Genomic DNA, 113827 nt, shown 5'->3' on the forward strand with positions numbered 1-113827 from the left:
TTTTCCGTTCCGTTTCCGGTTCGGAATTCGTTTCCGGCTCCCTGTCGGAGCGGGGTTCCGACTTTATCAGAAGTTTTCGGCGCGACGTTCGTCGGCTTTTTCTTCCGAAAGAGTCGGGGTTGCTTCGCTATGAATGAATCGATATTCATCGATGTTCACTGGCCGAAGCTGGTCAGATACTAACCGTTGCGGAGCCCCTGGTCCAAACCAGGTTCCCCTCGCAACCGTTCGAATCTACCTCCCCCCTCGGCCCGTGTCAACGGGTTTGCGGGGAGGAGAGAAGACTATCAGGTCTCACGGGTGCCGAAGACCGATGGCGGGTTCTCCAGTTCCTCCAGTTCGACGCCGGGGGCCGACAGGACGACGTCGCCGGCGAGGTGGACGGTGTGCCGCTCCCCCGTGTCGAGGGCGCTGACCTGGTACTCGTCCACGTCCAGGGACCCGTTGTCGGTGGGGTGTGCTGTCCTGGCGACCAGGGCCCAGGACTGGTCCACGGTGAGGGGGGCGAGCACGGGGGGTGTGAAGTCGACGAGCCGTACGCGTACGGGGGCGTCGCCCGGGGCCAGGCGCAGGAGGCGGGCGACGGCGACGTAGAAGGCGGGGGACGCGCCGGTGAAGGCATGGGCGCGGACGTTGCCCTCGGTGGCGTGTTCACCGGTCGGGTCGGTGCGGACCCAGGTCACGCCGTCGAGGGCGGCACCGCGCACCTGCCAGTCCCCGGCCTTGAGCTGCAGGCGGATGGGGCGGCCGAGATCGTCGATGGCGAGGTCCACGGCGCCGGCGGGGGCGCCGGACGGGGTGGTCAGCTGCGAGACGTAGCGCCAGCCGGTGGGGCCGGTCGCGCACTGGAAGTGCTCGTCACCGAGGGGGGAGTGATCGTGGGTGTCGTACAGGGAGTAGCGGCCGCGGGGCATGGTGGGGTCCTTGGTGCGAACGGCGCAGGCCCCCGCCGGGAGGACGGGGGCCTGGCCTTCGGATCATTCGTTGTCTACCGGCTGCTGCTCCTGCTGGGGAGCTCAGTAGCGGTAGTGGTCGGGCTTGTACGGGCCCTCGACCTTGACGCCGATGTACGCCGCCTGCTCCGGGCGGAGCGTGGTCAGCTTGACGCCGAGGGCGTCCAGGTGGAGGCGGGCGACCTTCTCGTCCAGGTGCTTGGGCAGGACGTAGACGTCGGTCGGGTAGGACTCGGGCTTGGTGAAGAGCTCGATCTGGGCCAGGGTCTGGTCCGCGAAGGAGTTGGACATCACGAAGGACGGGTGGCCGGTCGCGTTGCCCAGGTTCAGCAGGCGGCCCTCGGACAGCACGATGAGGGTCTTGCCGTCGGGGAAGGTCCAGGTGTGGACCTGGGGCTTGACCTCGTCCTTGACGATGCCGGGGATCTTGGCGAGGCCGGCCATGTCGATCTCGTTGTCGAAGTGGCCGATGTTGCCGACGATGGCCTGGTGCTTCATCTTGGCCATGTCCGAGGCCATGATGATGTCCTTGTTGCCGGTCGTGGTGATGAAGATGTCGGCGGTCTCGACGACCTCGTCCAGGGTGGTGACCTGGTAGCCGTCCATCGCGGCCTGCAGGGCGCAGATCGGGTCGATCTCGGTGACGATGACGCGGGCGCCCTGGCCCCGCAGGGACTCGGCGCAGCCCTTGCCGACGTCGCCGTAGCCGCAGACGACCGCGACCTTGCCGCCGATCAGGACGTCGGTGGCGCGGTTGATGCCGTCGACGAGGGAGTGGCGGCAGCCGTACTTGTTGTCGAACTTCGACTTGGTGACCGCGTCGTTGACGTTGATCGCGGGGAAGAGCAGGGTGCCGGCCTGGTGCATCTCGTACAGGCGGTGGACACCCGTGGTGGTCTCCTCGGTGACACCGCGGATCTCGGACGCCAGCTGCGTCCACTTCTGCGGGTTCTCGGAGAGGGTGCGGCGCAGCAGCGTGAGGATCTGGGCGTACTCCTCGCTGTCGGCGGAGGCCGGGTCCGGCACGGCGCCGCCCTTTTCGAACTCGACGCCCTTGTGGACGAGCAGGGTGGCGTCACCACCGTCGTCGAGGATCATGTTGGGGCCGCCGGTGGCGGCGTCCGGCCAGGTCAGCGCCTGCTCGGTGCACCACCAGTACTCCTCCAGCGTCTCGCCCTTCCAGGCGAAGACGGGCACGCCCTGCGGGTCCTCGGGGGTGCCGTTCGGGCCGACGGCGACGGCGGCGGCCGCGTGGTCCTGGGTGGAGAAGATGTTGCAGGACGCCCAGCGCACGCGGGCGCCGAGGGCGACGAGGGTCTCGATGAGGACGGCCGTCTGCACGGTCATGTGCAGCGAGCCGGTGATGCGGGCGCCCTTGAGGGGCTGCGCCGCCGCGTACTCCTTGCGGATCGCCATCAGGCCGGGCATCTCGTGCTCGGCGAGGGTGATCTCCTTGCGACCGAAAGCCGCCAGCGACAGGTCGGCGACCTTGAAGTCCTGGCCGGTGGTCGTAGTCATACGGCTGCTCCTCCTGAGGGGCGAGCGGAGTGGGTACGTACGGCTGTGCATGCGGTCGCTCAGCACGGTAACGACACCCGTGCTGTCACCCGGCCGCAGCCCAGTCCGTCGGAGGCCCTCTCTCCCTCGGCCGGTCCGGCGTACGGACCGCCCGACCGCCATCAGCAGCGACGTCTGGCTCTGGCACGAATCTACACCGGGACCCCTGCCGGGCCCCAGCCCCTTCGGGGCGGCTTCCGGACGCGCGCGACGACTGCCTCCCTTGTGGCAGCCGGGTGTTGCAGGATGCGTGGAGCGAGGACCGGAGCGAGGAGATCCAGGTGAGGAGAACCAGGTGAGGAGATCCACGTGACGTCACCGGGGCGGCGGCTGCGGCTGATCGCCGTGACCGCCTGCCCGACGGGCATCGCCCACACGTACATGGCGGCGGAGAAGCTGGTCCAGGCGGCGGAGGCGCTCGGCCACGAGATGAAGGTGGAGACACAGGGCTCGATCGGGGACGAGAACGTTCTGTCGGACAACGATGTCAGGCGCGCGGACGGCGTCATCATCGCGGCCGACAAGGAGGTGGACCCCGCCCGGTTCGCCGGCAAACGGGTGCTGACGGTCGGGGTGGCGGAGGGCATCCACCACCCCGAGCAGCTGATCGAGCGCGTCCAGCACGCCCCGGTGTACGCGCCCGCAGCCGCCGGCGGGGCGGTACCGGGGCCCGAGCGGGCGCCGGGCCGGGGCGGGCGGGCCCGGGCGGTGGTCTACCGGGCGCTGATGAACGGCGTCTCGTACATGATCCCGTTCGTCGTCGTCGGCGGTCTGCTGATCGCGGTGTCGCTGGCGCTGGGCGGGCAGCCACGGCCCGACGGCGGACTGGTGATCCCCGCCGGTTCCTTCTGGAAGCACGTCAACGACATCGGGGCCATCGGCTTCACCCTGATGGTGCCGGTGCTCTCCGGCTACATCGCGTACGCCATCGCCGACCGCCCGGCCCTGGCACCCGGCATGGTCGGCGGCTGGATCGCCAACACCGGCGCCCTGTACGGGTCGAAATCGGGGGCTGGCTTCATCGGGGCCATCGTGACGGGCTTCCTCGCCGGCTACCTGGTCCTGTGGATCAAGAAGATCAGGGTGCCGAGGTTCGTCCGCCCCGTCATGCCGATCATCGTGATCCCGGTGGTGGCGACGTCCGTCCTCGGACTGTTCTTCGTCTACGTGCTCGGCCGTCCCATCGCCTGGCTCTTCGAGCACCTGACCGCCTGGCTGGGCGGGCTGACCGGGACGAGCGCCGCGCTGCTCGGCGCCGTGCTGGGCCTGATGATCGCCTTCGACATGGGCGGTCCCGTCAACAAGACGGCCTTCCTCTTCGGCGCCGGGCTGGTCTCCGCCAACCCCCACGTGATGGGCATGTGCGCGGCGGCGATCCCGGTGCCGCCGCTGGGGCAGGGGCTCGCGACGCTGCTGCGGCGCGGGCTGTACACCGAGCAGGAGCGGGAGGCGGGGCTCGCCGCCCTGTTCATGGGCTTCTTCGGCATCACCGAGGGCGCGATCCCCTTCGCCGCGGCCCGCCCGGCCCGGGTGATCCCGGCCAACATGGCCGGCGGCGCGGTGGCCGGGGCCGTGGCGGGGCTGGCCACGGTGGCGGATCGGGTGCCGCACGGCGGCCCGATCGTCGCGCTGCTCGGCGCGGTCGACGGAGTGGCGATGTTCTTCGTCGCGATCGCCGTCGGCACGGTGGTGACGGCGCTGGTCACCGTCACGCTGCTGGCCGTGGGCGGGGCACGCCCGGTCGAGAGGGGGCCCGCGCGGCCGGCGACAGCGCCGGTGACGAAGCGCGGGCCGGCCCCGCCCGAGGTGCTCTCCGGCCACCTCACCGGCCGCACCGTGCGCCCCGAGCTCGCCGCGAGCAGCAAGGAGGAGGCCATTCGCGAGCTCGCCGGCCTGCTCGCGGCGAGCGGCGCCGTGCGCGACACCGAGGAGCTGATCCGTGCGGTGCGGGCCCGCGAGGAGGTCGGCACGACGGGCCTGGGCGAGGAGATCGCCGTCCCCCACGCGAAAACCTCGGCGGTGACCGCCCCGGTCGTCGCCTTCGGGCGCTCCCCGCAGGGCATCGAATGGGGCTCGATGGACGGCACCCGGGCCCGCCTCGTCTTCATGATCGCGGTACCGGACGGGGACGCGGCGGACGAACACCTGCGCATCCTCGCGAAGCTGGCACAGCGCCTGCTGGACCCCGACTTCCGCGAGCGGCTGCTGGCAGCCGCGGACGTCGAGGCGATCCTGCGCGTCCTGACCGAGGTCCACTGACGACTGCCGCGGTGCGGAGCCGGTGCGCGGCGGCTGCCGCGGTGCGCGGCGGCTCCCGTACCGGCGCGGTACGGCCCGCGGCGGTGCGGCTCGGCCGCCACGGCGCCCCGCCAGGGGCGCGGGGAACTGCGCGATCGGCCACGACGGCCCGCAGCCGAAGGGCGACCTCGGGACCTGCAGGCGCGTCGTGGCTTGTCGCGCAGTTCCCCGCGCCCCTGACGGGGCGCTCCAGGGGTCAGCGGCCCGGGCCGCCCGGGGTTGTTGCCGGGTCCTCGCCTGCTGCCGCGGCGGTCTCGCTGTAGATGTCGGGTTCCAGGTAGATGACCCGGGCGATGGGTACGGCCTCGCGGATGCGGGCCTCGGCCGCGTCGATGGCCCGGGCCACCTGGGCGGCCGTGTCCTCCGCCGGGACGGCGATCTTGGCGGCGACCAGGAGTTCCTCCGGCCCCAGGTGCAGGGTGCGCATGTGGATGACGCGGGTGACGGTCGTGCCGTCGACGGCGGCGGCGCGGATCGCGGCGACCTGGTCGGGGCCTGCGGCCTCGCCCAGCAGCAGGGACTTGGTCTCCGCGGCCAGGACCAGCGCGATCAGGACCAGCAGGGCGCCGATGCACAGGGTGCCGATGCCGTCCCAGACGCTGTCGCCGGTGGCGATGGTCAGGCAGACGCCGCCGAGGGCGAGCACGAGGCCGACGAGGGCGCCGAAGTCCTCCAGGAGGACCACGGGCAGCTCGGGGGCCTTGGCGGTGCGGACGAAGGAGCGCCAGGACTGCTTGCCGCGCAGTTCGTTCGACTCCTTGATCGCCGTGCGGAAGGAGAAGCCCTCGGCGACGACGGCGAAGATCAGCACGCCCACCGGCCAGTACCAGTGCTCGAGCGGGTGCGGTTCCTTGATCTTCTCGTACCCCTCGTACAGCGCGAAGACGCCGCCGATGGTGAAGAGCACGATGGAGACGAGGAAGCCGTAGATGTAGCGCTCGCGCCCGTAGCCGAAGGGGTGCTCCTCGCTGGCCTTGCGGCGCGCCTTGCGGCCGCCGACCAGCAGCAGTGCCTGGTTGCCGGAGTCGGCGACCGAGTGCACGCCCTCGGCGAGCATCGACGAGGACCCGCTGAAGGCGAAGGCGACGAACTTCGCGACCGCAATGGCCAGGTTCGCGCCCAGCGCGGCCACGATGGCCCTGGTTCCGCCCGATGCGCTCATGGGTGTGCTTCGTACCTTTCGATTCGTGAGATCCGTGGGATCCGTCGAGGATCCGTCCGCCGTGCCGTGCGGCTCAGGCCGCCCGGCCGACCGTGGCGCGGAAGACGATTCCGTCGCCGCCGAGTTCCACGCGCTCGCCGGCGCGTACGTAGGCCGACTGGCCGCGGACGAGGGTCAGCTCGCCGCCGTCCGGGGCGCGCAGGAAGGCCGTGCCCGCCGTGCAGAGCAGGATCTGCGGACCGCCGGTGCCGGCCAAGGGGCGGGGGGCGGCGTCCGGGGCCAGGGCGTGGCGGCAGAGGGCGAACTCCCCGGCGGGCGTCACGTACTCCTCCGTCCCGTCGGCGTCGGCCTCGGGCCGCAGGACGCCGGGCGCACCGGCCTCGAAGCGGACCACGCGCAGCAGCTCGGGCACGTCCACGTGCTTGGGGGTCAGGCCGCAGCGCAGGACGTTGTCGGAGCTGGCCATGATCTCCACGCCGACGCCCTTGAGGTAGGCGTGCGGGACGCCGGCGTCCAGGTAGAGGGCCTCGCCGGGCTGCAGGACGACGTGGTTGAGGAGCATGGCGGCGATCACGCCCGGGTCGCCGGGGAAGTGCCGGGCGACGGAGGCGTAGGCCGCGTAGGCGCCGCGGTGCGGGCCGCTGTGCCCGGCGAGCCGCTCGGCGGCGGCCGCCGCCTGGTGCACGGTGTCGGCCATGGCCGCGCGGTCGGCGCGCAGCACCGCGGTGAGGACCTCGCGCAGGGCGGCCTCCTCGGGGTGGGCGTGCAGCAGGTCGACGTACGGCTTGAGGGAGTCGACCTCCAGGGCGGCCAGCAGCTCGGCGGTGGCGTCCGGGGTGCGGAAGCCGCACAGGCCCTCGAAGGGGGTGAGGGCACAGATGAGCTCGGGCTTGTGGTGGGCGTCCTTGTAGTTGCGGTGGGGGGCGTCGACGGGGATGCCGAGGGCCTCCTCCTCGGCGTGCCCGGCCCGGGCCTGCGCGGGGTTCGGGTGCACCTGCAGGGAGAGCGGGTCGGCCGCGGCCAGCACCTTCATCAGGAACGGCAGCCGGGGGCCGAAGCGGGCCACGGCGTCCGGGCCGAGCTCGCCCTCGGGGTCGGCGGCGACGACGTCGCTCAGGGCGACGGGACCCGCGCCGCGGTCGACGTGGGACGGGGCGCCCGGGTGCGCGCCCAGCCACAGCTCGGCCTGCGGCTCGCCGGTGGGCGGGACGCCGAGCAGCTCGGGGATCGCGGTGGTCGAACCCCAGGCGTAGGGGCGCACGGTATTGACGAGGCGGTCCATGGGGCGGTTCCTGCTCCAGGCTCGGGGCTGGGGGGCTTCCTGTTCTCGGGCGACTGCGGCTTCGACTGCGGCTTCGGCTTCGGTTGTGGCTTCGACTGCGGCTTCGGCTTCGGTTGTGGCTTCGCCGGCGACGTGCGACGGCCGACCACGACGTGCGACGGCTGACGAGCCCTACGGCGTCGAGGCGAGCGCCAGGTAGACGGCGGCGAAATCGGTGATGGCCAGCAGTTCGGCGGCGGTCTCCAGCGGGCTGCCCTCCCCGGCCTCCAGCTCGCTGACGGGCGTGTCGCGGTGCAGGGCGAGCTCGCGGGCGGCGGGCGCGGGCGAGGTGACGGCGGGGGTGCGCTCCCGGACGAGGAAGACGCGGGCGTGCAGCGCCTCCGGCTCCTCGACGCGGTCGCGGAAGAAGTCCTCCGGGTCGGCCCCGGCGGCGAAGTCGCCGGACAGCAGGGTGCCGTGGGCGGTCAGCGCCTCGGGCAGCTCGGCGGCCAGCGCGGGGCGGCCGGCGAGGGCGGCGAGGACGGTGGCGAAGCGGCGCCCGGCCGCGGCGGCGAGCTCGCCCTCCGTCCAGATCAGCGGCAGCGTGTCGGCGAGCTCGGCGGCCAGTGTCTTGGCCGGGTTGCTGTACGTGGCGATGGCCGGGCCGCAGCGCTCGGCGATCTGGTCGAGCCGGTCGGCGAGCGCGTCGAGGGCGGCGGGCGGGGCCTCCGCCAGGCCGATGCGGTCGGCGAGCGAGAGCAGCGGGGTGAGCAGCGACCACAGGGTGCCGGGCCCGCTGGGCAGGACGGGCGGCGCCTCGTCGGCCGAGCCGCCGGCCATGGTGCTCTCGTACGGGGTGGTGGTCAGCGGCACCGCCAGGCCCCGGACCTGGGCGGTGGCGTCGGCCAGCGGGGAGCCGGCCGGGGAGACGCTGACGACGGTGCAGCCGCGGCGGTAGGCCTGCTCCAGGAGGACGGCCAGGCCCGGCTCGGTGCCGTCGGGGCTGGCGACGAGCAGCAGGTCGAGCGGGCCCGTCCAGCCGGGGAGGTTCCAGCGCAGCGCGCCGGGGGCCGGGGCGACGCCGGAGGGGCGGATCAGGGTGACCGGGCAGGTGTCGCCGGCGAGGGCGCCGAAGAGGTCCGCGGTGGACTCGGCGGCCGGGCAGGGTCCGGCGACCAGGACGGCGCGCGGGCGGCCGTCCGGCTGCAGGTCGGCGAGGCCGGCCTCGACGGCGTTGCGCACGGCGGTGCGGACGCGGGCGCCGGATTCGGCGGCGCCGCGCAGGAGGCCGTGCAGATCCGCACGGGAGAGGCCGTCGGGGTCATCGAGGAGCGACTCGTCGAACACCGTGTGATCAGCCTCCGGTGGCCGTGGGGGTGGGATGCCTGCGCCTGACGGCGGGACTGTGGCCGGTACTCAGGCGGGGCGGCGCGCCTCGTCCACGAGGAGGACGGGGATGCCGTCGCGCACGGGGTAGGCGAGGCCGCAGCCCTGGCCCTCGCACACCAGCTCGGGGGTCTCCTCGGAGGCGGTCTCGTCGCGGAGGGGGGCGTGGCACGCCGGGCAGGCGAGGATCTCCAGGAGGCCGGCTTCGAGCGGCATGGGGCGGTTCCCTTCGGGGCGAGCGGTTGTGGTGTGCGGTTCTGTGAGGTCAGCGTAGTCCTTGGGGGGCGGGTGGGTGTTCTTTCCCCCACCCCGCCCCGTGCCGAAACCGGGGCCGGCGTCGGCGTACGGCTACGCGCGGACGATCTCCAGGACCTCGTCGCGCAGGCGGGCGACCGTCCCGGCGTCGCGGGCCTCCACGTTCAGGCGCAGCAGCGGCTCGGTGTTGGAGGGGCGCAGGTTGAACCACCAGTCGTCGGTGGCGACGGTCAGGCCGTCGAGCTCGTCGATGCGGACGCCCTCGCGGCCCTCGTACGCGGCGCGGACGGCGGCCGTGCGCCCTGCCTGGTCGGCGACGGTGCTGTTGATCTCGCCGGAGCCGGCGTAGCGGTCGTACTGGTGCACGAGGGCGGAGAGGGTGCCGCCCTGGCCGCCGAGGGCGGCCAGCACGTGAAGGGCGGCCAGCATGCCGGTGTCGGCGTTCCAGAAGTCGCGGAAGTAGTAGTGGGCGGAGTGCTCGCCGCCGAAGATGGCGCCGGTGCGGGCCATCTCCTGCTTGATGAAGGAGTGGCCCACGCGGGTGCGGACGGCGGTGCCGCCGTGCTCCTCGACGACCTCCGGCACGGACCGGGAGGTGATCAGGTTGTGGATGACCGTGCCGCCGGGGTGCTTGGCCAGCTCGCGGGCGGCGACCAGGGCGGTGATGGCGGAGGGGGAGACGGGCTCGCCGCGCTCGTCGACGACGAAGCAGCGGTCGGCGTCGCCGTCGAAGGCGAGGCCGATGTCGGCGCCGGTCTCGCGGACCTTGGCCTGCAGGTCGACGATGTTCTTGGGGTCGAGGGGGTTGGCCTCGTGGTGGGGGAAGGTGCCGTCGAGCTCGAAGTACATCGGGACGAGGTCGAGCGGCAGGCCCTCGAAGACGGTGGGCACGGTGTGGCCGCCCATGCCGTTGCCGGCGTCGACGACGACCTTCAGCGGGCGGATGCGCTCCAGGCCGACGAGGGAGCGCAGGTGCGCGGCGTAGTCGGCGAGGACGTCACGGGTGGTGACGGTGCCGGGGGTGGCGGCGGGCGCGGGGGCGCCCTCCTCGGACCAGCGCTCGGCCAGCGCGCGGATCTCGGCGAGGCCGGTGTCCTGGCCGACGGGGGCGGCGCCGGCGCGGCACATCTTGATGCCGTTGTACTGGGCCGGGTTGTGGCTGGCGGTGAACATGGCGCCCGGCAGGCCGAGTTGGCCGCTGGCGAAGTAGAGCTGGTCGGTCGAGCAGAGCCCGATCGAGGTGACGTCCACGCCGCGGGCGGCGGCGCCGCGGGCGAAGGCGGCGGCGAGGCCGGGCGACGAGGGGCGCATGTCGTGCCCGACGACGATGGCCCGGGCGTCGGTGACCTGGGCGAAGGCGGCGCCGAAGAGCTCGGCCAGGGGCTCGTCCCACTGGTCGGGAACGACGCCGCGCACGTCGTACGCCTTCACGATCTGCGACAGATCAGCCACAGCCAACCCCTCCTGCTTCCGGTTCGGGACAACAAACCTACCCGCCGTCACCGGTCGTGCATGACCGTGCGCCGCGGGCGCCGGCTCGTCACCGGCCGTCAGGAGTCCGGCGAACGCAGCACCCTGAGGTGGCCGCGGCGGGCGACCTCCATCGGGTCGGGCCCCCGGCCGCCGGGTGCGACGGCGCCCGGAGCGGAGCCCGCACCTCCCGCGCGCTCCTGCGGCCGGGCGGCCTCGCGCACGGCGTTGGCGAGGGCCTCCAGGTCGTCGCTGCTGGGGCGGGCGGCCCCGGTGTCCACGGCGAGGCGCACGACTTCCCAGCCGCGCGGCGCGGTCAGCCGCTCGGAGTGCTCGGCGCACAGGTCGTAGCAGTGGGGTTCGGCGTAGGTGGCGAGCGGGCCGAGGACGGCGGTCGAATCGGCGTAGACGTACGTCAGCGTCGCGACGGCCGGGCGGCCGCACGCGGTGCGCGAACAGCGACGTACAGGGCTCACGACGATGGACGGTACCGCACTCTTGAACGGGCCGCGACGACTCACCCCCACCTCACTCCTCCGTGTCGTCCCGGTTCGTCCTGTGGACGCCCTTGGCGAAGGCCCTGGTTGATCCCCTCGGGAGGCGGGGAACACATGTCCGACGGCAAAGAAATCGCCCAAGGAAAGCGTCACCACTAGGTACACATAGTGTCATTCGGGATGCGAGCCCCGATCCCGCGGCTGGCTGTATTTGATCGCAGACATGGCCGGATCGCTCATCGGGCGACATGACGGGAGATGGGCGGCTGCTGCATACGGACGGTCGGCCGGCGGATACCCTCGGGGGTGATGGACAGCCCCGTACCTCCTCCGGCCGCCGCCGGCGGTGCCCCCGGCCCGACCGGACCGCGACCGCGCCACCGCGACCGCCACGGACGCGGCATGCGCGGCCCCATCGCGCCCCCGCAGGTGCCGCTGTCGGCGACCAGGGCGGAGGCCTTCGTCGACCTCGTCCAGGACTCGGCCGAGCGGCTGGAGCGGCGCTGGCCGCAGCTGGCGTCCGTGGAGTTCCTGGTGCGCGAGGTGCCGGCCGGCGAGGACGCCGGGGCCGGCGACCCGCTGGAGGCGCTGCTGGACGGCGACTCGGTGCCGCTGGGCCGGTACGTACCGGCGCGCGGCGGGGAGCCCGACCGCATCGTCGTCTACCGCCGTCCGGTGGAGATCCGCACCAAGACGCGGGACGAGCGCGCGCTGCTGGTCCACGAGGTCGTGGTCGAGCAGGTCGCCGAACTCCTCGGGCTCGCCCCGGAGTCCGTCGACCCGCGCTACGGCCAGGACTGACCCCAGGACGGACCGGCGACCACCGTCGCCGGCGCTCACCCGGTCAGCACCGACAGGTCCTGCCCGGTCTCCGGCACCGCCACCGTCGAGCGGTCGTCGCGCACCGGCTGCACCGTGAACATCGGGACGCCGTCCTTCGGCAGCGCGAGCATCCGCGAGGCGTGCACCGGGCCGCCGGAGACCTTCTCGAGCGTCACCGCGTAGACGCCCTTGCCACCGGTGGGCCGCGGCGGCTCGACGGCGAGGGTCGTGCCGGCCTTCACCGTGTACGTCTTCGACACCGCGGTGCCGCCCTCGCTGCCCGCCGAGGAGGTCACCTTCACCTGGGCGTCCCGGCCGGGTGCGGTCAGGGCCAGGGTGGCGGCACCGGGGCGGTTGTCGGCCACCGTGCCGCGCACGTCGACGGGCGGCGTGGCGGGGATGAAGGCCGTCTCCTGCTTGTCGTCCTTGCCGCGCGTCACCCGCAGGGCGGCGACGACCGGGGCGCTGCCCTTGGTGCCCGTCAGCACCAGCGAGCCGGCCTCGCCCCGGGTGACGTCGCCCAGCTCGACCGCCGTCGTCATCCCGGCCTTGAGGTGCAGCGCCTCGTGCCCGGCCGGGCTGATCGAGCCGCTCGGCCCGGCGAGCCGCACGCTCAGGTCGGCGTCGTCGTTGCCGGGCGCGAAGGCGACGAGGCGTACCGCGGTGGCGTCGGCGGGCACGCCCGGCAGCACCGCCACGGGCGCGGCGTCGGCGGACGGCGGCAGCCAGTCGCCGCCCAGCTTGTCGTCGGCGACCTGCACCGCCGCCCCGATCCGGCCGGACCGCGCGGCCACGTGCAGGGTCAGCTGCTCGGTGGGGGTGTCGGTCAGCGTGGAGAGCAGGACGGGCACGGTGGCGTGGGGCGGGACGGTGACGCCCTCCCCCGATGCGGCCCCGGCCCGGCCCTCCGGCCCGAACAGTTCGAGGTCGACGACCGCCGGCGAGGCGTCGGGGTTGGTCAGGTGCACGTAGTCCTGGCGGCCTTTGGCGGTGCTCACCCCCGGGAACCAGAAGGAGGTGTCGGGCGGCGTGCAGGCGGTGCCGTGCAGTCCGCGGCCGGAGCCTGCGGCGACGACGGTGGTCTGCTGCGCGGTCCAGCCGGGGGCGAGGGCACCGTCGGCGGTGCCCAGCAGGGCGGGGGCGTCGGAGCGCTCCGTCGTGGTGCTCACCGGCTTGCCGGCTTCCTTGAGGGAGAGCACGGGCTTGCCCGGGTCCTCCTTCGCCGGTGCCTTGGACTCCTTGGACTCCTTCGACTCCTTCGGCTCCTTGGCCTTCGCGTCCTTGCCGTCCTTGCCGTCCTTGCCGTCGTTCTTCCCCGCGTCCGTGTGCGCCGGGCCGGCCGCGGGCAGCAGGTCGGCCGGGCTGCCGGCGGTGCCCTTCCCGGGCGGGGTGAAGGCGGTGTACGTCGTCTGCCCCACGTCCGAGGAGGTCGGCGCCGGGCACAGCAGCGTCGAGCGCTGCACCGGCAGCCGGCCGACCGACTTCGTGACGGTGCGCCCGCCGTCGGAGGGGGGATTGAGGGCGGCGATGCCGGTGACGACGGCGAGCGCGGCCGTGGCGGCGAACAGGGAAAGGGTCGTGCGGTTCACTGCTGCTCGCTCCCGTCACGGTGGGCTCGCTCGCCCCCGCCGTACGTCGTGTCGTAGGGCTGCCGACCGTAGCCGTACGGGTCGTACGCGCCGGCCTGGTACGGGTCGGCGTACTGCCCCTGCTGCTGGTGGCCGTACTCCTGCTGCTGCGGCACCGCCGCGTACGGATCGGCAGCGGCGTCGCCGTGGCCGTAGCCGTAGCCGCTGTAGGAGTCGTGGGCGCCGTCGTGGGGCGCGTACGCGTCGTACGGCTCCGCGGCGGGCGGCCCCGACTGCTCGGGCATCGCCGGCCCGGCCCCCTCGGCGGCGGCCCGCAGCCGGCGGGCGCGGCGGCCCTCCCCCGGCGCGGACTGCGCCGGCACGGCCGCCGCCGCGGCGCCGTCCTCCGGCAGGTCGTCGTCGACGGTCCGGCGGCGGCCCGGCAGCGCGAGCACCACGAGGACCACGGCGAGCAGGCCCTGCGCCCACACCCACACCGAGCGGGCCGGCGGGGTCCGGTAGGTCAGGTCCAGCCGGCCGCCGGTGGCGGGCAGCGCGAAGCCCTGCGCCCAGCCGTCGACGGTGACGGGCTTGAGCAGCCGGCCGTCGAGCGTGGCCTGCCAGCCGGGCGCGGCCTTGTCGGCGACGCGCAGGATGCGCCCGTCGCCGCCGGCCGGCACGGTGGTGTGGGCCTCGACGGGCCCGGCGGCGACCGGCGCGGGCGGGGTGGCGGGGCTGCCGTCGGGCTTCTTGGCGCCGGTGACGACGGTGACGCGGGCGACCTGCCGGTCGACGCGCCACAGGGAGCTGCGGTTCTCCTGCCCCATGCGGGTCAGGCCGGGGGTGGCGTCCAGGACGCGGGCGGTGCTGCGCGGGGCGCTGTCGCGCACCAGGACGTAGCCGACGGCGTAGTCGCCGAGGCGCCCGGCCTGATCGGCGCCGGAGCCGGCGACCAGGCCGGCGACGACGGCGTCCAGCCGCCGGTCGTGGCCGGCCGCCGCGGTCTCGGCGTCGCCCATGCGCAGCCCGGCGCCGCGCACGAGCGCGTACGTCACGCGGCCGGAGCCGCCGCCGAGGACCAGGGTGCGGGCCTGGTCGCGGGTGCTGGCCTCCTCGGCGACGAACGCGGGCACCTGCACGGGGTCGCGGCGCTGCAGCGGCCCGTCGGCGCCGTCGGCCGTCCAGACGACGGCCGCCACGAGCGGGGCGGCGCCGGCGGTCAGGGCGATCAGGCCGGCGACCGGCTGCCGCCAGCCGAAGCTGCGGGCGGCGACGCGCTCGCGGGCCCCCTCGGCGCCCACGACGGCGGCGGCGACGAGGGCGAGGCCGTACAGGAGGGTGCCGGGCCCGGCCCAGGCGCTGCCGCCGGCGACGGCCGCGCACAGCAGGCCGGCCAGGGCCGCGGCCCACGCGGCGCGGACGGCGAACTGCCGGTCCCGGCGCAGCAGGGCGGCCAGTGCGGCCAGGACGACGCCGGCCAGCAGCAGGGCACCGGAGGTCCTGGGGCCCCCGGGGTTGCCGGCCAGCAGCTGCAGCGCGGAGGCCGAGCCGTGGCCGTAGGGCGCGCCTGCTTCGACGAGGAACCGGCTCGGGTGGACGAGCAGCCCGAAGGACCAGGGGGCGAGGGCCAGGACGGGGGTCGCGGCGACCACCAGCAGGCGCGGGCCGTGCACCGCGAGCCGGGCGGCGCCGCCGCGCGCGCAGTGCAGCACCAGCACGCCGGCGCCCAGCAGCACGGCCACCGGCCACACCACCGGTGTGAAGGCGGTGGTGACGGTGAGCAGGAGGGCGTACGCCCAGGACGCGCGCCACGACGGGGCGGCGTCCGGGGCGCGCAGGCCGCCGGCCGCAACGGCCGCCCGGGCCATCAGCGGCAGCAGGACGGCCAGGACGGCGGTGCCGAGCCGGCCGGTGGCCAGGGCCCCGGTGGTGGCGGGCAGGAAGGCGTAGACCGTACTGGCCCAGGCGCGCAGCAGCCGCGAGTCGGTCAGCGGCCGGGAGGCGGCATAGGCGGTGAGTCCGGCCAGCGGGACGGAGCACAGGAGCGGCAGGGTCAGGGCCAGGCCCGTGGAGCCGAACAGGACGGAGGCCAGCGCGGCGAGCACGGCCAGGTAGGGCGGTGCGCTCTCGGTGCTGCCGGTGCCGACGGGGTGCCAGCCGTCGGCGTAGGCGGCCCACAGGCCGTCGGGGCCCAGGAGGTGGTCGGGTACGGGCAGCAGGGCGCCGCCGGTCAGGGAGCCGCTGCCGAACAGGCCGCGGCAGGCGAGGGCGGAGACGAGGAGCAGCAGGGCGAAGAGCACGGGGGCGGGGCGGCGTGCGAGGCGCCGCAGCCGGGCGAACTGCTCGATCTCCAGGTAGTCGGCGTCGTCGCCGCCGGGCCCGGACTCGGTGGAGCCGCCGTGCCGGCCGGCGGCGGCGTGGGCGTCCTGGGTGCCGATGCCGAAGTCGGCGGCGAGCTGCTCGACGGTGGCCCGGACGGTCGCGCCGGGCGGCGGGAAGAGCGGGCGCAGCTCGGCGGGGTCCGCCCGGGGCGCGCCGCGGCGTCTGCGCGCGGCCCGGATGCGCCCGGGGCGCAGCAGGACACGGGCGAAGCCGGCGAGTTCGTCGAGGGCCTGTCCGGGGGCCTTGCCGACGAGGTAGCCGAGGGTGCGCAGCACGGTGCCGAGCACGAGGCGGATCATGACGTAGGGCAGCAGGGGGCCGCGGGTGTTGGCCAGCAGGGTGTGGACGGCGCCGGCCTTGTCGACGCGGTGGGCGGTGGTCGGCCTGCGGCCGGCGCAGTCGACGGGGCGGCGCTCGCGGGAGGCGGCCTCGGCGTGGCGCAGGACGGCGTCGGGGGCGACGAGCACCCGGTGGCCGGCGGCGTGGGCGCGCCAGCACAGGTCGACGTCGTCGCGCATGAGGGGCAGGCGTGGGTCGAAGCCGCCGAGCTCCTGCCAGACGTCGCGGCGCACCAGCATGCCGGCGGTGGAGACGGCGAGCACGGTGCGGATCTGGTCGTGCTGGCCCTGGTCCTGCTCGCGGCGTTCGAGTCCGGTCCAGCGGCGGCCGCTGCGGGCGATGGAGACGCCGGTCTCCAGCAGCTGCCGGCGGTCGTACCAGCTGCGCAGTTTGGGGCCGATCACCGCGGTGGGGTGGCCGGCGGCGAGCTCGGCGTCGGCGACGCGCAGCAGCTCGTGCAGGGCGCCGGGGTCGGGGGCGCAGTCGTCGTGCAGCAGCCACAGCCACTGGACGGGTTCGAGGTCCGACCGGTCGGTGCGGGTGGGGCCGGCGCCGTACTCGTCCTCGCTCCAGGTGCGGCCGACGGGGTCCCAGCCGCTGGAGCGCCTGAGGTAGGGCAGGTCGTCGGCGCCGAGGACGGGGGCGCTGCGCACGGCCTCCTCGACGGCGGCGCCGAAGCCGGTGCGGCGGGCGAGGTGCAGGACGTGTTCGGCGCCCAGGGCGTCGGCGAGCAGCCGGCGGGAGTCGTCGGTGCTGCCGGTGTCGGCGGCGACGACGTGCTGGACGGGCCGCTCCTGGCCGAGCAGGCCGGCGAGGGCGTCGGGCAGCCAGCGGGCGCCGTCGTGGGCGACGAGCACCGCGGTGACGACGTGCCGGGGGAAGGCCGGGGAGATGGTGGGGTCGAACATGGCAGGTGCGGGCCCCGGTTCGATGGAGACTGCGGTGGACGTACCGGGCCGCGGGCGGTCCCGGTTCACGGGAGGGCGCCGCCCGGGCGGGCGGCGTCTCGGACGGGCCCACCTTAGTGGTACGGGCGGGCGCCCCGAGGGCCGTGCGGACAGCGATCCGCCCCTCGCTTGCGGGCTGCGAGGGGCGGACCGTGCGGTATGAATCCTGCTGTGGGGCCGGGTGGGGCCGAGGGTCCTTCGTTCCCGTGGACCGACGCTGCGTCAGTCCGCGTCGCCTGGCTCGTACAAGACATCCGGTCAGATCATGACGCCGGTCTTCAGACCGCTGCCTTCTTGAGGCGGCGGCGTTCGCGTTCCGACAAACCGCCCCAGATTCCGAAGCGTTCGTCGTTGGCCAGAGCGTATTCAAGGCACTCGGAACGGACTTCACAGGCCAGGCATACTTTTTTGGCCTCGCGCGTGGAGCCGCCCTTTTCGGGAAAGAAGGACTCGGGGTCGGTCTGAGCGCACAGTGCGCGCTCCTGCCAGCCGAGCTCCTCGTCCGCCTCCTCGACCAGCAGTTGCTGGAACAGCTCGGTCATGTGCGCCCCTCGTCTGTCAATGCGTCCCCGTGTGCTGCCGCACATCAGGTGCGGCAGAACGACACGAGTGAAATTACAAGTGCGCCGATCCGGGCCAGTCAAGCCGGGATCTGCTATCGGGCCCCTTATTCACTCTGCGGAACCAAGGGCGAGCGGAAAGTTGCCAAAACACCACACAAGTGGACAGTTCTCCCACTCGTCACAAGTGCCTCGTCAGCGCCTCTTCCTTCCCGCCTCACGGAAGAGGACGCCACCCGCACAGGGACCGTTGCACCCGATATTTACGGGTCCGTCGCTCCGCGGGTGTCCGTACACCCCGGATCCCAAACCATTGCCCCCTCTTTCTCACCGGACGAGTGAAAGAAGCGGGCCAAAACGGACGCGCGGTTGACAGCGGAGCCGGGGAGCCGGTCTCCTTGAGGGCATGCCAGCGACCCTGCTCCTTCGGGCCACCGCCCCGGGGAACCTCAGCCTGACCCGCGCGTACGGGTCCCGCTGTGCTGTCCAGGCGCGCTGTCGCTGTTCCAGCTGTCGCAGCTGTTGAGGTGACCGTCCGTGCGCGTGCCGCGCACGCCCGTCCCGGTCCCAGCTGATCGTTCTTCCCTCCCTTCGCGTGCGCGCACGCCCGTTTGCGCGCTTGCGCCCGCGACCGCCATCGCTCTGCCCCGCGCAGTCGTACCGCCGAGGAACCCACTCCCCATGAACAGCGACGTCCAGATCGCCGGCGACCCGCTCGCCCTCCCCCACCTGATGCCCGCGCCCGCCGCCCACCCCGCCACCGTCGCCGAGTTCGCCGGACTGGCCCGCCGCATCGCCGCCGACACCGCCTCCTGGGCGCCGCTCGTGCGCTACGACGCCGCCAGCCGCTGGTATCACCGGCTGCACACCGGCCCCGGCTACGAGGTGTGGCTGCTGAGCTGGGTGCCCGGGCAGGGCAGCGGGCTGCACGACCACGGCCCCTCCTCCGGCGTGCTCACCGTGCTGCACGGCGCACTGACGGAGCACACCGCGCAGGGCGCGCGGCGCACCCTCACCGCCGGCGCGCAGCGCGTCTTCGCGCCGGGGTACGCGCACGAGGTCGTCAACGACTCCCTGGACCCCGCGGTCAGCCTGCACATCTACTTCCCCGGCCTCACCGAGATGCCCATGCACGACGCCGGCACCGCCGCCGTGCGGCCGTCCGTGCACTGCGCCGCCGCCCGCACCACGTCATGACGCGGCCCGCTGCAGTGGGCGGCCGTGCGGCTGACAGACTGCAGCCATGCAGCGCATTGTGGTTCCGGCCGGCGGGATCGGGGGCGCCCGCTTCCTCCGCGGCCTGAAGTCAGCAGCCCCCGACGCAGACATCACCGTCATCGGCAACACCGGTGACGACATCCACCTCTTCGGACTGAAGGTCTGCCCCGACCTCGACACCGTGATGTACACCCTCGGCGGCGGCATCCACGAGGAACAGGGCTGGGGCCGCGCGGACGAGTCGTTCGCCGTCAAGGAGGAGCTCGCCGCCTACGGCGTCGGCCCCGAATGGTTCGGCCTGGGCGACCGCGACTTCGCCACCCACATCGTCCGCACCCAGATGCTCGCCGCCGGCTACCCGCTCAGCGCGGTCACCGAGGCGCTGTGCGCACGGTGGCAGCCGGGCGTGCGGCTGCTGCCCATGAGCGACGACCGCATCGAGACCCACGTGATGATCGACGACCCGGACGGCGCGCCGGGCGCCCGCAAGGCCGTCCACTTCCAGGAGTACTGGGTACGGCTGCGGGCCTCCGTCACCGCCCACGCCATCGTCCCCGTCGGCGCCGAGCAGGCCAAGCCCGCGCCCGGCGTGCTGGAGGCGATCGCGGCGGCCGACGTCATCGTCCTCCCGCCCTCCAACCCCGTCGTCAGCGTCGGCACCATCCTCGGCGTGCCGGGCATCCGCGAAGCGGTCGCCGGTGCGGACGCCCCCGTCGTCGGCCTCTCCCCCATCGTCGGCGACGCGCCCGTCCGGGGCATGGCCGACAAGGTCCTCGCCGCCGTCGGCGTGGAATCCACCGCGGCCGCCGTCGCCCGGCACTACGGCCCCGACCTGCTCGACGGCTGGCTCGTCGACACCGTCGACACCGCGGCCGTCCCCGACGTCGAGGCCGCCGGCATCCGCTGCCGCGCGGTGCCGCTGATGATGACGGACCTCGACGCGACGGCCGCGATGGCCCGCGCGGCCCTGGCCCTGGCCGAGGAGGTGCGCGGATGACCGCGCTCCCCTCCTACCGCGTCTGGGCGGTGCCCGGCATCCCCGAGGTACGCCCCGGCGACGACCTGGTCAAACTCATCGCCACCGCCGCGACGGCCGACGACCTGCCGGGACTGGCCGACGGCGACGTCCTCGTCGTCACCTCGAAGATCGTCAGCAAGGCGGAGGGGCGCATCGTCGCCGCCGACGACCGCGAGGCCGCCATCGACGCCGAGACCGTACGCCTCGTCGCCCGCCGCGGCACCCTGCGCATCGTCGAGAACCGGCTCGGTCTCGTCATGGCCGCCGCCGGCGTCGACGCCTCCAACACCACCGCGGGAACGATCCTGCTCCTGCCCGAGGACCCCGACGCCTCCGCCCGCCGCATCCGCGACGGCCTGCGCGACGCACTCGGCGTCGACGTCGGCGTCGTCGTCACCGACACCGCCGGACGGCCCTGGCGCAAGGGCGTCACCGACTTCGCCATCGGCGCGGCCGGCGTACAGGTCGCCAACGACCTGCGCGGCGACGTCGACGCCCACGGCAACCCGCTCGTCGCCACGGTGGTGGCCACCGTCGACGAACTCGCCGCCGCCGGCGACCTCGTCAAGGGCAAGGCCGGCGCCCTGCCGGTCGCCGTCGTGCGCGGCCTGGCCCACGTGGTCGGCCCCTCCGGCGACGGTGCCGACGCCGGCGCCGGCGCCCGGTGGCTCGTACGGCCCGCCGAGGACGACATGTTCCGTCTCGGCACCTCCGAGGCCGTACGGGAGGCGGTCGCCCTGCGGCGCACCGTGCGCGAGTTCACGGACGACCCCGTCGACCCCGGCGCCGTACGGCGCGCCGTCGCCGCCGCCGTCACCGCACCGGCCCCCCACCACACCACGCCGTGGCGGTTCGTGCTCCTGGAGAGCGAGAGCGCACGGCACGAGCTGCTCGACGCCATGCGGGACGCGTGGATCGCGGACCTGCGGGCGGACGGGCGCACGGAGGAATCCATCGCCCGGCGCGTACGCCGGGGCGACGTCCTGCGCAAGGCGCCGTACCTGGTCGTGCCCTGCCTGGTCATGGACGGCTCCCACGACTACCCGGACGCGCGGCGGGCGACGGCCGAACGCGAGATGTTCGTGGTGGCGGCCGGTGCCGCCGTGCAGAACTTCCTCGTGGCGCTGGCCGGGGAACGGCTGGGATCGGCGTGGGTGTCGTCGACGATGTTCTGCCGCGACGTGGTGCGGCGGGTCCTCGACCTTCCGGCCGACTGGGACCCGATGGGGGCCATCGCGGTCGGCCGCCCGGCGGCTCCCCCGCGCCCCCGCCCCGCCCGCGGAGCGGACGCGTTCATCGTCACCCGCTAGCCGGTTGTGGGCAGTCGTGCCTCCCCCAGCTACCGCTGGGAGGTGCCCCCAGGCGGCACGGGTGGGCACAACCGGCCCACCGGCGGAACCGCCCCGCGGCACCCACGGTGCGGAGCACCGATCTCCGTCGGCGGCTCCCCGCCGCGGGGCGCCTTCGGCGCGTTGGGGGTGGTGCGGCCCGGTGGGCCGGTTTGTGCCCACCCGTTCCGCCCTGCGGAACGCCTGCCCACAAACGGGCCTGGGCGGCCGGGCCCACAAACCGGCAGGCCGTTACGCCTGGGGGCGGCCCATGGCGCGGAAGGTCCAGCCCGCCGCACGCCACGCCGCCGCGTCCAACGTGTTGCGCCCGTCCAGGACGCGCCGCGCCGCGACGACGTCGCCGACGGCCGCCGGGTCGAGGTCGCGGAACTCGGCCCATTCGGTCAGGTGCAGCACCACGTGCGCTCCCCGGCAGGCGTCCAGGGCGGTGGGGGCGTAGGAGAGGGTGGGGAAGACCTGCCGGGCGTTGTTCATGCCCTTGGGGTCGTAGATGGTGACCTGGCCGCCCTGGAGGTGGATCTGTCCGGCGACGTTGAGGGCGGGCGAGTCGCGGACGTCGTCCGAGTCGGGCTTGAAGGTCGCGCCGAGGACGGCGACGCGTCGCCCGAGGAAGCTGCCGCCGACGGTTTCGCGGGCGAGTTCGACCATGTGGCCGCGGCGGCGCATGTTGATGGAGTCGACTTCGCGCAGGAAGGTGAGGGCCTGGTCGGCGCCGAGTTCGCCGGCGCGGGCCATGAAGGCGCGGATGTCCTTGGGCAGGCAGCCGCCGCCGAAGCCGATGCCGGCGCGCAGGAACTTCTTGCCGATGCGGTCGTCGTGGCCGATGGCCTCGGCGAGCTTGACGACGTCGCCGTCGGCGGCCTCGCAGACCTCGGCCATGGCGTTGATGAAGGAGATCTTGGTGGCGAGGAAGGAGTTGGCGGCGGTCTTGACCAGTTCGGCGGTGGGGTAGTCGGTGACGACGAAGGGGGTGCCTTCGCCGATGGGGGTGGCGTAGACCTCGCGCAGCAGCTTCTCGGCCCGTTCGCCGCTCACGCCGACGACGATGCGGTCGGGGTGCAGGGTGTCCTGGACGGCGAAGCCCTCGCGCAGGAATTCGGGGTTCCAGGCGAGTTCGACGTCGTTGCCGGCGGGGGCGAGTTCGGTGAGCGTGCGGGCGAGGCGGGCGGCGCTGCCGACGGGGACGGTGGACTTGCCGACGACGAGGGCGGGGCGGCGCAGCTGTGGGGCGAGGGAGGCGACGGCGCTGTCGACGAAGGACATGTCGCAGGCGTACTCGCCGTGCTTCTGCGGGGTGTTCACGCAGAGGAAGTGGACGTCGCCGAATTCGCCGACCTCCTCCCAGGAGGTGGTGAAGCGCAGGCGTCCGGTGGAGCCGTCGATGCCGGCGACGTGCTTGCGGAGCAGTTCGTCGAGGCCGGGCTCGTACATGGGGACCTCGCCGCGCGAGAGCATGGCGATCTTCTCCGGCACCACGTCCAGTCCGAGGACCTCGAACCCGAGCTCGGCCATGGCCGCGGCGTGGGTGGCGCCGAGGTATCCGGTGCCGATCACGGTGATCTTGAGGGCCATGCGGTGCTCCATGTGCTGACGGGCCGGATTGCGTTGCCCGAGCATAGTCGGGGGGTGGCCGGGAAGGATCGCGGGGCGACCCGGGGCGCAAGCGGGTTGTCGGCAAGCTCACGTATCGGCTGCGGAGGGGCTCGCTCTAGACTTGTTGTTACTAAACGGTAGTTAACTCTTCTGGGGAGTACGCCTTGGCGGGAAACAAGGATTTCGACCTCTACCGGCCGTCGGAGGAGCACGACGAGCTCCGCAAGGTCGTCCGGTCGCTGGCCGAGGCGAAGATCGCGCCGTTCGCCGCCGAGGTGGACGAGGAGGGCCGCTTCCCCAAGGAGGCCCTGGACGCGCTCGTGGCCGCCGACCTGCAGGCCGTGCACGTCCCCGAGGAGTACGGCGGGGCGGGCGCCGACGCGCTGGCGACCGTGATCGTCATCGAGGAGGTCGCCCGGGTGTGCGCCTCCTCCTCGCTGATCCCCGCGGTCAACAAGCTCGGCTCGCTGCCGGTGCAGCTGTCCGGCTCGGAGGAGCTGAAGAAGAAGTACCTGGGCCCGCTGGCCAAGGGCGAGGCGATGTTCTCGTACTGCCTGAGCGAGCCGGACGCCGGTTCGGACGCGGCCGGGATGAAGACGCGCGCGGTGCGCGACGGCGACTTCTGGGTGCTCAACGGCGTCAAGCGCTGGATCACCAACGCGGGCGTCTCCGAGTACTACACGGTCATGGCCGTGACCGACCCCGAGAAGCGCTCGAAGGGCATCTCGGCGTTCGTGGTGGAGAAGGGCGACGAGGGTGTCTCCTTCGGCGCCCCGGAGAAGAAGCTCGGCATCAAGGGCTCGCCGACCCGCGAGGTCTACCTCGACAACGTGCGCATCCCCGCCGACCGCATGATCGGCGAGGAGGGCACGGGCTTCGCCACGGCGATGAAGACCCTGGACCACACCCGCATCACCATCGCCGCCCAGGCGCTCGGCATCGCCCAGGGCGCCCTGGACTACGCCAAGGGCTACGTCCAGGAGCGCAAGCAGTTCGGCAAGCCGATCGGCGACTTCCAGGGCGTCCAGTTCATGCTGGCCGACATGGCCATGAAGCTGGAGGCCGCCCGCCAGCTGACGTACGCGGCGGCCGCGAAGTCCGAGCGGGTCTCCGGCGGCGGGGCCAAGGAGGACCTGACCTTCTTCGGCGCCGCGGCCAAGTGCTTCGCCTCGGACGTGGCGATGGAGATCACCACGGACGCGGTCCAGCTCCTCGGCGGCTACGGCTACACCCGTGACTACCCGGTCGAGCGCATGATGCGCGACGCGAAGATCACGCAGATCTACGAGGGCACCAACCAGGTCCAGCGCATCGTCATGGCGCGCAACCTGCCGTAGGACGCGTCGCACCCGTAGCACCGGCGGCCGCCTTCCGGTGGCGGCGGGGGCAGGGGCGGGCGAAGGTGGTCGCGGAAGAAGGACCACGGGAGGTCGCCCCATGCCCGACGTACGCGGACCCTACGTGCCCGGCACGCCCTGCTGGGTGGATCTCGTGGTCCCCGACCAGCGCGAGGCCCTCGACCTGTACGGGGACCTCTTCGGCTGGGAGGGCGAGCCCGGGCCGCCGGAGACCGGCGGGTACGCCGTGTGCACGCTGCGCGGGAAGCCGGTCGCGGGGATCATGACCGCGATGACGGCCGAGGGCGGTTCCAAGCCGCCGCCCTCGTGGACCACCTACCTGGCCGTCGAGGACGCCGAGGCCGCGGTGCGCGCGATCTCCTCCGGCGGCGGCACGGTGCTCTACGACTGCATGGACGTCATGGACCTGGGCCGGATGGCCGTGCTGGCCGACTCCACGGGCGCGGTCTTCGGGCTGTGGCAGGCCAAGGAGTTCATCGGCTCGCAGGTCGTCAACGAGCCGGGCGCGGTGGTGTGGAACGAGCTCAACACCGCCGACCCGGACACGGCCGCCCGCTTCTACCGGCAGACGCTGGGCCTTTCCGCCGCCCCGATGGAGGAGGTGGAGGGCTACTTCTCCCTGCAGGCCGCCGGCCGGGTGGTCGGCGGGATGCAGGGGCTGGAGAACTCCCCGCCCGGCTCGCCCTCGCACTGGCTGACGTATTTCTCGGTCGACGACACCGACAGCACCGTCGACGCCCTGGTGCGGGCCGGCGGCTCGGTGCTCAAGCCGCCGTTCGACATGGTGGCCGGGCGGATGGCCGTCCTGCGGGACCCGCAGGGCGCCGTCTTCGCGGTGATCGACGCGACGGGGCCGGAGCCGCCCACCGCCTGAGGCTCACTGGTCGCCGACGGTGACCTTCCGGTCCTTCTTCAGCTGCTCGAAGAGCTGCTTGGACTTGGCCGTGTCCCACTTGACGGCCACGCCGTCGCTGCGGGTGGGCAGGTTGGGGTTGGAGATGGGCACGGTCATCTGCTTGCCGTCACCACCGGTGACACCCTTCATCGCCCAGAACATCGACGTCAGGTCCCACAGCTCCATGTCCTTGTCGACGATGAGCGTCTCCAGGCCCGAGCCGATCACCGGGTAGAGCCGGAAGGGGTTGAGGATCGTCGAGGGGGAGGCGGCCTGCTTCGCGAGGGTGTTGAGGAACTTCTGCTGGTTGCGCATCCGGCCCAGGTCCTGGTCGGCCTCCTGGTGCCGCTGGCGGACGAAGGCGAGGGACTGCGCGCCGTTGAGCTCCTGGCAGCCGGCCTTGAAGTCCGCGCCCGAGTCGCGGTCCTTCAGCGGCTTGTCCAGGCACATCTCCACGCCGCCGAGCGCGTCGACGAGGTTGCGGAAGCCGCCGAAGCCGATCTCCGCGTAGTGGTCGATGCGCAGGCCGGTGTTGTACTCGATGGTCTGCGCCAGCAGCTCGGGTCCGCCGTCGGAGTACGCCTGGTTGAGCTTGTGGGTCGAGGCCGGGAAGCGCTTGCCGGACTGCTTGCCCGTGAAGGCGGGGATGGTCACGTACGAGTCGCGCGGCAGGCTCAGCATCGTAGTGCCGTTGGAGCCGGTGTGCAGGATCATCATCGAGTCGGTGCGCTTGCCGTCGGCCGACCCGGTGTGCAGTTCCTTCTTGTCCTCGTCCGACAGGCCCTCGCGGCTGTCGGAGCCGACGATCAGGTAGTTCGTACCCTCGCCCGCCGGCGGCCGGTCGGGCACCGAGGAGAGGTCGACCTCGCGGCGCAGCTTGCCGTCGGCCCAGAAGTAGGTGCCCACGGAGACCACGACCAGGCCGGTGACCAGCGCGATCGCCCCGATCTTCAGCCGCTTGCGCCAGTCGGGGGCGGCGGTCCTGCCGCGCCGTCCGGGGGCGAGCGGCCCGGCGGGGCCCGCGCCCGGCCGCCCGTAGACCTGTCCGGCCGAGTAGCCGTCGGCCTCCGGGGGGCCGCCCTGGGGGCCGGGCCCGTGCGGGGCGTCGTAGCCACGGGGCGGCTGGTACTGCGCGGGCGGGCCCGCACGGCGTGTGTGCGTCCGCCCATCGGGCCAATCACTCATGCTCCCGAGTGTGCCTTCCGTGGCGCCCGGTCTCCCAGGGTGCGGACGGAACCGGGGCAGTGCTGTTGCAGAGCTGATGCAAACGCCGCGGGTGGGCCCGGGCCCGCATACAGTGGTGGACATGACCAATCAGGACCGGAACCCGGAGTCCGACATACCGGGCAAGCCGACCTCGGCGTCCCGCACGACGCTGTCCCACATCATGACCAACAACGACACCAACCTGCTGGGCACCGTCCACGGTGGCGTGATCATGAAACTGGTGGACGACGTCGCCGGTGCGGTCGCCGGCCGGCACTCCGGCGGGCCCGCCGTCACCGCCTCGATGGACGAGATGGCCTTCCTCGAACCGGTACGCGTCGGCGACCTCGTCCACGTGAAGGCCCAGGTGAACTGGACCGGGCGCAGCTCCATGGAGATCGGCGTGCGCGTGCTGGCCGAGCGCTGGAACGAGGCCGCGCCGCCCGTCCAGGTCGGCAGCGCCTACCTGGTCTTCGCCGCGGTCGACGGCGACGGCAAGCCGCGCGCCGTACCCCAGGTGCTCCCCGAGACCGAGCGCGACCGCCGCCGCTACCAGGAGGCCCAGATCCGCCGCACCCACCGGCTCGCCCGGCGCCGCGCGATCATGGAGCTCCGCCAGAACCGGGCCGCCGAGGGCATCGAGGACTGAGCCGCTCCCCCGTCCTCCCTCACCCCTCCGGGCAGACCGCCTGGTCGCCGGTGACCACCGACAGGCCGCCCGGCTGCTCCGGGGGCTGCTCGGCGCGCACGGGGTGCACCCGCGTGAAGTCGGTGCCGAGGACCACCTGCAGCACGGGTCCCTGGCCGGGCACCGGGCGCAGCTCGGCGCCCGGCAGGGCGGCGGCCAGCGAGCGGGCCGAGCGGTCCCAGCGCGGGTCGTAGGTGATCAGGGTGCGCGGGGTGGCCGGCGGCGGTGCGTCGGCGGGCCGGCCGGTGGTGAGGAAACCGGTGGCGCGCAGCGCGTCGTCGGCGCTCTTGGCCAGCCCGGTGCGGCCGGTGCCGTTGAGGACCTGCACCCGGATGCGCTCCGGCGGCACCTCGACGCGGGTCGGCGGCTGCCCCTGGGGCTTGGCGTCCTGCACCCGGTGCGGGGCGCGCGGGATGGCGTTGACGGGCCGGTCCTCGCGCAGGGCCTGGAAGAGCTTGCCGGCGGCGGCCTCGTCCCAGCGCACGGTGGAGCCGATGCCCGGTACGGGGAAGTCGGCGACCGCCACCGGTACGGAGGTGAACTCGGCGGACGCCGGAGTCAGGCCCCGCATGGCCCGGCCGAGGTCGACGAGGTCGGCGGTGCCCAGGCCCCGGTCGGCGCGGACCGAGCCGCTGACGGTGGAGGCGACCTGCCGGAACTTCACCGGGTTCAGCAGGACGCCGCCGTCGGTGGCCCGGTGCATGAGCGAGGCGAGGAAGCGCTGCTGGCGCTGCATGCGGCCGAGGTCGGCGGCGCCGTCCAGGTGCCGGGAGCGCACGTACTGCAGGGCCTGCCCGCCGTCGAGGGTGCTGGTGCCGGCCGGCAGGTCCAAACCGGTGTAGGTGTCGTGCAGCGGCCGGGCACTGCAGACCTGGACGCCGCCGACGGCGTCGACGGTCTTCATGAAGCTGGTGAAGTCGACCTCCATGTAGTGGTCGATGTGCACACCCGTGAGGCGCTCGACGGAGCGCACGGTCAGGCCGGGGCCGCCCTCGGCGTAGGCGGCGTTGAGTTTCTGCCCGTGGGCCGGGCGGATGCGGCCGGTCTCGTCGGTGCGCTCGGGGAGCTCGATGTAGGTGTCGCGGGGCAGTCCGACGACGGTGGCCCGCTCGCGGTCGGCCGACAGGTGCACCAGCATCATCGTGTCGGTGCAGTGGCAGGGCACCCCGCCCAGGTGGTAGCGCTGCCGCTCCTCCTCGGTGATCCTGTCGCGACCGTCGGTGCCGACGAGCAGGACGTTGGTGCCGCGGCTGACCTGGGGCCGGTTGGACAGCCCGCCGAAGGGGTCCACCCGGCCGATGCCGCCGGCGAAGCCGGTGACCACGGCGTGCCCGATGCCCCCGGTGCCCAGCACGGCCAGGGCGGCCCCGGTGGCCAGCCGCATGCCCCAGCGCGGGCGGCGGGCGGCGGGCCGGCGGTGGCGGATCGGGCGGCGGTGGGGCGGACAGGTGCGCAAGGAGCGGTCGGGTGCGGTCACTGCGTAACCTCCGCGACGGTCGGGGAGCACGGCGGGGGAAGCTCGCGCACTGCAGCAGCACGGTAGGCCCATACGATGAACTGTCCGCGGCCCCACGCCGTCCGGGGCGGCCCCACCACCCGGCCGGGGCGGAGCCGCTTCGCCCATTGGCGGTAACGTGGCCGGGTCCCCGGCCCCCGTACTCCCGAGGAACCATGCCCGATCAGCAGCTGCCAGCCGTTTCCGTGATCATGCCGGTGCTCAATGAAGAACGGCATCTGCGCACCTCCGTGCGGCACATCCTGGAGCAGGAGTATGCCGGTGAGCTGGAGGTGGTCATCGCCCTCGGTCCGTCCACGGACCGCACCGACGAGATCGCCGCGGAGCTGGTCCGGGAGGATCCCCGGGTCCACACCGTGCCGAATCCCTCGGGTCGCACCCCCGCGGCGCTGAACGCGGCGATCAAGGCCTCGCGTCACCCGATCGTGGTACGGGTCGACGGCCACGGCATGCTCTCCCCGGACTACATCGCCACGGCCGTGCGGCTGCTGGAGGAGACCGGCGCCCAGAACGTGGGCGGCATCATGCACGCCGAGGGCGAGAACGACTGGGAGCGGGCCGTCGCCGCGGCGATGACCTCGCGCATCGGCGTGGGCAACGCCGCCTTCCACACCGGCGGCGCGGCCGGGCCGGCCGAGACCGTCTACCTGGGCGTCTTCCGGCGCGAGGTGCTGGAGACGCAGGGCGGCTACAACGAGGAGTTCATCCGCGCCCAGGACTGGGAGCTGAACTTCCGCATCCGTGAGGCCGGCGGGCTGATCTGGTTCTCGCCGGAGCTCAAGGTCTCCTACCGCCCCCGCCCGAACGTCAAGGAGCTGGCCAAGCAGTACCGCAACTACGGCCGCTGGCGGCACGTGGTGGCCCGCTACCACCAGGGCTCGATCAACCTGCGCTACCTGGCCGCGCCGGCCGCGGTCTGCGCGATCGCGGCCGGCGCGGTGGTGGGCGCGACCGTCACCCCGTGGGGCTTCGTCGTGCCCGCCGGCTACCTCGCGGCCATCACCGCCGGCTCCGTGCCGGCGGGCAAGGGCCTGCCGGCCGGGGCCCGGGTGCGGATCCCGCTGGCGCTGGCCACGATGCACATGTCGTGGGGCTACGGCTTCCTCACCAGTCCCCGCTCGCTGGCCAGGAAGGTCATCGCCAGCCGCCGCCCGGCAGTGAAGTAGCGGTCGAGCGGCGGCGAAGCAGCCGCACAGGAGGCCGACCCGGTCAGTCGCGATCAGTAGCGATTGGCCGGGTTGACCTTCATGCAGGCCGAGGTGTCGGCGCCGTTGAGCGGGTCCGAGCTCTCGGGGGCCTTGTTGTCGCCGTCCTTCTTCCCCTCCCCGGGCTTGGCGGAGGCGGAGGGGGACGCGGAGGCCGACGCCGAGGCGCCCGGCTCGGGCGTGGTGGCGGCGTCGTCCGCCGCGGCCTTGGGGTACGTCGTGCCCGTACGCCAGTCCCCGCCGACCACGAGCGTGATCTGCCGGACCTCGGGCGAGTGGCGCACCGCGCTCTCCGGCAGGCCGAGGGCCTTGGCCACGGCGAGTGCGTCGGCGCGCTGGGTGGCCCGGGGGTAGGTGATCGTGGTGTCGGCCTGGGCGCGCGGGGTGGAGTCGGCGATCGCCTTGGTGAAGCCCTGCTTGACCAGGAGGGCGGCGATGTCGGAGCCGCGGCCGGTGGCGGGCGGCTCGACGGCGGTGCCGGTGCCGTTGAAGACGGTGACGGCGATGTCGGCCTTGCGGGTGGCGGGCACGGTGGGCACGCCGGCCTTGTCGTCCTTCTTCTTGTCCTTGCCGTCGAGGGCGATGTCGTTGCGGACGAGCGAGAAGAGCTTGTCGGCGTCGCCGGGCTTGGGGATGACGTGCGCGTCCGGGTCCTGCGGGTCGGTGGCCCACGGCATGGTGGTCATGGTGATCCGGTTGGAGGGCACGCGCTTGATGTCGTCGGCGAGGCCGTAGAGGGCCTTGACCGAGCCGAGGTCCTTGTCGACGGTCAGGGCCTTGGTGGCGGCCTCGGCGAGGTCGGTGAGCTGGCCGGGGTCGGAGAGCTTGGTGCCGGCCTTGAGCTGGCGGACCATCGCGTTCATGTACATGTGCTGCGCGTGGGTGCGGCCGATGTCGCTGCCGTCCTCGAAGCCGTGCCGGGTGCGCAGCCACTGCAGGGCCTGCTTGCCCTTGATGGTGTGGCTGCCCTTGGGCAGCTGCAGCCCGGACTTCTCGTCGCGGACGTTCGCGTCGACGCAGACGGGGACGCCGCCGACGGCGTCGGCCATGTTCACCACGCCCGAGAAGTCGATCATCATGAAGTGGTCGACGGGGATGCCGGTGAGCTCCTCCCAGGTGGCGACCGTGCAGCCGGGGCCGCCGTTGACCAGGCTGGTGTTGATGATCTGGCGGTTGGTCTCCTTGTAGACCTTGCCGGTGTCGGGGTCGGTGCACTTGGGGATCGTCACGCGGGTGTCGCGCGGGACGGATATGACCGACATGTTGCTGCGGTCGGCCGAGACGTGGACGAGCATCTGCACGTCGGCCAGCGGCGGGCGGTCGGCGTCGTCGCGGGCGCCGCCGAGGTCCTGGTTCTCCTTGCTGCCGCGGCTGTCGGAGCCCAGGAGGAGGATGTTCAGCGGGCGCTGGCCGTCGGCGTTGGCGGCGCTGCGGTCGAGCTGCTTGTCGCCGAGGTTGAGCTTGTTCTTCTTGATGTTGTCGTTGAGGTGCTGGTAGTAGAGCCAGCCCGCCGCGGCCACGCCGAGGATCAGGACGGCGAGGCCGAGGGCGGTCCAGCGCAGGATCCGGCCGATGCGGCGGCGGGGCCGGCCGCCGCCGCGCCGGCGGTCGCCCGCCGGGCGTGCGGCGGGGCCGGGTATCGCGCCGGATCCGGCCTCCTCGGCGCCGTCCTGGGCGCCGGCCTCGTCGTCGGTGCTCTCCTGCTCGGCGGAACGCTGCTTCGGCGCGGTCGCGGCGGCCTTGCCGGCCGCCTCATTCCGCGCACCACTGCTCTGCCGCATCGGGCCCTCCCCTTGGATGGTGCGTACCGGCCCGATGGGCAGACGTGTGTCCCGCTCGAGTCCTGCTACGTAATGAGATGCGAAAGAACCTCGTCAGGGTTCACTTTGCACAGATGTTCTCATCGTCCGCCTCGACCTTCTGAATCCCCTCCGGGGCCTTTTGCGGCGCGGTGACGGGAGTGCCCGCACCGTGGAAGTCGGCGCCGAGGGTGAGGGTCATCTCCGCGGTGGGCGCGGCGTCGGTCGCGGTCTGCTTGAGGGCGTCGGCGGGCAGGCCCATGTCCTCGGCCAGGCGGCGGGCCTGGTCGGCCTGGTTGGGGGCGAATTCCAGGACGGTCTTGTCCTTCTTGCCGCCCGCGGCGTTGCCGCCATTGCTGGTGTGGCCCATGCCCTTGGTGTTCTGCATCCAGGCGACGGTCTCCTGGGCGGCGCCGACCTTGCCGCTGCCGTTGAGGACCTTGACGCGCACCTGGGCGGGCGCGGCCTTGGGGCCCTGCAGGAGGGCGGCCTGCTTGGCGTCGGCCTCCTCCTTCTGCTTGCGCTCCTTCTCCTTGACCTCGGTCAGCGAGACGTCCTGGCGGACCATCGCGAACAGCGGCTCGGCCTTCGGCTTGTCCAGCACCACGGTCTTGTGGACCTTGCCCTCGGCCGGGTTGTCGACGACGGGCACGGTGGCGAAGGTGATGTTCTTCAGGTTGACCTTGCTGAGCTCCTTGGCCAGGCTCATGAGCTTGCTGATCGAACCTATGCCGGTGTCGACGGTGAGCGAGTTGGTCGCGGCGTCGCTGAGGTCGTAGAGCTTCTTGGGGTTGGAGAGGGTGTCGCCCGACTTCATCTTCCGGATCATCGAGCTCAGGAACTGCTGCTGCAGCTTGATGCGGTCCAGGTCACTCTCGAAGCCGACGCTGTGCCGGGTGCGGACGAACGCGAGCGCGTCCTCGCCCTGGATGCTGTGGTGGCCCTTGGAGAGCTTCAGGTGCGACTTGGGGTCGTTGATGTCCTTGGCGAGGCAGACGTCGACGCCGCCCACGGCCGCGGAGAGCTGCTTGACCGCGTTGAAGTCGGCCATCATGAAGTGGGTGACCTTCAGGCCGGTGAGCTGCTCGACCGTGCGCCAGGTGCAGCCCGGGTCGCGGTCCTCCTGGCCGAGGCTCTCGTTGAAGCGCACGCCCTTGGAACCGGGGATCGTCCGGGACTTGCCGCCCGCCTTGGTCGGGCAGTCCGGGATGTCGGTGATCATGTCGCGCGGGATGGACAGCGCCGTCGCGTTCGTCCGGTCCTCGGAGACGTGGAAGAGCAGGGTGGTGTCGGCGTGGCCGACGCTGCCGTCGTCGCCGTAGCCGGTGTTGCCCTTGCCGGAGCGCTTGTCCGTGCCGATCACCAGGATGTTGACCGGGCCGTCGATGACGGCGTCGTTGTTGATGCCGACGTCGACCTTGTCGATGTTGTTGTTGAAGTGCTGGTAGAGCAGGTACCCGCCCACCGAGCCGGCGACCAGCACGAAGCCCAGGGTGCCGCCGGTCCACATCAGGACCTTCTTCTTCCTGGTGGCCTGTTTCGGCTTGGGCCGCCGGCGCCCGGTCGCGGCCTTGGCCGCGGCACGGCGGCCGCCGCCCGCGCCGCGCTGCCCCGGCACGGTGCGGGTGCCCGGCTGCTTGCGGGGCGCGGCGGTGGCTCTGGCGGGGGCGGTGCGGCGGCTGGGTGCCGGGGTGGTGGGTCCGGAAGCGGCCCTGTCGGGGCTTGCGGGTTCATCGATACGCAGCTCGTAGCTGCCGGTGTCGGGGTCGAACACCCACTGGTCGGCGGGATCGATGCCGCCCGCTCGCCCACGGCCTTGCGCGTCCACGGTCGCTTGAGTCCTCCGTCGGTGCCACGCGGCGCCTACCCCCCATGAGGCGCACGAGAGTGTCGTTGGTGCAGTGCGCGGTCGGCCGGCAGTGCGCACCGGGATCGCTCACACTATCCGCCCAGTTCAGCGTCAAGCGACGCCCGTGACAAATTGCACTCCCCTACAACTGGGCAATCTGCCCAATCCCTTCGCGTGGACGGTCGCCCGGGCGCATCCGGGGACGGGGCGCCGACCGGGCCGTTCGCCCGTTTTTACCGCGTAGGTGATCGGTTGTCAGCCGCAGCTGCCGCGTGCCGCGGTGGTGCCCTCGTACGTGGGCGGGGCGGTCGGCAGCGGGGAGGGCGCGGTGGTGGTGGCGTAGGCGGACGGGGGCGGCGGCTGGGGCTCGGTGCCGTCGGTGCCCTCGGGTTCCGGTTCGCGGCGGGACAAGGCGGCGCCCGGCCGGTCGTCGGCGGGGCGGACGTGGGCGCTCAGCGTCACCCGGCGGTCCCTGCGCAGCTGTTCGAAGAGCTGGTCGGCGTCCGGCTGCACGAGCTCGTCGCGGGCGCTGTTGTACGGGTACGGCCGGCGCGGCACCGTCAGGAACTGCACGTGGTCGGCGGGGATGCCGCGCACGGTGCGCACGAGGTTGTACAGCCGCTTCAGCGAGCCGAGGCCGGGGTCGGTGGTCACCGACTTGGTGGCGGCGTCCAGCACGGGGTAGAGCCGGGCGGGGTTGAGCAGGACGCCCTCGCTCTGCACCTCCTGCACCAGGGCTCCCAGGAACTTCTGCTGGCGCCCCATGCGTTCGGTGTCGCTGCCGTCGCCGACGCCGTAGCGGGCCCGGACGTAGCCGAGGGCCTGTTCGCCGTTGAGCACCTGCCGCCCGGCGGGCAGCGAGAGGCGGGCCTCGCGGTCCTCCATGGGCCGGTTCAGGCAGACCTCGACCCCGTCGACCGCGTCGACCATGCGCTTGAAGCCGTTGAAGTCCAGGACGACGTGATGGTCGATCCGGATCCGGGTGATGCTCTCGACGGTACGGATGGTGCAGGCGGTGCCCGCGAGCTCGTACGCCCAGTTGAACTGGGCGAAGCGCTCATTGGTGTACGTACCGTCGGGCTTGCGGCAGCTGGGGATGGTCGCCATCAGGTCGCGCGGGAGGCTGACGGCGGTCGCGCTCTTCCGGTCGGCGGCCAGGTGCAGCAGGATCGTGGTGTCCGAGCGCTGGCTGTCATCGGCGCCGCCGTACTGGCCGTTGCCGGTGCCGCTGCGGGTGTCCGAGCCGATGATCAGGATGTTCTGGGCGCCGGCGACCAGGGCACTGGGCCGCTCCTTCTCCCAGCGGCGCAGCTCCTCCTCGGTCGCGGTGTCGGTGTGGATGTTGCCGTTGAGGCGCTGGTAGAGGAACCAGCCGAGCGCCGTGGACCCGAGCAGCAGCACCGCGAGGAGCGCTGCGGCGCCGCGCAGCCAGCGGCGCCGGCGGCGCCGGGGCAGGCCCGGCCGGCCGAGCGGCCCCCGGACCCCGGGGCGGTTCGGCCGGCCGGGCGTACCGGGGCCGGGCGTCACGGCTGGCGTGCGTCCCTCCTGCGCGACGGGCTTGCGGTCCGTGCGGCCCGCGGGGAGCCGCACCTACCGCCGATCATCGCGCGGGTGCGGCGCTCCGGCAGCGTCAGAGGGCCGTCACGGTGACGCGCTCGTCCGCGCACCGCCGCTCCAGCGCCTCGGGGGAGAGCCGGTCGAGGTGGCGGCACAGCACGACGGAGCCGCCCGCGGCGAGCGGGGCGTACAGGCCGGCGGACAGGCCCTCCCAGCCGTCGTAGCCCTGGGCGGACAGGACGCGCGAGCCGGGCCCCAGGCCGTCCCGGGCGGCGTCGGCGCGGGCCTGCGCGACCAGCTGCTCCCCCGTCAGTTCCAGGCCGCCGACGACGAGCGCCGGGGCGGTGGGGTCCACGGGGGCGTACGGGGCGAACCGGTCGCCCTGGGAGGGGACCTCGACGGCGTAGTCGGCGAAGCCGGCCGGCGGCTGGGGGAAGCGGCCGCCCAGGGGGCGCAGGGCCAGCGCCACGCGCTCCCCGGAGCAGGCCCGCGCCCGCTCCAGGTCGTCGGGGCCGCTGACGACGAGGTCCGCCGCGGCCGGGTCGCCGCCGAGGTCGGCGGTGACCCCGACGGAGGAGGCGGCGATCAGCCAGACGGCGGTCTGCCAGTGCGCCGGAAGGAGCAGGGCGAGGCGGTCGCCGGGTCCGGCGTTCAGGTCGTCCTGGAGGAGGTTGGCGGTCTTCGCCACCCAATTGGCGAAGGTGGCCACGGACAGTTCGACGCGTTCGCCGGTGGCGTCGTCGTAGAAGGTCACCAGGGGGCGCGAGGGATCCGCGGCGAGCGCGGAACGCAGCAGGTCGGCGGGGGTGCGGTCGGTGGCGTTCATCGGCGCCAGGGTACGCGGCGGGCCCGTCTGACGGGTGGTCGGACCGGTCGCGGGGCGGCCCTGGCCGCCCGACTCGCCGTCAGGCGAGGAATGGACAGACAAGTACCGATATGTCCACGATTTCTGGCATGCGCGGAAATCTCGTCTCCCCGGCCGCCGCTGCGTGCGCCGCGGTCCTGGCCCTGCCCTTCCTCGCCACCCCGGCCGCACCGGCCCCGGCGACGCGCACCCGGCCCGGCGTCCCCGCCGTACCGCCCGTCCCCCGCGTTCACATGACGCACACCGGCGTACCGCGCCACGGCACCCGGGTGCTGCCGGGCTCGCCCGCCGCCGTGCCGGGCAGCACCCACTCGCTGCGCCTGCGGCCGCTGGGCGCCCCCGCCGGGGCGCCCGGACGGGGCCGGCCGCGCGGCCCGCAGGGGCTGCCGGCCCGCGCGGTCGCGCCGTTCTCCCTGGTCGGCATCGTCTGGGACGACCCCCGCACCGAGCTGCACGGCCGGGCCCAGGTACGCACCCGCGCGCTGGGCAGCAGCACCTGGTCCGAGTGGCAGGACGTGCAGACGCACGACGACGACCGCCCCGACCTCGACTCCCCAGAGGCCCGGCGCGGCAGCCTGCGCGGCGCCACCGCGCCGCTGTGGGTGGGCGCCTCCGACGCCGTGGAGGTCAGGGTGCAGCCCGAGACCAAACCCGTCGCGCAGGGCTCCCAGGCCACGGGCCGGCCCGAGGCGCAGGTGCGGCCGCTGCCCGGCGGGCTGCGCGTCGAGCTCGTCGACCCCGGCCGCGATCCGCGCCGGGCCGCGGGGCGGGCGCGGGGCGCGAGCATCACCCCGGCGCCGCCCACGGAGCAGGAGAACGCCGCCTCCGCGGCCAACCTCCCCCTGGCCCCCCTGGGCGCCACCGAGATCCCCGCGCTCGGCCGGCCCGACTCCGCCCGCGACATCGCCGCCACCAAGGTGGAGCCGGCCGGCGTCGCGGAGGACAAGCCGATCTCCGACGGGCACGGCGCCCCCGACCCGGAGGGCGACGACGGACTGTCCCCGCCGACCGGCCTCGACGACGGCGACGGCACCGCCGACGTCACCGAGCCCTCCGGTCGCTTCGTCGGGCCGCGGCCCCGCATCGTCACCCGGGCCGGCTGGGGCGCCGACGAGTCGCTGCGCGAGCGCGGCTTCCCGTACGACAAGAAAGTGCGGGCCGCGTTCGTCCACCACACCGCCTCCGGCAACGGCTACAGCTGCGCGCAGTCCGCCTCCGTCATCCGCGGTATCTACCGCTACCACGTGGTGAGCAGCGGCTGGCGGGACGTGGGCTACAACTTCCTCGTGGACAAGTGCGGCACCGTCTACGAGGGCCGGGCAGGCGGTGTGGCGAAACCCGTCAGAGGTGCCCATACTCTCGGTTTCAACACCAACAGCATGGGAATCGCCGTGCTCGGCACCTTTGGGAGGAGCAGCCCGACCGCGGCCGCACTCGACGCCATCGCGACCCTGACCGCCTGGAAGCTCGGCCTCTACGACGTCAACCCCCTCGGCACCGCCTCCCTGGTCTCCGCCGGCGGCAACCGCTTCAAGAAGGGCACCACGGCACGGCTCAAGGCGATCTCCGGACACCGCGACGGCTTCACCACCGAATGCCCCGGCGACCGGCTCTACGCCCGGCTGCCCCAGGTGCGCGCGCAGGCGGCCCGGCTGCAGGGCCGCTGACCGGAACGCGCCCGCACCCGGCCCGCGAGCGGTGACCGGGCGCGGGCGGAAGCACACGTTCTGCGTACACTGGCCGCCGATCACGGGCCGGCCCCAGCAGGAAGCAGAGACGATTACGTGACGAAGCTGTCTTCTTCGCCAGAAGCGATCCTCCTGGTCGGCGGCAAGGGAACGCGACTGCGCCCGCTCACGGTGCACACGCCCAAGCCCATGATCCCGGCGGCCGGCGTGCCCTTCCTCACCCACCAGCTGGCCCGCGCCCGGGCCGCGGGCGTCGAGCACATCGTGATGGCCACCTCCTACCTGGCCGAGGTCTTCGAGCCGTACTTCGGCGACGGCTCCGCCCTCGGGCTGCACCTGGAGTACGTGACCGAGGAGGAGCCGCTGGGCACCGGCGGCGCCATCCGCAACGTCGCCTCGCGCCTGCACTCCGGGCCAAACGACCCGGTGCTGATCTTCAACGGCGACATCCTCACCGGCCTGGACATCGAGGCCCTGGTGGACACCCACCGCACCACCGGCGCCGACGTCTCCCTGCACCTGACGCGGGTGGCCGACCCGCGGGCCTTCGGACTGGTGCCGACCGACGCCACCGGGCGCGTCACCGCCTTCCTGGAGAAGCCGCAGACGCCCGAGGAGATCGTCACCGACCAGATCAACGCGGGCGCCTACGTCTTCAATCGCTCCGTGATCGACACCATCCCGGCCGGCCGGCCGGTCTCCGTGGAGCGCGAGACCTTCCCCGGGCTGCTGGCCGCCGGCGCCCACCTGCAGGGCATGGTCGACTCCACGTACTGGCTGGACCTCGGCACGCCGCAGGCGTTCGTCCGCGGCTCGGCGGACCTCGTGCTGGGCCGCGCCCCCTCCCCGGCCGTGCCCGGGCGCTGCGGCGACCGGCTGGTCCTCGACGGTGCCCGGGTGGCCCCGGACGCCAAGATCATGGGCGGCACGGTCGTCGGCGCCGGCGCCCGCATCGACCCCGGCGCGCGCATCGACGGCAGCACCGTGCTCGACGGCGCGATCGTCGAGGCGGGCGCGGCCGTCCGCGACTCCCTCATCGGCGCGGGCGCGCGCATCGGGGCGCGCACGGTCCTCGACGGCGCGGTCGTCGGCGACGGCGCCGTGGTCGGCGCGGACAACGAGCTCGGCGCCGGCGCCCGGGTGTGGTGCGGGGCGACCATCCCCGACGGCGCGATCCGCTTCTCGTCGGACCAGTAGCCTCCCCGGCCCGGGGGCCCGATCACACGCGTACCCTGGCCACGATGGCAAGGCGTACGTGGGTCCCCGGCGGGGCACTGGACCTCGGGGTGACGCTCGGCGTGCTCGGGCGGGGGCCCGGGGATCCGGCGTTCCGGGTGTGTCCCGACGGGACGCTGTGGCGGGCCAGCCGGACGCCCGAGGGGCCCGGCACGCTGTGCCTGGCCGCCCGCGGCGGCGCCGTGGAGGCCGAGGCGTGGGGGCCCGGGGGCGACTGGCTGCTCGACCGGCTGCCCGCGCTGCTCGGCGCGGACGACGACCCCTCCGCCTTCGTCCCCCGGCACCGGCTGCTGCACGAGGCGCACCGGCGTCACCCCGGGCTGCGGCTGGCCCGCACCGGGCTGGTGCTGGAGTCGCTGATCCCCTCGATCCTGGAGCAGAAGGTCACCAGCGACGAGGCGTACCGCGCCTGGCGGCTGCTGCTGCAGCGCTTCGGGGAGCCCGCGCCGGGGCCCTCGCCCCGGATGCGGGTGATGCCCGATCCGCGGGGGTGGGCGCTGGTGCCGTCCTGGGAGTGGCACAAGGCCGGGGTCGACGACAAGCGCGCGGCGACGATCGTGCGCGCGGCCCGGGCGGCCGCCCGCCTGGAGGAGGCGGCCGCGATGCCGGATGCGCAGGCCGCCGCCCGGTTGCAGGCCGTGCCCGGCATCGGCCCGTGGACGGCCGCCGAGACGCTGCAGCGCAGCAACGGTTCCCCCGACGCGGTGACCATCGGGGACCTGCACCTGCCGCGGATCGTGGGATACGCCCTCACGGGGTTCCGGGGTGCGGACGATGCGGCGATGCTCGAGCTGCTGGAGCCGTACGCGGGGCAGCGGCACCGGGCGTGCCGGCTGATCCTGCTGAGCGGCGTCCGGCTGCCCCGGCGCGAGCCGCGCTTCTCGGGCCGGGACTTCCGGGCGATCTAGGCGCTCCGGTTACGCGCCGTCCAGCGCGTCGATCGTGGCGATCGACGGGCCCCGGCGGGCGGAGACCTCGCGGGCGACCGCCTCGGCGTCGCGCAGCACCCGGACGGCGTTGTGCCAGGTGAGCTTGGCCAGGTCGGCCTCGGACCAGCCGCGGCGCAGCAGCTCGGCGACGAGGTTGGGGTAGCCCGAGACGTCGGCCAGGCCCTCGGGGGTGAAGGCCGTGCCGTCGTAGTCGCCGCCGAGGCCGATGTGGTCGATGCCGGCGACCTCGCGCATGTGGTCGAGGTGGTCGGCGACCGTCTCCACTGTGGCCAGGGGGCGCGGGTTGCCCGCCTCGAAGGCGCGGTGCACGGCCATGGCCGCGGGTGTGGTGTCGAGGTGGTGCAGGCCGTGGGCCCGCATGTTCTCGTCCGCCGCCTTCGTCCAGGCGACCGCCGCGGGCAGGACGAACTTCGGGACGAACGTCGCCATCGCCACGCCGCCGTTGGCGGGGAGCGCCGCCAGCACGTCGTCGGGGATGTTGCGCGGGTGGTCGCACACGGCGCGGGCCGAGGAGTGCGAGAAGATCACCGGCGCCTCGCTGACCCGCAGCGCGTCGCGCATGGTGCTCGCGGCGACGTGCGAGAGGTCGACGAGCATGCCGAGGCGGTTCATCTCGCGGACGACCTCCTCGCCGAAGCGGGTGAGGCCGCCGGCGACCGGTTCGTCGGTCGCGGAGTCCGCCCAGGGCACGTTGTCGTTGTGGGTGAGCGTCAGGTAGCGCACGCCGAGGCGGTGCAGGGCGCGCAGCGTGGCGAGGGAGCAGTTGATGCTGTGCCCGCCCTCGGCGCCCATCAGGCAGGCGATGCGTCCCTCGGCCCGGGCGGCCTCCATGTCGTCGGCGGTCAGCGCCGCGCGCAGCTGGTCCGGGTGGCGCTCGACGAGCCGGCGGACGACGTCGATCTGCTCCAGCGTGGCGCTGACCGCGTCGTCGCCGGACATGCCGGTGCGCACGTACACCGACCAGAACTGCGCCCCGACCCCGCCGGCGCGCAGCCGGGGCAGGTCGGTGTGCAGGTGGGCGCTCTGGTCGGTGGCGATGTCGCGCCGGTCGAGGTCGTAGCGGACCTGCTCGCGCAGGGCCCAGGGCAGGTCGTTGTGGCCGTCCACGACGGGGTGGGCGGCGAGCAGGTCGCGGGCGCGGGCGAGCGGGTCGGTCACGGCGCTCAGCTCCCGAAGCCGAAGCCGGCGGCGCCCTCGACCTTGGCGCGCAGTCGCCGACCCTTCTCGGTGGCCTGCGCGTTGAGCTCCTGCTGGAAGGCGCGCATGCGCGTGCGCAGCCCGGCGTCGTGGGCGGCGAGCATGCGCACCGCGAGCAGGCCGGCGTTGCGGGCGCCGGCCACGGAGACGGTGGCGACGGGCACGCCGGCGGGCATCTGGACGATGGACAGCAGCGAGTCCATGCCGTCCAGGTACTTCAGCGGCACGGGCACGCCGATGACGGGCAGCGGGGTGACGGAGGCGAGCATGCCCGGCAGGTGGGCGGCGCCGCCGGCGCCGGCGATGATCGCCTTCAGGCCGCGGTCGGCGGCCTTCTCCCCGTACTCCACCATCTCGCGCGGCATGCGGTGGGCGGAGACGACGTCCACCTCGTGGGGGATCTCGAACTCGGTCAGGGCCTGGGCGGCGGCTTCCATGACGGGCCAGTCGGAGTCCGAGCCCATGACGATGCCGACGAGAGGGGAGCTGGCTGTCATTCGGTGATCGTTCCTCGCAGGTAGCCGGCGGCGTGGCGGGCGCGCTCGAGCACGTCGGCCAGGTCGTCGCCGTAGGTGTTGACGTGTCCGACCTTGCGGCCGGGCTTGACGTCCTTGCCGTACATGTGGATCTTCAGCCCGGGGTCGCGCGCCATGCAGTGCAGGTACGCGGAGTACATGTCGGGGTAGTCGCCGCCGAGCACGTTGGCCATGACCGTCCACGGGGCGCGCGGGCGCGGGTCGCCCAGCGGCAGGTCGAGCACGGCGCGGACGTGGTTGGCGAACTGCGAGGTGATCGCGCCGTCCTGGGTCCAGTGACCGGAGTTGTGCGGGCGCATCGCCAGCTCGTTGACGAGGATGCGGCCGTCGCGGGTCTCGAAGAGCTCCACGGCCAGGTGGCCGACGACGCCGAGCTCCGCCGCGACCTTCAGGGCGAGCTGCTGGGCGTGCGCGGAGAGCTCGTCGGGCAGGTTCGGCGCGGGGGCGATCACGGTGTCGCACACGCCGTCGACCTGGATGGACTCCACGACGGGGTAGGAGACGGCCTGACCGTGCGGGGAGCGGACGACGTTGGCGGCGAGCTCGCGGACGAAGTCGACCTTCTCCTCGGCGAGGACGGGCACGCCGGCGCGGAACGGCTCCGCGGCCTGCTCGGCGTCGCGCACGACCCACACGCCCTTGCCGTCGTAGCCGCCGCGCACGGTCTTCAGCACGACGGGGAAGCCGTCGCCCTCGGCCGCGAACCGCTCGACGTCGGCCGGATCGGAGACGATCCGGTGCCGGGGGCAGGGCACCCCGATCGCTGTGAGCTTCGCCCGCATCACGCCCTTGTCCTGGGCGTGCACGAGCGCGTCGGGCCCGGGGCGGACGGGGATGCCGTCCGCCTCCAGAGCCCTGAGGTGCTCGGTGGGCACGTGCTCGTGATCGAAGGTGATCACGTCACAGCCTTGTGCGAACGCACGAAGGGTCTCCAGGTCGCGATAGTCGCCGACGACGACGTCGCCGGCCACTAGGGCCGCGGAGTCCTGCGGGGTGTCGCTGAGCAGCTTGAACCTGATGCCGAGGGGGATGCCCGCCTCGTGGGTCATACGGGCGAGCTGGCCGCCGCCGACCATGCCGACTACCGGGAACGTCACGCCCCCAGGGTATCCGTACGCACGAACCACTCCGGGACGCCCCCTGGAGGATCCTCCAAGACGGGTGGCCCGGGCGTCGCTCCGCGTTCACCCGGCTCGCGGGGACGCCCACGGGAGCCGCTGGTTAGCATGAACGGCATGACTCAACGGCGCACAGTGCGTTCCCGGCTGGAGCGGCTGGCCCGCGAAATCGCGAAATTCGGCGCCGTCGGCGCCATCGGATTCGTGGTCAACTTCGTCGTCTTCAACATCTGTGTGCACGGCTTCGGCCTCGCCGTCGTGCGCTCGGGCGTGATCGCGACAGCCGTGGCCATCGCCACGAACTACGTCGGCAACCGCTACTGGACCTACCGGGACACCGACAAGAACCGGCGCAGCCGGGAGATGGGCCTCTTCCTGCTCTTCAGCGGCGTCGGCCTGGTGATCGAGAACGGGATACTGGCCCTGACGCACTACGGGATGGGCCTGACCTCCCCGCTCGCCGACAACATCTCCAAGAACGTGATCGGCCTCGGCATCGGCACCGTCTTCCGCTTCTGGTCGTACCGCACCTGGGTCTTCCGCGCCCTGCCCGCGCGCGAGGCCGTGCAGACCGCGGAGTCCTTCCTCGCCTCGGCCCCGCCGCGGGTGCGCGCGGGCAAGTAGCCCCCGCCCGCCCCGGCCCTCAGTCGTGCAGCTCGGCCTCGCGGCTGAGGAACAGGGCGAACACCGGCGGCTGCTGCTGCAGCAGCTCCAGGCGCCCGCCGTCCGCCTCCGCCAGGTCGCGGGCGACCGCCAGCCCCAGGCCGGTGGAGTTGCGCCCGCTGACCGTCCGCTCGAAGACCCGCGCGCCCAGGTCGGGCGGCACGCCCGGGCCCTCGTCGAGGACCTCCACCACGGCCTGGTTGCCCGTGACGCGGGTGCGCAGGGCGACCGTGCCGTCGCCGTGCATCAGGGAGTTCTCGATCAGCGTCGCCAGCACCTGGGAGACCGCGCCGGGCGTGCCGACGGCCCGCAGGCCCTGCTTGCCGGAGCGCACCAGCGCCCGCCCGGCGGCCCGGGCGGCCGGGCGCCACTCCTCGATCTGCTGCTTGATGACCTCGTCGAGGTCGAAGGCCACCGCGGAACCGGTCTTCGGGTCGCGGGAGTTGGTCAGCAGCCGCTGGACGACGTCGGTGAGCCGCTCCACCTGGGTCAGCGCGATCGTCGCCTCCTCCTTGACCGTCTCCGGGTCGTCGGTGAGCGTGATCTCCTCCAGCCGCATGGACAGCGCGGTCAGCGGGGTGCGCAGCTGGTGCGAGGCGTCGGCGGCCAGGCGCCGCTCGGCGGTGAGCATGCGGGCGATGCGCTCGGCGCTGGCGTCGAGCACGTCGGCCACCCGGTCCAGCTCGGGCACCCCGTAGCGGCGGTGGCGCGGGCGCGGGTCGCCGGAGCCGAGCCGCTCGGCGGTCTCGGCCAGGTCGGTCAGGGGGGCGGTGAGCCGGTTGGCCTGGCGTACGGCGAGGAACACGGCGGCGACGACGGCGAGCAGGGCGACGGCGAGGATGACCAGCAGGGTGCGGCCGATCTCCCGGCTGACGGTGGCCCGCGACTCCTCGACGCGGACCGTCTCGCCCTGCTCGCCCTTCTGCGTGGCGGTGATGATCCCGCCCTCGGGGCGGTCGCCGATCTCGATGGCCTGCCGCCCGGGGATGTCGATGCGGGCGTAGCGCTCGGGGGTGATCTGCTCCTGCAGCACCCCCGATTCCACGCGCTCGCCGCCGAGCAGTCGGCTGTCGACGATGCTGACCAGGCGCACCGCCTCGGACTGCACGCTCTCCTGGGCGCTGTTCTCGATGGTGCGGGTCTCGACGATGACGAGCGAGATGCCGAAGACGGCGATCACGACGAGCACCACGGCGAGCGTCGAGTTGATCAGACGGCGGCGCACTGGCTGGACCGGCCCCCTGTCAGCTCTTCTCGAAGCGGAAGCCGACGCCGCGCACCGTGGCGATGTAGCGGGGGTTGGCGGCGTCGTCCCCGAGCTTCTTGCGCAGCCAGGAGATGTGCATGTCGAGGGTCTTGGTGGAGGACCACCAGGTGGTGTCCCACACCTCGCGCATGAGCTGGTCGCGGGTGACGACGCGGCCGGCGTCGCGCACCAGCACCCGCAGCAGGTCGAACTCCTTGGCCGTCAGCTGCAGTTCCTCCTCGCCCATCCAGGCGCGGTGGGACTCCACGTCGATGCGCACCCCGTGGGTGGCGGGCGGCTGCTGCTGGCTCTCGACGGTGCCGCGGCGCAGCAGGGCCCGCACCCGGGCCAGCAGCTCGGCCAGCCGGAAGGGCTTGGTGACGTAGTCGTCGGCGCCGGCGTCGAGGCCGACCACCGTGTCCACCTCGTCGGCGCGGGCGGTGAGCACCAGAACCGGGAAGGTGTGTCCCTCCGTGCGCAGTCTGCGACAGACCTCGAGACCGTCCATGCCGGGCAGCCCGAGGTCGAGGACGAGCAGGTCCACCCCTCCCTGCAGGCCGGCGTCCAGTGCCGTGGGGCCGTCTTCGCGCACCTCCACCTCGTACCCTTCGCGGCGCAGAGCGCGTGCGAGCGGCTCCGAGATGGACGCGTCATCCTCGGCGAGCAGTACTCGGGTCATGCAGTGATGGTAGTCCGCTCGGGCGCACGTCAGAGGTGTACCGAGGGCTACCTAGGGCAACACTTCACCGAAAGTGCTATCACCTTCGATTACGCGCCGACGGTTCCGGATTCGCCTGTGATACGCGTCTCAACGACTTCCGTACCCCGGCGGGGTGTGCCGTATGGTGACGGGACGTCTAGTACTGCGGAGGGCATTCGGAACGTATCCACGCGCCGGAGGCCCCTGGGGTACGCGGGGCCGGTCAGCCGGCCCGGACGGACAGTGATTGACCTGTCGGCCGGGTCCCCGTGCGAAGGTGCGCGAGGGCGTGGATCCCGGAGTACGGCTGTCCTGCGACTTCTCCGACCGAGAAGCCGCGCCCCAGGGGAGTGGGGGGTGGACGGCGTCAGTAGCCGGTGCCGGCCAACCCCCACCCGGGCGCGCGTCCTCCGGACCACCGCGCGTCCCGAGCACCCTAGGAATGACCATGGCGTCCAGCCTGACGAAGGACGCTGCCCAGCAGGAGACGACCTCTCCCGCGCGCGGCGGCATGACCTTCTTCGGCCACCCCTTCGGCCTGGCCCCGCTCTTCTTGACCGAGATGTGGGAGCGTTTCTCCTACTACGGCATGCGGGCCCTGCTCGTCGTCTACCTGATCTCCGGCGGCCCCGATGCCAAGCCCGGCAGCCAGGGCGGCGGTCTGGCGATGCCCGAGGCCAGCTCGGTGGCCATCTACTCCGTCTACGTCGCCATGGTGTACCTGCTCGCCATGCCCGGCGGCTGGTTCGGCGACCGTGTCTGGGGACCGCGCAAGACGGTCACCATCGCGGCCAGCGTCATCATGTCCGGCCATCTGCTGCTGGCGATCCCGGGCAAGCCGACGTTCTTCGCCGGCCTGGCCCTGGTGGCGATCGGCTCGGGTCTGCTGAAGTCCAACATCTCGACGATGGTCGGCCACCTCTACGACGGCCCCCAGGACCCGCGTCGCGACGGCGGCTTCACCGTCTTCTACATCGGCATCAACATCGGTGCCTTCGCCGCCCCGCTGGTCATCGGCACCGTCGGCCAGGAGGTCAACTGGCACCTGGGCTTCGGCATCGCCGCCGCCGGTATGGCGCTGGGTCTGCTGATCTTCCTGTGGGGCACCCGCCACCTGGACCCGAAGAGCAGCGTCGTGCCCAAGCCGCTGTCGGCCGAGGAGCGCAAGGCGACCCTCATGAAGGCCCTGCTGTGGCTGGGCGTCGCGGCCGCCTTCTACGGCGTGGTCGGTGGCACCGGTCACTTCACCCTCAACTGGGCGCTGATCCCGATCGCCCTGCTGGGCCTCATCGTGCCGATCACGGTCCTGGCGCGCATCAAGCGCGACAAGGAGCTCTCGGCCACCGAGCAGACCAAGGTCAGCGGCTACATCTGGTTCTTCGTCGCCGCCGCCGTGTTCTGGATGATCTTCGACCAGGCCGGTTCGACGATGTCGACCTTCGCCGAGAAGAAGACCGCCGACAACGTCTTCGGCCTGCACTTCCCGTCCACCTGGTTCCAGTCGGTCAACCCGCTGTGGGTCATGGCGCTGGCCCCGGTCTTCGCCTGGCTGTGGATCTGGCTGGCCAAGCGCGACCGCGAGCCGAGCACCACGGTGAAGTTCGCCATGGCGATGGTGGGCATCGGTGCCTCGTTCTTCGTCTTCGCCGTGCCCATGGGCATGGCCGAGGGCGGCCACACGGTCAGCCCCGCCTGGCTGCTGATGATCTACATGATCCAGACGATGGGCGAGCTGTGCCTCTCCCCCGTGGGTCTGTCGCTCACCACGAAGATGGCGCCGCAGAAGTACGCCAGCCAGATGCTGGGTGTGTGGTTCCTCGCCGTCACCGCCGGTGACTGCATCATGACCCTGCTGGCCACGGCGAAGGTGCCGCTGGACGGCGTCGGCGTGATCGTCGGCCAGGCCGCGGCCGCGACCCTCGCGGGTATTGCGGTGTGGGTCTCCCGCAAGAAGATCGAGGGTCTGATGGGCGACGTCCGCTGACGTTCCCGTCACCCCGCACACGACGAAGGCCCCCGGCGCGCGCGCCGGGGGCCTTCGCGTCGCTCGGGGCCACCTCACCCCGGCCCCGCGGCCGGCGGCCCGGCCCCGGGGGCGAACCAGGGCAGTGCGGGGGCCTCGCCCGGAGCCTCGTGCGGAGCCTCATGCGGGGCCTCGTCCGCGGCCTCGACGGGCGCCCGCGCGGGCGCGGCGGGGCGCCGGGGGCGCAGGCGGTCGACGACCGCCATGCCGGCGCGGAAGAGCGCCAGCGGCACGACGGTGCCCAGCAGCACCCGGAACAGCGTCACGCCCCAGGGCCGGGGCACCTCCCAGGGCTGCTCGACCAGGAGCCGGCCGCCGTACTCCAGCGAGACCGTGTACGGCCCGTACGCGCCCGCCGCCAGCTCCACGTCCAGGGCGATCCGCTGCCGGACGCCCGGGGCCAGCGTGCCGCGCCAGGGCCGCTCCTCCCAGGTGGGGGCGAGGACGCCCCGGGCCGTTCCGAGGCGGAAGCGCGGATCCTTCACCGGCGCCGCCCCGAGATCGGCGACGGTGACCACCAGGCGGCGCTTCGGCGGGGCGCCGAACCACGTCAGCAGCCCGCCGGAGCCCTCCAGGCGGGCCTCCAGCACGCTCAGCCGCTCCTGCCCGGTCCCTCGCGGCAGCGGTGCCACCGGGTGGCCGGTGACGGCCAGCGGCGCGTCGGCGGCGGCCGCAGGGGCGCCGACGGTCGCCACGTGGACGACGCAGGGGCAGGGCACCGGCGGGGCGACCACCGGCAGGCCGCCGCGGAAGGTGCCGTCGGCGGTGGTGGTCACGGCCCGGCCGTCGGCGTTGGCGCACGCATTGGTGCCGCCGGTCATGTTCTGCCCGCACAGCAGGAGCGTGAGCAGGGCGCTCGGCGGCCAGCCGGCGCCGGTGACCGTGACGGAGGCGCCCTTGGGCGCCGACGCGCGGTCCAGGGCGGCCCGGGGGCCGTCGGCGGCCCGCCCGGCCGCCGGGTGCGCGAGGGCGAGCACGAGGGCGAGCAGCAGCGTGAGCGCCGGCCCCCGCATCCGTACGCCGGGGCCGCTCATGGGCGCGCCCGGCGCCGGCCGGCCCGGCGCACGGCCCCCAGGACGGCCGCGGCGACCGCCACCGCCCCCGCGGCCGCCAGGGACGGCCACAGCCACGGCAGGGGCACGTACGCGGCCGAGGCGGCGGCGTACGTGCCGTCGGCGGCCGTCGCCGTGACGCTCACCCGCAACCGGTCCAGGCGCGGCGCCCCGGGCCACTCCTCCGACAGCCGCGCCCTCGCCCCCGGCGCCAGGGACCCGGGCGCCCGGGCGGCCGGCCGCCGCAGGACCTCGCCGAACAGGCCCTCGGCCCGCAGGGCCACCTTCGGGGCGAGGACGGTGCTGCCCCGGTTGACCACCTCGTACGCGATCACCGCGCCCCGCCCCGTACCGCCGACCCGGACGTGCTCGACCGACAGCGCCGTAAGGACCGGCCCCCGCACCCGCACGGTCACCGGCACCCGGACCACGCGGCCCTCACCGCCGGCGACCACGGCGGCGGCATGGTCGCCGGGCGGGGTGCCGGCGGGCACCGTCACCGTGAGCGGGACCTCGGCGCGGGTGCGGGGCGGGACGGCCACCCGGGCCGTGGCCAGGACGATCCACCCGCCGGTGGCCTGCAGCTCGACCGTGCGGGGCCGGTCGCCGGGATTGACGACGGAGAGCCGGTCGGCGAGGACGGCGCCCGCGGCGCCCTCCAGGTAGAACGCGCCGCGGCCCTGCGCCGCCGACCGGTCCCGCGCCGCGGGCGCGGCCGTCCACGGGGGCCCGGCGTCGGCACGGGCCGCGGCGGGCACGAGCAGGGCGGGCAGCACGAGGGGCAGCAGCAGGGCGGCGGTGCGGTACGGCATGGGCGGCTCCCTGGGCCGGGCGGGGACGTCAGCCGAGGGGGCGGCGCCGACGGGTGAGCCAGAGGGTGCCGGCGATGCCGGTGAGCAGGACGGTGCCGCCGAGGGTGCCCAGGGCGAGGGCGGAGTCGTCGGGCCCGGTCTGCGGAAGCTGACCACCACCGGTCGAGCCACCGGTCGAACCGCCGGTCGTCCCACCGGTGGACCCTCCGGTCGAACCGCCGCTTGTCCCACCGGTCGAGCCACCTGTACTGCCGCCGCCTGTGGATCCGCCGGTGCTGCCGCCCGGGGCCTTGACGTCCAGGGTCAGGGAGGGCTTCGGGTTGTTGGTGGGAGTGCAGGTGGTCGTGGTGCCGAGGGCCAGGATCGTGAGCGTGCCGGCCGTGAAGGTGACCTGACCGCTCTTCTTCGGCGTGTACGTCCCCGACAGATCACTGATCTTGATCGGGGTGTTGGGCGGGATCGGCTGGTCGTTGGGGGGTCCGGAGACGTCCAGGGTGCCGCTGTCCGCGCCGCCCAGCTTGATCACGGCGCTCGGCTTCATGGCGCCCTTGCCCAGCTCGACGGGGCTGGAGGAGACGCCCTTCTGGAAGGTCATCGTGACCTTGTAGGCGTCCCCGCCCGGGACCGCCTTGATGTCGATGGGGGACACCGCGCTGCGGTCCCCGATGGGGGTCTTGCACTGGTAGTTGACGTCGACCGTGTCGGCGTGGGCGGCGGGGGCGGTCAGCAGGGCCGTACCGCCGGCCAGTGCCGCCGCGAGCGCGAGCGCGCCCGCGCGGCGCACGGGATGACGTAATGCGTGGGACACCTGGGGTTCCCCTCTCGTCGGTGCCGGCAGCCGGGGCGACCCGGCGGAGCTAACGGCACATCAGATCGGAGGCCGAAGGTACGCCCGTGACCGTGGAGAGGGAAGACGCACAACGCGAAACGGATGCGGCTGCCGCCGCGGAGGCGCGACACGGCACCCCGCCTGCGGGCGCGTCGTGGCTTGTCGCGCAGTTCCCCGCGCCCCTGACGGGGCCGTCGGAACCGTCGAGGGCGGGCTAGGACGGGCCGGCCAGTTCGGCCCAGACCGTTTTGCCCGCGGCGCCCTCCTGCCGGGTGACGCCCCAGTCCAGGCAGAGCCGCTGCACGATGAACATGCCGTGGCCGCCCGGCCGACCCGCCCGGTGCGGGCTGCGCGGGGCCGGGGTGCCGGCGCCCAGGTCGCTGACCTCCAGCCGCACGACCTTGCCCGAACGGCTGACGCACAGCTCCTCGGGGCCGTCGGCGTGCAGGCAGGCGTTGGTGACGAGCTCGGAGACCACCAGCAGGACGTCCTCGGCCGCCGCCCGGTGGTCCGCCGTGGCCGCCGGCAGCCAGCCCCAGTCGTACAGGGCCTGCCGGGTGAAGTCGCGGGACAGCGGCACGGCGCCGCCGACCCCCACGAGGCGAAGCCGGCGGGCTGCCCGTGCGGCCGGCGCCGGGGAGCCGGCGGAAGCGGGGCCTCCCTGCTCCCGGCCGGGTCCGTCCGGCGGTGGGCACGCCCGGGTGGTGCTCATCAGCGCTTCACCTCACCGATTCACCTATACGTACACGAACATCTTCCACGGATTTCAGCTGTCTCCTGCCCGCCGGAATCGGAGGAACACCATCGGATTGCGGCGGGGCCCTGTGACCAGGGCAACGGAACCAGTGCGACCTCTTACTCGGCCAGAGCGGAGTCGAGCGTGTCGTGCACGGCGAAGACGGCCCCGGCGCCCGTGATCTCGAACACACGGGCGACGACGGGGGTCATGGCGGCGAGGTGGACGGAGCCACCCGCGGACTCCGCGATCATCCGGGCGGCGAGCAGGACGTTCAGTCCCGTGGAGTCGCAGAAGTCGAGTCGTGAGCAGTCGACCACGATGCGTGCGCCGCTCTGCCCGGCGCACTCCTCCAGGGGCTCGCGCAACAGCTCCGCCGTGTGGTGATCGAGCTCACCCGAAGGCGAGACGACCGTGCTGGCCCCCTGGCGCCGGACCTCCACATGCAGCCGGCCCCTGCTGGCGTTGCCGACCATCCCGCGATCCATGCGCTCCCCTTCGTGCCTTTGTCCTGTGCCCGCGTGGCGCTTGAAGAATCCCCACGGAACACTACGCCTTCCCTACGCCGGTCCGGAAGCTGAACTTCCGCCAAAACTGGCGAATATGGACATAAAGGACTTGCCATCGGGAGGTGAAGACCGGTAGGGCTAGAGGGTCACATCCACCACGGACGGCTTCGGAGGCGCCGCAAACCGCAGCAAAGAGGTCACGGCATCGGCTGCCATATGCCGAGAATGATGGAGGAGACCATGTCACCCCGGCTCGACGAAAAGCATTCCGACAGGGAAGCCGCCTCGTCGACTACCCCGTTCGAGCACGCTGAACCCGGCCTCGCCGGGCTCCCCGAGATCCCCCCGTACGACGAGGTGGACGCCGTCGACGCGCGCGCCCTTTCGAGGACGCTCTTCGCACGTCTCGCGTCGCTCGAAGAGGGCACCCACGAATACGCGTACGTACGCAACACCCTCGTCGAACTCAACCTGGCCCTGGTGAAGTTCGCAGCCTCCCGGTTCCGCACCCGCAGCGAACCGATGGAGGACATCGTCCAGGTGGGCACCATCGGCCTCATCAAGGCCATCGACCGCTTCGAGCTCAGCCGTGGCGTCGAGTTCCCCACCTTCGCCATGCCGACCATCATCGGCGAGATCAAGCGGTTCTTCCGCGACACGAGCTGGTCGGTGCGCGTGCCCCGGCGGCTGCAGGAGCTCCGGCTCGACCTGGCCAAGGCCGGGGACGAACTCGCCCAGCAGCTCGACCGCTCGCCCACCGTCGGTGAACTCGCCGAGCGGCTCGGCATCTCCGAGGACGAGGTCCTCGAAGGCATGGCCGCGAGCAACGCCTACACCGCGAGCTCCCTCGACGCCCAGTCCGAGGACGACGAGCCCGAGGGTGCGCTGTCCGACCGCATCGGCTACGAGGACCACGGGCTGGAGGGCATCGAGTACGTCGAGTCCCTCAAGCCCCTCATCGCCGAACTCCCGCCCCGGGACCGGCGGATACTCTCGCTGCGCTTCGTCGCCAACATGACGCAGTCGGAGATCGGCGACGAGCTGGGCATCTCCCAGATGCACGTCTCGCGCCTGCTCTCGCGCACCCTCGTCAAGCTGCGCAGAGGGCTGCTGACGGAGGATTAGCGGCCGGCGGCGGTCATCACCGCTTCGTGTGCGTCGCACGGGAACCGATCGTCCCGTGCGGCGCACGCGGCGTGCCCGCACGGCATAGCGTGGTCGTCATGACGAACAACGCTGTCAACAGCAACCCGTTCAATCTCCGGGTCATCGAGGAGTTCCGCAGCAACGAGGGCCGCGTCGGCGGCCCCTTCGCCGGCAGGAACCTGCTGCTGCTCACCACGCGCGGCGCCCGCAGCGGACTGCTGCGCACCACGCCGCTGGTGTACCTCCCCCACGACGGACGCCTGATCGTCTTCGCCTCCAACGGCGGCTCCCCCACCGCGCCCGGCTGGTACCACAACCTGGTGGCGGCGCCCGAGGCGACCGTCGAGGTGGGCACCGAGCGCCACACCGTACGCGCCCGGTTCCTGGAGGGCCCGCAGGCCGAGGAGGCATGGGCCCTTCAGATAGCCGCCGACCCCTCCTTCGCCGACTTCCGGGAGCAGGCAGCACGCGGCGGGCGGGACGTCCCCGTCGTGGCGCTGGAACGCACCACCGGCTGAACCCCGTCCTCGCCCCGCGGGCCGAGCGGGGCGAGGGCCAGCAGGAAGAGCAGGCCGCCGACCGGGATCAGGTCCAAGGTGGCCGCCGTGACCGCCACACCCGCCACCACGGCGACCGGCCGCCACGGCGCGATCGCGCGCTGCGCCGCCAACTGCACGAGCAGCAGCACCAGTCCGACGTAGAAGAGCACCGGGCCGACCGTGTAGACGACGGGCATCACGCCCGGCACGCTCTGGACCTGCTCGAAGAGGCGATCCATGGTGGCGCGGTCGGCCGAGCAGTACGCGACGGCGATGTCGACGGCCGCCTGCACGGCACCGGCGGCCGCACCGGCCAGGCCCACGACGGCGCCGAAGGCGGCCAGGGCGCGCGCCACCGGGCCCCGGCCCCGGGCCGCCCGGTCGCGCAGCGCGGCGAACACGGGGACGAACAGCAGCAGGCCCGCCAGCAGCGCCAAGTGCCCCAGCGACCAGTCCGGGCCCGGGCCGTGCCGGTCGTCGATCAGGCGCAGCAGGCCGTAGGCCACCATGCACAGCGGTCCGGCGGTGAAGGCCGCCCGTCCCCACGTCGTGTTCCTCATGGGGAGGATCCTTCCGGCCGGGGGCGCCCCTGACCTCCGGGAACGCCCCTGACGCGACCCCGAGTCAGCCCCGAGGCGACCCGTGGGCCGGGGCGCCGCCGCGCCACACCGCCGAGACCAGGGGGACGCCGGGGCGGTAGGCGAGGTGGACGTGCGAGGGCGCGTCCAGCAGCGCCAGGTCGGCCCGGGCGCCCGGGGTCAGGCGGCCGATGTCCTCGCGCCGCAGGGCGGCCGCGCCACCGGCCGTGGCGGACCACAGGGCCTCGTCGGGGGTCATGCCCATGTCCCGCACCGCGAGCGCGATGCAGAACGGCATCGAACTGGTGAAGGACGAACCGGGGTTGCAGTCCGTGGACAGCGCGACCGTCACGCCCGCGTCCAGCAGCCGGCGCGCATCGGGCCACTGGGCGCGGGTGGAGAACTCGGCCCCCGGCAGGAGCGTGGCGACGGTGGTGCCGGACGCCAGCGCGTCGACGTCGGCGTCGCTCAGGTGGGTGCAGTGGTCGGCGGAGGCGGCACCGAGCTCGACGGCCAGCTGCACGCCGGGGCCGTGGCCGAGCTGGTTGGCGTGCACGCGCGGGACCAGGCCGCGGGCCATGCCGGCGGTCAGCACCGCCCGCGCCTGATCGCCGTCGAAGGCGCCCCGCTCGCAGAAGACGTCGACCCACCGGGCGTGCGGCGCGCAGGCGTCGAGCATCGCGCCCGTGACGAGCTCGACGTAGCCCGCCGGGTCGTCGGCGAACTCCGGGGCGACCACGTGGGCGCCGAGGTAGGTGACCTCGTCCGTGTGCGCCGCGGCGATGCGCAGCGCACGCGCCTCGTCCGCGGTGGTCAGGCCGTACCCCGACTTGGTCTCCAGGGTGGTGGTGCCCTGCCGCAGCGCCTCGTCGAGGTAGCGCAGGAGGTTGGCCTCCAGCTGCTCGTCGGTGGCGGCGCGGGTGGCGGCGACGGTGGTGCGGATGCCGCCGGCGGTGTAGCCGCGCCCGGACATGCGGGCGTTGAACTCGGCGGTGCGGTCGCCGGCGAAGACCAGGTGGGAGTGGGAGTCGACGAAGCCGGGCACGACGGCCCGGCCGCCGGCGTCGACGGCGTTGTCAGTGGCGGGTGCTTTGCTTGACGCACCGATCCAGACGACACGGTCGCCGTCGATAACGACCGCCGCGTCCCGGATCAGGCCGAGGGGGCCTTCGCCGAGGGAGGGGTCGTTGGTGACGAGACTGCTGATGTTGATGATTGCCGTGCTCATGCTTGCTCCGGTCCTCGGCGTCAGCCGTACAGGGCGGCGATCGACTCGGCCAGGGTCCGCGGCACGTCGGGCACGAGCCGGTGCTCCCCGTCCCGTACGACGTGCCGGCCCCCCACCACCGTGTGCCGGACGTCCGCGGCACTCGCCGCGAATACGGCCGTCTCGGCGCCCAGCAGTGCGGGCGGTCCGGCCGTACGGACCGAGTCCAGCGCGATCGTCGTGAAGTCCGCGAGCGCGCCCGCCCCGATCCGGCCGGCGTCGTCCCAGCCGAGCGAGGCGTGGCCGTCGGCGGTGGCGGCGCGCAGCAGGGCGGCCGCCGTCCAGTGACCGCGGGTGCGGGTGCGCAGGCGCTCGTCGAGCTCCATGGCGCGGGCCTCTTCGAACAGGTCGATGACGGCGTGGCTGTCGCTGCCCAGGGACAGCGGGCTGCCGGCCTGCTGGAGGGCGACCGCCGGTCCGATGCCGTCGGCGAGGTCGCGTTCGGTGGTGGGGCACATGCAGGTGCCCGTGCGCGAACCGCCGAGCAGCGCGACGTCCTCGTCGGTGAGGTGCGTGGCGTGCACGGCCGTGGTGCGCGGGCCGAGGACACCGTGGTCGGCCAGCAGCCGGGTGGGAGTGCAGCCGTGCGCGGCACGGCAGGCGTCGTTCTCGGCGGTCTGCTCGGACAGGTGCACATGCAGCGGCGCCTCGTGCCGGGCCGCCCAGTCGGCGACGGTCGCCAGCTGCTCCGCCGGCACGGCCCGCACGGAGTGCACGGCCGCACCGATCCGCGCGTGCCCGGCGGGCTTGAGGCCGGCGACCCGCTCGGCCCATGCCTCGGCGGTGCCGTCGCAGAAGCGCAGCTGGTGCGCGTTCGGCGGCTCCCCGAAGCCGGAGGAGAGATAGGCGGTGTCGAGGAGGGTGATGCGGATGCCGGCCTCGGCCGCGGCGGCGATCAGCGCCTCGCCCATGGCGTTGGGCTCGGCGTAGCGGGTGCCGCCGGGGGCGTGGTGGAGGTAGTGGAATTCCCCGACGGAGGTGATGCCGGCGAGGGCCATCTCGGCGTAGACGGCACGGGCGAGGGCGAAGTAGCTGTCGGGCGTGAGCCGGTCGGCCACCCCGTACATCACCTCGCGCCACGTCCAGAAGGTGCCGCTGCCCACCTGCGTGCGGGCGCGCAGGGCGCGGTGGAAGGCGTGGGAATGCGCGTTCGCCAGCCCCGGCAGGGTCAGGCCGCGCAGGGGCACCGCGCCCGGCGGCGGGGCCGTCACGGCCGTGCGCACGGCCGTGATGCGGCCGTCCGCGACCTCGATGACCACGCCCTCCTCGACCGCCGGGTCGAGCCACGCGTGCTCCGCCCAGTACGTCACCTGCACGCGAGCCCCTCCAGTACGTCGGCGAGTGCGGCCACCCCGGCCACGCAGTCGTCCTCGGTGGCCGTCTCGGCCGGCGAGTGGGAGACACCGGTGGGGTTGCGCACGAACAGCATGGCGGTGGGCACGGCGGCCGACAGGATACCGGCGTCGTGACCGGCGCCCGTGGGCAGCACGGGCACGCCGCCCAGCAGTTTTGCCAGCTCGTCGCGCAGGCCGTGGGCAAACTCCACGACCGGCGTGAAGGACTCCCGCGTCACGCTCACCTCGACCCCGTCGCGGGCCCCGCGCTCGGTCGCGGCGCGCTCGATCTCGGCGACCACGGCCGCCAGCGTCTGCTCGTCGGCGGCCCGCGAGTCCAACCAGCCGCGCACCAGGGAGGCGATGGCGTTGACGCCGTTCGGCTCCACGGCGACCTTGCCGAACGTCGCCAGGGCGCCCGCCAGGTGGGCCTTCTTCCGCGCGGCCAGCACGGTGTTGGCGTACGTGAGCATCGGGTCCCGGCGGTCCTCGATGCGGGTGGTGCCGGCGTGGTTCGCCTCGCCCCGGAAGTCGAAGCGCCAGCGGCCGTGCGGCCAGATCGCCGACGCGACACCCACGGCGTGCGGCGTTTCGGCCAGGGCCCGGCCCTGCTCGACGTGCAGCTCGACGAAGGCGCCGATGCGGGCGAGGCGCTCGGGGTCCGGGCCGATGGCGTCCGGGTCGTAGCCGGCGCGCTCCATCGCCTGCGGCAGGCCGACGCCGTCCGCGTCCCGCAGCTCGCGGGCCGCCTGCGGCGTCAGCTGCCCGGCGGTCAGCCGGGAGCCGACGCAGGCCAGCCCGAAGCGGGCGCCCTCCTCGTCACCGAAGTTCACGACGGCCAGCGGCCGGGTGGGCGCCGCGCCGCGGGCGCGCAGCTCGTCGAGGGCGGCGAAGGACGACACGACGCCGAGGGGGCCGTCGAAGGCGCCGCCGTCGGGGACGGAGTCCAGGTGCGATCCCGTCACGACGGCGTCGCCGGCGGTGGGGTCGCCGAGCCAGGCCCACTGGTTGCCGTTGCGGTCGACTTCGTAGGTCAGGCCGCGCCCTTCCGCCTGGGCGCGGAACCACTGACGGCAGTCGCCGTCGGCGCCGGTCCAGGCGAAGCGGCGATAGCCGCCGCTGTCGGCGCTGCGCCCGATGGGCGCGAGCTCCCGCCACATCTCGTGGAACGAGGACCCGCCTGCGGCGGGCCTTTCCCCCGCCCCGCGCCCGTCGGGCCCGGGGTCCGGGGCGGAGCCCCGGTTTCGGGAAGGGGCGGGGTGGGGGAGAGAACCGTCGGTCACTCGCCCTCCCGCATCGGGATGCGGACTCCGCGGTCCTCGGCCACCGTCTCGGCGATGTCGTAGCCCGCGTCCACGTGGCGGATGACGCCCATGCCCGGGTCGTTCGTCAGGACGCGGCGGATCTTCTCGCCCGCCAGGGCCGTGCCGTCGGCGACCGTGACCTGGCCGGCGTGGATGGAGCGGCCCATGCCGACGCCGCCGCCGTGGTGGAGGGAGACCCAGGACGCGCCCGAGGCGACGTTGACCATGGCGTTGAGCAGCGGCCAGTCCGCGATCGCGTCGGAGCCGTCGAGCATGGCTTCGGTCTCGCGGTAGGGCGAGGCGACGGAGCCGCAGTCGAGGTGGTCGCGGCCGATGACGATCGGCGCGGAGAGCTCGCCGCTCGCGACCATGTCGTTGAAGCGCTCGCCGGCGCGGTCGCGCTCGCCGTAGCCGAGCCAGCAGATGCGGGCGGGCAGGCCCTGGAAGTGGACGCGCTCGCCGGCCATCTTGATCCAGCGGGCCAGGGACTCGTTCTCCGGGAAGAGGTCGAGGATGGCGCGGTCGGTGGCGGCGATGTCCTTGGGGTCGCCCGACAGGGCCGCCCAGCGGAAGGGGCCCTTGCCCTCGCAGAAGAGGGGGCGGATGTAGGCGGGGACGAAGCCGGGGAAGTCGAAGGCGCGGGTGTAGCCGGCGAGCTGCGCCTCGCCGCGGATGGAGTTGCCGTAGTCGAAGACCTCGGCGCCGGCGTCCTGGAAGCCGACCATGGCCTCGACGTGCCGGGCCATCGACTCGCGGGCACGGGTGGTGAAGTCGGCGGGCTTCTCGGCCGCGTAGGTGGCCATCTCGTCGAAGGGGACGCCGATGGGCAGGTAGGCGAGCGGGTCGTGGGCGCTCGTCTGGTCGGTGACGATGTCGATGGGCGCGTTCATCGCCAGCAGCTGCGGGACGAGCTCGGCGGCGTTGCCGAGGACGCCGATGGACAGCGGGCGGCGGGCGTCGCGCGCCTCGACGGCCAGCTGGAGGGCGTGGTCGAGGGAGTCGGCCTTGACGTCCAGGTAGCGGTGCTCGATGCGGCGCTCGATGGCGCGCGGGTCGCAGTCGATACAGATCGCGACGCCGTCGTTCATGGTGACGGCGAGGGGCTGGGCGCCGCCCATGCCGCCGAGGCCGGCGGTCAGGGTGATCGTCCCCGCGAGCGAGCCGCCGAACTTCTTGGCGGCGACGGCCGCGAAGGTCTCGTAGGTGCCCTGGAGGATGCCCTGGGTGCCGATGTAGATCCAGGAGCCGGCCGTCATCTGGCCGTACATGGTCAGACCGAGGGCCTCCAGGCGGCGGAACTCCTCCCAGTTGGCCCAGTCGCCGACGAGGTTGGAGTTGGCGATGAGGACGCGCGGCGCCCACTCGTGCGTCTGCATCACGCCGACCGGGCGGCCGGACTGGACGAGCATGGTCTCGTCCTGCTTGAGCGTCTGCAGCGTGCGGACCATCGCGTCGAAGGAGCGCCAGTCGCGGGCCGCCTTGCCGGTGCCGCCGTAGACGACGAGCTTGTCGGGGTGCTCGGCGACCTCCGGGTCGAGGTTGTTCTGCAGCATGCGCAGTGCGGCTTCCTGCTGCCAGCCCCGGGCGCTCAGCTCGGTGCCTCGGGGTGCTCGCACGGGTCGCGGTCCGGACATGGGGCCCTGCCTCCCTGGCTCTGAATAGAACACTGCACAGTTTGGGTGGCTGAATACTGCTAGTCAACAGGGTGGGCCGGGCACATCAAGCCCTGTGGAGATGCAGAGCGCTGCGGGACGCCGGGACGCGGCCGTGCGGGCCGCCGTGGGGCAGGGCATCGTCGGGGAGCTGCAGCCGGTCGCCGCGCTGCTGGACGTGCGGGGCATCCGGCAGGCGGCGGCCGCCCTGCGGGAGGCGTTCGCGCAGGTGGGAGCGGTGGACGCGCTGCACGCGTTCGCGGTGAAGGCCGCGCCGCTGGTGCCGGTGCTGCGGCTGCTGGCCGACGAGGGCCTGGGCGCGGAGGTCGCCAGCCCCGGCGAGCTGGCGGTGGCGCGGGCCGCCGGGGTGCCGGCCGACCGGATCGTCGTGGACTCCCCCGCCAAGACGACCGCGGAGCTGCGCGAGGCGCTCGCCTCGGGCCTGGCGGTCAACGCCGACAACCCCCAGGAGCTCGCCCGGCTCGACGCGCTGGTCGCAGCCCTGCCGGGGCCCGTGCCGCCGCTCGGCCTGCGCATCAACCCGCAGGTCGGCGCCGGCAGCATCGGGGCGCTGAGCACGGCGACGGCGACGTCGAAGTTCGGGGTGGGGCTGCGCGATCCGGGGGTGCGCCCGTGGGTGGTGCGCGCGTACGCCGAGCGCCCGTGGCTCACCCGCGTCCATGCCCACACCGGCTCCCAGGGCTGCCCGCTGGAGCTGCTGGCGGAGGGCGTACGGGCCGTGTACGAGCTGGCGGAGGAGATCAACGCCGCGGCGGGCGAGCGGCGGGTGCGCACCGTGGACATCGGCGGCGGCCTGCCGGTGAACTTCGCCTCCGACGAGGTCGACCCCACCCCTCACGCGTACGCCCGGCTGCTGGCCCGCACCGTCCCCGGCCTGTTCGACGGGCGCTACGGCCTGGTCACCGAGTTCGGCCGATCCCTGCTGGCGAAGAGCGGCGTGATCGTGGCCCGCGTGGAGTACGCGAAGTCGGCGGGCGGCCGCCGGATCGCGGTGACGCACGCGGGCGCCCAGGTGGCCTCGCGCACGGTGTTCGACCCCGGGTCCTGGCCGCTGCGCGTGGCGGCGTACGACGCGGTGGGCCGGCCCCGCACGGGCGCGCCCGTGGTGCAGGACGTGGCCGGCCCCTGCTGCTTCGCGGGCGACCTGGTCGCGACCGGCCGCCCGCTGCCGCCGCTGGAGGCCGGGGACCACGTGGCGCTCCTCGACACCGGCGCGTACTACTTCGCACACCACTACGCCTACAACACGCTCCCCCGCCCGGGGGTTTACGGCTACGTCTGCGACGAACAGGGTGTGCGTTTCGCTCCCGTGCGCCCCCCGCAGTCGCTCGACGAACTCGTCGCCGAGAACGGCGCCGGGCACGCCGCGGAGCTCAGCGCGCTGCGCTGACCACCGCGCCGCCCGCGGCCGGGCGCGCACGGCGCCGGGCACCGCCCGGCAGGGCGTCGCCGGCGGCGAGCCCGGTGGCGAACCAGCCGCTCACCGCGGCCGCGACGGGGCTGCCCTGGGCGCGCTCGGTGCGCACCCACAGCAGGACGTCCGCGCGGCGCTCCAGGCGGCCCAGCCACAGGGCCTTCGCCCACAGCCCGGCGCCCAGCCCGGCCAGCCCCAGGCCCACCGCGGCGGGCACGGCGAAGGACGAGCCGACCGCGACGGCGAAGGCGACGGCCAGCCACCAGCGGCGCGCCCGCCGCCAGTTGCGCAGCGAAACGGCGCGGTCCTGCAGGTAGACCGAGCGCCCGGCGCGCTCGGCGCCGCCCGCCAGCTCGACGTACCGGCTGCGGCGCGCGAGGAATGCCACCGCGCCCGCGACCACGAACAGTCCCGCGCCCGCCAGCAGTCCGATCCGGCGCCCGGTCAGCCCCGGCACCAGGGCGCCGACGCCCGCGCCCAGGGCCCCGAGCCAGAACAGCCAGCGGGCCGGTGCCCGCACGATCACGGCCACGCGCGCCAGCGCATACGCTCCGCGACCCACGTCAGACCTCCTCGATCCATGCCTTGTCGGTGACAGTTGCCCGGCACGCTAGCCGACGTTTCTGAGGACGAGCTGAGAGACGCCCGCCGCACTGGGCCAGTGGAGTCATACCCCGGTATCACGGGCGAGTTGGCACCCGCGTATGTCGTGTCGTCGTACGGGCGGTCCCTATGGTCGTCGTATCGACGGGCGATCGACGGCAGCGGAGGGATGCGCCATGCCGGTGAACGAGCGGGCCCTGCGCAGGCGGGCCGTGGTGGCGGCGGGCGCACTGCTCCTGACCGGACTGCTCGGGGTCCGCGCGCCCCACGCCCACGCCGCCGCGGCGGACGTGCAGCTCCCGGCGCCCACCGGGCCGTACCCGGTGGGCACCACCACCCGGCACCTGGTGGACACCTCCCGCAGCGACCCCTGGCACCCGGAGCGCCACGCGCACCGCGAGGTCATGGTGAGCCTGTGGTACCCGGCGGCCCGGGAGGGCTGGCGCGCGGCCGGCCCCACCGCCCCGTACATGCAGCGGCGCGCGGCCGGCCACTTCGGCCGGGGCACCCCTCTCGGGGCCGTCGACTGGGCGGCCGTACGCACCCACGCGCGCCCCGACGCGCCCGTGGCGCGCGGCAGCCGGGTGCGGCCCGTCCTGCTGTACTCGCCGGGGCTCGGCGACCCGCGCACCTGGAACACCTCGCTCGTCGAGGACCTCGCCTCCCGCGGCTACGTCGTCGTCACCGTCGACCACACCTACGACGCCTCCGAGGTCGCCCTGCCGGGCGGCCGGCTCGCCACCTCCGTGCTGCCCGCACTCGCCGCACGGCGCGACGTGGACCCCGCCGCGGTGCTGCGCAAGGCGATGCGGGCCCGGGTCGACGACCTGCGCTTCGTCCTCGACCGGCTCGGCGACCGGCGCGCCGCCCGCCTGCCGCACGCCCTGGCCGCCGCCATGGATCTGCGGCACGTGGGGGCGCTCGGGCACTCCGCGGGCGGCTTCACGGCCGTCCAGGCGCTGTACGAGGACCGGCGCGTCGACGCCGCCGTCAATCTCGACGGCACCCTCGCCTTCCCCGGCCCCGGCGGCCTGTCCGCGGTCGCCCGCGCCGGCGTGCACCGGCCCCTGCTCCTGATGGGCACCGACGCCGCCGACTCCGGCCCCTACGACCGTCAGCCGTCCTGGCTCGCCCTGTGGCGGCACTCCCACGGGGCGTGGAAGGGCAACGCGACCCTCACCGGGGCGGAGCACGGGGCGTACACGGACGCGACGGTGATGCTGCCGCAGCTGGCGCGGCAGGGGCTGATCCCGTGGGACACGGTGCGGGAGGGGGTGGGCACGGTGCGGCCCGAACGGGCCGTGGGGGTCACGCGGGCGTACGTGGCGGCCTTCTTCGACCGCTTCCTCCGCAGGGGCGGCCCCCTGCCCCACTTCCCGGAACTCCGGGAGCGGTAACCGCGCCTGCGGCTGCCGCCGCGTGGGCGCGACACGGCGCCCCGTAGGGGCGCGGGGAACTGCGCGATCGGCCACGGACGGCCCGCAGCCGACGCACCACCCCGGGGCCGAGTGCGGGCACGTCGTGGCTTGTCGCGCAGTTCCCCGCGCCCCTACGGGGGCGCCCCGCGACGGCGGTCCACGCCGATGGGCACCGTCACTCCACGAACAAGCCCCGCGCAGCGGCCCGCGTATCGAACTCCTCCAGGCGCGCCTGCGCGTCCGGCAGGGCGTCGCACATCGCTTCGAGCAGCACGCGCCCCAGCAGCATCGGTGCGCACGCCGTGTCGAAGGCCAGGCCCGTGCCGACGGCCGCCGGGAGGAGGAGGTCGCTGTGGCGGGCCACGGGGGCGAAGGTGGAGTCGGCGACGGTGACGACGGTCAGGCCCGCCCCGCGGGCGTAGGCGAGGGCTTCGACGACTTCCCGCGGGTGCCGCGGCAGCGCGAAGCACAGCAGGGCCGTGGCGCCCGCGCGGACCGCCCCGTCGATGCGGTCGGCGAGCAACGTGCCGCCCTCGTCGAGCAGCCGGACGTCGGGGTGGACCTTGCGGGCGAAGTAGCAGAAGCCGGTGGCCTGGGCGGCGGCGGCGCGCAGGCCGAGGACGGGCAGGGGGCGGGAGGCGGCCAGGAGGCGGCCGGCGCGTTCGACGGGGGCGGGGTCGGCGAGGAGTCCGGCGAGGTGGCGGAGGTTGTCGATCTCGGCCTGGACGGCCTGCTGGTACTCGTTGGCCGTGGTGTCCTCCGCCGCCTCGGCGGCGGGGACGACGTCGCGCAGGTGGCGGCGCAGGGCGGGGTAGCCGTCGAAGCCGAGGGCGACGGCGAAGCGGGTGACGGAGGGCTGGCTGACGCCGGCGAGTTCGGCGAGTTCGACGCTGGAGAGGAAGGGCGCGTCGGCGGCGCGCCGCACCATGCAGTGGGCGATGCGCCGCTGGGTGGGGGTGAGCCGGTGGCCTTCGAAGAGTTTTTGGAGGCGTGCCGTGGCCTCCGGTTCACCGTTGGTCTCGCCCATCGGCCGGGCCCTCCTCGCCATTCACCGTTCACCATTCACGCAGGAATTCTTCTGCATGAAATTATGCAGGGCGCTCAGAGCGGCGGCAGCAGCTTCTTCTGCGGCTTGCCCATGGCGTTGCGGGGCAGCGCCGACAGGAAGCGGATGCGGCGCGGCCGCTTGTGGACGGACAGGTGGGCGGCGACGAAGTCGATGAGCTCCCGCTCGCCGATCCCGTCGGCGACGACGTAGGCGACGATCTCCTGGCCCAGGTCGTCGTGGGGCACGCCGACGACGGCGGCCTCGCTGACGGCCGGGTGGTCCAGCAGGGCGTTCTCCACCTCGCCCGCGCCGACGCGGTAGCCGCCGGTCTTGATGAGGTCGGTGGAGGCGCGGCCCACGATGCGGTGGGTGCCGTCCTCCTCGATGGTGGCGATGTCGCCGGTGCGGAACCACCCGTCGTCGGTGTGGGCGGCCGCGGTGGCCTCCGGGCGGCCGAGGTAGCCGGTGAAGAGGGTGGGGCCGCTGACCTCCAGTTCGCCGATGCCGCCGGAGACGGCGGCCAGCCGGGTGCGGACGCCGGGCAGGGGCACCCCGACGGCGCCGGGGCGGCGCTCGCCGTCGACCCGGGCGGAGACGGTGATCAGGGTCTCGGTCATGCCGTAGCGCTCGACGGGGCGCTGTCCGGTGAGCGCTTCGAGGTCGCGGAAGACGGGGGCGGGCAGCGCGGCGCTGCCGGAGACCAGCAGGCGGGCGCCGGCCAGGGCGCGGGCGGCCGAGGGGTCGCGCACGACGCGGGACCAGACGGTGGGCACGCCGAAGTACAGGCTGCCGCCGGCGGCCGCGTACGCCTGCGGGGTGGGGCGGCCGGTGTGCACCAGGCGGCACCCGGTGCGCAGGGCGCCCAGCACGCCGAGGACCAGGCCGTGCACGTGGAACAGCGGCAGCCCGTGCACGAGGGTGTCCTCGGCGCTCCACTGCCATGCGTCGGCGAGGCCGTCGAGGCAGGCGGCGATCGCGCCGCGCGGGATGAGGGCGCCCTTGGGCGCCCCGGTCGTGCCGGAGGTGTAGAGCACGAAGGCGGTGGTCTTGGGGTCGGGTTCGGGGCCCGACCAGGCCGCGCGGGCGCGCAGGTCCACGGGCTCGTCCTCGCCGAGGACGAGGCGGGCGCCCGAGTCGCGCAGGACGTGGTCGCGTTCGGCGGGTCCGGCGTCGGGGGGCAGCGGGACGACGGGCACGCCCGCCAGCAGTCCGCCGACGACGGCCACGACCGTCTCCAGGGCCGGTTCGGCGCGTACGGCGACGCTGTCCGCGCCCGCGATGCGGGAGGCCACCGCGCCCGCGGCGCCGAGGAGCTCCTCCCACGAGCAGGAGCGCCCGGCGATCGTCAGGGCGTCCGGCCGGTCGGCTGCGGCGGGCGCGGTAAGGGCCGTCAGCAGGGGTGGGGTCACGGTCCGCTCCTTCCGGCCCCGCCGGCGCGGGGCACGCCCCGACCGTACCGGTGGGACACCCGCCGGGAGCAGGGGGAACGGGGCGACGAACGCGGCACGGGGGCCGCCGCACCCCGGCCGGAGCCGGGGTCGGGACGACGGCGGTCCCCGCGCGGGGCACGGCCGGGGCTCCGGGTACGGGCCCGGCCGACCGCGCCCGGACGGCCTGGGGTCCGGGAGCCGCTCCGGAGCACCCGCCGCCGCGTCGGCGCTGCCGGCCCGGGGAGCGGGGCTCCTCCGTGCCGGCGAGCACCACTATGCCGGACCCGTGTTAAGCCCATGCTGCGCCCACGTGACGCATACGTACCTTTTACGGTCCGGCAGTTGGCCGGCGCGCGGCCGAACGGCTCCTACTTGGTGGCGCCGTTGCCGCCCTTGCCGCTCTCGGCGAGGAAGGCGAGCAGGTCCTGACGGCTGACCACACCGGTGGGCTTGCCCTCGACGAGAACGATCGCCGCGTCCGCGCCGCCGAGGACGGCCATCAGGTCGCCGACCGGCTCGCCGGAGCCGACCTGCGGCAGGGGGGCGCTCATGTGCTTCTCCAGCGGGTCCTCCAGGGAGGCCCGCTGGGCGAACAGCGCGTCCAGCAGGTCGCGCTCGACGACCGAGCCAACGACCTCGGCGGCCATGACGTCGGGGTGGCCGGCGCCGGGCTTGACGATGGGCATCTGCGAGACGCCGTACTCGCGCAGCACCTCGATGGCCTGGCCGACGGTCTCCTCGGGGTGCATGTGCACCAGCGAGGGCAGGCCGCCGTCCTTGCGGCACAGCACGTCGCCGACGCGGGCGGCGTCGCCGGCCTCCTCCAGGAAGCCGTAGTCGGCCATCCACTCGTCGTTGAAGATCTTGCTCAGGTAGCCGCGGCCGCTGTCCGGCAGCAGCACCACGACGACGTCGTCCGGGCCGAGGCGCCTGGCCACCTCCAGGGCACTGACGACCGCCATGCCGCAGGAGCCGCCCACCAGCAGGCCCTCCTCCTTGGCCAGGCGGCGGGTCATCTGGAAGGCGTCCTTGTCGGAGACGGCGATGATCTCGTCGGTCACCGTGCCGTCGTAGCAGGAGGGCCAGAAGTCCTCGCCGACGCCCTCGATCAGGTACGGCCGGCCGGAGCCGCCGCTGTAGACGGAGCCCTCGGGGTCGGAGCCGATGACCTGCACGCGGCCGTCGCTGACCTCCTTGAGGTAGCGGCCGGTGCCGCTGATGGTGCCGCCGGTGCCCACGCCCGCGACGAAGTGGGTGATCCTCCCCTCGGTCTGCTCCCAGAGCTCGGGGCCGGTGGAGTGGTAGTGCGACAGCGGGTTGTTGGGGTTGGAGTACTGGTCGGGCTTCCAGGCATTGGGCGTCTCGCGCACCAGGCGGTCGGAGACGTTGTAGTAGGAGTCCGGGTGCTCGGGGTCGACGGCCGTCGGGCAGACGACGACCTCGGCACCGTAGGCCCGCAGCACATTGATCTTGTCCTGGGAGACCTTGTCCGGGCAGACGAAGATGCACTTGTAGCCCTTCTGCTGGGCCACGATCGCCAGGCCCACGCCCGTGTTGCCGGACGTCGGCTCGACGATCGTGCCGCCGGGCTTGAGCTCCCCCGACTTCTCGGCGGCCTCGATCATCCGCAGGGCGATGCGGTCCTTGACCGAGCCACCGGGGTTGAAGTACTCGACCTTGGCCAGGACGGTCGCCTGAATGCCTTCGGTGACGTGGTTGAGCTTCACGAGCGGGGTGTTGCCAACGAGCTCAATCATCGAATCGTGATACTGCACGGTGATCTCCGCGGTCGGGGGCAGCCGTCGTCGCATGCCCGTGCCGCCAGCGTAGAGCGCATCCGACCTGTCGCGACGCGCGTTGTGACCACCGGCTCACGGGGCAACCTGCTATTGGCGCGCACTGGCAAGGGCGAGCCGGTTCCGTGAAGCTTTTATGAAGCGTGTGTAAAACGCGCACCGTGGCGCATTGTGTGCGCTCGCGGCACGAAGGAGGCCGTCCGATGTCCAAGGCGAGGGCGAGGGCCGCCCGGCGGATCGCCGCCGCGGCGGCGTACGGGGGCGGCGGGGTCGGCGTACTCGGCGGGGCGGCGCTCGGGGTGCTGCTCACCGAGGTGGCGCTGGCCCGGCGGGTCGTCGGCGGCGCCGGCGGGGTGCCGCCGCGGGCGGACGGCCGCTACGGCTCGGCGTTCGTCCACCAGCTGGGACGCGAGCCGCTGCTGCTGGGGGTGCTGGGCGACTCCACGGCCGCCGGCCAGGGCGTGCACCGGGTGCGGCAGACGCCGGGGGCCCTGCTGGCCACGGGGCTCGCGGCGGTGGCCGAGCGGCCGGTCGACATGCGCTGCGTGGCGCTGTCGGGGGCGCAGTCGTACGACCTGGAGCGGCAGGTCACCCAGATCCTCGGCGATCCGCAGTGGGTCCCGGACGTGTGCGTGATCATGATCGGGGCGAACGACGTCACCCACCGGGTGCCGGCCGCGCGCTCGGTGCGGCTGCTGGCCGAGGCGGTGCGGCGGCTGCGCGGCGCGGGGTGCGAGGTGGTGGTCGGCACCTGTCCCGACCTCGGGACGATCGAGCCGGTGTACCAGCCGCTGCGCTGGCTGGCCCGGCAGCTGAGCCGGCAGCTGGCCGCCGCGCAGACGATCGGGGTGCTGGAGGCGGGCGGGCGCACGGTCTCCCTCAGCGACCTGCTGGGTCCGGAGTTCGCGGCGAACCCCCGCGAGCTGTTCGGGCCGGACAACTACCACCCCTCGGCCGAGGGGTACGCGACGGCCGCGATGGCGGTGCTGCCCACGCTGTGCGCGGCGCTGGGGCTGTGGCCCGAGGAGGAGCGTCCGGACGCGGCCCGGCGCGAGGGCATCCTGCCGGTGGACCGGGCGGCGGCGGAGGCGGCGGCCGAGGGCGGCACCGAGGTGGCGCCCACCTCCCGCTCCCGTTGGGCGCTGCTCAAGCGCCGCCGCAGGCGGCGGCTGCCGGCCGCCGAGGCGGGGGCCCCGGGCACGGGTTCCGGTGCGGGTCCGGGGGTGACGGCGGCGCCGGTGACGGGCGAGTGAGGGCCCCGGAGGGGGCTTGCGGGGCGCGGGAGACTGGAAAGAGGTCCGTTTCACAGGCGTGAAGTCGTGACCGGCACCGTACTTGCGGGTAACTTCCCGGTGAGACCGGAGAGTCCCGCCCGTCCGCGCCCCTGGAGCCGTGATGCCCGAAGCCGTGATCGTATCGACCGCCCGCTCCCCCATCGGCCGTGCCTTCAAGGGGTCCCTGAAGGAGCTGCGGCCGGACGACCTCACCGCCACGATCATCCAGGCCGCGCTCGCCAAGGTGCCCGGGCTGGACCCGCGCGACATCGACGACCTGATGCTCGGCTGCGGCATGCCCGGCGGCGAGCAGGGCCACAACCTCGCCCGCATCGTGGCCGTGCAGATGGGCATGGACCACCTGCCCGCCACCACGATCACCCGCTACTGCGCCTCCTCGCTGCAGACCTCCCGCATGGCCCTGCACGCCATCAAGGCCGGCGAGGGCGACGTGTTCATCTCGGCGGGCGTCGAGATGGTCTCGCGGTCGGTCAACGGCTCCTCCGACGGGCAGCCCGGCACCCACAACCCGCTGTTCGCCGACGCCGAGGCCCGTACGGCCGCCCGCGCCGAGGCCGGCGGCGAGGGCTGGCACGACCCGCGCGAGGACGGCCTGGTCCCGGACGCGTACATCGCGATGGGCCAGACCGCCGAGAACCTCGCCCGCCTCAAGGGCGTCACGCGCGCGGACATGGACGAGTTCGGCGTGCGGTCGCAGAACCTCGCCGAGGAGGCCATCAAGAAGGGCTTCTGGGAGCGCGAGATCACCCCGGTCACCCTCCCCGACGGCACGGTCGTCTCCAAGGACGACGGCCCGCGCGCGGGCGTGACCCTGGAGGGCGTCGCGGGCCTCAAGCCCGCCTTCCGCCCCGACGGCCTGATCACGGCGGGCAACTGCTGCCCGCTCAACGACGGCGCCGCCGCGGTCGTGATCATGTCCGACACCAAGGCGCGCGAGCTGGGCCTGACCCCGCTGGCCCGCATCGTCTCCACGGGCGTCTCGGCGCTCTCCCCGGAGATCATGGGCTACGGCCCGGTGGAGGCCAGCCGGCAGGCCCTGAAGCGGGCCGGGCTGACCATCGACGACATCGACCTGGTCGAGATCAACGAGGCGTTCGCGGCACAGGTCATCCCCTCCTACCGGGACCTGGGCATCGACCTCGACAAGCTCAACGTCAACGGCGGCGCCATCGCGGTCGGCCACCCCTTCGGCATGACCGGCGCCCGCATCACCGGCACGCTGATCAACTCGCTGCAGTTCCACGACAAGCAGTTCGGCCTGGAGACGATGTGCGTGGGCGGCGGCCAGGGCATGGCGATGGTCATCGAGCGGCTGAGCTGAGGCGGCTGAGCTGAGGGATTGCCCGTCGGGCAACTGCCAGCAGCATCTATCGGCCACCTTGCCGAAACGTGACCGAATCTCCCCCAGGATGTGACCAACGTCCCGGGGGAGATTCGTTTCCCCAGGTCAGGGTGGTTGAAGGGACAACGTCCGGGCCCTTGGTCCCGTCCGTTTACTGACGTTTTGCACTGTGGGGCTCCCGAGGCATGCGCAATGCTGAGGTAGGAATTCGGGGGATCCAAGCAACCGGGAGTACGTCAGTGAGCGCCATGTCCCTTGCCCTGCTGCTGGGCGCTGCGGCCGCCACGGCCGCGGGCGTCGCCGCCCTGTACAGCACTCGCGGTCTGCGCCGGCAGATCACGGCCCTGCGCGCCGACCTGGCCGCGGTTCTCGCGGACCGGGCCGAGCGCCCCGCGGTGCCCGCCGCACGCACCGCCCCGGCCGCCGAACTCGCCGAGATACGGGCCGCCGTCGCCGATGCGCTGGCCGAGGAGCGCGAGCGGGAGCTGGCCGAGGCCCGGGCGTTCTGGGCCGCGCAGGAGGCCCGCGACCTGGCCGGTGCGGCGGACGCGGCGGCCCTGCTGGGCGGCCTGCCCGACCTCGCGGCCGTGGACCCGCTCACCGAGCTGGAGTCCGAGGCCGCCGACTCCGCGGAGCTCGCGGCGGCGCGCCGCCGCCACCCCTCGCACCCGGACTTCCACCCCGCGGCCGCCTCGGCCGTCGGGGACCACGAGCGCACGATCGAGCGGCTCACCGAACTCGCCGACGGGCGCATCCCGCTGGCGGACGTGCGTCCCGGCCCGCTGGGCACGCTGGACGTGTACGTCTTCGCGGACGGCACGACGGTGTGCATGACGCCGGGGCACCGGGAGACGGCCGAGCGTCTGGCGGAGGCCCTGCGGGCCGGCGAGGCGCCCACGCTCCTGGGCGGCTCGGGGGTCTCGGGCGCCTACGCCCTGACGTTCCGGTGCGAGGCCGGCCCCGTCTACGTCCTCGCGGACCGCGTCATCGCTTCGCTGTAGGCGCCTACAGCCCGCAGCGGTGGGCGGCGGCCTCCACCAGGCGCACGGCCTCGGCGACGTCGCCACCGGACGCGCAGAGGGCTTCGGCCAAATCGTGGCCGGCCACCGCCACTTGGTCGGCGACCGCGAACATGCCCGCATCCGGCATCTGGCGCACCTCGTCCCTCTCCGGTTCCTCGATCCGCTGGGTCCAGGCCGCCAGCTCCCTGGCCAGGGCCAGGGCCTCGGCGGCCGCGCCCCGGCTCAGGCGGGACTGCGGCAGGGTGCGCAGCCGGTCCGCGAACGCGTCCACGGCGGTGAGGAGGGGGGTCACATCGTCCACGCCCAGAGCCTATGCGTCGGCCACCGACTGTTGCCAATGCTTGAACACTCGGGCACGGTGACATGAAGGACCATCATTCGACGCGTCCGGAGGCGCCGATGTCCCACGTCTTCTCCGACGAGACCCACCGGAACATGCTCTCCCGCATTCCCCAGTGCACGGGCCGCGAAATCGCCGACTGGCTGCGCACGGTCGAGGAAGGACCCTCCCTCTCCCGCTTCGAGGAGAAGGTGAGCTGGCTGCGCGGAGCGCACGACCTGGCCTACGGCCACGCCAAGGCGATCGTCCACGAATACGACCTGCGACGGGCGGCGCGGAAGCTTCGGTAGCCGAGCGGTACGACGAGCGGTACGCGAAGGGCCCGGGAAGGCGAACGCCTTCCCGGGCCCTTCTGCCGGACTGCTGCCGGACTGCTGCCGGCTGCCGCGCGGGCTAGTCGTTGTTGAGGATCGCGATGATCCGCAGGATCTCGGTGTAGATCCACACCAGCGACAGGGTCAGGCCGAAGGCGGCCAGCCAGGACTCCTCGCGGGGGGCGCCGTAGCGCACGCCGTCCTCGATCTGCTTGAAGTCCAGCGCCAGGTAGGCGGCGCCGATCAGCACGCCGAGGACGCCGACGGCGATGCCCAGCGGGCCGCTGCGCAGGCCGAGGCCGTCACCGCCGCCGAAGACGGCGAACAGCGAGTTGGCCAGCATCAGCAGGCAGAAGCCGATGCCCGCGCCGATCGCGAAGCGGGCGAAGCGGTTGTCGACCCGGATGATGCGCGTCCGGTAGGCGACGAGGACGCCGGCGAAGACGGCCATCGTGCCGAGCACGGCCTGCACGGGCGCGCCGTAGGCGACCGCGTTGTAGGCCTTGCTGACCACGCCGAGGAACAGGCCCTCGAACGCGGCGTAGGCCAGGATCAGCGCGGGGCTGGGCTTGGCCTTGAACGTCTGGACCAGACCGAGGACGAAGGCCACGATGCCCGCGCCGAAGCCCAGGCCGACGGGCAGCGACAGCGCCCAGGCGGCGGCAGCGGCGAGAACCACCAGGCCCAGCGTCATGCCGGTGCGGGTGACGACGTCGTCGATCGTCATCCGCCCGGCGGTCTGCACGGGCGCCTGCGGCTGGCCCGTGTAGAGGTCCTGGCCGCCCTGGGCGTACGGGTTCGCCGCGTAGGGGTTGGTGGGCTGCGCGTACGGGCCGCCCGGCTGGGCGGTGCCGGCGTACGGGTTCGACGCGTAAGGGTTCGCGGCCCCGGCCTGCGGCCCCGCTCCGAAGCCCGCGTAACCGCTGTCGCGGCTGAACCCCCGTCGCGAGAAGACCGGGTTGCTGCTCCTCATCTCACTCCTCCATGGCCACCCTGCGCGGCCTTGGCCTCAAGCGTAATGGGTAGGCAAAGAAAAGGCGCTCCTGCCAGGGGACGATCTTTTGTCACGGGTCTGCACTGCAGACGCCCCCACAGCAGACAACGCGAAGCGTCGCCGATCGGTTCCGCGGGCGGGCCGCGAAAGGCAGCGGAGGGAGAGAGGTGCCCGGAGCCGGACTTGAACCGGCACGGCCCGAAGGGCCAGCGAGGTTTAAGCTCGCCGTGTCTGCATTCCACCATCCGGGCGGGGGGCTGGAGCACCCCGAGCCTAGCCGGGGAGCGCCCCCCAAACAGCGGATCCGGGACCGGAGGTTGTCTTATTTTATTGGCAACTGAGGGGGCATCAGGCAGTGGACGACGCCATTGGCACATGCCAGAGGCCGATCTCCCCCGTTCATCACCCCACCCCCACGAGCAAGCGGAATTGTCGCAATCTCGTCGCCCTCGGTAAGGGCCGCTCTCCTACCCAGGGATGACACGGCGGCCACCGCATACCTCCGGAGACTGTCACGGGAACCGGAGCTGGGGCTGATCCCGGGCGCGGGCGGGGCACCGACGATGGAGTAGTCCGCCCATCGCTGTCCCGCAAGGAGTGCTCCACCGTGACCACCACGCCCTTCGGCGCCCAGACCGCCGTCCGCACCACCGCCGTGGCCGCCCGGGCCACGGATCTGACCAAGGTGTACGGGCAGGGCGAGACCCAGGTGGTCGCCCTGGACGCCGTCTCGGTGGAGTTCCGGCAGGCCGAGTTCACCGCGATCATGGGCCCCTCCGGCTCCGGCAAGTCGACCCTGATGCACTGCATGGCGGGCCTCGACACCGTCTCCTCCGGCTCGGCCCGCATCGGCGACACCGAGCTGACCGGGCTGAACGACAAGAAGCTCACCCGGCTGCGGCGCGACAAGATCGGCTTCATCTTCCAGGCGTTCAACCTGCTGCCGACCCTGACGGCGCTGGAGAACATCACGCTGCCGATGGACATCGCCGGCCGCCGGCCCGACAAGCAGTGGCTCGAGACGGTCGTCGACACCGTCGGCCTGTCCGGGCGGCTCAAGCACCGCCCGAGCCAGCTCTCCGGCGGCCAGCAGCAGCGCGTGGCCGTCGCCCGGGCCCTGGCGAGCCGCCCGGAGATCATCTTCGGCGACGAGCCCACCGGCAACCTCGACTCCCGCTCCGGCGCCGAGGTCCTCGGCTTCCTGCGCAACTCCGTGCGCGAGCTGGGCCAGACCGTCGTCATGGTCACCCACGACCCGGTGGCCGCCTCCTACGCCGACCGCGTGGTCTTCCTCGCCGACGGCCGCATCGTCGACGACCTGCGCGACCCCACGGCCGACTCGGTGCTCGACCGCATGAAGCGGTTCGACGCCAAGGGCCGCACGAGCTGACCACCGCCGGATCCGACCACCAGGACTGACACCCCATGTTCCGCACTGCGCTGCGCAATGTGCTCGCGCACAAGGCCCGCCTGATGATGACCGTGCTCGCCGTGATGCTCGGCGTGGCCTTCGTCTCCGGCACCCTGGTCTTCACCTCGACCATCTCCGACGCGTACCAGAAGAGCTCCGAGAAGGGCTTCACGGGCGTCGACGTCGCCATCGAGTCCCGCCACAAGGAGGAGGACCGGCCCGGCGCCACCCCCCGGCTGACCCAGGACCTGCTGGACAAGGCCGCCAAGGTGCCCGGCGCCGCCTCCGCGACCGGCTCGGTCGGCGGCTTCGCCGCCATCGCCGACAAGAACGGCAAGCTGGTCGGCGAGGGCTTCAACTCCTCCGGCTCCAACTACTACCCCGGTGCCGGCGGCAAGGACCCCCGCTACCCGCTCAGGAGCGGCCGGGCGCCGCAGAACGCCGGCGAGATCGCGCTGGACGCCAAGACCGCCGAGCGGGCCGGCTACAAGGTCGGTGACACCGTCCGGATATCCGTCGACGGCCCGGTGCTCTCCGAGAAGCTGACCGGCGTCTTCACCACCGACGACGGCAACGTCTCCGCCGGTGGCAGCCTCGCGCTGTTCGACACCGCCACCGCGCAGCAGCACTACGCCAAGCCCGGCGAGTTCGACCGCATCGACGTCAAGGCGGCCCCCGGCACCTCCCAGGCCGCGCTCAAGACGTCCCTGACGAAGGTCCTGCCGAAGAACGCCGAGGCCACCACGGCCAAGGAGCTCGCGGACGAGCAGAGCCGCGCGATCGCCCAGGGCATGGACGGCATGCGCACCGTGCTGCTGGTCTTCGCCGGCATCTCGCTGTTCGTCGGCATCTTCATCATCGCCAACACCTTCACCATGCTGGTGGCCCAGCGCACCAAGGAGCTGGCCCTGCTGCGCGCGGTCGGCGCGAGCCGCCGCCAGGTCACGCGGTCGGTGCTGATCGAGGCGTTCGTCGTGGGCGCCGTCGCCGGTGCGCTCGGCCTGCTCACGGGCATCGGCATCGGCGCCGGTCTGCGCGCCCTGATCAACGGCACCGGTGCGACCATCCCGGACGGCCCGCTGGTCGTCTCCCCCTCGACGATCGCGACCTCGCTGGCCGTCGGCATCGTCGTCACCATGCTCGCCGCCTGGCTGCCCGCCCGCCGCGCCGCGAAGATCCCGCCGGTCGCCGCCATGAACAGCGTGCACGCCGTGGCCACCACCAAGTCCCTGGTGGTGCGCAACTCCATCGGCGGTGCCATCACCGCCGCCGGCGCCGCCCTGGTCCTGACCGCCACCAGCTCCACCATGATGGGCCTGGGCGCCGCCCTGGTCCTGGTCGGCATCTTCGTGCTGACGCCGCTGCTCTCGCGTCCGGTCATCGCCGCCGCGGCGCCCGTCCTGCGCCTGTTCGGCATCTCGGGCAAGCTCGCCCGGCAGAACGCGGTGCGCAACCCGCGCCGTACGGCCGCGACCGCCTCCGCGCTCATGATCGGCCTCACGCTGATCACCGGCCTGACCGTGATCGCCGGCAGCGTCCAGCAGGCCATCGACAAGATGGCCACGAGCTCGCTGAAGGCGGACTACGTCGTCTCCATGGCGAGCATGACGCCGCTCTCGCCCGACGTGGCGAAGAAGCTCGCCGACCACCCGGATGTCAGCGCCGCCAGCCCGCTGCGCTCGTCCCCGGCGCGCATCGACGGCGAGCACCAGAGCCTGACCGGCGTCAACGGCAGGACCATCGGCAAGCTCACCAACCTGGAGTTCACGGCCGGCTCCGTCGCCGGCCTCTCCGGCGACAAGGTCATCGTGGACGACGCGACGGCCCGCTCGAACCACTGGAAGCTCGGCTCGTCCCTCGACGTCACCTACGAGGACGGCACCAAGGGCCGGCTGTCGGTCTCGGGTGTCTACAAGGGCAACGACCTGATGCGCGGCGTCTGGACCGACACGCAGGCCCTGGCCGCGCACCAGCGCCAGGTCGACGACCGCCAGGTGATGGTCAAGGTCAAGGGCGGCGCCACCGAGGCCACCAAGGACCGGCTGGCCAAGGCCCTCGGCGACAACCCCGCCATCCAGATCCAGACCAAGCAGGACATCTCCGACGGCTTCTCCAAGGCGATCGGCCTGCTGCTGAACATGCTCTACGGCCTGCTGGGCATGGCCGTCGTCGTCGCCGTCCTCGGCGTCGTCAACACCCTGGCCATGTCGGTCTTCGAGCGTCAGCAGGAGATCGGGATGCTGCGCGCCATCGGCCTGGACCGCAAGGGCATCAAGCGGATGGTCCGCCTGGAGTCGCTGGTGATCTCGCTGTTCGGCGGTGTGCTCGGCGTGAGCCTGGGCGTCTTCTTCGGCTGGGCCGCCGGCGACCTGATCAAGAAGGCCGTCAGCACCTACGAGCTGGTCCTGCCGTGGGGCAGCATGGCCGTCTTCCTGCTGCTGTCCGCCCTGGTCGGCGTGCTGGCCGCACTGTGGCCCGCCCGCCGGGCCGCGAAGCTCAACATGCTGGCCGCCATCAAGGCGGAGTAGCCCACCGCTGCTGACGAAGGGGCCCGGTCCGCACCCAGGACCGGGCCCCTTCCCGTATCCGCGCGACGCCGGTCAGCCGCGCCAGTCGCGGGTGCGCAGCGGCAGACCCGACTCCCCGGACTCGGGGGTCCGCACGGCCAGCACCTGGTTCACCCCGATCCGGTTGGCCTCGAACGACAGGGCGGAGGCGGCCATGTACAGCCGCCACACCCGGGCCCGGCCCGGCGAGGTCAGGCGCACCGCCTCGGCCCAGTGCCGCTCCAGGTTGGCCACCCAGCCGCGCAGGGTCAGCGCGTAGTGCTCGCGCAGCGCCTCCACGTCCCGCACCTCGAAGCCGGCCTCCTCCAGCTGCGCCACCGTGCGCCCGACGGGGGCGAGCTCGCCGTCGGGGAAGACGTAGCGGGCGATGAACTCGTCCACCTCGTAGGCGGTTTCGTCCTTCAGCGGGCGCCGGGCGATCTGGTGGTTGAGCAGCCGCCCGCCGGGGCGCAGCAGCGCGAACAGGTCGGCGGCGTACTCGGCGTAGCGGGCCGAACCGACGTGCTCGGCCATGCCGATGGAGGAGATCGCGTCGAAGGGCCCGTCGGTGATCTCACGGTAGTCCTGGACGCGGATCTCCACGCGGTCGGCGAGGCCGGCGTCGGCCACGCGCTTGCGGGCGTAGGCGGCCTGCTCCTCGGAGAGGGTGATGCCGACCGCGCGCACGCCGTAGGTACGGGCGGCGTGCAGGACCATCGAGCCCCAGCCGCAGCCGACGTCCAGCAGCCGCTGGCCGGGGGCGAGGGCGAGCTTGCGGCAGACGAGGTCGAGCTTGGCCTCCTGGGCGTCCTCCAGGGTGCTTTCCGGGCTCTCCCAGTAGGCGCAGGAGTAGACCATCGACGGGCCCAGGACGCGCTCGTAGAAGGTGTTGCCGACGTCGTAGTGGTGGCTGATGGCGCGCTTGTCGCGGCGCAGGCTGTGCCGGGTGCCGCCGCCGGTGCGGGCCTCCTCGGGCGGCGGGGCGGGCGGCAGCCAGGGCGGGGTCAGCTTCAGCAGTTCGCGGCCGACGGCGCGCAGGGCCGGGTCGCGCAGGGCCGCCAGGCGTCCCGTGGGGCGCCGCTGCTCGCCGCGCTCCCACAGGTGCCCGGCCAGCAGCCGCAGGGCCTGGTAGAGGTCGCCGTCGACGTCGAGGTCACCGGCGACCCAGGCGCGAGCCAGGCCGAGCTCGCCCGGCTGCCACAGCAGCCGGCGCAGGGCCCGCCGGCGCCGCAGGACCAGGACGGGAGTGCCGGGCGGGCCGTACTCGCTGCCGTCCCAGGCGCGCAGCCGCACCGGGAGCGGGCTTCCCAGCGCCTGCTGGGCCAGGTCGGCGAGCCGTCGAGCGGCCTCGGGCATGTCGCACACCTCCATGATCGAGGGTCAGGAGATCCTGACGCCTCAACACCGGTGGACCGTGCCTTAGTCCTTGCCCTCCGGCGGGGTGCGCACACGCCGAAGGGCGCCCACCCCACGGATCGGTGGACGCCCTTCGCGATGAAGCGGTTGGTTACGAGGCCTTGGCCTTCTCGGCCGGCGAGGTGGCCTGCGGGGCCGGCTTGGCGGCCTCGTAGAACTCCTCGCGCGGGTTCTCCATCGCCCGCAGCGAGACGACCTCGCGCTTGAGGAAGAGACCGAGGGTCCAGTCGGCGAAGACGCGGATCTTGCGGTTCCAGGTCGGCATCGCCATGCCGTGGTAGCCACGGTGCATGTACCAGGCGAGACGGCCCTTGAGCTTGATCTTCATCTTGCCCATGACGATCATCGCCACGCCCTTGTGGAGGCCGAGGCCCGCCACCGCACCCTTGTTGGCGTGCTTGTACTCCTTCTGCCCGGCCTCGAAGCCGCGCAGGGCCGCCACGACGTTGTCGCCGAGGACCTTGGCCTGGCGCAGGGCGTGCTGGGCGTTCGGCGGGCACCAGGCGTTCTCGTTGCCGGCCGCGCGGCCGACCAGGTCGGGCACCTGGGCGTTGTCGCCGGCCGCGAAGGCGTACGGCATGTCCTTGATCTGCAGCGTCGGCAGGGTGTCGACGTGGCCGCGGGGGCCCAGCGGCAGACCGAAGCGGGCGAGCGCCGGGTTGGGCTTGACGCCGGCGGTCCACACGATGGTGTTGGCGTCGACCTCGAGGCCGTTCTTGAGCACGACGTGGCCGTCGACGCAGGAGTCCATCGAGGTGCCGAGGTAGACCTCGACGCCGCGGCTCTCCAGGTGCTCCTTGCCGTACTGGCCGAGCTTGGGGCCGACCTCCGGCAGGATCTTGTCGGCGGCGTCGACGAGGATGAACCGCATGTCCTCGCGCTTGACCGTCGGGTAGTACTTGGCGGCGTCGCGGGCCATGTCCTCGACCTCGCCGATCGTCTCGGCGCCGGCGAAGCCACCACCGACGAAGACGAAGGTCAGCGCGCGGCGGCGGATCTCCTCGTCCTTGGTCGAGTCGGCCTTGTCCAGCTGCTCGAGGACGTGGTTGCGCAGGCCGATGGCCTCCTCGATGCCCTTCATGCCGATGCCGTTCTCGGCGAGGCCGGGGATCGGGAAGGTGCGGGAGACGGCGCCGAGCGCGATCACCAGGTAGTCGAAGGGCAGCTCGTAGGCCTCGCCGACGATCGGGGCGATCGTGGCGACCTTGCGGTCCTGGTCGATGGTGGTGACGCGGCCCGTGAGGACCTCCGCCTTGGGGAGCACACGTCGCAGCGGCACCACGACGTGGCGGGGAGAGATGCTGCCGGCGGCTGCTTCGGGAAGGAAGGGCTGGTACGTCATGTACGAGCGCGGGTCGACGACCGTGACGGTCGCCTCGCCGTACCGCATCTTCTTCAGGATGCGGCGCGCCGCGTACAGGCCGACGTACCCACCGCCTACTACGAGGATCCGTGGACGCTCCGTGGTGCTCATGTTTCGAGTATCCAGCACGTCTCGGCGGGGTGCTCGTGAGCCCCTTCACAAGAACGGTGGGGGCATCTGCTACACTCCGCCGCCACCGTGACCGACGCCATATGTGCGCAAGGGAACCGCAACGCCGCCAAGGGCGTTGAGCACCCGCCCTGAACTGGCCTTGTGGGTCCTGTGACGACTGGACCACCCGCCGTCGCGGCTGCGCATAAGCGTTTCTTTAACACGACCGAAACCAGCCGGATTCCGGACGCCGGGGGGCCGCACGGCCCGGAATGCGGGCCGAAGGCCCTCTTCCGCGAACTGGTTGGCCCTTTTTCATGTGAAGGATTTCACGAACAATTTCCCGGCGCCCGGCCGCGCTGCGCCCCTTACACGAGGGAAAGAGCGATCCCGTCCAGAATGTCCAACTCGCTGACGATCACCTCGTCGACGCCCACGCGCTCCATCACGCACTGCAGCACCAGCGCCCCCGCGGCGATCACATCGACCCGCCCCGGGTGCAGCACCGGGATCGCGGCGCGCTCGTCGTGGGTGGAGGACAACAGCCGCGCGGTGATCGCCCGGACCCGGTCCAGGGAGATCCGCGCATGGTGGATCACCGAGGAGTCGTACTCCTCCAGCTCCAGCGCGATGGCCGCGACCGTGGTGACGGAACCGGCCAGCCCGACCAGCGTACGGGCCTCGGTCAGCGGCACCGTCTGCGCGGCCAGGTCGAGGGCCGCCTCGACGTCGGCCCGTATGGCGGCGACCTGTTCGGCCGTCGGCGGGTCGGTGACCGCACCGTCCACCACCAGATGACGCTCCGTCATGCGCACGCAGCCCACGTCCACGCTGCGGGCGGCCCGCACGTGCTCCTCGCCGACCACGAACTCCGTCGAGCCGCCGCCGATGTCGACCACGAGGAACGGCGTCGCCAGATCCGCGCGCCCCACCAGCTCCCGCGTCGCGCCGGTGAAGGAGAACTCGGCCTCCTGGTCACCGGTGATGACCTCCGGCTCGACGCCGAGGATCTCCACGACACCGCGCACGAAGTCCTCGCGGTTCCGCGCATCGCGGGAGGCCGAGGTGGCGACGAAACGGATGCGCTCGGCCTTCAGCTCGCGAATGACCTCCGCGTACGCGCGGCAGGCCGCGAACGTGCGCTCCAGCGCCTCGGGGGCCAGGCGGCCGGTGCGGTCGACGCCCTGGCCCAGGCGGACGATGGTCATCCGGCGGTCGAGCTCGTCGAGCCGGCCCGTGGCCGGGTCGACGTCCGCAACGAGCAGCCGGATGGAGTTGGTGCCGCAGTCGATGGCCGCGACGCGCGTCATGCGCCCTCCTCCTGCTCGCCGCAGGGGTTCACGCACGGGCCCTTGCGCCACCACTCGGGGAGCATGGCGATCGCCTCGTCGCCCAGGGGGTTCACGCCCGGGCCCGCGGCCAGGGAGTGACCGACCAGGACGTGCAGGCACTTGACGCGGTCGGGCATGCCACCGGCGCTGGGGAAGCCCTGCAGGACCTCGATGGCGTCCCGGCGGCGGATGTAGTCCTCGTGCGCGGCCCGGTAGGCGGCGGCCAGCTCCGGGTCGCTCTGCAGCCGCTCGCTCATCTCCTTCATGACGCCCTCGGCCTCCAGCGTGCCGATCGCCGAGGCGGCGCGCGGGCACGTCAGGTAGTACAGCGTCGGGAAGGGCGTGCCGTCCTCCAGCCGCGGGGCGGTCTCGACGACGTCGGGGTTGCCGCAGGGGCAGCGGTGGGCGATGGCGCGCAGGCCGCGCGGCGGGCGCCCCAGCTGCGCCTCGAACGCCGCGATGTCGGCGTCCGTCGGCTCGGTGGGCTCGGTCGTGGGCGGGGGCGTGTCCATGTGCTCGAATGCTCGCTCGTGCTCGGTGGGTCGGGGGGCCGGTGGCGCGGGACGCTCAGCGGTGGGTGTCGGAGGCGTCCACGTCGTCGAAGAGGTTGAGGTACCAGGGGCGGTCGGCGGCGCCCTCGTCCTTGTGGCGGCCGTCGGGGGCGGTGCCGTCGACGACGCTGTAGCCGGTCTCGCCGGGGCGCAGGTAGTGCAGGTGCTCGCGGGCCAGCTGCTCGACGTAGGCCGGGTCCTCCAGCCGGGCCTTCTCGTCCTGCAGCCGTTTGACCTGCTCGCGCGCGTGTTCGGTGCGGCGGCGCTGGTCGGCGATGTCGGAGCGCTGGGTCACCCACTGCCGCATCGGGTAGGCCAGGGCCACCACCAGCGAGCAGACGACGAGCGCCAGCAGGGCCGCCCGGCCGGTGAGCCGGGAGCGGCGCGGCTGGCGTGCGCGGTACGTCCGGGCCGCGGCGGGCCCCTGCACCAGCGCCGTACCGAGCGCCTTGAGCCTGGTCGCGGTGGAGAACCGGTCCGCGCCCACGTCGCCTCCCCTGTCGGTCCGCTACGAACGTACGTCCCCGGACACGGTACGGGACCGCGGCCGGGGACGTACGGAGACTGGCGAGAGCTCAGCCGTTAAGGCTCAAGCGCGAAGGCCCGAGCCCGGGCGCTCAGCCCTTGCTGTGTCCTTAGTTCGCAGAGCGAAACCGCGGGAAGGCGCTGCGGCCGGCGTACACCGCGGCGTCGTCGAGGATCTCCTCGATGCGCAGCAGCTGGTTGTACTTGGCGACGCGCTCGGAGCGGGCCGGGGCGCCGGTCTTGATCTGGCCGCAGTTGGTGGCGACGGCCAGGTCGGCGATGGTGACGTCCTCGGTCTCGCCGGAGCGGTGGGACATCATGCACTTGAAGCCGTTGCGCTGGGCCAGCTCGACGGCGTCGAGGGTCTCGGTCAGCGAGCCGATCTGGTTGACCTTGACCAGCAGGGCGTTGGCGGTGCCCTCCTCGATGCCGCGGGCGAGGCGCTCGGGGTTGGTGACGAACAGGTCGTCACCGACGAGCTGGACCTTGTCGCCGAGCTTGTCGGTGATGGTCTTCCAGCCGTCCCAGTCGTCCTCGAACAGCGGGTCCTCGATGGAGACCAGCGGGTACGCCTCGACGAGCTCGGCGTAGTAGTCGGTCATCTGGGCCGCGGTGCGGTCCTGGCCCTCGAACGTGTAGACGCCGTCCTTGTAGAACTCGGAGGCGGCGACGTCCAGGGCGAGCGCGATGTCCTGGCCGGGGGTGTAGCCGGCCTCCTTGATGGCCTCGAGGATGAGGTCGAGGGCCTCGCGGTTGGAGCCCAGGTTCGGGGCGAAGCCGCCCTCGTCGCCCAGGCCGGTGGACAGGCCGCGGCCCTTCAGGACCTTCTTGAGGGTGTGGTAGACCTCGGTGCCCCAGCGCAGGGCCTCGGAGAAGGACTCCGCGCCGATCGGCGCGATCATGAACTCCTGGATGTCCACGTTGGAGTCGGCGTGCGAGCCGCCGTTGAGGATGTTCATCATCGGAACGGGCAGCAGGTGCGCGTTCGGGCCGCCGAGGTAGCGGAAGAGGGGCAGGTCGGACGCCTCGGAGGCGGCGTGCGCGACGGCCAGGGAGACGCCGAGGATGGCGTTGGCGCCGAGCGAGCCCTTGTTGTCGGTGGCGTCCAGGTCGAACATGGCCTGGTCGATCAGGCGCTGCTCGGTGGCGTCGTAGCCGACCAGCTCCGGGCCGATCTGCTCGATCACGGCGAGGACGGCCTTCTCGACACCCTTGCCGAGGTAGCGGTCCGGGTCGCCGTCACGGAGCTCGATGGCCTCGAAGGCGCCGGTGGAGGCGCCGGACGGCACGGCGGCACGGCCCGTGGAGCCGTCGTCGAGGCCGACCTCGACCTCGACCGTGGGGTTGCCTCGCGAGTCGAGGATCTCGCGAGCTACGACGACGTCGATGGACGGCACGAGGGTCTCCTTCGTGTGTGTCTGGAGTTCTGCACCCCGAGCCTAACGGGCCCCACGGGCTCTCCCCGCGCTGGACCGGGCCACGGGCCGAAAATTGGCACAAATGCCGATATCACGGGATGAAAACCCAGTATGTTCGCTCAACGGACAGTCGACGGGACCCGGCCGGCACGGCCAGCACGGCGGCCCGAACGGCGAAGCCCCGCTCCGGTGCGGCTCGGGGGGAAGCGCAGCGGAACGGGGCGGTCGTACGGCCGGTCGTCGGGCGGCCGGTCCCGGCGGCCGGGCGGCCACGGGACCGCCCGGCACCTTTCGACCGGCTCCGGTCAGCGCAGGTGCAGCTGCTGACCGGGGAAGATCAGATCGGCGTTGTCGATGACGTCCTTGTTGAGGTCGTAGAGCTTCGCCCAGCCACCGCGCACCTTCTGGGCGTCGGCGATGGTCCCGAGGGTGTCGCCCTCCTTGACCTTGTACTCGCCGGTGCCCTGCTTGACCTCGCGCGGCGCGGTCTTCCTGGCCTCCGCGGCCGCGTCGTCGGCGTCCGAGTCCCGCGTGACCTTCTTCGGAGCGCTGTGGCGCTCGCTGCGGTCGGCGTGGCTCTTGGAGGAGTAGGCCCCCTCGGCGGAGGTGGACTTGCGGGTCTTCTTCGCGGGGGCGGAGCCGGAGTCGTCGTCGGAGGTGTCGACGTCGGCCTTGGCGCCGCCGGAGGTCAGGTTGCCCGCGCCGGCGCAGCCCCAGGCGCCCGGGCCCTGCATGGCCAGCAGACGCTCGGCGGTGGCGATCTGCTGGGCCTTGGTGGCGAGGTCGGCGCGCGGGGCGTACTTGGTGCCGCCCGCGGCCTTCCAGGAGTCGTTCGAGAACTGCAGGCCGCCGTAGTAGCCGTTGCCGGTGTTGATGTGCCAGTTGCCGCTGGACTCGCACTGGGCGACCTTGTCCCAGGTCGAGACGGAGGCGGCGTTGGCGGAGGTCGCGACCATCAGCGGGGCGGCGACCGCGGCGCCGGTGACGCCGGCGAGCGTGACGATTCGGACGGCCTTGGACGGACGACGGTGCTTGCCCTTGGACATAAGTCGTTTTCCTCACCGACGCCTACGAGGTGAGCTGTCGGGTTCGGGCTGTGAGACTGCCCGGCCCGGTGCGAGCACCGGGCTTCACCCCAAGCCGTCCGTCCCTGCGGTCTGGCGACCGCCGGTCCGTCCGGCACCTACCTTGGTTCCCCCGCTCCTGCCTACGGCGCTTGCGCGACGACTCCCCCGGCCGCCGGCAGGATTCGGCGTGGCGACCGTGGTGCTCGCGGTGGCGAGCGGTGAAGACGGTAAGCACAGGCGGCCTGCGGGTTCAAACCCCACTTTTCAGCCAAGGCCGTCTTCGGTTACCGCGGGAAACCTGACGTTTCCGCAGGTGGCCCTGGGTAGACGCAAATCGGACGGACGCTCTCCGCCGCCGAGTCGAAGAGACCCATGTCTCACTTTCGACTGGAACGGACATTCGGCCCTTTCCGCATGGCTATTGACGGATATCCAGGCGCTGACCAGGGAGGATAAGGTCCGGATCAGTTCCGACAACTTTTTCGTTCTTCTGATACAGCGTCTGCCAGCCGCCGGAGACCGCATGCTCCTGGGCGATCACTGACAGGTTGTCACCCGGCTGCACGGTGTAGTCGTTTGCGGCCGGGATGCCCGGCCGGGAATCGCCCCCGCGCGAGGGTCGCTGTGCGCCGTCGTCCGGACCGTTCGGGGTCGCGCGGTGGCGCCCCGAACCCTCCGCCGCGCCGGCGTCCCCGGCGGACGCGCCGTCGGCTCCGGGCGCACTCGACGGGCCGGCGGAGCCGTCGGCCGGGGCCGACGGGAGGTCGGTGCCGGGCTCCTTGCGGTGCTTGCCCTGCCCGGCGTCCGGCGTGCCGCTCGCGGAACCTGACGGGGTGCCACCGGCATCCGGCGTGCGCGAGGCGTCCGGGGTTGCCCCGGACGGCGCACCGGACCGGCCGGGCGCGGGCGTGGGCAGCCCGGACGGCGACGTCGACGGCGACCCGGACGGCGTGCCGGAGGGCGCGGGGGTGGCATCGGGGGCACGGGAGGCGTCCGGAGCGGGAGAGCCGTGCTCCGGCGCGGGAGTGGCGTGGCGCTCCGGCGTCCGGCCGGTCTCCGCGGCCGGCGGCGGGGTGGCCTTGGTGCCCGGGTCCACCTCGGGCGCCCGCTCGCTGCGGGCGAGGCCCGCGCCCTCGCCGCAGCTCGTCCACGGGCCGGGGCCCTGCGACTTGAGGATGCTCTCGGCGATGGCGATCTGCTGCGAGCGGCTGGCGAGGTCGGGCCGGGGCGCGTACGAGATGCCGCCGTGCTGCTCCCACATCTCCTGGGTGATCTGCAGGCCGCCGAAGAAGCCGTTGCCCTGGTTGGCACTCCACATCCCCCCGCTCTCGCACTGGGCGACCTTGTCCCAGGTGCCCGCGTCGGCCGCGGTGGCGCTGGTGGCGGCCAGCAGCGGCATGGCGACGCTGGCTCCGGTCACCCCCGCCGCGAGCACGATGGCGGGGACCTGACGGGGACGGCGATGTCTACCAGTGCCGGAGCGCATGTTCGGGCCTCTCGGGTAGGCGGCTTCGGATGGTCGTCGAACATAGCGACGGCCCCCAAGAGTCACAACCCGGTGTAGCGGAGGTCACGCTGCGATAACCGCGAGGTGACCGGACGTCATGTGCTAAGGGCATGCGAGGGCCTGCGCGGGCGGACGCGCCGTGAATTCCACGGGCAGCGTGCGCAGGCCGCGCATGATCAGGCCGCCGCGCCAGCGCAGGTCGTCCGGTTCGGCGGCGAGCCGCAGGTCGGGCAGCCGGCGCAGCAGGGTGGCGAGCGCGGTCTGCCCTTCGAGGCGGGCGAGCGGTGCGCCGAGACAGTAATGGATGCCGTGTCCGTAGCCCAAGTGCTGGTTGTCGCGCCGGGAGAGGTCCAGGACGTCGGGATCGGCGAACCGTTCGGGGTCGCGGTCGGCGGCCGCCAGCACCACCAGGACGGGGTCGCCCTCGGCGATCCGCTGCCCGCCGAGGACCAGGTCCCGGGTGGCGAAACGCCAGGTCGCGAGCTCTACGGGCCCGTCGTAGCGCAGCAGTTCCTCGACCCCCGTGGCGAGCAGCGACGCATCCCCCTCGGCGAGGGCGCGCTGCAGGCGCTCGCGCTGTTGCGGGTGGCGCAGCAGCGCGTAGGTTCCGTTACCGATCAGGTTCACAGTTGTTTCGAAACCGGCGAAAAGAAGAATGAAGGCCATGGCGGCGGCCTCGTTCTCGGTGAGGTGCTCGCCGTGGTCGCTCGCCCTGATCAGTCCCGAGATGAGGTCGTCGCCGAGATCCTCCCGCTTCCGGTGGATCAGTTCCGCGAGATAGGTGCGCATCTTCTTCACCGAGCGCGCCACCCCGCCGCGCGGCCCGCCCCCGTGCCGGATCATCATTCCGGCCCAGTCGCGGAAGTCGTCCTGGTCCTCCGGCGGGACGCCGAGCATGTCGCAGATGGCGTAGATGGGCAGCGGGAAGGCGAACTCGTGGATGAGGTCCGCCGCGCCCTTCTCGCAGAAGCCGTCGATGAGCCGGTCGGTGAGCTCCTGCACCCGGGGCGCGAACTCGGCGACCCGGCGCGGGGTGAACGCCTTGGAGACCAGGCGGCGCAGCCGGGTGTGGTCCGGCGGGTCGATGTTGAGCAGGTGCGTCATCAGGTTGGCGCTGCGCTCGCCGGGGATCCCGACCTTGCCCTTGCCGTGGGCCTGCTCGGAGTGGTGCACGGGGTTCTTCGACAGCCGCTGGTCGGCGAGCGCCTGCCGGGCGTCGGCGTACCGCGTGACCAGCCACGCCTCCACCCCGCTGGGCAGCTCCGTCCGGTGGACGGGCGCGTGCTCGCGCAGCCAGGCGTACGCCGGGTACGGATCGCTGGCGAACTCCCAGGTGAAGAGCTTCGGGGCAGGGGGCGTGGGATTCTCGTGCACGCCCCCGACGCTAACGGGTGCGGCGCCCCGAAGGGGCGCGGGGAACTGCGCGATCAGCCACGACGCGCCCGCAGCCGAAGTGCCGCGCCCGGGCCCCGAGGCGGTGCGTCGGCTGCAGGCCGGCGGTGGCTGATCGCGCCCACGCGGCGGCAGCCGTAGATCGGGCACTGCCCCGCGCCCCTTCGGGGCGCTTAGTGGCTGCCCGCGCCGCCGCTGCCGAAGGAGCCGCTGCTGCCCGGCTTCCACTTGCGGCGCTCGTCGGAGAGCTCCTCCGGGTGGCTGCCCGGATTGTGGATCTCGTGCGGCAGGACGCGCTCGCCGTCGGCCTCGGACTGCAGCTGGTCGCTCTCGCGGTGCTCGACGACGTACCCCAGGGCGTTCTCCTCGTCGTCGTTGTGGCCGGGCCCGTGGTCGGGGGACTCGGGGCCGCGCGTGTGCTCCTGCGGCGTCTGCCAGGAACCCTGGCGGCGCTGCGGGTGGGCGGGCGGCGGGGGCTCGCGGTCCCGCCACCGCTGCCCGAAGAAGAACGCGAGGATCAGCAGGGCGCCGACGCACAGCCCCACGAGAAAGGGGGCGGCGCCGCCGACCCAGGGCGGGAGGGCGAGATCGATCTGCTCAGTGCGCATGGATGTCGGGTACCCGGCCGCCGCCCGGACAAGACTGCGACTGAGCCGAACGGGTGAGCGAGGCCGCTACCGCCCCGCCGCCCGCTCGGCGGCGAGGATCGCGTCCCGGTACGCCCGGGCCGCGGCCCGCAGCGCGGTCTCCGGCTCGACGCCGGCCGCCTCGGCCCGTACGGCCAGCGCCAGCAGTTCGTAGCCCACGCCGTCGCCGGACGGCAGGGCCACGTCCAGGCCCTCGGCGCGGGCGCGGGAGGCGAGCTTGGCGGCCAGGGCGAGGGCCGGCTGGCCCAGCGGCACGCCCTCGGTGACGGACTCGCGCCGCTTCTCGGCGGCCTTGGTGCGCATCCAGTGCGCCTTGACGTCCTCGGGGGTGGCGGCGTCGGCGTCGCCGAAGACGTGCGGGTGGCGGTGGATGAGCTTGTCGACGATCCCGCCGGCGACGTCGTCGACGGAGAACGGCTCGTCGGGGTCGTCCTGGGCGATGCGGGCGTGGAAGACGACCTGCAGCAGCACGTCGCCCAGCTCCTCGCGCAGCGACTGCCGGTCGCCGGTCTCGATCGCCTCCAGGAGCTCGTACATCTCCTCCAGCCCGTACTTCGCCAGGTCCTCGTGGGTGCGGATGCCCGTCCACGGGCAGGCGAGCCGGATGCGGTCCATGACCTGCACCAGGTCCAGCAGCCGGGCACCGGGCAGGTCGTAGGAGCCGGGGAGCAGCTCCAGGGCGGGCATGCTCTCGCGGCCGGAGCCGGCCAGCCGGGCCAGGCCGTCGGTCAGGGCGCTCTCGCCCTCGGCGGAGGTGAGCACGACGGCGGTGCGCGAGCCGTCGGTGCAGTAGTCGACCAGCTCGCGGGCGGTGGGCGCGGCGTGCTCGACGTCCACGCCGGCCTCGCGCAGGTACGGCAGCTGGGGGTGGGCGGCGTCGGCGCACAGCACGCGGTCGGCCTCCCGCAGCGTCCGCCAGGCCGGCCAGGACAGCAGGCCGGGCGCGACCCGGTGGCTGGTGGTCAGGAGCACGATGCGGCCGGTGGAGTCGTAGGCGTTCACAGCACCGAGCCTATGCGGGCGGGCGGGGGTTCCTCGCCCCCGCCCGCGCCCCGCTGCGTCAGGCGGGACCCGCCGGCTCGTCCTGCACGGCCGGGCGCAGCCACGGCTCCTGCGCCGGGCGGGCGGTGCCGCGCTTGGCGTCCCAGGTGCCGTAGCGGGGGTTGACCTGCACGCCGAGGGAGTCGGAGGTCTTCCTGAGCACCTCGCCGGCGCGGTCCTTGCCCAGCGTGTCCTCCAGCTTGGAGCGGATGAGCCCCACCCGCAGGTCCTGGTCGATGCCGTCGGGGGCGACGCCCGCGGCCAGGAAGCGCGCCTCGACCGCCTGCGTCCCGCCCAGCATCCGCTCGACCTGCGCCCGGCGCTCCTGCACCTCGCGCCGGGTGACCTCGACGCCGCTGTCCTGCCCGGCCTTCTCGATGACCCGGTACTGGATGAGCCGTACGAGCGTGTCCTGCCCCAGCCGCCCGCTGGCCGCCAGCAGCTGGGCGCCCTGCGGGGCGCTGCGCTGGGCCTCGCGCACGTCGTCGACCCGGCTCTGCAACTGCGCCACCGTGATCCGCTCCTTGCCCACCACGGCGGCCGCCCCCGGGTGCGGGGTGGAGCCGCAGGCGGTGAGCAGGGGCGCGACGGCGAGAAGACCGGCGGCGGAGACGACGAGCGCTGTCCTGCGGCGGATCATGAAGCCTCCCGGAGGGGTCGTGCTGCATGGGTGATCGATGGTAGGCACCAGACGTGGCCCGCGTCACTGATTGGGCCAACGATTCGCACGCCGTCCGGGCACGCGGCAGCAGCAGGGGGCGGGCACGGACCGGAGGAAACCCGGCTGAACCGGGTGGCTCCCGCGCTCGTCTTCGAGTGGGAGGCCGGGCGACCGGCGGACCCGGCATATCTTTCGAAGGGGCCGGTCCTGCGGCGGCAGCGGCTGCCGGCCCCCCGAAGCGCACCCGAGAGAAGGACGTCCATGGACTCGGCCACCGCCGTTCCGGCACAGGCCCGCACGCCGGCCGAGACCGCTCCCTCGGGGCGGCGGACGGGGCTCGCCCGGCTGGGCGCGCCCCGGCTGGACCCCTACTGGCTGGCCGGCGTCCTGTTCGTCCTCTACACCACGCTGTCGGTCAGCCGGCACCTGCGGATGCTCACCATGTCCTGGGACCTGGGCATCTTCGAGCAGGCGATACGCGGCTACGCCGAGCTGCGGGCGCCGATAGCCGATCTGAAGGGGCCCGGGACCAACATCCTCGGGGACCACTTCAGCCCGATCACCGCGCTCGTCGCCCCCTTCTACCGCGTCTTCCCCAGCCCCCTGACCCTGCTGGTGGTGCAGGCCGCGCTCTTCGCGCTGTCGGCCGTGCCGGTCACCCGGCTCGCCGCGCACCTCCTCGGCCGCGGCCGGGGGCTGGCCATCGGCGTCGCCTACGGACTGTCGTGGGGCGTGCAGCGGGCGGTCGACTTCGACTTCCACGAGATCGCCTTCGCGATGCCGCTGCTCGCCTTCTCCCTGGAGGCCGTGGTCCGCCGGCGCTGGACGGCCGCCGTGCTGTGGGCGGCACCCCTGGTGCTGGTCAAGGAGGACCTGGGGGTGACCGCCGCCGCCGTCGGGGCGCTGGTCCTGCTGCGGCTGCGCGGCGCCCGCGGCCGGACCCGGGCCGTGGCGCAGGGCGCGGCCCTGGTGGCGTTCGGCCTGGCGGCCACCGCCCTCGCCCTCGGGCTGATCATCCCGAGCTTCAACAGCGGCGGCTCGTACGACTACTGGAACAAGCTCAGCGGGGACGGCGGCCCCGCGCCCGTCATCCCCGTGGACACCGCCGTGCGCACCCTGCTGTGGACGCTGCTGCCCACCACCGGCCTGCTCGCCCTGCGCTCACCGGTGCTGATCGTGGCCCTGCCCACCCTGGGCTGGCGGTTCGTCTCCCACGACGACCACTACTGGGGCACCGACTGGCACTACAGCGCCGTTCTGATGCCCGTGGTGTTCATCGCCCTCACCGAGGCGCTGGCCGCCTCCCGCACCAGCCCCCGCCGCCGGCTGCGCACCTACGCCCACCACCTGCCGGCGGCCGTCCTGGCCGCGGCCCTGGCCCTGACCGCGTCCCTGCCGCTGTACGGCCTGACCATGCCGGACACCTACCGCATCCCGCCGCAGGTCCAGGCCACCGAGCAGTTGCTGGAGCGCATCCCCGACGGCGCCACCGTCGAGGCGGACGTCGTGCCGATAAGCCGGCTCGCGGGCCGCTGCCGGGTCTTCTGGGTCGGCGGCACCGGCGGCATCAGGCCCGACTACGTCGCCGTGCACCTGGGCGACGGCCGCACACCCGCCGACGCCGCGGCCGACGCCGCCCGCACCCACGCGGGCGCCCGGTACGTCGTCGTGGGCAGCGAGGGCGGCTACGTCGTCCTGCGACGAGCTGCGCCGTAGGCCTGGCCGGCGGATCATGCAGCGCCCCTGACGGGGCACTGCACCAGCCCACGGCGCCCCGTAGGGGCGCGGGGAACTGCGCGATCGGCCACCGATGGCCCGCAGTCGACGCGCCACCCTCAGGCCCGGGCGAATCACGGCACCGCACCCTGCCTGCGGGCGCCGCACGGCGAAGCGTCAGCTGCCCAGGATCGTGGTGAGGAACTCGCCCGTCCACGCCAGCAGCTCGCGGCCGACCAGCGGCTTGCCGCCGATCGGGCGGGTCGCCGGGCGCGGCACCAGGATCTGCTGGGTGGCGGGCTTCATCACCGTGCGCGGGTACAGCCGCTTCAGGCGCAGCTCCTGCGACTCGCGCAGCTCCACCGGGCCGAAGCGCACGTTGGTGCCCTGCAGGGTGATGTCGGTGACGCCGCAGGCCCGGGCCAGCATCCGCAGGCCGGCGACGAGCAGCAGGTTCTCCACCGGCTCGGGCAGCTTGCCGTAGCGGTCGGTGAGCTCCTCGCGGACGGCCTTGATGTCCTCCTCGGAGTTGGCCGAGGCGATCGCCCGGTACGCCTGCAGGCGCAGCTGCTCGCCCGGCGCGTAGTCGTGCGGGACGTGCGCGTCCACCGGCAGCTCGATCTTCACCTCCAGCGGGGCCTCGGCCTCCTCGCCGCCGCCCTCCACCGACGCCCGGTAGTCCGCGACGGCCTCGCCGACCATGCGGATGTACAGGTCGAAGCCGACGCCCGCGATGTGGCCGGACTGCTCGCCGCCGAGCAGGTTGCCCGCGCCACGGATCTCCAGGTCCTTCATCGCCACGTACATGCCCGCGCCCATCTCCGTGTGCTGGGCGATCGTCGCCAGCCGCTCGTGGGCGGTCTCCGTCAGCGGCTTCTCCGGCGGGTAGAGGAAGTAGGCGTAGCCCCGCTCCCGGCTGCGGCCGACCCGGCCGCGCAGCTGGTGCAGCTGCGACAACCCGAAGTTGTCGCCGCGCTCGACGATGAGGGTGTTGGCGTTGGAGATGTCGATGCCCGACTCCACGATCGTCGTCGAGACCAGCACGTCGAACTTCTTCTCCCAGAAGTCGACCACGACCTGCTCCAGCGCCGACTCCGACATCTGGCCGTGCGCGGTGGCGATGCGCGCCTCGGGAACGATCTCGCGCAGCCTCGCTGCAGCCCGGTCGATGGACTCGACCCGGTTGTGGATGTAGAAGACCTGGCCCTCGCGCAGCAGCTCGCGGCGGATCGCCGCGCCGATCTGCTTCTGGTCGTAGGGACCGACGAAGGTCAGCACCGGGTGGCGCTCCTCCGGCGGCGTGGTGATCGTCGACATCTCGCGGATGCCGGTCACCGCCATCTCCAGCGTGCGCGGGATCGGGGTGGCGGACATCGTCAGCACGTCGACGTTGGCGCGCAGCTTCTTCAGCTGCTCCTTGTGCTCGACGCCGAAGCGCTGCTCCTCGTCGACGATGACCAGGCCCAGGTCCTTGAACTTCGTCTCGGAGGAGAAGAGGCGGTGGGTGCCGATGACGACGTCGACGGAGCCCTCCCGCAGCCCCTCCAGGACGGCCTTCGCCTCGGAGTCGGACTGGAAGCGCGAGAGCGCCCGCACATTGACGGGGAACTGCGCATACCGCTCGGAGAACGTGCCGAAGTGCTGCTGGACGAGCAGGGTGGTCGGCACCAGCACCGCCACCTGCTTGCCGTCCTGCACGGCCTTGAACGCCGCGCGGACCGCGATCTCGGTCTTGCCGTAGCCGACGTCGCCGCAGACCAGGCGGTCCATGGGGACGGACTTCTCCATGTCCTCCTTGACCTCGGCGATCGTGGTCAGCTGGTCGGGCGTCTCCGCGTAGGGGAAGGCGTCCTCCAGCTCCCGCTGCCAGGGGGTGTCCGGCGCGAAGGCGTGCCCGGGGGCCGCCATGCGGGCCGAGTACAGCTTGATCAGGTCGGCGGCGATCTCCTTGACCGCCTTCTTCGCCCGCGCCTTGGTCTTCGTCCAGTCCGCGCCGCCCAGGCGGTGCAGGGTGGGCGCCTCGCCGCCGACGTACTTGGTGACCTGCTCCAGCTGGTCGGTGGGGATGTACAGCCGGTCGCCCGGCTGGCCCCGCTTGGCCGGGGCGTACTCCACCAGCAGGTACTCGCGGGTGGCGCCCTGCACCGTGCGCTGCACCATCTCCAGGTAGCGGCCGACGCCGTGCTGCTCGTGCACGATGTAGTCGCCGGTCTGCAGCGTCAGCGGGTCGATGCTCTTGCGCCGCCGCACCGGCATGCGGCCCAGGTCCTTGCTGGCCGACTTCTGGCCGGTCAGATCCGACTCCGTCAGCACGGCGACCTTCAGGCCCGCGTGGACGAAGCCGCTGTCCAGGCTCGCGCAGGAGACGTGCACCACGGACGGCGTCAGCTCCGGCAGGTCCGCATCCAGGCGGGCCGGAATGCCCTCGCCGCCGAGCACCTCGACCGTACGGGCGGCCGGGCCGTGGCCCTCGGTGAGGAACACCGTCCGCCAGCCGTCCGACACCCAGCCCTTGGTGTCGGCCAGCGCCCGGGCCGTGTCGCCGCGGTAGGTCTCCGGCGCCTGCATGCCCAGCTTGAGGGTGTCGCCGTCCTCCTCGCCCTCCCCGGCCGCGAACGGACTCACCGACCACCACATCATGCCCAGCTCACGGGCATGATCACGGACGTCGGCGATGCCGCGCAGGGAGGCGGCGTCCACATCGATCGGCGCCTCGCCGCCACCGGCCGACGCCGCCCAGGACGCCTGCAGGAACTCCTGCGACGTCGCCACCAGGTCCGCCGCCCGCGTCCGCACCCGCTCCGGGTCGCACACCACGGCCATCGCACCCGCCGGCAGCACGTCCAGCAGCAGCTCCATGTCGTCCACCAGCACCGGCGCCAGCGACTCCATGCCCTCGACCGCGATCCCCTCCGCGATCTTCCCCAGCAGCTCGGCCAGCTCCGGGTGCTCCTCGGCGAGCGCCGCGGCCCGCTCACGGACGGCGTCGGTCAGCAGCAGCTCACGGCACGGCGGCGCCCACAGACCGTGCTCGGCGACCTCCAGCGACCGCTGGTCGGCCACCTTGAAATAGCGGATCTCCTCGACGTCGTCGCCCCAGAACTCGACCCGCAGCGGGTGCTCCTCCGTCGGCGGGAACACATCCAGGATGCCGCCGCGCACCGCGAACTCGCCGCGCTTCTCCACCAGTTCCACGCGGGCGTAGGCGGCCGCGGCGAGAGCCTCCACGACCTCCTCGAGATCGGCGCCCTGCCCCGGGCGCAGGCTCACCGGCTCCAGCTCGCCCAGCCCCTTGACCTGCGGCTGCAGCACGGAGCGCACGGGGGCCACCACGACGCTGACGGGCCCGGCGGCCGGGTCGTCCTTGCTCGGATGCGCCAGCCGGCGCAGCACCGCCAGCCGCCGGCCGACCGTGTCCGACCGCGGCGAGAGCCGCTCGTGCGGCAGCGTCTCCCAGGCCGGGTACTCCACGACGGCATCGGCCGGCAGCAGCCCGCGCAGCGCCGCCGCCAGATCCTCCGCCTCCCGGCCCGTCGCCGTCACCGCCAGCACGGGCCGCTGCGCGTCCCTGGCCAGCGCGGCGATCACGAACGGCCGGGCCGCGGGCGGCCCCACCAGGTCGACATGCGGCCGATTGCCGTCACCGGCGGCCTCGACCGCTTCGGCGAGCGCCGGATCCTTGACGACGGCGTCGAGCAGACCGTGCAGGCTCATGAAGAGATTTCCGTCCCGGTGGTGGACAAGGCGAACAACGCGAGCACCCGGCACGCGGGGCACGGCCGGGGCTTCCAGCGTACGACTTCGCTCGGCGCTCAGCCCGCGGGCGCCGAAGCGGCGCCCCTACGGGGCGGCGCTGCGGGGCGCCCCGCAGGGGCGCGGGGAACTGCGCGACAAGCCACGACGTGGCCGCAGCTACCCGGAGGCCGGGGTGGCGCGTCGGCTGCGGGCCGCCGGTGGCCGATCGCGCAGTTCCCCGCGCCCCTAACGGGGCGCCGTGAACGGGCTCAGTCGGGCGCAGGGCACCGTATACGCACGGACGCCCAACTCCCGCTACGTACAACGCCGCAGGCGCCACCCCGTGCGGGGGAATCGCCCGGCGAAGAGCAAGTGAAGCCCGTCCCCGGACAAGACAATTGCGGCTACAGGGAATTAGTGTTCGGGTCTATGGCCGAGGGGGGCAGTCGTGCGGCCCCCCTCGCACGGCCGCCGGTCTCCCCGAGGAAGCAGTCTCCGTGAAGATACTTCGTACCCGCGCTGCGAGCGTCTCCCGCCAGGGACTGTGCACTGCCCTACTCGTCGCCAGCCTCACCACCGCGGCCGTCGGCGCCAGCGCGCCGCACGGGGCGGGTGCCGACGACCCGTCCCCGGGTCCCGACAACCCGCAGCGCCAGCCGCACGGTGTCCCCAACCTCTCCCTCCCCGACCTGGTGCCGCGCCCCGGCGCCACGCCCAAGCCGGGCGAGCCCGGCAGCGGTACGGGCGGCGGCAGCAGCGACATTCCCGCCACCGCCCTGGCCGCGTACAAGAACGCCGAGGGCCTGGCGAAGGGCCTCTACCCGAACTGCCACATCAAGTGGGAGCTGATCGCCGGCATCGGGAAGGTGGAGTCGGAGCACGCCGCCTCCTACGGCCTGCAGCCCGACGGCAGCACCACCAAGCCGATCCGCGGCCCCCAGCTGACGGGCGACAAGTTCGCCCTCGTGAAGGACACGGACGGCGGCGCCTGGGACGGCGACCCGGTCTACGACCGCGCCGTCGGCCCGACCCAGTTCATCCCGTCCACGTGGAAGGACTACGGCGCCGACGGCAACGGCGACGGCAAGCTCGACCCCAACAACATCTTCGACGCGGCCGCCGGCACCGCGCGCTACCTGTGCGCGGGCGGCAAGGACCTCTCGGACGGGGCCCAGCTCGACAAGGCGATCCTCAGCTACAACAACTCCCGCGAGTATGTGAACGCCGTCCTCGCGTGGATGCACACGTACGAGAACGGCGGCAGCGGCTCGACCCCGGGCGGCAGCACGCCGTGGATCCCCACCCCGACCACCCCGTCCGGCACCACCCCGGTCCCGGGCCCGGTGCGCCCGAGCACGCCGAGCAGCCCGAGCACTCCGAGCACGCCCGCCAAGCCGTCGCAGCCGAACAAGCCGTCGGAGCCGACGAAGCCCCCGACCCCGAACAAGCCGGATAACCCGAGCAAGCCGGACAATCCGGGTGGCGGTGACAAGCCGACGCCGTCGAAGCCGGTCGAGTTCAAGGCCATCGAGCACGTCGGCACCGCCGAGCTCACGGCCACGGTCGACGACGAGGCGTTCGCCGAGCACGCGAAGGTGAAGGTCGTCACCGCGGACGGGCGGCCCGTCCCCAAGGGCACGCAGGTGCGCTTCGAGGTCATCGGCCCCAAGACCGAAGCGCGCTTCACCGTCGACGGCAAGCCCAGCACGTTCGCGCTCGTCACCGTCGGCGAGGACGGCACGGCCACCGCGCCCGACCTCAAGGCCGGATCCGTGGCCGGCGACTTCACCCTGCGCGCCACGGTCGACGGCAAGGAGGGGACGAAGGCCGGCAATGTCGACTTCGCCGCCACCGTCAAGCCCCGCCTCGCCACCGCCCTGCAGCGCATCGGCAAGGACGAGCTCAAGGCCGCCCCGAAGGGGTCGTTCGCCGGGCGGATCACCGTCGAGGCGAGCGGCGACGGCAAGATCGTCGCGGGCGCCAAGGTGACCGCGAGCATCCTCGGCCCCGACGGCAAGCCCGCGACCACCGGTCCGTACTTCAAGGACGAGAACGGCAAGCCCGCGCGCAAGCCGCTCACGTTCACGACCGACGACAAGGGCCGGATCGTCCTGCCCGAGCTGTTCACCGACGAGCAGTCCGGCACCTACACGCTGGAGCTCACCACCACCAACGGTGCGGTCCTGCAGCTCACGCTGACCGTCACCGCCCCCGCCCCCGAGCCGACGAAGCCGGCACCCACGCCGAGCCCGTCGGCCACGGCCAAGAAGTAGCCCCGGCACGGCGCGGCCGGCCCGCCCGCCTCGCGCGGGCGGGCCGGCCGCGCCGGCCTCACTCCGCCGCCGCGTCCTCCGCGACCGGCTTGCCCGTCAGCGCCGCCAGGCTGTGCCGCACGTGCGCCATGTGCGACTTGAGCTCCTCGCGCCGTTCCTCGTGCTCGCGCAGCACCCGCTCGGTGTCGCGCGCGATGCGCTCCTCGCGCACCCGCGCCTGGGCGATCACCGCGGCCGCCTGCGCCTCGGCGTCCTCCTGCCCGTGCCGCGCGGCCTCCTCCGTGTCCGCGTACCGCCGGCGCGCGTCGCCCAGGGCCGTGCGGGCGTACTCCTCCAGGGCCGCCACCCGCGCGTCCATCGCCGCCTCGCGCTCGGCGATCTCGCGACCCGCCGCGTCCCAGCGCTCGGCGTGCTCCTTCTCCTGCTCCGCCAGGATCATCGCCGTGCGCTGACGCATCTCCTTCAGCGCCGCCAGCGACTCCTCGCGCCGCTCGGTGGTCTCCTGGCGGGCCGTCGTACGGATGTCGTCGGCCACGGTCTCCGCCGCAAGCTGCGCCTGCCGGGCCCACTCCTCCGCCTCGGCGCGCACCGCCACCGCGTACTCGTGGGCGGCGTCGCGCACCTGACGGGCATGGGACTCGGCGGCCTCCTGCAGCTCCGCCGCCGCCACCTCCGCCCGCTCGCGCAGACCCGCCGCCTCCAGTTCGGCCGTGGTGACCAGGCCCTGGGCGCGCGGGCCCAGGGACTCGTACGTCTGCGGGGGGAGCTTGGCGACGACGTGGGCGAGCCGCCGCACCTCGTCCTCCATCTCCCGCGCCAGGACGGTCAGCCGCGCCGCGCGCTCCCAGGCGGAGTCGCGCTGACGGGCGTACTCCGCCAGCGCACGGTCGACCTGATCGGGCCGGTATCCACGGCCGCGCACGACTGTGAAACCGTCAGGAGACACCGATGAACTCATCCTTGTAGCCCCTTATATCCGGAAATCCGGTATGCGACACGGTCCGGCGTACATCATTCCCGTACGAGCGAAGTGCCCCGGACGCGACACTCCGCAGCCCGGGACACCATCCGCGTACACCGCACCGGACGCTAGAAGAGACCGTCCCACATCTGCTCCAGCAGCACCGCCCACCAGTTTTCCGGCGACGCGACGGCCGCCGGGTCCAGCGAGGCCAGCTGCTGCTGAAAGTCCACGGTCCAGCGCCCGGCCTGCTCCGGCGACAGCCCGTAGCGCCAGCGCCACATCTTCCCGAGCAGCGCCAAAGAGCGTACGAACTGAGGCAGACTCGTGTTGACGAACTGCGGCGGCACCGGGCCGCCGTCCGGGCCCGCCTCCAGCGGCACGGCCACGATGTGAGCCGTGCCGTACTGGACGCACAACTGGCGGCCGAAGTCCGTCCCCATCACCAGATACGAACCGGCGTCCGGCGCCGGACGCACACCGCGCTCCGCCGCCAGCTCCGCCAACGTCGGCACCGGACGACCCGGCTGGGCCTGCGCCCAGAAGAACGGCCCGAAATCCACCGGCAGCCCCGCCCACACCAGCGTCTGCGCCACCAGCTCCGGCACACCCTGCCGCGAGACCGCACGCTGATCGAAACGGAACACACCCTGCGGACCGAACGCCTCCGCCAGCTCACGGCCGATCACGTCCTGCCCCACCGGCGGCGCCACCGGCACCTGCCCGGGAGGCGGCAACGGCACCGGATTCGGCGCGGGACGCGCCGGACCGTCGGCGACCTGATGCAGCTCGCCCTGATGGGCGACGAGGTGGCGCACACCCTGCTGCCGGGTGGCGTGATCCCGCCCGTACGGAGCGGTGTGACTGATCCGCACCTGCGGCCACGTCTCGCGGATCATCCGCGCACAGTAGCCACCGGGCAGATCGCACGACTCCAACTCGGTGTGCAGCTCCAGCACCTGCTGCGGGGGTACGCCCATGGCACGCAACTCGTGCAGGATCTGCCACTCGGGATGCGGGGTGCCGGGGGCACTGCGCCGGATGAGCTGCTGCTCCTTCCCGTCCTGCGCGCGATAACGCAACACGGCCATGTACCCGGGCCCGACGGTGGGCACACCAGGCGCCGACGGCGCCTGCGGCGCCGACGGGGCACCGGGGCCGGCGGGGCCGGCGGGGCCGGCGAGCATGGTGGCGGCGGCATGCACCCCACCGGGCGCCTGCGGCGCACCGGGCCCGTGCGGAGCCTGCGGCGCCTGGGCAGCGCCGGGCGCACCGGGAGCCCGCGGGGGCTGAGGCGCACCGGGCCCGGCGGGGCCGGCCAGCATGGTGGCGGCGGCATGCACCCCACCGGGCGCCTCCGGCGCACCGGGCCCGTGCGGCGCCTGGACGGCACCGGGGGCCTGCGGGGGCTGCGGGGCCCCCGGACCACCGGGGCTGGCCAGCATCGTGGCGGCGGCATGCACCCCACCGGGCGCCCCCGGCGCACCGGCACCCTGCGACGGCCCGGCCCCGGGCGCACCGGGAGCGGCCGGAACACCGGGCGCTGCCGGGGCGCCGGGGGCACCCGGGCCACCCGGGACGCCGGGTGCCGCGGAGGCACCCGGGTTACCCGGAGCACCGGGGGCACCCGGGACGCCAGGAGCGTGAAGCGCACCGGGTGTACCCGGGGCACTAGGGGCCGGGGGGACGCCGGGGGCACCCGGGGCGCCGGAACCCTGCAGCTGCCCGCCACCGAGGCCACCGGGAGCCGGGGGAACGCCCGGCGCACCCGGAACAGGGGCACCCGGGGTGCCCGGCCCACCGGGAGCACCCGGACCGCCGGGGGCGCCGGGAGCACCGGGAGCACCGGGAGCACCGGGAGCACCGGGAGTATTGGGAACGCCAGGCGCAGCCGATGCACCGGGGGCACCCGGGGTTCCGGCGGCCTGCGGCCCGCCGGGCGCACCCGGAGCACCTGGCACCGAGGGAACACCGGGCCCACCCGGGGCGCCGGGGCCCTGCGGGTGAGCGGCGGCCCCGTGCCGGCCCGGGGCGCCGGGCGCACCCGGGGCACCGAGGCTGGGCGAGGCGCCCGGAACGTTCGGGGCACCCGGAACGCCAGGCCCGCCCGGGGCACCGGGCGCAGCCGGAGCATGGGGAACGCCCGGCACAGCCGAGGCACCGGGGGCACCCGGGGTTCCGGCGGCCTGCGGCCCGCCGGACGCGCCCGGGGCACCGGGAGCCGGAGGAACGCCGAGCCCACCCGGGGCACCCGGAACGCCGGAAGTCGGAAGCCCACCGGGCGCAGCCGGCCCGCCGGGGGTACCCGGGGTGCCGGGGCCCTGGGGGTGCGCGGCACCCGGGGCGCCGGGAGGCGCCGGGGGGACGCTCGGGGCGGCCGGAACAGGCCCGGGGCCGGGCGTGCGGGACGCGTCGAGGGACTCCAGGGACGGGGCGATCGCCGTCGGGGGAAGCGCACTGCCGCGCGGCATCAGCGCCGTCTTCGCGTCCGGGCGGACGCCCGGCGGCGGGGTGTCGTCGGCGTCCGAGCCCGACAGGGCCGGCGCCAGCACCGTGGCGGGCAGGCCGACCGAGCGGTCGTCGTCCGCCTCGTCGTCCGCGCGGACGTCCGTCCCGGCCCACGCCTGCGCGACCGCGTCGTCGTCCGTACCGCTGTCGGTCCCGGCGGGCTCCTCCTCCGGAGCCTCCGGGCCCGCCGCGTCGGCCTTCGCCAGCGACGGCGACGGCGACGGCGCAACCGCCTCCTCCGCCGCGGGAGGCGCCGGGGGCGCCGGAGGCGCCGGGGCCGCAGCCTTCTCCAGCGACGGCGCCGGAGGCGCCCCCTCGTCCGTCGCCCCCTCCGGGGGCGTGCGGCGGTCCGGGATGCCCATGGCGTCCGCCGCGTCCTGCAGCCACTGCGGTGGGCTCAGCAGGAAGGACGTCGCCTCCAGGTCCACGCGGCGCGGCGGCGCCTCCGCGGCGGCGGGGGCCGCTTCCGGTTCCGGGGTGCCGTATTCCTCCTCGTAGCGGCGGATGACCTCGCCGACCGGCAGGCCGGGCCACAGCGTGGTCTCGCCGCTGTCGCGGGCGATGACGAGCCGGTGGCGGGCGCCGCCGCCGGTGGGGCCGTCGTCGCGGTCCTCGGCCCACACCACGAAGCCGAGGTCGAATTCGCGGACCCGCACCTCGCGTTGCAGGTAGGCGGGCACGTCGCCGTTGACCCAGCGCTCTCCGCGCTCCTGTGCCTGCGCGAACGTCACCATTGCGCCGCTCATCCCTCCACCGGTACGGCGTACGCGAAGCCGCCGTCGACCATCAGGTTGGCCACCGTCTCCAGCTCGGGCGGGCCGCCTGCGAGCCGGGACAGGAAGTCGTCGAAGTCCTCGCCGCAGGGGAGCATGAGGTGCTCGACGCGTTCCCCCACGCTCCAGCCGTCGCGGTCGCGCGCGTCGTCGTAGGCGCAGAACCACACGGAGCCGACGGCTTCGCCCCTGACCTTGACGGCGAGGACGCCGCCTTGGACGAAGGCGACGCCGAGGTAGTCCTTGGTGAAGTGGTCGCGCAGGCACTTGTTGATGTAGACGAGGTCGTTGACCGCGGCTTCTTCGCGCACGGTGAAGAAGGGCTGGTCGACGAGAAGGCCGAGTTCGGCGTCGAGGGCGGCGCCGACGGGGGCGCAGCCGCCGGCGGCCTTGAGGAAGGCGCGGTAGGCGCCGGGCAGGCGGTAGCCGAGGTCTTCCTCGACGCCCTGGACCTGTTCCTCCGTCACGGCGAGGTCGCGCTGCGGCAGGGCGAAGTGGACGGGCCGGGTCTCCTGCAGGGGCCGGGTGCCGCGCTTGCCCTGGTCGACGGCGGCGGTGGCGAGTCCGGCGTGGTGCCGCAGCAGGGCCTTGACCTCGACGGGTACGAGTTCGAGCCGCCGGGTGCGCGGGACGTGGTGCCAGGTCCAGCCGTGCGGGGTGGCGACGGGCGAGAGGCTGGCCCACAGTTCGTGGCCGGCGGCGTGCAGGGCGGCGTTGGCCGAGACGTAGTCGGTCAGCCGCAGTTCGTCGACGCCGAAGCCCTCGGGGGGTTCGGCGATCTCGGCGGCGGCGCGGGCGTACGGCGAGAAGTCGGGGTAGCCGTCGTCGTCGACGTGCACGCCCTTGGGGTGGCGGCTGCGCCGGACCGGGTCGGGGAAGTGCACGACCTGTCCGGCGTAGGCCGCGTTCGGTGGCGCGGTCTGTTGCCCGAGCCGGCCTGTCGTCATGGCGGAAGCCCCCTGCTGACTGTGTCTCCTACGTGCCCGACAGCCTATGCGGTGCCGCAAGGAGGACGGCGGCGGCCGCTTGCGACTGCGTACGTTCCGGCCTCACAGTGATCATCTGGAACACGCGCCCCACGCAACACCGACCTGCCTTCCACACCCGGCATCCCATTTGGCAGGCTGATCCCCGCAACAGGGGGATTGCACGGGAGGGAAGAACCGCCATGCACACGACTCAGGAACGCCACACCGACGGCTCCGCGCCCGGCGACCCCCGGCTGACCTGGAGTTCCTCCGAGGACGCGGCCCGTCCGCCGGTCCTGCTGCGCCGCCGCGACGGCATCCTGCCCGCTGTCGCCGCCGCCCTGTCCGTGCGGGGGGAGACCCTCACCTGCACCGCGGGCAAAGCGGACCAACCGCCCAGACTCCACCCCCTCGTCCAGGACTTCCTGGACACCCTGACCAGCGAACGGCGCGAGCGCTTCACCGGCCGCTGCCCCGAGGCCGTCCTGCTGACCCGCTATCTGACGGCCCACGAGGCCGGCCGCAGCAAACGCGCCGCCCGCAAACCGCTCACCCACGGCGAGGCCCGGCGCGCGCTCAAGCAGGCCAAGCTGACGGCCCGCCACATCCGCGAGGACGGCGACCCCCGCCACGGCGCCTACGCCCCGCCGTGCCGCTCCTGCGGCGAACTGCTGGCCCACTTCGGCGTACGCCCCGTCGACCCCGCCGCCCCGACCACCGGCAGGAACTGACCACCACACCATGCGCGCATTCGACCGCACCGCCGCCACCCGCTTCCCCGTCGCCGTCGACGCCGCCCTGCGCGAGGCGGGCTGGCAGCCGGGCCGCTGGGACATCAAGGCCGCCGAGAACTGGGCCGACACCCTGCGCGCCCACGTCTCCCCCGCCGGGCACCGGCACACCGTCTTCCCGGCGGCGGTGGAGGCGTGGGCGGAGTTCGGCGGGCTGCGGGTGGTACCGCCGGGGGCCGGGCGGCACATCGCCCCCACGCCCTTCGAGATCGACCCGCTGCACGGCCTGCACCTGGCCCGTACCGTCGCCGACCTGGGGCGGGCCCTGGGCGCGGACGTGTGCCCGCTCGGGCAGGAGCTCGACGGGCAGGCGGTGCTCGTGATCGACGCGCACGGCCGCGTCTACAGCCTGGACGCCACCGGCGACTGGTACCTCGGCTCGGACATCGACCACGCCATCGGCACGCTCGTCACCGGCACCCGCCCCTCCCGCCTGTCGGCCGCGCGGGGGTAGGGCGAACCGCCGGACGCGGCCCGGCTCCCGCCGCTACGCCGCGTCCGGTATGACCGCCGAGACCCGGAAGCCGCCCGCGTCCGTCGGGCCGGAGACGAACACGCCCCCGAGCGCGGTGACCCGCTCGCGCATGCCCACCAGCCCGTTGCCGCCGCTCGGCAGGCCGGCGCCCGGCTGCTCGCCGTCGGAGGGGCCGTTCTCCACCTGCAGGGCCACCTCCTCGCCCCGGTGGGCCAGCCGCACCACGGCCTTCGCGCCGGGCGCGTGCTTGTGCACGTTGGTCAGCGCCTCCTGCACCACGCGATACGCCGTCTGCTCGACGTGCGGGGCGTACGAACGCCGGTCGCCGTGCACCGTCAGTTCGACGACCATGCCGGCCTCCCGGGACTGGTCGACCAGATGCTCCAGGCCCTCCAGCGACGGCCCGCCGTCCACCGCGTCCCCGGCGGCCTCGCCGGCCGCGCCGCGCACCCGCCCGGAGGCCACCGCGGCCACGGCGGCCAGCCGCTCCGGCTCGGCCGCGGCCCGCGCGGGCGCCGGGGCGGCGGCCTCCGACGAGGACGTGCGCAGCACGCCCAGCATCTCGCGCAGCTCCGTCAGCGCCTGCCGGCCCATGTCGCCGACGAGGGCCGCGTTGCGCGACGCCTTCTCGGGGTCCTTCAGGGCGACGGCCTGCAGCGCGGCGGAGTGCACCACCATCAGCGACACCCGGTGCGCGACGACGTCGTGCATCTCGCGGGCGATACGGGTGCGCTCCTCGTTGCGGGCCCACTCGGCCCGCTCCTCGGCCCGCTCGGCCAGCAGCGACAGCTCCCGCTCCAGGCCGTCGGCGCGCTCGCGCAGGCTCTCCACCAGGCGCCGTCGGGCGCCGACGTACAGGCCGAGCAGCAGCGGCGGTGCGGTGACGCCGAGCGCCATGATCGTGGAGAAGGCGACCGCCGGCCACATGCCGGGGTGGTAGGTGTCGGTCGCCACGTCCTGGTGGAAGCGGGCCAAGGCCACGATCACCGTGCCCGCGAACGACGCGGCCGCCAGCACCACGGTGATCCGCCGCGCCACCTCGGAGGCGGCGAGCGTGTACAGGCCGACGATGCTGATCAGGAAGCCCATCTCGGCGGGTGTGATCGCGATCGACACGAGCACCACGGCCACGGGCCACCGCCGCCGCAGCACCAGCGAGGCCCCCGCGGGCACGCCGATCAGGCCGCCCACCGCTCCGGGCAGCCCCAGCTCGTGCGCGAAGGCCACGCCCTCCAGCAGGCACTCCAGGGCGGACGCCAGGGCCAGCACCACGTCCAGTGCCATGGCCCGCCGCCGCGCCCACCACCAAGGCCCCGAGGGCGCGCCCCGCGCGCCCTCTTCCACTATTGCCCCCGTTGTGGTCATACCACCCAGACTACGGGCGGGTGCCACCGGTTTTCGCGTGTCCACGACACGTGTGCCGGCACGCACCGTCGCATCAAGGGCCGCCGGTACGGCATAGTGTGAGGTGCCGAGCGATCAGTCGGAACGGCCCCTCCGGGACCCTGTCCGTTTTGGTCGTTTTTACGGTCCCCTGTGGTGTAATTGGCAACACTACGGTTTTTGGTGCCGTCTTTCCAGGTTCGAGTCCTGGCAGGGGAGCAGCGGACTTCACTTCACGGGTCCTGACCGCCCAGGTCAGGACCCTTGCGCGTTTCACCTCTCTTACGCCCCGGTATCCTGCGGGTGTCCACCCCCTCGAAGCCGAAGGGCACACCCGTGAGCGCCAACCGCCCGGCAGCCGTCGTCGTCCTCGCAGCGGGTGAGGGCACCCGCATGAAGTCCGCGACCCCCAAGGTCCTGCACGCGATCTGCGGCCGCTCCCTCGTCGGGCATGTCGTCGCCGCCGCCCGTGAGCTGGAGCCGGAGCACCTGGTGGTGATCGTGGGGCACGCCCGCGAGCAGGTTTCCGCGCATCTTTCCGAGATCGACCCCGGTGTGCGCACCGCCGTGCAGTACGAGCAGAACGGCACCGGTCACGCCGTGCGCATGGGCCTGGAGGAGCTGGGGCGCAACAACATCGCGCTCGACGGCACCGTGGTCGTGGTCTGCGGCGACACCCCCCTGCTGACGGGGGAGACGCTGCAGCGTCTGGCGAGCACGCACGCCGCCGACGGCAATGCGGTGACCGTGCTGACGGCCGAGGTGCCGGACTCCACGGGGTACGGCCGCATCGTCCGTGACGACAGCGGCGCCGTGACGGCGATCGTGGAGCACAAGGACGCCTCCGACGCGCAGCGCGCGATCCGGGAGATCAACTCGGGTGTGTTCGCGTTCGACGCGAAGCTGCTGGCGGACGCCCTGGGCAAGGTGCGGACGGACAACAGCCAGGGCGAGGAGTACCTGACGGACGTCCTGGGCATCCTGCGCGAGGCGGGGCACCGGGTGGGTGCGGCCGTGGCCGGCGACCACCGGGAGATCCTGGGGATCAACAACCGCGTCCAGCTCGCCGAGGCCCGTCGCCTGCTGAACGAGCGGCTGCTGCACGCGGCGATGATGAGCGGCGTGACGGTGGTGGACCCGGCGACCACGTGGGTGGACGTCACCGTGACCTTCGAGCCGGACTCGCTGGTGCAGCCGGGCACGCAGCTGCTGGGCGCCACGCACGTGGCCACCGGCGCCGAGGTGGGTCCGAACACGCGGCTGAGCGACACCACGGTGGGCGAGGGCGCGCGGGTGGACAACACCGTGGCCGACTCCGCCGAGATCGGCGCGGGCGCGAACGTCGGCCCGTACGCCTACCTGCGGCCGGGCACGAAGCTGGGTGCGAAGTCGAAGGCCGGCGCCTACGTCGAGATGAAGAACGCCACGATCGGCGAGGGCACGAAGGTGCCGCACCTGTCGTACGTGGGCGACGCGACGATCGGCGAGTACACGAACATCGGCGCGGCGAGCGTCTTCGTGAACTACGACGGTGTGAGCAAGCACCACACCACGATCGGCTCCCACTGCCGCACCGGATCGGACAACATGTTTGTGGCTCCGGTCACGATCGGGGACGGCGCGTACACCGCCGCCGGCTCGGTCATCACCAAGGATGTGCCCCCGGGTTCGCTGGCCGTCGCACGTGGTCAGCAGCGCAACATCGAGGGCTGGGTGGCGCGCAAGCGCCCGGGAAGCGCGGCCGCCGAGGCCGCCGAGGCCGCTCGCCGTGACAGCGAGGGCGAGCAGTGACCGTGACACCGGCACGCCGTGCGGGGCGTACCGTGATAAGCGCACACAAAGCGACATCCAAGGAGACTGTGCTGTGACCGGGATCAAGACGACCGGCGAGAAGAAGCTGATGCTCTTCTCCGGCCGCGCCCACCCCGAGCTTGCCGAGGAGGTCGCGCACCAGCTGGGCGTCGGCCTGGTCCCGACCAAGGCCTTCGACTTCGCCAACGGTGAGATCTACGTCCGCTTCCAGGAGTCCGCGCGCGGCGCCGACTGCTTCCTGATGCAGAGCCACACGGCTCCCATCAACAAGTGGGTCATGGAGCAGCTCATCATGATCGACGCGCTCAAGCGCGCGTCGGCCCGCTCCATCACGGTGATCCTGCCGTTCTACGGCTACGCCCGTCAGGACAAGAAGCACCGCGGTCGCGAGCCCATCTCGGCCCGCCTGATCGCGGACCTGATGAAGACGGCCGGTGCCGACCGCATCCTGACGGTCGACCTGCACACCGACCAGATCCAGGGCTTCTTCGACGGCCCGGTGGACCACCTGTTCGCGCTGCCGATCCTGGCGGACTACGTGGGTGCCAAGGTCGACCGCGACAAGCTCACCGTGGTCTCCCCCGACGCCGGCCGCGTGCGCGTCGCCGACCGCTGGTGCGACCGTCTGGGCGCGCCGCTGGCGATCGTGCACAAGCGCCGCGACAAGGACGTCGCCAACCAGGTGACCGTCCACGAGGTCGTCGGTGACGTCAAGGGTCGCGTGTGCGTCCTGGTCGACGACATGATCGACACCGGTGGCACGATCTGCGCCGCCGCCGACGCGCTCTTCGCGCACGGTGCCGCGGACGTCATCGTGACGGCCACGCACGGTGTGCTCTCCGGTCCGGCCGCGGACCGTCTGAAGAACTCCAAGGTGAGCGAGTTCGTCTTCACCAACACCCTGCCGACGCCGAACGAGCTGGAGCTCGACAAGATCACGGTCCTGTCGATCGCCCCGACGATCGCGCGCGCGGTGCGCGAGGTGTTCGAGGACGGCTCCGTGACCAGCCTCTTCGACGAGCTGGGCTGATCGGTTCCGCCGATCGGGCACTGATCGATTTCTGGGCGGCCTCCCCCGCCGGGTAGACTCTGCGAGTTGCTCGGCGAGGGAGGCCGCACTCATGTGCGGCGGTCCGTTATCGACGCGCTCTTCGTAGCAGGCCTGTCGTGGGCCGGGTAACCCGTCCACCACAAGATCTGTCACGAGGAGTGCACCATGGCCGAGGTCAAGCTCAACGCCGCCGTCCGCACCGAGTTCGGCAAGGGCTCCGCCCGCCGCATCCGCCGCGCCCACCAGGTTCCGGCCGTCGTCTACGGCCACGGTGCCGAGCCGGTCCACGTGTCCCTGCCGGGCCACGACCTGATGATGGCGCTCAAGACCCCGAACGTCCTGCTGTCCCTGGACATCGAGGGCCGCAACGAGCTGGTCATCCCCAAGCAGGTCCAGCGTGACGCGCTCAAGGGCTTCCTGGAGCACGTCGACCTGCTCGTCGTCAAGCGCGGCGAGACCGTCACCGTCGAGGTTCCGGTCCACACCGAGGGCGAGCTGGCCCCGGGCGGCAACCTGCTGGAGCACACCCTGACCGCCCTGCCGGTCGAGGCCGAGGCCACCCACATCCCCGAGTCCGTCACCGTCTCCGTCGCGGGCCTGGAGGCCGGTGCCTCCGTCCTGGCCAAGGACGTCGTCCTGCCGGCCGGTGTCGCGCTGGCCGTGGACGCCGACGCCGTCGTCCTGCACGTCGTCGCCGGTGACGTCGCCCCGGTCGAGGCCGAGGGCGCCGAGGCCTGATCCAGGCCCCGGTAGTTCTTTTCCGCCCCACCGCCGTCCCGCTTTCGAAGAGGAAGCGGGACGGCGGTCGGCGTATGAAGGAGACATGCAGATGACGGACGGCTCCAGCCCCTGGCTGATCGTGGGCCTGGGCAACCCGGGCCCCGAGTACGCGGGCAACCGCCACAACGTGGGCTTCATGGTCGCCGACCTGCTCGCGGAGCGGATGGGCGGAAAGTTCAAGGCGCACAAGGCGCGGGCCCAGGTCGTCGAGGGCCGGATCGGCCCGCCGGGCCCGGCGTCGCAGCGGGTCGTGGTCGCCAAGCCGATGTCGTTCATGAATCTGTCGGGCGGCCCGACGACCGCCCTGCGCGACTTCTACAAGGTGCCGGTCGAGCGGATCGTCGTCGTCCACGACGAGCTGGACATCGACTACGGGGTGCTGCGGCTGAAGGTGGGCGGCGGCGACAACGGCCACAACGGCCTGAAGTCGATCACGAAGTCGCTGGGCCCGGACTACTGCCGCGTCCGCTTCGGCATCGGCCGCCCGCCGGGGCGCATGCAGGTGGCGGACTTCGTCCTGAAGGACTTCTCCTCCACGGAGCGCAAGGATCTGGACTACGAGGTCGACCGCGCGGCGGATGCGGTCGAGTCCCTCGTGCTGGACGGCCTGGAGCGCGCCCAGAGCACGTACAACGGCTGAAACGGAGAAAGGGCGGGGCCGGGGACAGCCCCGCACGGCCCCGCCCTCCCGCGGCCTCAGCCCGTGTTGCGCAGGCCGGCCGCGATGCCGTTCACGGTCAGGAGCAGGGCGCGCGAGACCACGGAGTCCGGGGCTTCGCCCCGGGCCGCCGCCTCGCGCTGCCGGTGCAGCAGCGTCACCTGCAGGTACGAGATCGGGTCGAGGTAGGCGTCGCGGACGCGGAACGTCTGGCGCAGGACGGGGCTGGCGGCCAGCAGCTCCTCCTCGCCGGTGATCCGCAGGACTTCCTGGACCGTCAGCGCGTGCTCCGCCTTGATCACGTCGAAGACGTGCCGCAGTTCCTCCGGGACCAGCGTGTCGACGTAGTGCTGCGCGATGCGCAGGTCCGTCTTGGCCAGCGTCATCTCGACGTTGGAGAGGAAGTTGCGGAAGAAGTGCCAGCGCTCGTGCATCTCGGCGAGGACGGAGTCCAGGCCGGCCTCGCGGGCGGCGCGCAGGCCGGAGCCGACGCCGAACCAGCCGGGCACGATCTGCCGTGACTGCGTCCAGCCGAACACCCACGGGATGGCGCGCAGGCCGTCGAGGCCGGCGCCGGAGTCGGGGCGGCGGGAGGGCCGGGAGCCCAGGTGCAGTTCGGCGAGCTGGTCGACCGGCGTGGAGGCGAAGAAGTACGCGGGCAGGTCGGGGTCCTCGACCAGGCGTCGGTAGGCACCGTGGGCGGCGTCGGAGACGGTGTCCATGGCCGCGTCCCAGCGGGCGAGTGCCTCGTCCGACTGCCGGGGGGCGGTGTGCAGGGCGGATGCCTGCAGGGTGGCGGCGACGGTCAGTTCGAGGTTCTCCCGGGCGAGGGAGGGGATCAAGTACTTGTCGGAGATGACCTCGCCCTGCTCGGTCACCTTGATCTCGCCCTCCAGGGTGCCCCACGGCTGGGCGAGGATCGCGTCGTGGGTGGGGCCGCCGCCGCGGCCGACGGTGCCGCCGCGGCCGTGGAAGAGCCGCAGCCGCACCCCGTAGCGGTGGGCGACGTCGCGCAGGCGGCGCTGGGCCCGGTGGATCTCCCACTGCGAGGTGGTGATGCCGCCGAACTTCGAGGAGTCGGAGTAGCCGAGCATGACCTCCTGCACGTCGCCCCGCAGGGCGACCAGGCGCCGGTAGGAGGGATCGGCGAGCATCTCGTCGAGGATCCGGTCGGCCTCGCGCAGCTCGTCCGTGGTCTCCAGCAGCGGCACGATGCCGATCTTCGCCCAGCCGGCGTGCAGGTCGATCAGGCCGGCCTCGCGGGCGAGGACGGCGGCGGCGAAGACGTCGTCCGCGCCCTGGCACATGGAGATGATGTACGACTCGACGACCTCGGGGCCGAAGGTCTGCAGGGCCTCGCCGATGGTGTGGAAGACGCCGAGGGTCTTCTGGCCGGCCGCGTCCAGCGGTGCGGGGGTGGGGGCCAGGGGGCGGCGGGAGCGCAGTTCCTTGGCGAGCAGCCGGCCCCGGTAGTCGCGGGGCATGTCGGCGTAGCGCCAGGACTCCTCGCCGAGCCGGTCGAAGAGCTGGCCGAGGGCGTGGTGGTGGGCGTCGGCGTGTTCGCGCACGTCCATGGTGGCCAGGTGCAGGCCGAAGGCGGCGAGGGTGCGCAGGGCCCGCTCCAGGCGCCCGTCGGCGATGAGCCGGCCGCGGTGGGCGCGCAGGGAGTCCTGGATGAGCTGCAGGTCGGCCAGGAGTTCGCCGGTGCCGAGGTAGTCGCGGCCCTCCTGGTGGGGGGTGCCCTTGGCGAGCCGTTCGCGGGTGTTGACCAGCTTCTGGCGGATGCAGGTGGCCTTGAGGCGGTAGGGCTCCTCGGCGTTCAGCCGCTTGTAGCGGGGGCTGATCTCGGGGAGCAGTTCGAGGTCGCGCTGGAGGGAGGTGAGCAGTTCCTCGGTGGCGCCGCTGTTGCGGATGGAGTTGGACAGGGCGCCGCGCAGCACGTCGACGAGTTCGAGGGCGTCGGTGATGCCGTGCTCGTGCTGCAGTATCAGCACGTCCCAGGTGACGTCGGGGGTGACGTTGGGGTTGCCGTCGCGGTCGCCGCCGATCCAGGTGCCGAAGGTCAGCGGGCGGGTGGTGGCGGGCAGGTCGACGCCGACGCGCTCGAGCTCGGCCTGGAGGTCCTCCAGGACGTCGCCGACGGCGTCGGCGTGCAGCTCGTCGAGGTAGTAGATGGCGTTGCGGGCCTCGTCGGTGGGCTCGGGGCGGGAGACGCGCAGCTCGTCGGTCTGCCAGAGCAGGTCGATGTTCTCGGCGAGCCGCAGGTCGGTGCGGCGCCGGTCGCCCTCGCCGGGGGTGGTGGCGGTGGGGTCGTCGAGGAGCTCGGCGATGCGGCGGAGCTTGTTCAGGACGCTGCGCCGGGCGGCCTCGGTGGGGTGGGCGGTGAAGACGGGGCGTACGCCGAGGTGCTCGACGGTCTGCCGCAGGTGTTCGGGGTCGGCGTCCTTGAGCTGGTCGGCGGTGCGGGCGAGGATCGAGCCCTCGGCGGCGCGGCGGGCGCGCAGTTCGCGGCCGCGGTGCACCTGCTCGGTGACGTTGGCCAGGTGGAAGTAGGTGGAGAAGGCCCGCACCAGCTTGGCGGCGGTCTGCGGGTCGGTGCTGCCGAGGAGTTCGGCGGCGGCTTCGCCGTCCGTACGGGTCAGGGCGCGCACGCGCTCGACGAGGTCGAGGAGCTCTTCACCCTCCTGGCGGACCAGGGTCTCGCCGAGGAGGTCGCCGAGACGGCGGATGTCGGCGCGCAGGGCGGCGTTGGTGTTGTCGGCACTGCTCACAGGTGCGGCTCCTTGCGATGTTTCCGAGCACGTCTGGAGGGGTGGCGGACCGCGCTGTCCGACGCCCCCAGCATAGGTCGCCGGGCGACGCGCGGTCGGCCGCGGCCTCTTGCCCGGGGGCCGAGCCCTGCCATACTTACGAAGCCGTAGGTTACGGAACCGTAGCCACGAGACCGTAGCCAAGCCCCGACCCCCATGAGGGAACCCATGACTGCAAGCCCCGACGTGATCGAAAACGCGCCGAAGGCCCTGGAGACCCCCCTTCCCTCCGCCACTCTCGGAGGGGAGCAACGCCGGTCGATCGAGCAGATCACTCTGCTGATGTTCATCGTCGTTCCGTTTCTCGCCCTGCTCGCCGCGGTCCCGCTCGCCTGGGGCTGGGGCGTGAGCTGGCTGGATCTCGGCCTGATGACGGCCATGTACTTCATCGGTTGCCACGGCATCACCATCGGCTACCACCGCTACTTCACGCACGGCGCGTTCAAGGCCAAGCGGCCCCTGCGGATCACGTTGGCGATCATGGGTTCGATGGCGGTCGAGGGGCCGCTGGTGCGCTGGGTGGCCGACCACCGCAAGCACCACAAGTTCTCCGACGGCGAGGGCGACCCGCACTCCCCGTGGCGCTACGGCGAGAGCGTGCCGGCCCTGCTGAAGGGCCTGTGGTGGGCCCATGTCGGATGGATGTTCGACTCCGAGCAGACGCCGCAGCAGAAGTACGCCCCGGACCTGATCAAGGACCCGGCCATCCGCGCGGTCTCGCGGCAGTTCGTGCTGTGGACGACGGTCTCGCTGCTGATCCCGCCGCTGGTGGGCGGCCTGGCCACCTGGTCCTGGCAGGGCGCGGTGACGGCCTTCTTCTGGGGCTCGCTGGTGCGGGTGGCACTGCTGCACCACGTGACCTGGTCGATCAACTCGATCTGCCACGCGGTCGGCAAGCGCCCGTTCAAGTCACGCGACCGCTCCGGCAACGTGTGGTGGCTGGCCGTCCTGTCCTGCGGCGAGTCCTGGCACAACCTGCACCACGCCGACCCCACCTCCGCCCGGCACGGCGTGCTGCGGGGCCAGCTGGACTCCAGCGCCCGCCTCATCCGCTGGTGCGAGCAGGCGGGCTGGGCGTACGACGTGCGCTGGCCGGACGCGGGCCGGATCGCCGCCAAGCGGCGGCCCCAGGAGACGGGCGGGGAGGGAAGTGCCGCACACGCGGCATGATTGACGGCGTGGCGATCGACAGCAATACCAGCGACAAGGACCTGCCCGCCCCCTCCGGGAGCCGGCGTCCGCGCCCCCGCCGGGTGCGGATGACCGGCGCGGAGCGCCGCGAGCAGCTCCTGGACATCGGTCGCGCGCTCTTCGCCGAGCGGGGGTTCGAGGGCACGTCGGTGGAGGAGATCGCGGCGAAGGCCGGGGTCTCCAAGCCGGTGGTCTACGAGCACTTCGGCGGCAAGGAAGGGCTGTACGCGGTGGTGGTCGACCGCGAGATGCGCCAGCTGCTCGACATGGTCACCGGCGCCCTGACCGCGGGCCACCCCCGCGAGCTCCTGGAGCAGGCGGCGTTCGCCCTTTTGGACTACATCGAGAAGTACACCGACGGTTTCCGCATCCTGGTGCGGGACTCGCCGGTCGCCCAGTCGACGGGCACCTTCGCCTCGCTGATCAGCGACATCGCCACCCAGGTGGAGGACATCCTGGGCCTGGAGTTCAAGGCCCGCGGCTTCGACGCCAAGCTCGCCCCCCTCTACGCCCAGGCCCTGGTGGGCATGGTGGCCCTGACCGGCCAGTGGTGGCTGGACGTGCGCAAGCCGAAGAAGGCCGAGGTGGCCGCCCATCTGGTGAACCTGGCCTGGCACGGCCTGGACGGCCTGGAGCCCAAGCCCCGCCTGGTGGGCCACCGCAAGAGCTGAGCGCTCAGCCCGGCTTGCGCGCCACCACGAACACCCGCCGGAACGGGAACGGCGTGCCGTACGGGCGCCTCGGGTACGCCTCGCGCAGCCGTGCCGCGTACTCGGCAAGGAAGGCGTCCGTCGCCTCCTCGTCGTCCGCGAGGGCCGTCAGGGCCGGGCGCAGGCCCGTGCCGCGGATCCAGTCGAGGACGGGGTCCTCGCCCTGCAGGACGTGGACGTACGTCGTCTCCCAGGCGTCCACCGCGCAGCCGAGCCGGGTCAGCCGATCGAGGTACTCCTGCGGCTGCAGGACGTCCACGCGGCGGCGGCCCGCCTCGCCGAGGCGGTCGTGCCAGCGCGGGGAGGCGCACAGCTCGCGCAGCAGGGCGTGGCTGGGGGCGTCGCCGTTGCCGGGGACCTGGAAGGCGAGGGTGCCGCCGGGGGCGAGGGCGGCGAGCCAGGCCGGGAAGGCGGCCGCGTGGTCCGGCACCCACTGCAGGGCCGCGTTGGAGACGATGAGGTCGTAGGGCCCCTCCGGCTGCCACGTGGCGATGTCCGCGTGGGCGAAGGTGATGCGGTC

92 protein-coding genes, 2 tRNA genes and 1 riboswitch (1 of these 95 cut by a window edge) are annotated in these 113827 nt (G+C 73.3%); of the genes, 35 read left to right on the plus strand and 59 right to left on the minus strand.

Going from position 1 to position 113827, the window contains the following annotated elements; all coding sequences use genetic code 11:
• Positions 1 to 287 precede the first annotated feature (287 nt).
• Entirely contained in the window at positions 288 to 914 is a 627-nt protein-coding gene (locus AC27L3_RS22055; protein ID WP_487235778.1) for a hypothetical protein, read from the minus strand.
• A gap of 102 nt (positions 915 to 1016) precedes the next feature.
• Entirely contained in the window at positions 1017 to 2471 is a 1455-nt protein-coding gene (ahcY, locus tag AC27L3_RS22060) for an adenosylhomocysteinase (RefSeq protein WP_344437874.1), read from the minus strand.
• Positions 2472 to 2819: 348 nt separating this feature from the next.
• Between ahcY and AC27L3_RS22065 the strand changes: the two genes are divergently transcribed.
• Positions 2820 to 4769, plus strand: coding sequence for a fructose-specific PTS transporter subunit EIIC (locus AC27L3_RS22065; protein ID WP_487235779.1), 1950 nt, complete (start codon positions 2820 to 2822; stop codon positions 4767 to 4769).
• Between the two features lie 235 nt (positions 4770 to 5004).
• Here the strand turns inward: AC27L3_RS22065 and AC27L3_RS22070 are convergent, their stop codons facing one another.
• The 6 genes from AC27L3_RS22070 to AC27L3_RS22095 form a co-directional block, all read right to left on the minus strand.
• Positions 5005 to 5970 carry a cation diffusion facilitator family transporter gene (locus AC27L3_RS22070; protein ID WP_487235780.1) on the minus strand — a complete coding sequence of 322 codons (966 nt, stop codon included), beginning with the start codon at positions 5968 to 5970 and terminating at the stop codon, positions 5005 to 5007.
• Between the two features lie 73 nt (positions 5971 to 6043).
• Complete coding sequence (manA, locus tag AC27L3_RS22075; RefSeq protein ID WP_487235781.1) at positions 6044 to 7252, minus strand: mannose-6-phosphate isomerase, class I; 1209 nt, start codon at positions 7250 to 7252, stop codon at positions 6044 to 6046.
• Between the two features lie 171 nt (positions 7253 to 7423).
• The gene (locus AC27L3_RS22080; protein ID WP_487235782.1) at positions 7424 to 8578 is read right to left on the minus strand and encodes an SIS domain-containing protein; all 1155 of its coding nucleotides are present in this window, start codon (positions 8576 to 8578) and stop codon (positions 7424 to 7426) included.
• Between the two features lie 69 nt (positions 8579 to 8647).
• Positions 8648 to 8833, minus strand: a complete 186-nt coding sequence (locus AC27L3_RS22085; protein ID WP_344437863.1) for a Trm112 family protein — start codon at positions 8831 to 8833, stop codon at positions 8648 to 8650.
• Positions 8834 to 8965: 132 nt separating this feature from the next.
• The gene (locus tag AC27L3_RS22090) at positions 8966 to 10324 is read right to left on the minus strand and encodes a phosphomannomutase/phosphoglucomutase (RefSeq protein WP_487235783.1); all 1359 of its coding nucleotides are present in this window, start codon (positions 10322 to 10324) and stop codon (positions 8966 to 8968) included.
• Between the two features lie 98 nt (positions 10325 to 10422).
• A complete protein-coding gene (locus tag AC27L3_RS22095; RefSeq protein WP_487235784.1) occupies positions 10423 to 10869 on the minus strand; it encodes a DUF3499 domain-containing protein in 447 nt (148 codons plus the stop codon).
• Positions 10870 to 11148: 279 nt separating this feature from the next.
• Between AC27L3_RS22095 and AC27L3_RS22100 the strand changes: the two genes are divergently transcribed.
• Entirely contained in the window at positions 11149 to 11640 is a 492-nt protein-coding gene (locus AC27L3_RS22100; protein WP_487235785.1) for a metallopeptidase family protein, read from the plus strand.
• A 35-nt stretch (positions 11641 to 11675) separates the two neighbouring features.
• Here the strand turns inward: AC27L3_RS22100 and AC27L3_RS22105 are convergent, their stop codons facing one another.
• From AC27L3_RS22105 to AC27L3_RS22115, 3 genes are all read right to left on the minus strand, one after another.
• Complete coding sequence (locus AC27L3_RS22105) at positions 11676 to 13250, minus strand: DUF5719 family protein (protein WP_487235786.1); 1575 nt, start codon at positions 13248 to 13250, stop codon at positions 11676 to 11678.
• Positions 13247 to 16858, minus strand: a complete 3612-nt coding sequence (locus AC27L3_RS22110) for a glycosyltransferase family 2 protein (RefSeq protein ID WP_487235787.1) — start codon at positions 16856 to 16858, stop codon at positions 13247 to 13249. The genes AC27L3_RS22105 and AC27L3_RS22110 overlap by 4 nt, the downstream gene beginning before the upstream one ends.
• A 317-nt stretch (positions 16859 to 17175) precedes the next feature.
• Complete coding sequence (locus AC27L3_RS22115) at positions 17176 to 17439, minus strand: WhiB family transcriptional regulator (RefSeq protein ID WP_004952403.1); 264 nt, start codon at positions 17437 to 17439, stop codon at positions 17176 to 17178.
• A 699-nt stretch (positions 17440 to 18138) separates the two neighbouring features.
• On the opposite strand from AC27L3_RS22115, the gene AC27L3_RS22120 reads away from it, so the two are divergent.
• The 3 genes from AC27L3_RS22120 to AC27L3_RS22130 are packed head-to-tail and all read left to right on the plus strand — an operon-like array spanning position 18139 to position 21003.
• Positions 18139 to 18654, plus strand: coding sequence for a cysteine dioxygenase (locus tag AC27L3_RS22120; protein WP_487235788.1), 516 nt, complete (start codon positions 18139 to 18141; stop codon positions 18652 to 18654).
• A gap of 46 nt (positions 18655 to 18700) precedes the next feature.
• Positions 18701 to 19672, plus strand: coding sequence for a 2-phospho-L-lactate transferase (gene cofD / locus AC27L3_RS22125; RefSeq protein WP_487235789.1), 972 nt, complete (start codon positions 18701 to 18703; stop codon positions 19670 to 19672).
• Entirely contained in the window at positions 19669 to 21003 is a 1335-nt protein-coding gene (locus AC27L3_RS22130; RefSeq protein ID WP_487235790.1) for a coenzyme F420-0:L-glutamate ligase, read from the plus strand. The genes cofD and AC27L3_RS22130 overlap by 4 nt, the downstream gene beginning before the upstream one ends.
• 270 nt (positions 21004 to 21273) lie before the next feature.
• Here AC27L3_RS22130 and AC27L3_RS22135 read toward each other — a convergent pair whose 3' ends face one another.
• Positions 21274 to 22614, minus strand: coding sequence for a UDP-glucose dehydrogenase family protein (locus AC27L3_RS22135; protein WP_487235791.1), 1341 nt, complete (start codon positions 22612 to 22614; stop codon positions 21274 to 21276).
• Positions 22615 to 22799: 185 nt separating this feature from the next.
• Here AC27L3_RS22135 and AC27L3_RS22140 point away from each other — a divergent pair, with 185 nt between their 5' ends.
• Together AC27L3_RS22140 and AC27L3_RS22145 are read left to right on the plus strand one after the other, a co-directional pair.
• A complete protein-coding gene (locus tag AC27L3_RS22140) occupies positions 22800 to 23972 on the plus strand; it encodes an acyl-CoA dehydrogenase (RefSeq protein WP_487235792.1) in 1173 nt (390 codons plus the stop codon).
• 100 nt (positions 23973 to 24072) lie between these two features.
• Entirely contained in the window at positions 24073 to 24867 is a 795-nt protein-coding gene (locus tag AC27L3_RS22145) for a VOC family protein (protein ID WP_487235793.1), read from the plus strand.
• 3 nt (positions 24868 to 24870) lie between these two features.
• Here AC27L3_RS22145 and AC27L3_RS22150 read toward each other — a convergent pair whose 3' ends face one another.
• A complete protein-coding gene (locus AC27L3_RS22150; RefSeq protein ID WP_487235794.1) occupies positions 24871 to 26073 on the minus strand; it encodes an LCP family protein in 1203 nt (400 codons plus the stop codon).
• A 121-nt stretch (positions 26074 to 26194) separates the two neighbouring features.
• Between AC27L3_RS22150 and AC27L3_RS22155 the strand changes: the two genes are divergently transcribed.
• The gene (locus tag AC27L3_RS22155) at positions 26195 to 26743 is read left to right on the plus strand and encodes an acyl-CoA thioesterase (RefSeq protein WP_487235795.1); all 549 of its coding nucleotides are present in this window, start codon (positions 26195 to 26197) and stop codon (positions 26741 to 26743) included.
• Between the two features lie 19 nt (positions 26744 to 26762).
• Here the strand turns inward: AC27L3_RS22155 and AC27L3_RS22160 are convergent, their stop codons facing one another.
• Positions 26763 to 28259, minus strand: a complete 1497-nt coding sequence (locus AC27L3_RS22160) for an LCP family protein (RefSeq protein WP_487235796.1) — start codon at positions 28257 to 28259, stop codon at positions 26763 to 26765.
• A 194-nt stretch (positions 28260 to 28453) separates the two neighbouring features.
• On the opposite strand from AC27L3_RS22160, the gene AC27L3_RS22165 reads away from it, so the two are divergent.
• Positions 28454 to 29464, plus strand: a complete 1011-nt coding sequence (locus AC27L3_RS22165; RefSeq protein ID WP_487235797.1) for a glycosyltransferase family 2 protein — start codon at positions 28454 to 28456, stop codon at positions 29462 to 29464.
• A 53-nt stretch (positions 29465 to 29517) separates the two neighbouring features.
• Here the strand turns inward: AC27L3_RS22165 and AC27L3_RS22170 are convergent, their stop codons facing one another.
• The 4 genes from AC27L3_RS22170 to AC27L3_RS22185 all read right to left on the minus strand — a co-directional run bounded on the left by AC27L3_RS22170 (position 29518) and on the right by AC27L3_RS22185 (position 35534).
• Positions 29518 to 31284 (minus strand): LCP family protein, encoded by a 1767-nt coding sequence (locus AC27L3_RS22170; RefSeq protein ID WP_487235798.1) that lies wholly within the window; start codon positions 31282 to 31284, stop codon positions 29518 to 29520.
• A 100-nt stretch (positions 31285 to 31384) separates the two neighbouring features.
• On the minus strand, positions 31385 to 33130 hold the full coding sequence (locus AC27L3_RS22175) for an LCP family protein (protein WP_487235799.1): 1746 nt from the start codon (positions 33128 to 33130) through the stop codon (positions 31385 to 31387).
• Between the two features lie 276 nt (positions 33131 to 33406).
• A complete protein-coding gene (locus AC27L3_RS22180) occupies positions 33407 to 34678 on the minus strand; it encodes an LCP family protein (RefSeq protein WP_487235800.1) in 1272 nt (423 codons plus the stop codon).
• Between the two features lie 103 nt (positions 34679 to 34781).
• The gene (locus tag AC27L3_RS22185) at positions 34782 to 35534 is read right to left on the minus strand and encodes a TIGR03089 family protein (RefSeq protein ID WP_487235801.1); all 753 of its coding nucleotides are present in this window, start codon (positions 35532 to 35534) and stop codon (positions 34782 to 34784) included.
• Between the two features lie 128 nt (positions 35535 to 35662).
• Here AC27L3_RS22185 and AC27L3_RS22190 point away from each other — a divergent pair, with 128 nt between their 5' ends.
• The 3 genes from AC27L3_RS22190 (at position 35663) to AC27L3_RS22200 (ending at position 39405) form a co-directional block, all read left to right on the plus strand.
• Complete coding sequence (locus AC27L3_RS22190) at positions 35663 to 37240, plus strand: peptidoglycan recognition protein family protein (protein WP_487235802.1); 1578 nt, start codon at positions 35663 to 35665, stop codon at positions 37238 to 37240.
• A gap of 126 nt (positions 37241 to 37366) precedes the next feature.
• Complete coding sequence (gene manB, locus AC27L3_RS22195; protein WP_487235866.1) at positions 37367 to 38458, plus strand: mannose-1-phosphate guanylyltransferase; 1092 nt, start codon at positions 37367 to 37369, stop codon at positions 38456 to 38458.
• A 44-nt stretch (positions 38459 to 38502) separates the two neighbouring features.
• Positions 38503 to 39405, plus strand: coding sequence for a DNA-3-methyladenine glycosylase family protein (locus AC27L3_RS22200; protein WP_487235803.1), 903 nt, complete (start codon positions 38503 to 38505; stop codon positions 39403 to 39405).
• A gap of 9 nt (positions 39406 to 39414) precedes the next feature.
• On the opposite strand, the gene AC27L3_RS22205 is transcribed toward AC27L3_RS22200, so the two are convergent.
• Genes AC27L3_RS22205 through AC27L3_RS22215 form a run of 3 tightly spaced genes read right to left on the minus strand, consistent with a single transcriptional unit; the run spans position 39415 to position 42277 of the window.
• Positions 39415 to 40605, minus strand: a complete 1191-nt coding sequence (locus AC27L3_RS22205) for a dipeptidase (protein WP_487235804.1) — start codon at positions 40603 to 40605, stop codon at positions 39415 to 39417.
• A 5-nt stretch (positions 40606 to 40610) separates the two neighbouring features.
• The gene (purE, locus tag AC27L3_RS22210) at positions 40611 to 41141 is read right to left on the minus strand and encodes a 5-(carboxyamino)imidazole ribonucleotide mutase (protein WP_487235805.1); all 531 of its coding nucleotides are present in this window, start codon (positions 41139 to 41141) and stop codon (positions 40611 to 40613) included.
• Positions 41138 to 42277: a 5-(carboxyamino)imidazole ribonucleotide synthase gene (locus AC27L3_RS22215; protein WP_487235806.1), complete on the minus strand. Its 1140-nt coding sequence runs from the start codon at positions 42275 to 42277 to the stop codon at positions 41138 to 41140. The genes purE and AC27L3_RS22215 overlap by 4 nt, the downstream gene beginning before the upstream one ends.
• Before the next feature lie 138 nt (positions 42278 to 42415).
• Here AC27L3_RS22215 and AC27L3_RS22220 point away from each other — a divergent pair, with 138 nt between their 5' ends.
• Complete coding sequence (locus AC27L3_RS22220; protein ID WP_344437814.1) at positions 42416 to 42922, plus strand: GtrA family protein; 507 nt, start codon at positions 42416 to 42418, stop codon at positions 42920 to 42922.
• A 19-nt stretch (positions 42923 to 42941) separates the two neighbouring features.
• Here AC27L3_RS22220 and AC27L3_RS22225 read toward each other — a convergent pair whose 3' ends face one another.
• Together AC27L3_RS22225 and AC27L3_RS22230 are read right to left on the minus strand one after the other, a co-directional pair.
• Positions 42942 to 44186 carry an ATP-binding protein gene (locus AC27L3_RS22225; RefSeq protein WP_344437811.1) on the minus strand — a complete coding sequence of 415 codons (1245 nt, stop codon included), beginning with the start codon at positions 44184 to 44186 and terminating at the stop codon, positions 42942 to 42944.
• Between the two features lie 19 nt (positions 44187 to 44205).
• Positions 44206 to 44886, minus strand: coding sequence for a response regulator transcription factor (locus AC27L3_RS22230; RefSeq protein WP_487235807.1), 681 nt, complete (start codon positions 44884 to 44886; stop codon positions 44206 to 44208).
• Positions 44887 to 45355: 469 nt separating this feature from the next.
• Here AC27L3_RS22230 and AC27L3_RS22235 point away from each other — a divergent pair, with 469 nt between their 5' ends.
• Positions 45356 to 46891, plus strand: a complete 1536-nt coding sequence (locus tag AC27L3_RS22235) for a peptide MFS transporter (protein WP_487235808.1) — start codon at positions 45356 to 45358, stop codon at positions 46889 to 46891.
• 74 nt (positions 46892 to 46965) lie between these two features.
• Here AC27L3_RS22235 and AC27L3_RS22240 read toward each other — a convergent pair whose 3' ends face one another.
• The 5 genes from AC27L3_RS22240 to AC27L3_RS22260 form a co-directional block, all read right to left on the minus strand.
• A complete protein-coding gene (locus AC27L3_RS22240; protein WP_487235809.1) occupies positions 46966 to 47964 on the minus strand; it encodes a hypothetical protein in 999 nt (332 codons plus the stop codon).
• Positions 47961 to 48794, minus strand: a complete 834-nt coding sequence (locus AC27L3_RS22245) for a COG1470 family protein (protein WP_487235810.1) — start codon at positions 48792 to 48794, stop codon at positions 47961 to 47963. The genes AC27L3_RS22240 and AC27L3_RS22245 overlap by 4 nt, the downstream gene beginning before the upstream one ends.
• Before the next feature lie 28 nt (positions 48795 to 48822).
• Entirely contained in the window at positions 48823 to 49602 is a 780-nt protein-coding gene (locus AC27L3_RS22250) for an LPXTG cell wall anchor domain-containing protein (protein ID WP_487235811.1), read from the minus strand.
• Between the two features lie 235 nt (positions 49603 to 49837).
• Positions 49838 to 50335, minus strand: coding sequence for an ATP-binding protein (locus AC27L3_RS22255; protein ID WP_487235812.1), 498 nt, complete (start codon positions 50333 to 50335; stop codon positions 49838 to 49840).
• 143 nt (positions 50336 to 50478) lie between these two features.
• Entirely contained in the window at positions 50479 to 50847 is a 369-nt protein-coding gene (locus tag AC27L3_RS22260) for an STAS domain-containing protein (RefSeq protein ID WP_487235813.1), read from the minus strand.
• Positions 50848 to 51108: 261 nt separating this feature from the next.
• Here AC27L3_RS22260 and AC27L3_RS22265 point away from each other — a divergent pair, with 261 nt between their 5' ends.
• Together AC27L3_RS22265 and AC27L3_RS22270 are read left to right on the plus strand one after the other, a co-directional pair.
• Positions 51109 to 51993 (plus strand): RNA polymerase sigma factor SigF, encoded by an 885-nt coding sequence (locus AC27L3_RS22265; RefSeq protein WP_487235814.1) that lies wholly within the window; start codon positions 51109 to 51111, stop codon positions 51991 to 51993.
• A gap of 98 nt (positions 51994 to 52091) precedes the next feature.
• A complete protein-coding gene (locus AC27L3_RS22270; protein WP_487235815.1) occupies positions 52092 to 52532 on the plus strand; it encodes a nitroreductase family deazaflavin-dependent oxidoreductase in 441 nt (146 codons plus the stop codon).
• Here the strand turns inward: AC27L3_RS22270 and AC27L3_RS22275 are convergent.
• The 5 genes from AC27L3_RS22275 to hutU all read right to left on the minus strand — a co-directional run bounded on the left by AC27L3_RS22275 (position 52433) and on the right by hutU (position 58670).
• Positions 52433 to 53113 carry a hypothetical protein gene (locus tag AC27L3_RS22275; protein ID WP_487235816.1) on the minus strand — a complete coding sequence of 227 codons (681 nt, stop codon included), beginning with the start codon at positions 53111 to 53113 and terminating at the stop codon, positions 52433 to 52435. The two genes, AC27L3_RS22270 and AC27L3_RS22275, sit on opposite strands and share 100 nt — an antisense overlap.
• Before the next feature lie 64 nt (positions 53114 to 53177).
• Positions 53178 to 54359, minus strand: a complete 1182-nt coding sequence (gene hutI / locus AC27L3_RS22280) for an imidazolonepropionase (protein ID WP_487235817.1) — start codon at positions 54357 to 54359, stop codon at positions 53178 to 53180.
• Positions 54360 to 54379: 20 nt separating this feature from the next.
• Positions 54380 to 55714 (minus strand): formimidoylglutamate deiminase, encoded by a 1335-nt coding sequence (locus AC27L3_RS22285; protein WP_487235818.1) that lies wholly within the window; start codon positions 55712 to 55714, stop codon positions 54380 to 54382.
• Entirely contained in the window at positions 55705 to 56892 is a 1188-nt protein-coding gene (locus AC27L3_RS22290) for an allantoate amidohydrolase (RefSeq protein ID WP_487235819.1), read from the minus strand. The genes AC27L3_RS22285 and AC27L3_RS22290 overlap by 10 nt, the downstream gene beginning before the upstream one ends.
• 119 nt (positions 56893 to 57011) lie before the next feature.
• Positions 57012 to 58670, minus strand: a complete 1659-nt coding sequence (gene hutU, locus AC27L3_RS22295; RefSeq protein ID WP_487235820.1) for a urocanate hydratase — start codon at positions 58668 to 58670, stop codon at positions 57012 to 57014.
• Between the two features lie 100 nt (positions 58671 to 58770).
• Between hutU and AC27L3_RS22300 the strand changes: the two genes are divergently transcribed.
• Positions 58771 to 60099: a type III PLP-dependent enzyme domain-containing protein gene (locus AC27L3_RS22300; protein ID WP_487235821.1), complete on the plus strand. Its 1329-nt coding sequence runs from the start codon at positions 58771 to 58773 to the stop codon at positions 60097 to 60099.
• Here the strand turns inward: AC27L3_RS22300 and AC27L3_RS22305 are convergent.
• Positions 60083 to 60685, minus strand: coding sequence for a hypothetical protein (locus tag AC27L3_RS22305; RefSeq protein WP_487235822.1), 603 nt, complete (start codon positions 60683 to 60685; stop codon positions 60083 to 60085). The genes AC27L3_RS22300 and AC27L3_RS22305 overlap by 17 nt on opposite strands.
• Before the next feature lie 217 nt (positions 60686 to 60902).
• Here AC27L3_RS22305 and AC27L3_RS22310 point away from each other — a divergent pair, with 217 nt between their 5' ends.
• Positions 60903 to 62123, plus strand: a complete 1221-nt coding sequence (locus AC27L3_RS22310; RefSeq protein ID WP_487235823.1) for an alpha/beta hydrolase family protein — start codon at positions 60903 to 60905, stop codon at positions 62121 to 62123.
• A 196-nt stretch (positions 62124 to 62319) separates the two neighbouring features.
• On the opposite strand, the gene AC27L3_RS22315 is transcribed toward AC27L3_RS22310, so the two are convergent.
• The 3 genes from AC27L3_RS22315 to AC27L3_RS22325 form a co-directional block, all read right to left on the minus strand.
• Positions 62320 to 63171: a MurR/RpiR family transcriptional regulator gene (locus tag AC27L3_RS22315; protein ID WP_487235824.1), complete on the minus strand. Its 852-nt coding sequence runs from the start codon at positions 63169 to 63171 to the stop codon at positions 62320 to 62322.
• Positions 63172 to 63245: 74 nt separating this feature from the next.
• A complete protein-coding gene (locus AC27L3_RS22320) occupies positions 63246 to 64601 on the minus strand; it encodes an acyl-CoA synthetase (RefSeq protein WP_487235825.1) in 1356 nt (451 codons plus the stop codon).
• A gap of 389 nt (positions 64602 to 64990) precedes the next feature.
• Positions 64991 to 66397 carry a cystathionine beta-synthase gene (locus tag AC27L3_RS22325; protein ID WP_487235826.1) on the minus strand — a complete coding sequence of 469 codons (1407 nt, stop codon included), beginning with the start codon at positions 66395 to 66397 and terminating at the stop codon, positions 64991 to 64993.
• 224 nt (positions 66398 to 66621) lie between these two features.
• On the opposite strand from AC27L3_RS22325, the gene AC27L3_RS22330 reads away from it, so the two are divergent.
• The 3 genes from AC27L3_RS22330 (at position 66622) to AC27L3_RS22340 (ending at position 70056) form a co-directional block, all read left to right on the plus strand.
• Entirely contained in the window at positions 66622 to 67671 is a 1050-nt protein-coding gene (locus AC27L3_RS22330) for an SGNH/GDSL hydrolase family protein (RefSeq protein ID WP_487235827.1), read from the plus strand.
• Positions 67672 to 67813: 142 nt separating this feature from the next.
• The gene (locus AC27L3_RS22335; RefSeq protein ID WP_487235828.1) at positions 67814 to 69034 is read left to right on the plus strand and encodes an acetyl-CoA C-acetyltransferase; all 1221 of its coding nucleotides are present in this window, start codon (positions 67814 to 67816) and stop codon (positions 69032 to 69034) included.
• Positions 69035 to 69294: 260 nt separating this feature from the next.
• Entirely contained in the window at positions 69295 to 70056 is a 762-nt protein-coding gene (locus tag AC27L3_RS22340) for a hypothetical protein (RefSeq protein WP_487235829.1), read from the plus strand.
• 4 nt (positions 70057 to 70060) lie between these two features.
• Here the strand turns inward: AC27L3_RS22340 and AC27L3_RS22345 are convergent, their stop codons facing one another.
• Positions 70061 to 70378 (minus strand): hypothetical protein, encoded by a 318-nt coding sequence (locus AC27L3_RS22345; protein ID WP_487235830.1) that lies wholly within the window; start codon positions 70376 to 70378, stop codon positions 70061 to 70063.
• Positions 70379 to 70476: 98 nt separating this feature from the next.
• On the opposite strand from AC27L3_RS22345, the gene AC27L3_RS22350 reads away from it, so the two are divergent.
• Positions 70477 to 70707 (plus strand): DUF4287 domain-containing protein, encoded by a 231-nt coding sequence (locus tag AC27L3_RS22350; RefSeq protein WP_344437764.1) that lies wholly within the window; start codon positions 70477 to 70479, stop codon positions 70705 to 70707.
• A 103-nt stretch (positions 70708 to 70810) separates the two neighbouring features.
• Here the strand turns inward: AC27L3_RS22350 and AC27L3_RS22355 are convergent, their stop codons facing one another.
• A complete protein-coding gene (locus tag AC27L3_RS22355) occupies positions 70811 to 71704 on the minus strand; it encodes a Bax inhibitor-1/YccA family protein (RefSeq protein WP_487235831.1) in 894 nt (297 codons plus the stop codon).
• Between the two features lie 189 nt (positions 71705 to 71893).
• Positions 71894 to 71976, minus strand: a tRNA-Leu gene (locus AC27L3_RS22360).
• Positions 71977 to 72332: 356 nt separating this feature from the next.
• On the opposite strand from AC27L3_RS22360, the gene AC27L3_RS22365 reads away from it, so the two are divergent.
• Positions 72333 to 73115 carry an ABC transporter ATP-binding protein gene (locus tag AC27L3_RS22365; RefSeq protein WP_487235832.1) on the plus strand — a complete coding sequence of 261 codons (783 nt, stop codon included), beginning with the start codon at positions 72333 to 72335 and terminating at the stop codon, positions 73113 to 73115.
• Positions 73116 to 73150: 35 nt separating this feature from the next.
• Positions 73151 to 75664 (plus strand): ABC transporter permease, encoded by a 2514-nt coding sequence (locus tag AC27L3_RS22370; protein WP_487235833.1) that lies wholly within the window; start codon positions 73151 to 73153, stop codon positions 75662 to 75664.
• A 72-nt stretch (positions 75665 to 75736) separates the two neighbouring features.
• Here the strand turns inward: AC27L3_RS22370 and AC27L3_RS22375 are convergent, their stop codons facing one another.
• The 12 genes from AC27L3_RS22375 to AC27L3_RS22430 all read right to left on the minus strand — a co-directional run bounded on the left by AC27L3_RS22375 (position 75737) and on the right by AC27L3_RS22430 (position 88691).
• Complete coding sequence (locus tag AC27L3_RS22375) at positions 75737 to 77038, minus strand: class I SAM-dependent methyltransferase (protein ID WP_487235834.1); 1302 nt, start codon at positions 77036 to 77038, stop codon at positions 75737 to 75739.
• A 151-nt stretch (positions 77039 to 77189) separates the two neighbouring features.
• A complete protein-coding gene (locus AC27L3_RS22380; RefSeq protein ID WP_344437753.1) occupies positions 77190 to 78572 on the minus strand; it encodes an NAD(P)/FAD-dependent oxidoreductase in 1383 nt (460 codons plus the stop codon).
• A 368-nt stretch (positions 78573 to 78940) separates the two neighbouring features.
• Positions 78941 to 79882 carry a Ppx/GppA phosphatase family protein gene (locus AC27L3_RS22385; RefSeq protein ID WP_487235835.1) on the minus strand — a complete coding sequence of 314 codons (942 nt, stop codon included), beginning with the start codon at positions 79880 to 79882 and terminating at the stop codon, positions 78941 to 78943.
• The gene (locus AC27L3_RS22390) at positions 79879 to 80415 is read right to left on the minus strand and encodes a DUF501 domain-containing protein (protein WP_487235836.1); all 537 of its coding nucleotides are present in this window, start codon (positions 80413 to 80415) and stop codon (positions 79879 to 79881) included. Before AC27L3_RS22390 ends, AC27L3_RS22385 begins: the two co-directional genes overlap by 4 nt.
• 55 nt (positions 80416 to 80470) lie before the next feature.
• Complete coding sequence (locus AC27L3_RS22395) at positions 80471 to 80941, minus strand: FtsB family cell division protein (protein ID WP_344437749.1); 471 nt, start codon at positions 80939 to 80941, stop codon at positions 80471 to 80473.
• A gap of 148 nt (positions 80942 to 81089) precedes the next feature.
• The gene (eno, locus tag AC27L3_RS22400; protein WP_365983049.1) at positions 81090 to 82376 is read right to left on the minus strand and encodes a phosphopyruvate hydratase; all 1287 of its coding nucleotides are present in this window, start codon (positions 82374 to 82376) and stop codon (positions 81090 to 81092) included.
• A 326-nt stretch (positions 82377 to 82702) separates the two neighbouring features.
• The gene (locus AC27L3_RS22405; protein WP_487235837.1) at positions 82703 to 83443 is read right to left on the minus strand and encodes a transglycosylase family protein; all 741 of its coding nucleotides are present in this window, start codon (positions 83441 to 83443) and stop codon (positions 82703 to 82705) included.
• 4 nt (positions 83444 to 83447) lie between these two features.
• A riboswitch (cyclic di-AMP (ydaO/yuaA leader) is annotated at positions 83448 to 83622 on the minus strand.
• Positions 83623 to 83882: 260 nt separating this feature from the next.
• Positions 83883 to 84884, minus strand: a complete 1002-nt coding sequence (locus AC27L3_RS22410) for a transglycosylase family protein (protein ID WP_487235838.1) — start codon at positions 84882 to 84884, stop codon at positions 83883 to 83885.
• Positions 84885 to 85073: 189 nt separating this feature from the next.
• The gene (locus AC27L3_RS22415) at positions 85074 to 86345 is read right to left on the minus strand and encodes a cytochrome P450 family protein (protein WP_487235839.1); all 1272 of its coding nucleotides are present in this window, start codon (positions 86343 to 86345) and stop codon (positions 85074 to 85076) included.
• A gap of 191 nt (positions 86346 to 86536) precedes the next feature.
• The gene (locus AC27L3_RS22420) at positions 86537 to 86971 is read right to left on the minus strand and encodes a DUF6479 family protein (protein WP_487235840.1); all 435 of its coding nucleotides are present in this window, start codon (positions 86969 to 86971) and stop codon (positions 86537 to 86539) included.
• 66 nt (positions 86972 to 87037) lie between these two features.
• Entirely contained in the window at positions 87038 to 88012 is a 975-nt protein-coding gene (locus AC27L3_RS22425; RefSeq protein ID WP_487235841.1) for a nucleoside triphosphate pyrophosphohydrolase, read from the minus strand.
• Between the two features lie 58 nt (positions 88013 to 88070).
• A complete protein-coding gene (locus AC27L3_RS22430) occupies positions 88071 to 88691 on the minus strand; it encodes a SurA N-terminal domain-containing protein (RefSeq protein ID WP_487235842.1) in 621 nt (206 codons plus the stop codon).
• Between the two features lie 282 nt (positions 88692 to 88973).
• Here AC27L3_RS22430 and AC27L3_RS22435 point away from each other — a divergent pair, with 282 nt between their 5' ends.
• Complete coding sequence (locus AC27L3_RS22435) at positions 88974 to 90428, plus strand: DUF2079 domain-containing protein (protein ID WP_487235843.1); 1455 nt, start codon at positions 88974 to 88976, stop codon at positions 90426 to 90428.
• 177 nt (positions 90429 to 90605) lie between these two features.
• Here the strand turns inward: AC27L3_RS22435 and mfd are convergent, their stop codons facing one another.
• Complete coding sequence (mfd, locus tag AC27L3_RS22440) at positions 90606 to 94142, minus strand: transcription-repair coupling factor (RefSeq protein WP_487235844.1); 3537 nt, start codon at positions 94140 to 94142, stop codon at positions 90606 to 90608.
• Between the two features lie 518 nt (positions 94143 to 94660).
• Here mfd and AC27L3_RS22445 point away from each other — a divergent pair.
• Positions 94661 to 96436 (plus strand): lytic transglycosylase domain-containing protein, encoded by a 1776-nt coding sequence (locus AC27L3_RS22445; protein WP_487235845.1) that lies wholly within the window; start codon positions 94661 to 94663, stop codon positions 96434 to 96436.
• Positions 96437 to 96494: 58 nt separating this feature from the next.
• Here AC27L3_RS22445 and AC27L3_RS22450 read toward each other — a convergent pair whose 3' ends face one another.
• The 3 genes from AC27L3_RS22450 to AC27L3_RS22460 all read right to left on the minus strand — a co-directional run bounded on the left by AC27L3_RS22450 (position 96495) and on the right by AC27L3_RS22460 (position 101625).
• Positions 96495 to 97382, minus strand: coding sequence for a cellulose-binding protein (locus tag AC27L3_RS22450; protein ID WP_487235846.1), 888 nt, complete (start codon positions 97380 to 97382; stop codon positions 96495 to 96497).
• A gap of 143 nt (positions 97383 to 97525) precedes the next feature.
• A complete protein-coding gene (locus AC27L3_RS22455) occupies positions 97526 to 100636 on the minus strand; it encodes an SUKH-4 family immunity protein (protein ID WP_487235867.1) in 3111 nt (1036 codons plus the stop codon).
• A gap of 11 nt (positions 100637 to 100647) precedes the next feature.
• Positions 100648 to 101625 carry an SMI1/KNR4 family protein gene (locus tag AC27L3_RS22460; RefSeq protein WP_487235847.1) on the minus strand — a complete coding sequence of 326 codons (978 nt, stop codon included), beginning with the start codon at positions 101623 to 101625 and terminating at the stop codon, positions 100648 to 100650.
• Positions 101626 to 101846: 221 nt separating this feature from the next.
• Here AC27L3_RS22460 and AC27L3_RS22465 point away from each other — a divergent pair, with 221 nt between their 5' ends.
• On the plus strand, positions 101847 to 102377 hold the full coding sequence (locus AC27L3_RS22465) for a YwqJ-related putative deaminase (RefSeq protein ID WP_365966011.1): 531 nt from the start codon (positions 101847 to 101849) through the stop codon (positions 102375 to 102377).
• Positions 102378 to 102387: 10 nt separating this feature from the next.
• Positions 102388 to 102891 (plus strand): SUKH-3 domain-containing protein, encoded by a 504-nt coding sequence (locus AC27L3_RS22470; protein ID WP_487235848.1) that lies wholly within the window; start codon positions 102388 to 102390, stop codon positions 102889 to 102891.
• A gap of 33 nt (positions 102892 to 102924) precedes the next feature.
• Here AC27L3_RS22470 and AC27L3_RS22475 read toward each other — a convergent pair whose 3' ends face one another.
• Positions 102925 to 104277, minus strand: a complete 1353-nt coding sequence (locus tag AC27L3_RS22475) for a sensor histidine kinase (RefSeq protein ID WP_487235849.1) — start codon at positions 104275 to 104277, stop codon at positions 102925 to 102927.
• Positions 104278 to 104442: 165 nt separating this feature from the next.
• Between AC27L3_RS22475 and AC27L3_RS22480 the strand changes: the two genes are divergently transcribed.
• The 5 genes from AC27L3_RS22480 to pth all read left to right on the plus strand — a co-directional run bounded on the left by AC27L3_RS22480 (position 104443) and on the right by pth (position 108578).
• Positions 104443 to 104514 (plus strand) — tRNA-Gln (locus AC27L3_RS22480).
• Positions 104515 to 104631: 117 nt separating this feature from the next.
• Positions 104632 to 106086 carry a bifunctional UDP-N-acetylglucosamine diphosphorylase/glucosamine-1-phosphate N-acetyltransferase GlmU gene (gene glmU / locus AC27L3_RS22485; RefSeq protein WP_487235850.1) on the plus strand — a complete coding sequence of 485 codons (1455 nt, stop codon included), beginning with the start codon at positions 104632 to 104634 and terminating at the stop codon, positions 106084 to 106086.
• Positions 106087 to 106159: 73 nt separating this feature from the next.
• On the plus strand, positions 106160 to 107137 hold the full coding sequence (locus AC27L3_RS22490; RefSeq protein WP_190132144.1) for a ribose-phosphate diphosphokinase: 978 nt from the start codon (positions 106160 to 106162) through the stop codon (positions 107135 to 107137).
• 186 nt (positions 107138 to 107323) lie between these two features.
• Complete coding sequence (locus AC27L3_RS22495) at positions 107324 to 107896, plus strand: 50S ribosomal protein L25/general stress protein Ctc (RefSeq protein ID WP_487235851.1); 573 nt, start codon at positions 107324 to 107326, stop codon at positions 107894 to 107896.
• 91 nt (positions 107897 to 107987) lie between these two features.
• Positions 107988 to 108578 carry an aminoacyl-tRNA hydrolase gene (gene pth / locus AC27L3_RS22500; protein ID WP_487235868.1) on the plus strand — a complete coding sequence of 197 codons (591 nt, stop codon included), beginning with the start codon at positions 107988 to 107990 and terminating at the stop codon, positions 108576 to 108578.
• A 56-nt stretch (positions 108579 to 108634) separates the two neighbouring features.
• Here pth and ppc read toward each other — a convergent pair whose 3' ends face one another.
• Positions 108635 to 111367 carry a phosphoenolpyruvate carboxylase gene (gene ppc / locus AC27L3_RS22505; protein WP_487235852.1) on the minus strand — a complete coding sequence of 911 codons (2733 nt, stop codon included), beginning with the start codon at positions 111365 to 111367 and terminating at the stop codon, positions 108635 to 108637.
• A 207-nt stretch (positions 111368 to 111574) separates the two neighbouring features.
• On the opposite strand from ppc, the gene AC27L3_RS22510 reads away from it, so the two are divergent.
• Positions 111575 to 112576, plus strand: a complete 1002-nt coding sequence (locus tag AC27L3_RS22510) for an acyl-CoA desaturase (protein ID WP_487235853.1) — start codon at positions 111575 to 111577, stop codon at positions 112574 to 112576.
• Positions 112573 to 113268, plus strand: a complete 696-nt coding sequence (locus AC27L3_RS22515; RefSeq protein WP_365966019.1) for a TetR family transcriptional regulator — start codon at positions 112573 to 112575, stop codon at positions 113266 to 113268. The genes AC27L3_RS22510 and AC27L3_RS22515 overlap by 4 nt, the downstream gene beginning before the upstream one ends.
• Positions 113269 to 113272: 4 nt before the next feature.
• Here AC27L3_RS22515 and AC27L3_RS22520 read toward each other — a convergent pair whose 3' ends face one another.
• A protein-coding gene (locus tag AC27L3_RS22520) for a trans-aconitate 2-methyltransferase (protein ID WP_487235854.1) crosses the window boundary here: on the minus strand, positions 113273 to 113827 show its 3' portion. Its footprint extends 258 nt past the window's final position; only the last 555 of its 813 coding nucleotides appear in the window; its start codon lies off the right edge, out of view; the stop codon is at positions 113273 to 113275.

The organism is Streptomyces sp. PKA51 (genome assembly GCF_057552455.1).

What these genes read in the sequence shown, in the direction of transcription:
- AC27L3_RS22055 (WP_487235778.1), bottom strand. Translation starts at nt 914, where the DNA reads ATGCCCCGCGGCCGCTACTCCCTGTACGACACCCACGATCACTCCCCC.
- ahcY (WP_344437874.1), bottom strand. Translation starts at nt 2,471, where the DNA reads ATGACTACGACCACCGGCCAGGACTTCAAGGTCGCCGACCTGTCGCTG.
- AC27L3_RS22070 (WP_487235780.1), bottom strand. Translation starts at nt 5,970, where the DNA reads ATGAGCGCATCGGGCGGAACCAGGGCCATCGTGGCCGCGCTGGGCGCG.
- manA (WP_487235781.1), bottom strand. Translation starts at nt 7,252, where the DNA reads ATGGACCGCCTCGTCAATACCGTGCGCCCCTACGCCTGGGGTTCGACC.
- AC27L3_RS22085 (WP_344437863.1), bottom strand. Translation starts at nt 8,833, where the DNA reads ATGCCGCTCGAAGCCGGCCTCCTGGAGATCCTCGCCTGCCCGGCGTGC.
- AC27L3_RS22100 (WP_487235785.1), top strand. Translation starts at nt 11,149, where the DNA reads ATGGACAGCCCCGTACCTCCTCCGGCCGCCGCCGGCGGTGCCCCCGGC.
- AC27L3_RS22110 (WP_487235787.1), bottom strand. Translation starts at nt 16,858, where the DNA reads ATGTTCGACCCCACCATCTCCCCGGCCTTCCCCCGGCACGTCGTCACC.
- AC27L3_RS22115 (WP_004952403.1), bottom strand. Translation starts at nt 17,439, where the DNA reads ATGACCGAGCTGTTCCAGCAACTGCTGGTCGAGGAGGCGGACGAGGAG.
- AC27L3_RS22120 (WP_487235788.1), top strand. Translation starts at nt 18,139, where the DNA reads ATGAACAGCGACGTCCAGATCGCCGGCGACCCGCTCGCCCTCCCCCAC.
- cofD (WP_487235789.1), top strand. Translation starts at nt 18,701, where the DNA reads ATGCAGCGCATTGTGGTTCCGGCCGGCGGGATCGGGGGCGCCCGCTTC.
- AC27L3_RS22130 (WP_487235790.1), top strand. Translation starts at nt 19,669, where the DNA reads ATGACCGCGCTCCCCTCCTACCGCGTCTGGGCGGTGCCCGGCATCCCC.
- AC27L3_RS22135 (WP_487235791.1), bottom strand. Translation starts at nt 22,614, where the DNA reads ATGGCCCTCAAGATCACCGTGATCGGCACCGGATACCTCGGCGCCACC.
- AC27L3_RS22145 (WP_487235793.1), top strand. Translation starts at nt 24,073, where the DNA reads ATGCCCGACGTACGCGGACCCTACGTGCCCGGCACGCCCTGCTGGGTG.
- AC27L3_RS22150 (WP_487235794.1), bottom strand. Translation starts at nt 26,073, where the DNA reads ATGAGTGATTGGCCCGATGGGCGGACGCACACACGCCGTGCGGGCCCG.
- AC27L3_RS22155 (WP_487235795.1), top strand. Translation starts at nt 26,195, where the DNA reads ATGACCAATCAGGACCGGAACCCGGAGTCCGACATACCGGGCAAGCCG.
- AC27L3_RS22165 (WP_487235797.1), top strand. Translation starts at nt 28,454, where the DNA reads ATGCCCGATCAGCAGCTGCCAGCCGTTTCCGTGATCATGCCGGTGCTC.
- AC27L3_RS22170 (WP_487235798.1), bottom strand. Translation starts at nt 31,284, where the DNA reads ATGCGGCAGAGCAGTGGTGCGCGGAATGAGGCGGCCGGCAAGGCCGCC.
- AC27L3_RS22185 (WP_487235801.1), bottom strand. Translation starts at nt 35,534, where the DNA reads ATGAACGCCACCGACCGCACCCCCGCCGACCTGCTGCGTTCCGCGCTC.
- AC27L3_RS22190 (WP_487235802.1), top strand. Translation starts at nt 35,663, where the DNA reads ATGCGCGGAAATCTCGTCTCCCCGGCCGCCGCTGCGTGCGCCGCGGTC.
- AC27L3_RS22200 (WP_487235803.1), top strand. Translation starts at nt 38,503, where the DNA reads ATGGCAAGGCGTACGTGGGTCCCCGGCGGGGCACTGGACCTCGGGGTG.
- purE (WP_487235805.1), bottom strand. Translation starts at nt 41,141, where the DNA reads ATGACAGCCAGCTCCCCTCTCGTCGGCATCGTCATGGGCTCGGACTCC.
- AC27L3_RS22220 (WP_344437814.1), top strand. Translation starts at nt 42,416, where the DNA reads ATGACTCAACGGCGCACAGTGCGTTCCCGGCTGGAGCGGCTGGCCCGC.
- AC27L3_RS22230 (WP_487235807.1), bottom strand. Translation starts at nt 44,886, where the DNA reads ATGACCCGAGTACTGCTCGCCGAGGATGACGCGTCCATCTCGGAGCCG.
- AC27L3_RS22235 (WP_487235808.1), top strand. Translation starts at nt 45,356, where the DNA reads ATGGCGTCCAGCCTGACGAAGGACGCTGCCCAGCAGGAGACGACCTCT.
- AC27L3_RS22240 (WP_487235809.1), bottom strand. Translation starts at nt 47,964, where the DNA reads ATGAGCGGCCCCGGCGTACGGATGCGGGGGCCGGCGCTCACGCTGCTG.
- AC27L3_RS22245 (WP_487235810.1), bottom strand. Translation starts at nt 48,794, where the DNA reads ATGCCGTACCGCACCGCCGCCCTGCTGCTGCCCCTCGTGCTGCCCGCC.
- AC27L3_RS22255 (WP_487235812.1), bottom strand. Translation starts at nt 50,335, where the DNA reads ATGAGCACCACCCGGGCGTGCCCACCGCCGGACGGACCCGGCCGGGAG.
- AC27L3_RS22260 (WP_487235813.1), bottom strand. Translation starts at nt 50,847, where the DNA reads ATGGATCGCGGGATGGTCGGCAACGCCAGCAGGGGCCGGCTGCATGTG.
- AC27L3_RS22265 (WP_487235814.1), top strand. Translation starts at nt 51,109, where the DNA reads ATGTCACCCCGGCTCGACGAAAAGCATTCCGACAGGGAAGCCGCCTCG.
- AC27L3_RS22270 (WP_487235815.1), top strand. Translation starts at nt 52,092, where the DNA reads ATGACGAACAACGCTGTCAACAGCAACCCGTTCAATCTCCGGGTCATC.
- AC27L3_RS22275 (WP_487235816.1), bottom strand. Translation starts at nt 53,113, where the DNA reads ATGAGGAACACGACGTGGGGACGGGCGGCCTTCACCGCCGGACCGCTG.
- hutI (WP_487235817.1), bottom strand. Translation starts at nt 54,359, where the DNA reads ATGAGCACGGCAATCATCAACATCAGCAGTCTCGTCACCAACGACCCC.
- AC27L3_RS22290 (WP_487235819.1), bottom strand. Translation starts at nt 56,892, where the DNA reads ATGTGGCGGGAGCTCGCGCCCATCGGGCGCAGCGCCGACAGCGGCGGC.
- hutU (WP_487235820.1), bottom strand. Translation starts at nt 58,670, where the DNA reads ATGTCCGGACCGCGACCCGTGCGAGCACCCCGAGGCACCGAGCTGAGC.
- AC27L3_RS22300 (WP_487235821.1), top strand. Translation starts at nt 58,771, where the DNA reads ATGCAGAGCGCTGCGGGACGCCGGGACGCGGCCGTGCGGGCCGCCGTG.
- AC27L3_RS22310 (WP_487235823.1), top strand. Translation starts at nt 60,903, where the DNA reads ATGCCGGTGAACGAGCGGGCCCTGCGCAGGCGGGCCGTGGTGGCGGCG.
- AC27L3_RS22315 (WP_487235824.1), bottom strand. Translation starts at nt 63,171, where the DNA reads ATGGGCGAGACCAACGGTGAACCGGAGGCCACGGCACGCCTCCAAAAA.
- AC27L3_RS22330 (WP_487235827.1), top strand. Translation starts at nt 66,622, where the DNA reads ATGTCCAAGGCGAGGGCGAGGGCCGCCCGGCGGATCGCCGCCGCGGCG.
- AC27L3_RS22335 (WP_487235828.1), top strand. Translation starts at nt 67,814, where the DNA reads ATGCCCGAAGCCGTGATCGTATCGACCGCCCGCTCCCCCATCGGCCGT.
- AC27L3_RS22350 (WP_344437764.1), top strand. Translation starts at nt 70,477, where the DNA reads ATGTCCCACGTCTTCTCCGACGAGACCCACCGGAACATGCTCTCCCGC.
- AC27L3_RS22355 (WP_487235831.1), bottom strand. Translation starts at nt 71,704, where the DNA reads ATGAGGAGCAGCAACCCGGTCTTCTCGCGACGGGGGTTCAGCCGCGAC.
- AC27L3_RS22370 (WP_487235833.1), top strand. Translation starts at nt 73,151, where the DNA reads ATGTTCCGCACTGCGCTGCGCAATGTGCTCGCGCACAAGGCCCGCCTG.
- AC27L3_RS22375 (WP_487235834.1), bottom strand. Translation starts at nt 77,038, where the DNA reads ATGCCCGAGGCCGCTCGACGGCTCGCCGACCTGGCCCAGCAGGCGCTG.
- AC27L3_RS22380 (WP_344437753.1), bottom strand. Translation starts at nt 78,572, where the DNA reads ATGAGCACCACGGAGCGTCCACGGATCCTCGTAGTAGGCGGTGGGTAC.
- AC27L3_RS22385 (WP_487235835.1), bottom strand. Translation starts at nt 79,882, where the DNA reads ATGACGCGCGTCGCGGCCATCGACTGCGGCACCAACTCCATCCGGCTG.
- AC27L3_RS22390 (WP_487235836.1), bottom strand. Translation starts at nt 80,415, where the DNA reads ATGGACACGCCCCCGCCCACGACCGAGCCCACCGAGCCGACGGACGCC.
- AC27L3_RS22405 (WP_487235837.1), bottom strand. Translation starts at nt 83,443, where the DNA reads ATGTCCAAGGGCAAGCACCGTCGTCCGTCCAAGGCCGTCCGAATCGTC.
- AC27L3_RS22420 (WP_487235840.1), bottom strand. Translation starts at nt 86,971, where the DNA reads ATGCGCACTGAGCAGATCGATCTCGCCCTCCCGCCCTGGGTCGGCGGC.
- AC27L3_RS22430 (WP_487235842.1), bottom strand. Translation starts at nt 88,691, where the DNA reads ATGATCCGCCGCAGGACAGCGCTCGTCGTCTCCGCCGCCGGTCTTCTC.
- AC27L3_RS22435 (WP_487235843.1), top strand. Translation starts at nt 88,974, where the DNA reads ATGGACTCGGCCACCGCCGTTCCGGCACAGGCCCGCACGCCGGCCGAG.
- mfd (WP_487235844.1), bottom strand. Translation starts at nt 94,142, where the DNA reads ATGAGCCTGCACGGTCTGCTCGACGCCGTCGTCAAGGATCCGGCGCTC.
- AC27L3_RS22460 (WP_487235847.1), bottom strand. Translation starts at nt 101,625, where the DNA reads ATGACGACAGGCCGGCTCGGGCAACAGACCGCGCCACCGAACGCGGCC.
- AC27L3_RS22465 (WP_365966011.1), top strand. Translation starts at nt 101,847, where the DNA reads ATGCACACGACTCAGGAACGCCACACCGACGGCTCCGCGCCCGGCGAC.
- AC27L3_RS22470 (WP_487235848.1), top strand. Translation starts at nt 102,388, where the DNA reads ATGCGCGCATTCGACCGCACCGCCGCCACCCGCTTCCCCGTCGCCGTC.
- AC27L3_RS22475 (WP_487235849.1), bottom strand. Translation starts at nt 104,277, where the DNA reads ATGACCACAACGGGGGCAATAGTGGAAGAGGGCGCGCGGGGCGCGCCC.
- AC27L3_RS22495 (WP_487235851.1), top strand. Translation starts at nt 107,324, where the DNA reads ATGGCCGAGGTCAAGCTCAACGCCGCCGTCCGCACCGAGTTCGGCAAG.
- pth (WP_487235868.1), top strand. Translation starts at nt 107,988, where the DNA reads ATGACGGACGGCTCCAGCCCCTGGCTGATCGTGGGCCTGGGCAACCCG.
- AC27L3_RS22510 (WP_487235853.1), top strand. Translation starts at nt 111,575, where the DNA reads ATGACTGCAAGCCCCGACGTGATCGAAAACGCGCCGAAGGCCCTGGAG.
- AC27L3_RS22515 (WP_365966019.1), top strand. Translation starts at nt 112,573, where the DNA reads ATGATTGACGGCGTGGCGATCGACAGCAATACCAGCGACAAGGACCTG.